The sequence below is a fragment of the uncultured Jatrophihabitans sp. genome, assembly GCF_964251945.1.
GTDB lineage: Bacteria > Actinomycetota > Actinomycetes > Mycobacteriales > Jatrophihabitantaceae > Jatrophihabitans.
The window spans coordinates 576,717-692,059 of sequence record NZ_CAXULP010000001.1; the positions used below are offsets into that span (position 1 = coordinate 576,717).

The window sequence follows — 115,343 nt, forward strand, 5'->3', positions numbered from 1 at the left end:
GAGCAGAACCCGGACATCACCGGCAAGGACATCAAGCTCACCCTCAAGACCCGCGTCGGCAAAGGCGCGGCCGGCCCGATCGAGGCGTTCAAGGAGCACGGCGTCGACTTCGTCGTCCGGGACAACTTGCGCGAGCTCGTCGACGGCATGAACGCGATCGGCCGCGGCCCGGCGCTCGAGCTGGCGCAGGTCGAGCGTGAGCTGACTGCCCGCGACCGCGAGGTCGGCAACAAATACTCCAAAGACCTGCAGCTGATGGCGATCGCCAACGCGCGCGCCTACATCGGCGACCGGGTGTCCCGCGTGGTGAAGCCGCACCGGCTGCTCGACCCGGCGCACGGTCCGCTGATCGCCGTGCGGTTGAACATTCTCACCCGCAAGACGCTTGGCGGGCTGGAGACGAACCTGGACTCGCAGGTGATTCGGCCCGACGGCTCGGTGTTTCCCGGGCTGTACGCCGCTGGCGAGGTCGCCGGCTTCGGCGGCGGGGGAGTGCACGGCTACAACGCCCTGGAGGGCACGTTCCTGGGCGGCTGCATCTTCTCCGGCCGGGCCGCCGGCCGGGCCCTCGCGCGGGACTGAGGGCGCAAGGGCCGTGCCCTGACGGCGCACGCGCCGCGGCACCGGCAGAATGAGGCCGATGGCCGAACTGATGACCGCGGATCTCACCGCCCGGCGCCGACGCCGGTTGGTCACTCTGCTGCGCGAGCAGGGTCTGACCCGGGTCACCGAGCTCGCCAGTCGCCTGGGTGTCAGCGCGTCGACCGTGCGCCGCGACCTCGCCGACCTGCAACAGCAGGGTGAGATCGTCCGCGTGCACGGCGGCGCGGGCACCGTGCTCGACGAGTTCGTCGTCGAGCGCGCCGCGCCCGACGACCGGGCCGCGGCCAAGCGCGCCATCGGCCGGGGCGCCGCCGAGTTGGTGCCGCACGGCGCGACGATCATGCTGCTCAGCGGCACGACAGTGTCGGCGATGGTGCCGTTTCTCGCCGGCAAACGGGACCTCAGCGTCGTCACGAACGGTCTGGACATCGCCCACGCGCTCGCGCATCAGCACCGCGACATCGCTGTCACGGTGCTCGGCGGGCAGGTGCACCGCGACCAGATGACGATGATCGGACTGATGGCCGAGCAGAACATGCGCTCGCTGCGCGTCGAGCTCATGTTCGGCGGCGCCTGGGGCGTCGACGCGCGCAGCGGCGCCACCGGCCCGAAGATCGTCCAGGCCGCGGAGCGACGCCACCTGCTCGATCACGCCCAGGAGCTGGTGGTGCTCGCGGATGGGACGAAGGTCGGCCGCACCGGCCCGGCGCTGCTGGCCAACGTCGACCAGATCGGCCGGGTGCTCACCGACGCCGAGGCGCCGAGCGACGCCGTCGCCGAGCTGACCGCCGCCGGCGTCCAGGTCGGCATCTGCGAGTGACGGCGGGGCCGCGGACCTGCAGGCCCGCAGGGGTAGCTCTGGACCTGTGCCACCGCCGTAACACAGGTCCAGAACAACCACTGTGCGCCGGGCCTCAGCGGGAGGTGATCTCGGCCAGCTCGGCGAGATCGGCCTGCGACGGCGACCAGGTGCCGGCCGCGACGTTGCGGCGCACCTGCTCGGCCGACGTCGCGCCCGCGATCACGCTGGACACCGCCGGCTGCGCGGCGAGCCCGCCCATCGCGATGTCCAGCAGTTCGACGCCGCGTTCCTTCGCGAACGAGCCGAGCGCCTCGAGCAGGTCGAACACTTCGTCGGTGAGCGCCGCCTCGCGACCCCATAGCTTGATCCGGCTGTTCGCCGGCGCGTCCTCGCCACGGCGGTACTTGCCGGTGAGCAGACCGCTGGCCAACGGGAAGAACGGCAGCAGACCGATGTCGTAGTGCTCAAGCGCCGGGACGAGGTCGGCCTCGATGCCGCGCTCGAGCCAGCTGTACTGGTTCTGCGCGCTCACGAAACGCTCCAGGTTGCGCGTGCGGGACACCCACTCGGCGTCCGCGACCTGCCAGCCGGCGAAGTTGGACGAGCCGAGGTAGCGGACCTTGCCCTCGCGCACGAGGTCGTCCAGCGCGGACAAGGTCTCCTCGATCGGCGTCGCCGGGTCGGGCCGGTGCAGCTGGTAGAGGTCGATCCAGTCGGTGCGCAGGTTGCGCAGCGAGGACTCCACCGCCCGCCGGATGTAGCGGCGCGATCCGCGCGCGCCCCAGTCCTCGCCGTTGTCGCTGCCGCCCGCGCGGGCCCGCACGTCGCCGCCGAACTTGGTGGCGATCACCACGTCGTCGCGGATCTCGGCGAGCAGCTCCCCGAGCCGCGCCTCGGAGGCGCCATAAGAGTCTGCGGTGTCGAACAGCGTGACGCCCTCGTCGAGCGCCGCGTGGACGACCTCGCGGCTGTCGGCCATGTCCAGCTTCATGCCGAGGTTGTTGGTGCCCAGCCCCACGACAGAGACGACCAGACCGGAGTTGCCGACGCGACGGAAGTCCATGGCTGCGACATTACGCAGCCGCAAGATCGGCTGGCCCGGACGTCCAGTACGTTGCCCGCATGCCGGCGCGCCTGACCGTCCTGTCCGGGCCGTCCGGCGTAGGCAAAGGCACCGTGGTCGCCGCGCTGCGCGCATTGGTGCCCCAGGTGTGGGTGTCCGTCTCGTGCACGACGCGGGCGCCCCGACCGGGGGAGACCCACGGCGTCGAGTACCACTTCCTCGACCGCGCTGAGTTCGGCCGGCTGATCGAGGCCGGCGAGATGCTCGAGTACGACGAGCACTTCGGCAACCTCTACGGCACCATGCGCCGCCCGGTGCTCGAGCACCTCGCAGCCGGCGTGCCGACGCTGCTGGAGATCGACCTGCACGGCGCCCGGCAGGTGCGCGGCTCCGTGCCGGACGCGCGCTTCGTCTTCCTCGCTCCGCCGTCCACCGACGAGCTGGTCCATCGGCTGGCCCGCCGCGGCACCGAGTCGGCGCAGGCGGTGGCCGCGCGGCTGGCGCGCGCGGAAATGGAGCTGGCCGCCGAGGCGGAGTTCGACGACGTCGTGGTCAACAACGACGTGGAGCAAGCCGCCCGGGACGTGGCGGCGCTCGTCATCGCCCCCTGAGAACTACAGCGCGCGCAGAATGTCTTCCACCCGCTGCTTGGCGTCGCCGAACAGCATCGCGCTGTTGTCCCGGAAGAACAGCGGGTTCTGCACCCCGGCGTACCCGGCGGCCATCGAGCGCTTGAACACCACGACGTCGTGCGCCTCCCACACCCGCAGCACCGGCATGCCGGCGATCGGGCTGCTCGGGTCCTCGGCGGCGGAGGGATTGACGGTGTCGTTGGCGCCGATCACCAGCACCACCGAGGTGTCCGGGAAGTCGTCGTTGATCTCGTCCATCTCCAGGACGATGTCGTAGGGCACTTTCGCCTCGGCCAGCAGTACGTTCATGTGCCCCGGCAGCCGGCCGGCCACCGGATGAATGCCGAAGCGCACCTCGATGCCGCGCTCGCGCAGCTTCTTCGTCAGCTCCGCGACCGGGTACTGCGCCTGCGCCACCGCCATGCCGTAGCCCGGGGTGATGACCACCGACGACGCCTCGCGCAGCAGATCGGCGGTGTCCTCGGCGTTGATCTCGCGGTGCTCGCCGTAGTCGGTGTCGTCGGCCGACTTCGCCTCGATCCCGAAGCCGCCGGCGATGACGGAGATGAACGAGCGGTTCATCGCCTGGCACATGATGTAGGACAGGTACGCGCCGGACGAGCCGACCAGCGCGCCGGTGACGATCAGCAGATTGTTGTTGAGCAAGAAGCCCGACGCCGCCGCGGCCCACCCGGAGTAGCTGTTCAGCATCGACACCACGACCGGCATGTCCCCGCCGCCGATCGACGCGACCAGGTGCCAGCCGAGAGCGAGCGCGACGATCGTCACCGCGATCAGCAGCGGCAGGTTCGGGCTGGCGACGAAGAAGGCGGTGAGCACGACGAACGCGGCCAGCGCGCCGAGGTTGAGCGCGTTCTTGCCGGGCAGCATCAGTGGGCTGGACTTGATCCGCGCCGACAGCTTGAGGAACGCGACGATCGAGCCGGTGAAGGTCACCGCGCCGATGAACACGCCGATGAAGACCTCGGCGTGGTGGATCTTTAACAGCGAGCCGGCGAACTCGGTCTGCCCGCTCTTGTGCTCGACGGAGTAGTAGCCGTCCCAGCCGACCAGCACCGCGGCGAGGCCGACGAAGCTGTGCAGCAGGGCGATGAGCTCGGGCATGCCGGTCATCTCGACCACCCGGGCGCGCCAGAGCCCGATCGCGGCGCCGATCACGATCGCCAGCACCAGCAGCACGACGGCGACCGCCTCGGCATGCCTGGTGGCCACGCCGATGGTGGCGGCGAGCGCGATGGCCATGCCCGCGATCCCGACGACGATGCCCTGTCGAGAGGTCTCGTGCCGGGACAGCCCGGCCAGGGCGAGGATGAACAGCAGGGCCGCGACGATGTAGGCGGCGTCGGCGATCGACTGGGCGCTCAACGGGTTCGCCCTATCCCTTCGAGAACATGCCGAGCATGCGTCGGGTCACGGCGAAGCCGCCGAAGATGTTGATGGACGCCAGCAGGATGGCCACGAAGGCCAGCACTCTGATCACCGCGTCGTCGAACGTGCCGAGCTGCAGCAGCGCGCCGACCACGATGATCCCGGAGATCGCGTTCGTGATCGACATCAACGGCGTGTGCAGCGCGTGGTGCACCTTGCCGATCACGTAATAGCCGATGACGACGGCGAGCATGAGCACGGTGAAGTGCTCGGGAATGGGCTGCGGCGCGAACGCCGTCACCAGCCACAGCACCACCGCGCCGACCGCGACGAAGCCCAGCTTGCGCGCCGTCGACAGCGGCTGCTTGGCCGGCTTGGCTTCGGCAAGCGCGGCGGGCTTCGCGGCCGGCGCGGCGGACACTTGCACCGGCGGCGGCGGCCAGGTCTTCTCGCCGTCGCGAACCACGGTGACCGAACGCTGCACGACGTCGTCGAAGTCGAGCACGAGCCGGCCGTCCTTCGCCGGCGTCAGCAGCTTGAGCAGGTTGACGAGGTTCGTCCCGTAGAGCTGGCTGGCCTGCTGCGGCAGCCGGCCGACGAGATCTGTGTAGCCGATGATCGTCACCTTGTTGTCCGTGACGACGACCTCGCCCGCCTTCGTGCCGGCGACGTTGCCGCCCTGCGCGGCCGCCATGTCGACGACGACGCTGCCGGCCTTCATCAGCGCGACGTCCGCGGCGGTGATCAGCTTCGGCGCCGGCCGGCCGGGGATCAGCGCCGTGGTGATGACGATGTCGACGTCGGCGGCCTGCTCGCTGTAGATCTCCGCGGCGCGCCGGTCGTAGTCCTCGGTGGTCGCCTTGGCGTAGCCGTCCGAGCTGGCTTCTTGCTCCACGTCGACCGGCAGGTACTCCCCGCCCAGCGAGCGGACCTGGTCGGCGACCTCGGGCCGCGGGTCGGTCGCGCGCACGATGGCGCCCATGCTGCTTGCCGCGCCGATCGCGGCGAGCCCGGCGACGCCGGCGCCGGCGACCAGCACCTTCGCGGGAGGCACCTTGCCCGCGGCGGTCACCTGGCCGGTGAAGAAGCGGCCGAACACGTGCGCGGCCTCGATCACCGCGCGGTAGCCGGCGATGTTCGCCATCGAGCTCAGCACGTCCAGCGACTGCGCCCGCGAGATGCGCGGCACCGCGTCCATCGCCAGCGCGGTGATCGGCCGGGCGGCGAGCTCCTCGACGAGTTCCGGCTTGAGCGCCGGGCTGAGCAGGCCGATCAGCGTCGCGTGGTCGGCGAGTTCGGCGATCTCCGCGCTGCTCGGGGCGTTCACCTTCAACACGACATCGGCCTGCCAGACGTCGTCGCCGACGATCGTCGCCCCGGCCTCGGCGTAGGCCTCGTCGCCGAAATCCGCGGCGACGCCCGCGCCGGACTGGATCGACACGTCGTAGCCGAGCCCGCGCAGTTGCTCCACCGTCTTCGGGGTGGCGGCCACCCGGGTCTCGCCGGGGGCGGACTCTCGGGGCACTCCTAGTCGCAAGGCTCGCTCCATCGTCGGGTCGGCGTTGCGGGCAATGTAGCCAACCCGCGGCGGGGCGCCCGCTTCGGTGTACGACGGGTCACCGGCACGCTTGGTACCCTAGGGCCGGCTGCCGGAGCGTTCAGCCAGCCGATCCACAAAGAGACGAGAATTGCGTGTCCGATCCAGTGACCACCGCCGAAGGCATCACCAACCCTCCGATCGACGAGTTGCTCGACCGCACCCAGAGCAAGTACGCCCTCGTCATCATCGCCGCCAAGCGCGCGCGGCAGATCAACGCCTACTACAGCCAGCTCGGCGAGGGCCTGCTCGAATACGTCGGCCCGCTGGTCGAGACGGCGCCGCAGGAGAAGCCGCTGTCCATCGCGATGCGCGAGATCAACAGCGACCTGATCGAGTTCAAGCCGTCCGACCCCGCCGCGGCGGAAGCGGTTCCCGCCGAAAGCTGATCTTCGATCCGCCGGGTTCGCGCAAGCGCTCATCGCGTCGGTGGTCACCTTCGTAGGCGGTTCGCGCTGTCTCGGGTCACAATGACGTCGTGAGCCGAGTCGTGCTGGGCGTGGGCGGCGGCATCGCCGCTTACAAGTGCGCCGACCTGTTGCGCAAGCTCGTCGAGGCCGGCCACGACGTCACCGTCGTTCCGACGGCCTCAGCGCTGCGGTTCGTCGGCGCGCCCACGTGGGCCGCGCTGTCCCGCCACCCGGTGGCGGCCGACGTGTGGACCGAGGTCGACGAGGTGCCGCATGTGCGCCTCGGCCGGCGCGCCGACCTGCTCGTCGTCGCGCCGGCCACCGCTGACCTGCTCGCCCGCGCCGCGCACGGCCTGGCCGACGACCTGCTCACCAACACGCTGTTGACCGCCCGATGTCCGGTGCTGTTCGCGCCCGCGATGCACACCGAGATGTGGGCGCACCCGGCCACCGTCGCCAACGTCGCCACGTTGCGGGCGCGCGGATCGGTCGTGCTCGAGCCGGCGAGCGGCCGGCTGACCGGCGCGGACACCGGGAAGGGCCGGCTGGCCGAGCCCGTCGAGATCGCCCAGCTGGCCGAGCTGCTGCTGCGCCGGCCGTCCGCGCTGCCGTTCGACCTCGCCGGACGGCACGTCGTCGTCAGCGCCGGCGGAACCCGCGAGCCGCTGGACCCGGTCCGTTTTCTGGGCAACGCGTCGTCCGGCAAGCAGGGCTACGCGGTGGCCGCAGTGGCCGCTGCGCGCGGCGCGCGGGTCACGCTCGCCGCCGCCAATGTCGAGCTGCCCGACCCGGCCGGCGTGGACGTCGTCCGGGTCGGCACTGCGGCGGAACTGCGCGACGCCGTCCGCAAGGCCGCCGAGGACGCCGACGCCGTGGTCATGGCGGCCGCGGTCGCCGACTTCCGGCCCGTCGACCCGGCGCTGCACAAGATCAAGAAATCGGATTCCGGACCGCCGACCATCCTGCTCGAGCAAACTCCGGACGTCCTGGCCGAGCTCGTCGCCACGCGCCGGGACGGCCAGGTGCTTGTCGGTTTCGCGGCCGAGACGGGGGACACCGGCGCTACGGTGCTCGAGCACGGCCGCGCCAAGCTCGCCCGCAAGGGCGCCGACCTGCTCGTCGTCAACGCCGTCGGGCCTGGCCGGGCGTTCGGCCAGGCCGACAACGCCGGCGTGCTGCTCGGCGCGGACGGCTCGGAGCAGGTGGTGGAGTTCGGCCCGAAGGCGGTGCTCGCCGCCGCGATCTGGGACGCCGTCGCTGCGCGACTTGTGTGATGGGTCGCTGCGCGACTTGTGTGACGGGTCGCTGCGCGGCTCGGGTGATGTCCACGGCTTCCCCTCCACGCCGATAGACTTCGGCGTCCGTTCTTCTCGCACTAGCTGGAGTCTCAGTGGCCCGTCGCCTGTTCACGTCCGAGTCCGTCACCGAGGGGCACCCCGACAAGATCGCTGACCAGATCAGCGACTCGATCCTCGACGCGCTGCTCGCCGAGGACCCATCCAGCCGGGTGGCCGTCGAAACGTTGATCATGACGGGGCAGGTGCACGTCGCCGGCGAGGTGACCACCACCGCGTACGCGGACATCCCGAAACTGGTCCGCGACCGCATCCTCGAGATCGGCTACGACTCCTCGCGCAAGGGCTTCGACGGCGAGTCCTGCGGCGTGAGCATCTCGATCGGCAGCCAGAGCCCGGACATCGCGCAGGGCGTCGACAGCGCGTACGAGGCGCGGGTCGAGGGCAGCGAGGACGCCATCGCCGCCCAGGGCGCAGGCGACCAGGGCCTGATGTTCGGCTATGCCAGCGACGAGACGCCCGAGCTGATGCCGTTGCCGATCTGGCTGGCGCACCGGCTCGCCGAAAAGCTCACCGAGGTGCGCAAGAACGGCACCGTGCCCTACCTGCGGCCCGACGGCAAGACCCAGGTGACGATCGAGTACGTCGACGGCAAGGCGACGCGGCTCGACACCGTCGTCGTCTCCAGCCAGCACGCCGACGACATCGACCTCGACACGCTGCTCAAGCCCGACATCGAAGAGCACGTCGTCCGCCCGGTGCTCGACGCCCTCGATCTCGACACCGAGGGCTACCGGCTGCTGGTCAACCCCACCGGGCGTTTCGTGATCGGCGGGCCGATGGGCGACGCCGGCCTGACCGGCCGCAAGATCATCGTCGACACCTACGGCGGCATGGCCCGGCACGGCGGCGGCGCGTTCTCCGGCAAGGACCCGTCGAAGGTCGACCGCTCAGCCGCCTACGCCATGCGCTGGGTGGCGAAGAACGTCGTGGCGGCGAAGCTCGCGTCGCGGTGCGAGGTGCAGGTCGCCTACGCGATCGGCAAGGCCGAGCCGGTGGGCCTGTTCGTCGAGACGTTCGGCACCGAGACCGTCGACGTCGACAAGATCGCCGACGCGATCACCCAGGTGTTCGACCTGCGGCCGGCCGCGATCATCCGCGACCTCGACCTGAAGCGGCCGATCTACGCCCAGACCGCCGCCTACGGCCACTTCGGCCGCGAGCTGCCGGACTTCACCTGGGAGCGCACCGACCGCGCCGAGCAGCTCGCCAAACTCGCTGGAGAATGATCCGCCGGGTTCGCGGCCCGATCTGACCCCTCGCAAGCTCGGGGCCGTCTCGCGCTGCGACGCTCGCTCCGCTCGCCCGCAAGCTCGCTGCGCTCGCGCGGCGGCGGGCTCTTGCACCCCACGAAATCGCAAAGAACACGATTTCGCGGGGACCCCGCCTGGCGCGAGCGCTCATCGCGTGGGTGGTCCGCTCAAAGGGTCAGGCCCGACTGATAGGCATGCCGGATGAGCAGCGGGGCCGGGGCGGGGCCGGCGGCGTCCCGAACTCCGGCCTCGGTGGACCCGGTGGCGTCGCTATATGTCGACGTGCCGTTGCCGCACCTGGACCGGACCTTCGACTACCTGGTGCCCGACTCGCTGGACGAGCAGGTGCAGGCCGGCTCGCGGGTCCGCGTCCGCTTCGCCGGCAGGCTGGTCGACGCGTACGTGATCAGTCGCAGCCCGGCCAGCGAGCACGAGGGGACGCTCGCCTACGTCGAACGCGCGGTCGGCGCAGAGCCCGTCCTGACCGCCGAGACGACGGCGCTGTTCCGGGCGGTCGCCGACCGTTGGGCCGGCAACTTCGTCGACGTCGTGCGGCTCGGCGTGCCGGCCCGGCACGCGCGCGCGGAATCGGCTGCGGCGCCGAGTCCGGCGGGCGAGCTGCCGCCGGCCGCCGACTCCGGGTTCGAGCGGTATCGGGCCGGTCCGTCCTACCTGACCGCAGTAGGCGACGGGCGACCGGCGCGGGCGGTGTGGTCGGCGTTGCCGGGGGAGGACTGGGCGGCACGCTTCGCCGCGGCGGCCGCCATCGCGGTGCGGGCCGGCCGCGGCGCGATCCTGGTCGTCCCCGACAACCGCGACCTCGCCCGGCTCGACGCGGCGATGACCGCCGCGCTCGGCATCGGCCGGCACGTCGTCCTGGCCGCCGACCTCGGGCCGCCCGAGCGCTACCGCCGCTGGCTCGCGGTGCGCCGCGGGGGCGTCCGCGTCGCCATCGGCACCAGGGCGGCGGCGTACGCGCCGGTCGACGAGCTCGGCCTCGTCGCGGTGTGGGACGACGGCGACGACCTGCACGCCGAGCCGCGGGCTCCGTATCCGCACACCCGAGACATCCTCACGTTGCGGTCAGCGCAGAGCGGGGCGGCGCTGCTCATCGGCGGGTTCGCGCGCACCGCGGAGGCGCAGCAGCTGGTCGCCGCCGGCTGGGCGCACGACATCGCCGCCGACCGGACCACACTGCGCGCCGCGGCCCCGCGGGTGCAGGCGGTGGCCGACGACGTCGAAGTCGCGCGCGATCCCGCCGCGGCCGCGGCCCGGCTGCCCAGCCTCGCCTGGCGCACCACGAAGCAGGCGCTGCAGGACGGCCGTCCGGTGCTGGTGCAGGTGCCGCGCCGCGGATACGTCCCCTCTCTGGCGTGCGCGCGAGACCGCACGCCGGCGCGGTGCGGCGTCTGCTCCGGGCCGCTGGGCTCGGCGGGGTCACAGGCGGTGCCCGCCTGCCGCTGGTGTGGCCGGCCGGCCGCGCAGTGGGCCTGCCCGACGTGCGGCGGTCATCGGCTCCGTGCGCTCGTCGTCGGCGCCGGCCGCACCGCCGAGGAGCTTGGCCGCGCGTTCGCCGGCTTTGCGGTGCGCACCTCCGGCGGCGACCACGTGCTCGCCGACGTCGGGGACGAGCCTGCGCTCGTCGTCGCCACGCCGGGCGCCGAGCCGACGGCCGCCGGCGGGTACGGCGCCGCCCTGCTGCTCGACGGATGGGCGCTGCTGGCGCGCCCCGACCTGCGCGCGGCCGAAGAGGCGCTGCGCCGCTGGATGAACGCCGCGGCGCTCGTCCGTCCTGACGGCGCCGTCATCGTGGGCGCCGACGCCGGTGTTCCCGTCGTTCAGGCGCTGATCCGCTGGGATCCGGTCGGCGCGGCCGTGCGGGAACTTGCTGAACGCGCCGAGCTGGGCTTTCCGCCAGCCGTGCGGATGGCCGCGTTGACCGGGCCGGCGCCGGCGGTCGCCGAACTCGTCGCCGGTTTGTCGCTGCCGGCCGGCGGCGAGCTGCTCGGCTCGGCACCAGTCGCAGCCGCCGGCGTCAGCGGTGAGCCGGCCGAGCGGGTGCTGTTACGGGTGCCGCGCGGCGACGGCGCCGACCTGGCCCGGCAGCTACACGTCTCCGCCGCGGCCCGCTCTGCCCGGCGCTCGGCCGAGCCGGTGCGGATCGAGCTCGACCCGGCCGCGTTGGGCTGACAGAAATGCAGCACTTGACCGTCTGCGGCCGAGGTGCGGCGGTCATCTGCCGATGGAGCGAGGCGTGACACCAGCGATCATCGAGCGATATCAGCTAAAACGCAAACTGTTGACGAAGTGCGCGTGCACAACGCGAGCCTTTGCGAGGTAGTCGCTCGATTCATCAGTAGGACTGACGATCGTTTGCAAGAACAGGATGCGATTGCCAGCCTGGACAGTCCGGATCAACCAAACGTTTGGAATTCGCGGCGGGCTGAACGGCGTGAAGAAAAGGCGCCCTTCGGTTGCCCGGTGTCCCGAATAGGTGAAGGTGCGTCTCTCAAGGACCCTTGCGTCGACTTTCCCGACCTGCTTGAACTGAGAGACGATGGTGTCGAAGAACGCGTCCTGCAACTGTCTACCGACGGTTGGCGAGGCCGTCTTGTACATGGTCGCCGAAATGAGCCCTGAGTTGGAGAGCTGACTCAGGTCGTACGTGTAGCTGGTGACGTTGAGGCCCCGACGTTTCTCAATCTTCGCCGGCACAGCTTCAGGCAACGTGAACCGGACGTTATAGGAAGTGTTGTTGATGGCTGCCCAATTTTGGCTCCGCAATCTGTCGAGCTCATACGCGAGCTCGTTCGGCGAAGCCAGCGAAGGTGGATCGGGAGGTGAGGAGACGTGACGCGATGTGGGTGCGTGAATCGCCGACAAACTGCCTGGAGCAATGAGCCCAGATCGACTGCAACCGCTGATGAGCGCTACGCCGGCCATTGCCGCGGCAATGAGTGGTCTGCGGATAATCACGATCGAGGGTCCCCACCAATTCGACGTCGCCGCTGAATCATCGAGAATCACATCTTATCGTGGGCTCCGCAACTTCGTGCAGTCGCGCGACCCGCACCCTGCGGCCGTTCTTATGCAGTCTCGGGCGCAGAGGCCCGAAAATGACACAAGTTCGGCAGGCGCGCGCCTCCATTGCAATGCTGGCCCAGCCGCGGCGGACGGCGTCAGCTCATCGCGCTGCCGTGCCCAGCGGCGGCGCGCGCGTCGTCGGCCTCGAGCGCGTCCTCGTAGGCGACGTCCTCGCCGGGCGCGGCCGGCACGGCGAGCGCGTCGCCTTCGCGGGCCACCGCCTCGCCGATCGTCTCGTGGTGCTGTTCGCCGAGCGCGTCGGCGTGCACGAACCGCTCGCCGCGCATCAGGGACGCGCCGGCGGCCAGCAGCAGCATCAGGATCGAGGCGCTGAACGCGATGAACAGGCCGTGCCGGAAGGGGTCGGAGATCAGGTTCGGGAAGAAGTGCCCGTTGTAGATCGTGTTGCCGACCGCCGCATGCGCGTTGGGCACCAGCTCGCGGATCGGGTTGTCGCCGAGGAACGCCGCGAACAACAGCCCCACCGGCGAGGCTTGCGACGCCGCGTGCGCGGACGCGGCCGACACCCCGGCGCCCGTCAGCCCGGATGCCATCGCGGCCGGCAGCCGGCTGGCCAAACCCACCGCCATCAGCGTGAAGAAGCCGCCCATCGACAGCACCATGCCGGCGTTCATGCCAGTGGCCCGGATCCCGGACGCCGCGCCCCGCGCGGACGCCGGCACCGCGTTCATGATCGCCGCCGCGTTTGGCGCGGCCATCAGGCCCATGCCGATGCCGTTGAGCGCGAGCAACCCGGCGAACAGCACGTAATTGAAATCGGCCGGCAGCGCGATCAGCCCGACGAACGTCAGCGCCGTCAGCAGCAGGCCGCCGGTCGCGAACGCGCGCGCGCCGAACCGGTCGGACACCGCGCCGGAGGCCGGCCCCGCGATCAGGAAGCCCAGCGTCAGCGGCAGCATGTAGATGCCGGCCCACAGCGGGGTGTCGGCGAAGTTGTAGCCGTGCAGCGGCAGCCAAATGCCCTGCAGCCAGATGATCAGCATGAACTGCAGCCCGCCGCGCGACATCGAGGCGAGCAGGTTGACCGTCTGCCCGGCCGCGAACGCGCGGATCCGGAACAGCTTGAGGTCGACCATCGGGTCGCTGACCTTGGTCTCGATCACGCCGAAGAGCACGAGCAGCGCGACGCCGCCGATGAGCCCGACGAGCACGCGGGGCGCCGTCCAGCCCATGGTGTGCCCGCCGTAGGGCTGCAGGCCGTACACGATGCCGACCAGCAGCGCGATCAGCCCGACACCGAAGGTGAGGTTGCCCCACCAGTCGATGGTCACCCGCTTGGAACGGTCGCGCGGCTTGTCGTGCAAGGTGCGGTAGCCCATCCAGGTGCCCCAGATGCCGAGCGGCACGCTCACCCAGAACACCGCGCGCCAGTCCCACTCCGACAGCACGCCGCCGACGATCAGGCCGAGGAACGAGCCGGCGAGCGCGGACACCTGGTTCACGCCGAGCGCGAAACCGCGTCTGTCGGGCGGGAACGCGTCGGTGATCAGCGCCGTCGAATTCGCGATCAGCATCGCGCCGCCGACGCCTTGCACGACCCGAAGAAGGATGATCTCCAGCGCGCCCGCCGCGCCGCTGTTGGGCACCAGCGCGCAGCCGATCGAGCCGATCGTGAAGATCAGGAAGCCGAGATTGAACAGCTTTGCCCGGCCGTACTGGTCGCCGAGCCGGCCGAAGGTCACCACCAGCACCGCGGTGACGAGCAGGAAGCCCATCAGCATCCAGAGCAGGTAGCTGATGTTCTGCGGCGCCAGCGGATCGAGGCCGAGGCCCTTGAAGATCGCCGGCAGCGAGATCAGCAGGATCGAGGAGTTCAGCGTCGCCGCGAGGATGCCGACCGTCGTCACGGACAGCGCGATCCGGCGGTCGTGGGCGTCTGGAGAATGCACGGTGGTCCCTTCGTTCGTTAGCCATCCTAACTATCGACGGGAGCCGACCGCATCCCGGTCCCATAGTTAGACTCGCCACGTGTCGCGACGACAGGACGGCCGCGCGTGACCGAGCTTGCGAGGTCGCCAATGTGGCCAGCACGCCGTCACCGCCCGACGAAGGAGGGCGCGTGACCGAGCTTGCGAGGTCGCCAATGTGGCCAGCACGCCGTCACCGCCCGACGAAGGAGGGCGCGTGACCGTGCAGCCCATCCGGCTGTTCGGCGACCCGGTGCTGCGCACGGCCGCCGAGCCGGTAGTCGACTTCGACAAGGAGCTGCGCATCCTCGTCGCCGACCTCGAGCAGACGATGGCCGATGCGCCGGGGCAGGGCCTCGCCGCCCCGCAGATCGGCGTCGGGCTGCGGGTGTTCACCTTCAACGTGCACGACTCGATGTCCGGCCACCTGGTCAACCCCGTCCTGCACTTCCCGGACGACGAGGAGCAGGACGGCCCCGAAGGCTGCCTGTCGATCCCGGGCCTGACCTTCGACTGCCGCCGCAAGGCGAACGTGGTGGCGCACGGCCAGAACATGTGGGGCGACCCGATCACCGTCGAGGGCACCGCGATGCTCGCTCGGTGCGTGCAACACGAGACGGACCACCTCGACGGCGTGCTATTCGTCGACCGCCTCGACGCGGAGACCCGCAAGGCGGCCCTGCGGGCGATCCGAGAGGCGGACTGGGCTGGCGGCGCGCGCCCTGTCGTCAAGGTCAGCCCGCACCCCGGCGCGGCCGCCGGCCGATGAGGGCCCGCCCGCACCCGGAGCGCCGGTGAGGCTGGTCTTCGCCGGCACGCCGGCGCCCGCAGTGCCCGCGCTGCGCGCCCTGCTCGACTCGCCGCGCCACGAGGTCGTCGCCGCGCTCACCCGGCCTGCCGCCCGCGCCGGCCGCGGCCGGACGGTGGCCGCCTCGCCGGTCGCCGCGCTCGCCGCCGAGGCGGGCGTCCCGGTGTTGACCCCGGACCGGCCGGCCGACCCGGACTTCCTCGCCGAGCTCGCCGCCCTGGCGCCGGACTGCTGCGCCGTCGTCGCCTACGGCGCGCTGCTGCGCCCGGCGACGCTGGCCGTTCCGCGGCATGGCTGGGTGAACCTGCACTTCTCGCTGCTGCCCGCGTGGCGGGGCGCCGCGCCGGTGCAGCACGCGCTGCTGCACGGCGACGAGGTCACCGGCGCGTCCACCTTCCTGATCGAGCAAGGGCTGGACACCGGTCCGGTCTACGGCGTCGTGACCGAGACCGTCCGCCCCGCCGACACCGCCGGCGACCTGCTCGCGCGGCTGGCGGTCAGCGGCGCGGGGCTGCTGGCGGCGACGATGGACGGCATCGCCGACGGGACGCTCGAGGCGCGCCCGCAACGGGCCGACGGCGTGTCGCTGGCGCCGAAGATCACCGTTGCCGACGCCCGGCTGGACTGGGCACAACCCGGCCGGCACCTCGAACGGCAATCCCGCGCCTGCACGCCGGCCCCGGGGCCGTGGACAATGTTTCGCGGCGAGCGGGTGAAGGTCGGCCCGCTGCGGCTGAAGGTCGCCCGCGACCTCGCGCCCGGCGAGCTGCTCGTCGAGAGGTCCGCGGTGTCGGTCGGCACCGGCTCGCTGGACGTCGAGCTCACCACCGTCCAACCTGCGGGCAAGCGGCCGTTGCCGGCGGCGGACTGGGCGCGCGGCGCTCGCCCGGCGGCGGGCGAGCGCCTTGGCTGACCGGCACGTCGCGGGGCCGGCCGGTCGCGGCGGCTCGGGAGGCGGCTCCGGAGGCGGCTCAGCCAGCGGTCGCGGCGGCAGCCGCGGGCGGCGCTCCGCCCGGCCCGGCGCCAGGCCGGTCCGGGCGGCCCGACCGGCGACCCCGCGGCCGCGGGCCGCCGTCGATCCAGCGCGGCTGGCCGCCTACGAGCTGCTGCGCGGCGTCGCCGCGGACGGCGCCTACGCCAACCTGCTGCTGCCCCGGCTGCTCGCCGACCGCGGGCTCGGCGGCCGGGACGCCGCGTTGGCCACCGAGCTCGGCTACGGCACGCTGCGCGCCGCCGGCACGCTCGACGAGATTCTCGGGCGCTGCGCGGACCGGCCGCTCGCCGACGTCCAGCCCGAGGTGCTCGACGTCCTGCGGCTGGGCGCCTACCAGCTGCTGCGTACCCGTATCCCGCCGCACGCGGCGCTCGCGACGACGGTCGACCTGGCGCACGCGGTCGGCCAGGGCCGGGCCGGCGGCTTCGTCAACGCCGTGCTGCGCAAGGTGTCCGCGCGCGATTGGGCCAACTGGGCCGACGAGCTGTCCGCCGGCGGCGGCCGGCTGCGGACGCTCGCGGTGCGAACGGCGCACCCGGACTGGATCGTCGCCGCCTTCGCCGCCGCGCTCGGCGACGACCTCGACGGCCAGCTCGCCGAGACCGCCCGGGCGCTCGAGGCCGACGAGGTCCGGCCGAGCACCCACCTGGTCGCGTGGCCGGGCCGCAGCGAGCGCGCCGAACTCCTCGACCAGGTGGGCGGCGAGCCCGGCCCTTACTCGCCGTACGCGGTGCGGATGGCCGGCGGCGACCCGGCCGGTGCGGCGGCGGTCCGCGAGCGACGCGCCGGCGTCCAGGACGAGGGCAGCCAGCTGTGCGCGCTCGCGCTCGCCGCCGCCCCGATCGAGGGCCGCGACGAGGAGTGGCTGGACCTCTGCGCCGGGCCGGGCGGCAAGGCCGCCCTGCTCGCCGGCCTGGCCGCGCAGCGCGGCGCCGGGCTGCGCGCCAACGAGCTGCGCGCGCACCGCGCCGAGCTGGTCCGCTCGGTGACCGGGCACTGGCACGTCGACGTCCGGGTCGGCGACGCCCGCAGCTACCCGCCACGCGCGGACGGCTTCGACCGGATCCTGGTGGACGCGCCGTGCACCGGACTGGGCGCGCTGCGCCGCCGTCCCGAGGCGCGCTGGCGACGCACCGCAGACGACCTCATCGAGCTGCAGCAGCTGCAGCGCGACCTGCTCGCCGCGGCGCTGCGCCTGGTGCGGCCGGGCGGCGTCGTCGCCTATGTCACCTGCTCGCCGCACCTGGCCGAGACGGCCGAGGTCGTCGCGAGCGCCGGCGGGCACGACCTCATCGACGCGCGTCCGCTGTTCGGCGGCGCTGCCGATCTGGGCGCCGGCCCGACCGTCCAGCTCTGGCCGCACCGGCACGGCACCGACGCCATGTTCTGCGCGCTGCTGCGCGGCTGACCCGCCGTGCTGCAGCAATCCCGGACGGCTCGGGTCAGTTGCCTCATGCGGTCGGGACGGCCCGGCCTCGAAGGTCCTCCATGTCTGGATGTCGACGATGTGGAGAACTGTCATGAACCTGTCCTTGGGGCCTCGCTGCGCGCGCGCCGGGTATTTCCGGGCTGTCGCCGTCGGAATTGCCCTGCTGGTCGGCGCCGCCGGCTGCAGCAGTTCGCACCCGGCCGCGAAGGACCCGAAGTCCAGCACGTCCAGCACGTCCAGCACGTCCAGCACGTCCAGCACGCCGAGTACGTCGCCCGCGCCGCGGGCTGACGGGCCGGCGAACGTGCTCGACATCGTCGAGCACCACCTGGCGTACTCGATCTCCGGGACGCCGCGTCCCGGGCTCGTCACGATCAAGGTCGACAACGAAGACACCGCGCTGCACGAGACCACCATGGCGCTGCTCAAGCCCGGCGTGACGCTGGCGCAGGTCAAGCGCGCGCTGGCCTCGAAGAATCCGGACAGCGCCTCGGCCAAGCTCGTCCAGAACCCGGACGTCGAGCTGTCGGGCCCGGTGGCGCTCGGCGCGAAGCGGACGGACGCGGTCACGGTGCGGCTCGCCGCCGGCCACTACGCGGTGTTCTCGTTCCTGCCCGCCGCGGGCGGCGGCTTCCAGGCGACAAGGGGCATGGTCGGCGAGTTCACGGTGGCCGGCGCCCCGTCGAACACGGCGCCGACGACGGTCGGCGCCGTCGAGCTCAGGGACACCGGCATCACCCTGCCCGCGAACTTCTCCGCCGGCGGCGTATTCGCGGTGCACAACGCGGGCAAGGCGCCGCACGACCTCACCCTGCTCGCCGTCGGCCGGCTGTCCGCGCTGGCCTTCACCGGGTGCTACCTGAAGAACTTCAGCGCGGACAAGCCGATCGACGGATGCTCCGGCGCGATCGACGGCGGGGTCAGCATGGTCGCGCCGGGCGCCACCGCCTACCTCGACGTCACCTTCCGTCCGGGCCGGTACGCCTACTTCTCGACGTCCGGCAAGACCCCGGTGGCCGACATCAACGCCGGCCTCGTCGGAACCTTCACCGCCAAGTGACCCGACGTCCCACCGGCTGATCGCGACGTTCCGCCCATACCGCGCGACCGAGTCGAGGGCTGATGACAGTGGACAGGTCGGATGCTTCGATGATCGCCATGACCGCGCTGGACGGGGCGCCGCCCACGCCGGGGGAGCTGCGCGCGACCCCGCACCGCGCCGGGGTCCTGGCCGCCCGCGGCCTGCTCGTGCTCGTGCCGGTGGCGTCGGCGGCCGCCGTCGTGCTCCACCTGCACAACGGCGGCACCGACATCACGTCGTGGTGGTATGCGAACGTGACGATGGCGCTCGCGGCCCTGCCCCCGGCCGTCCTGCTGCTGCGCCGGATCCCGGCCAACCCGATCGGCTGGTTGTTCGCCACGTTCTGCCTCTGCGAGTCGCTGTGCGCCGCGGGCCGGGAGTACCTGGTGCTCGGCTACCACGGGGCGGACGTGCCGGGGTGGCTCTGGGTCGGCTGGATCTGCGACTCGCTGTACATCGTCCCGTCGATCCCGATCGCGCTCATGCTGTTCCCCGATCTCGAGTCGGTCTCGCGCGGGGCACGGCTGGCAGTCGGGTTCTCGGTGGTCGGGTTCGTCGTCGGCGAGTTCGGCTTCCTGTTCACGACCGAGGAGCCGTTGACGGTGGACGGGCACGTCTTCGCGACTCCCGGCCTGCAGCTGTTCCCGAACGGCCTGGCCGATCTCGCGTCGACGGTGGGGGAGTTCGCCGCGATCGCGACCCTGCCGCTGGCGATCGCCATACTCGTCGCGCGCTATCGGCGCTCGTCCGGCGAGCGGCGGCAGCAGCTGAAGTGGGTGGTGTTCGCCGGCGTCCTCGCCGCGATCGAACTGGCGACGGAGTTCATTCCCGCCAACCGCTTCGCGGTGCCGGACAGCGCTGTGATGCAGTGTCTGCTGCCCGCCGCGATCACCGTCGCGATCCTGCGGCACCGCCTGTTCGACATCGACGTCGTCATCGACCGCACGCTGGTGTTCGTTGCGCTCACGTCGCTCGTCGTCGGCGCCTATGTGGGTGTCATCGCGCTGGCCGACCTCGTCTTCGGGGAACGGACGCGTCCGGGCCCGGGCTTGATCGCGACGGCGCTGGTCGCGGTCGCGTTCTCGCCCGTGCGGGCTTTGGTGCAGCGACGCGTCGACCGCCTCGTGTACGGCAACCGCCGCAACCCCTACGGCGCGATGACCGAGCTGGGCCAGCGTCTGGAACAGGTCGGCCACGGCGAGTCCGCGGTGGTGATCGACGCCGTCCGCAAGGCCCTCGACCTGCCCTACGCCGCGATCGTCGGCTCGGACGGAGCGCTGCTCGCCGAGACCGGCCAGCGCGGGCCCGGGCCGGCCGTGGAGCAATTGCTCACCTATCAGGGTCGCACCGTCGCGACCATGCTCGTCGAGGCCCGGCGCGGCGCCCAGCTCGACCGGGCCGAACGGCGCCTGCTCGCCGACCTCGGCCGGCAGGCCGGCGCGGTCGTGCACGCGGTTCGGTTGTCCGCCGACCTGCAGTCGTCCCGCCAGCGGCTGGTGAACGTCAAGGAGAACGAGCGCCGGCGGCTGCGTCGCGACCTGCACGACGGGCTGGGGCCCAAGCTGGCCGCGGCCGGTCTCAAACTCGACGCCGCGCGCACCGTCATGGACTCCGAACCCGGCCGCAGCCACGAGCTGATCGGCGACGTGCGCGGCGACATCCGCTCGATGATCGACGACATCCGCCGGCTCGTGTACGCGCTGCGGCCGCCGACCCTGGACGAGTTGGGTCTGGCCGGCGCGATCCGTGAGTGCGTCGACCGGTTCGAGGTGTCGACGACCGACGCCCCGAGCATGACGGTCCAGGCGCCCGAGTCGCTGCCGGCCCTGCCCGCCGCGGTCGAGGTCGCCGCGTACCGGATCGTCAACGAGGCGGTCACCAACGTCGTCCGTCATGCCGACGCCCGGCACTGCCTGGTCCGCCTGCACGCCGACTGCGGGCTGGTGATCAGCGTCCACGACGACGGCACGGGGCTGCCGGCTGGCTGGCGCCCCGGTGTGGGCACCTCGTCGATGTCCGAACGCGCCGAGGAGCTGGGCGGCACGCTGCGGATCGTGACGCGCCCGGAGATCGACGGCACGCAGGTGTCGGTGCGCATCCCGATCGACGGTGCCCGGTGACGTCAGCCGACGACGAGACGGTGCGCGTGCTGCTCGCCGATGACCACCCGATGTTTCGCGACGGGCTGCGCGTCGCGTTGAGCACGCTGCCCGGGATCGAGGTCATCGCCGACGTCGCGAGCGGCGCCCAGGCCGTCGACGCGGCCCGGGAGCACCAGCCCGACGTCGTGCTCATGGACGTCAACATGCCCGATCTCAACGGCATCGAGGCCACCCGGCGGATCGTCGGCGAGAGCCCGCACATCGGGGTCCTGATTCTCACCATGTTCGACGAGGACGAGAACGTCTTCCAGGCCATGCGCGCCGGCGCCCGCGGCTACCTGCTCAAGGAGGCCGACCAGGCCGACATCGTGCACGCGGTGCGGGCAGTCGGACGCGGCAACGCCGTCTTCGGTCCGGCGCTCGCCAAGCGGTTGATCAGCTACTTCGCCGCCGGGCGCGACGCCGCGCTGCCGTTCACCGGGCTCACCGATCGCGAACGGGAGGTGCTCGAGCTGATCGCCCAGGGCCGCGGCAACCCCGACATCGCGCGTGAGCTCGGGTTGACGGTGAAGACCGTTCGCAACCACGTCTCCAACATCTTCGCCAAGCTGCAGGTCGGCGACCGGGCCCAGGCGATCGTCCGGGCCCGCGAAGCCGGGCTCGGCCGGGCCGCCGGCCGTGCCGGCTGAGCAGCAACCTGTCTCCCGCGCCTTCCAGCGCCACGGTGTCCCGAGAGCGGCTCCAGCTCGATGTGGATACGCAGCCGTGGCTCGGACGCCGAGGAAGATCGGCACGCGCGCGTAAACGGGTTGCTGGTCGGCCAGCAGCGGCGTGGCTTGGGGCTCAGGTCGACCAGGCACGCGACGGCGGTCTCGTGCGGTCCGCTCCCGGCGACCAGCAGCGAGTCGTACCAGGAGGCCAAGCTGGACCACGTCTCAGGGAGGTTGGCTGCCGGCTGCGACATCCGCTGACCTCTACCTCGCTGGAGGTTCCAAGCGAACCCGAAAGGGCTTGAGCGTAGTTCAGCGCCGGTCAGCCCAGGCGCGCATGGGCGCACACATCACCGCGAGCACGCTCCCCGCGCGAACACCGCAGGAAGCCAAGACCCAGCACAGCGCAGTCCGCGACGGACGTTCGTAGGCCGGCACTCGTAAAAGTGTGCCGGACTTGGCAAGACGCGAGACGTCGACCGTTCAGGCGGCTTTCGGGTGTCCTCTCCGGCGCTTTCCGTTCGTCCTTCTGGTGAGATCGGGCGAACGACCCGATCAGAGAGAGGGAGCACCGACATGCCGCAGTACGCAGCGCTGATCTACGGCCCCGACATCGAGCCGGCCGAGCTGGCAGACGGCGTCATGGCCGACTACAACCGCTTCGGCGAGGAGAACGCCGCCGTGATCCGCGGCGGGGCCGCCCTGCATCCGACGAGCACAGCCACCACGGTGCGTGTCGTCGGGGCCCGCGGCGGCGACGTCGTCACCAGCGACGGGCTGTACGCCGAGACCAAGGAGGCGCTGACCGGCTTCTACCTCGTCGAAGCCGACGACCTGGACGCGGCCATCGCCATCGCCGCGCAGCTGCCGGCCGCCTGGGACGGCGCCGTCGAGGTGCGACCGGTCGTGGACTTCGGCGGGTGACCGACGCCGCCGGCGAGCTGGCGCAGACCGTCCGGGTCGAGGGCGCGCGCCTGCTCGCGACCCTCGTCCGGACGGTCGGCGACCTGCAGCTGGCCGAGGACGCGGTGCAGGAGGCCGCTGTCCGGGCGCTACGCGACTGGCCCCGCAGCGGCGTCCCCGACCAGCCGCGCGCGTGGTTGACCGTCGCCGCGCGACGCGCGGCAATCGACATCGTCCGCCGGGAGAGCCAGCGCCGGGACAGGGAACGGGACGCGAGCGCGATGGCGCTGACGACGCAGGACGAGCCGGCCGAGGTGCCGGACAGCGTGGTGCGCGACGACCAGCTGCGGTTGTTGTTCGTGTGCTGCCACCCGGCGCTGTCGCTCGAGGCGCAGGTGCCGCTGGCGCTTCGGGTGCTCTGCGGGCTCAGCCCGGCGCAGATCGCCGACGTGCTGCTGACCGGCGAGCCGGCCGTGGCCAAGCGCCTCACGCGGGCGCGGGCCAAGATCGCCCGTGCGGCGATCCCGTACCGCGTGCCGGGCGACGCCGAGCTGCCCGCGCGGCTGGCGGGGGTGTGCGCCGTGGTGCACGCCGCCTACACCGCCGCGCACACGGCGAGCGGCGCCGAGCTCAGCGACGTCGACGGCTGTGTCGAGGCGCGCCGGCTCGCCCGGCTCGTCCACGACCTGCTGCCGGACGAGCCGATGCCCGCGGCGGTGCTGGCGCTGATCCTGCTGACCGAGGCCCGCCGGCCCGCGCGCCTCGCCGCCGGCGAGGTTGTCCTGCTGGCCGACCAGGACCGCTCGCTGTGGGATCGCGCAGCCGTCGAGGAAGGCCGCCAGCTGCTGGCAGACTCGCTGCGCCGCACTGCCGGCCTCGCCGACGCCTATCAGTTGGAGGCGGCCGTCGCGGCCGAGCACGCCGTGGCCGGCAGCTGCGACACGACGGATTGGCGCGAGATCGTCCGGCTCTACGACCTGCTGCTCACCGTGCGACCGACGTCGTCGGTGCGCTTGGCCCGCGCCGTTGCGCTGGCCGAGGCCGACGGCGCGACCGCAGGGCTGCGCGCGCTCGACGACGTCGCGTCGCATCCGCGCCGGGAGGCCGTGCGCAGCGAGCTGCTCGCGCGCGCCGGGCAGCTCGCGGCTGCGGCGGACGCCGCGCGCGAGTCGCTGGCCGCACCGGCGCCGGCGGCCGAGCGGCGGCACCGGGAGCGCCGGGTCGCGGAGTGGACGGCCGCCGCGCAACGCCGTCATTAGACTGCGGCTGGTGACTGAAGGGGCGACAGGGCGATGATCGAGCCGATGATCGCGCCGAGCATTCTGTCCGCCGACTTCGCCCGCCTCGCCGACGCCGCGGACTCCGTGGAGCGCGCCGACTGGCTGCATGTCGACGTCATGGACTACCACTTCGTGCCCAACCTGACGATCGGGCTGCCCGTGGTGCGCAGCCTGCACGCCGCCACCGACCTGCCGCTCGACTGCCACCTGATGATCGAGGATCCCGACCGCTGGGCCCCGGCCTACGCCGAGGCAGGCGCGGCGAACGTCACCTTCCACATCGAGGCGGCGAAGGACCCGGTCGCGACCGCCCGGGCGATCCGCGCGGCCGGGGCGCTCGCCGGGCTGTCGATCAAGCCGGCGACCGAGCTGGACCCCTATCTCGACGTGCTGCGCGAGTTCGACACGCTCCTGGTGATGACGGTCGAGCCTGGCTTCGGCGGCCAGGAGTTCATGGCCGAGGTGCTGCCGAAAGTCCGCCGGGCGCGCGAGGAGGTGCGCAGCGGGCACCTGCGGCTGTTCATCGAGGTCGACGGCGGCATCGACGCGGACACCATCGAGGCGGCCGCCGCGGCGGGCGCCGACGTCTTCGTCGCCGGCTCCGCGGTGTTCAGCGCGGACGATCCGGGCGCGGCGGTCGAGGCGCTGCGCGCCCGGGCCCGCCGCGCCATGCCGGGCTGAGACGATGGCCGTCACCGACACCGAGCTGGCCGCCATGCACCGGGCGCTGGCCCTGGCCGAGACCGTCCGCGGCCGCACCAGCCCCAACCCCGCGGTCGGCGCCGTGGTGCTGACGCCGGCCGGCGAGCTCGCCGGCGAGGGCGCGACCGCGCCCGCCGGCGGCCCGCACGCCGAGATCCGCGCGTTGGCCGAGGCCGGCGACGAGGCGCGCGACAGCACCGCTGTCGTCACCCTCGAGCCGTGCGCGCACACCGGCCGCACCGGCCCGTGCACCGAGGCGCTGCGGGCGGCCGGCGTCGCGCGGGTCGTCTACGCCGTGGACGACCCGACCCCGGCCGCCGCCGGCGGGGCGAGCGTGCTGCGCGAGGCCGGCGTGGACGTCGTGGGCGGCGTTGAGGAGCACGCCGCCGCCAGCGGGGCGCTCCGGCCGTGGCTGCACGCCGTGCGCACCGGGCGCCCGTTCGTCACCTGGAAGTTCGCCGCCACCCTCGACGGCCGGGTCGCCGCCGCCGATTCGACCTCGCGCTGGATCTCCTCCGCCCCGTCGCGAGCCGACGCGCACCTGCTGCGCGCGACCGTCGACGCGATCGTCGTCGGCAGCGGCACGGTCCTCGCCGACGACCCGCAGCTGACCGCGCGGCTCGGGGAAACCCTGGCCGACCAGCAGCCGTTGCGGGTGGTGCTCGACCGCCGGCACCGGGTGCACGACGGCCGGGTGCTCGATTCGGCGGCCGAGACGCTGATCCTGGACACCGCGGTGCCGCGGTTCGCGCTGAAGGCGCTGTTCGACCGCGGTGTGCGACACGTGCTGCTGGAGGGCGGCCCGACGCTCGCCGGGGCGTTCCTCGAGGACCATTGCGTCGACGAGGTGGTCGCCTACCTCGCCCCGCTGCTGCTCGGCGCGGGCCCGAACGCGCTGGGCGAGGCGGGCATCGGAACACTGGTCGACGCGGCCGTGTTGGAGGTCGAGTCGGTGTCGCGCACTGGCAACGACGTCAAAGTGGTCGCCCGGCCCCGCTGGGCCGAGCAGGCGACGGAGGAGTAGCGGTGTTCACCGGAATCATCGAAGAGGTCGGCGAGGTCGTCGATCTGGAGCTGCGCGGGGACTCGGCGGTGCTGCACGTGCGCGCCGCGGCCGTCGCCGACGACCTCGCGCACGGCGCGTCCATCGCGGTGAACGGCGTCTGCCTCACCGTCGTCGGCTGGCAGGCCGGCGAGTCGACCGCGATCGACTTCGACGTCATGGGCGAGACCCTCAAGCGCTCGGTGGTCGGCGGCCTCGCGGCCGGCGACCGCGTCAACCTGGAACGCGCCGTGCGCGCCGACACCCGGCTCGGCGGCCACGTCGTGCAGGGCCACGTCGACGGCATCGGGGTCGTGGTTTCCCGCACAACCGGCAACGAGTGGGAGGCCGTCCGGTTCGGCCTGCCCGCCGAACTCGCCCGCTTCGTCGCCGAGAAGGGCTCGGTGGCGATCGACGGCGTCTCGCTGACCGTCACCGGCGTCGGCCCGGACTGGTTCGAAGTCGGCCTCATCCCCGAGACGTTGCGGGCGACCACCCTCGGGACCAAGGCGGCCGGCGACTCGGTGAACCTGGAGGTCGACGTGCTCGCCAAATACGTCGCGCGACTACTGGAGACCCGGCCATGAGCACGTTGCGGCTCGACTCGATCGACCGCGCGGTCGCCGACATCAAGGCCGGTCGACCGGTTGTGGTCATCGACGACGAGGACCGCGAGAACGAGGGCGACCTGATCTTCGCCGCCGAGCTGGCGACGCCTGAGCTCGTCGCGTTCACCGTGCGCTACACCTCCGGCTACATCTGCGTGCCGGTCACCGAGGCCGACGCCGACCGGCTCGAGCTGCCGCCGATGTTCCACACCAACCAGGACCGCCGCGGCACCGCCTACACCGTCACGGTCGACGCCCGCGAAGGCGTCTCCACCGGCATCTCCGCGGCCGACCGCGCAAGCACCATCCGGCTGCTGGCCGACCCCAAAGCCGACGCCACCGCGTTCTCCCGCCCGGGCCACGTCGTGCCGTTGCGCGCCAAGGACGGCGGCGTGCTGCGCCGGCCGGGCCACACGGAGGCCGCGGTCGACCTCGCCCGGCTCGCCGGTCTGCACCCGGCCGCGGTGCTCTGCGAGGTCGTCAGCGAGAAGGACCCGATCGGCATGGCGCGCGGCGAGGAGCTGCGCGTGTTCGCCGACGAGCACGATCTCGCGATGATCTCCATCGCCGACCTGATCGCCTACCGCCGCCGGTTCGAAAAGCTCGTCCAGCGCGAGGTGCAGGCGCGGGTGCCGCTGCGCTACGGCGAGTACACCGCGGTCGGCTACTCCTCGAGCTATGACGAGCGCGAGCACGTGGCGTTCGTCTTCGGCGAGCTCGGCGCGGGCGAGGACGTGCTGGTCCGCGTGCACTCCGAATGCCTCACCGGCGACGTGTTCGGCTCGCTGCGCTGCGACTGCGGGCCACAGCTGGACGCCGCGCTCGCCGCCGTCGCGCGCGAGGGCCGCGGCGTCGTCCTCTACATCCGCGGCCACGAGGGCAGGGGCATCGGCCTGCTGCACAAGCTGCAGGCCTACCAGCTGCAGGACGCCGGCAGCGACACCCTCGACGCCAACCTCGAGCTCGGCCTGCCCGCCGACGCGCGCGATTACGGCACGGGCGCGCAGATTCTGGTCGATCTCGGCGTCCGCTCGATGCGCCTGCTCACCAACAACCCGGCCAAGCGCGCCGGCCTCGAGGGGTACGGGCTGCACATCACCGGCCGCGAGCCGTTGCCGGTGCACGCCAATCCGCACAACCTGCGTTACCTGGAGACCAAGCGCGATCGGATGGGCCACGACCCCGACTTCATCCTCGAGGACGGCGCCTAATGGCAGGGCACGGCGCGCCCGACCTGCGAGCCGACGGTCGCGGCCTGTCCGTGGTGGTGCTGGCCAGCCAGTGGCACCAAACCGTGATGGATGGTTTGGTGGACGGCACGCGTCGCGCGCTGCGTGAGGCAGGCGTGACGGACGTCGTGGAGCTGCGCGTGCCGGGCGTGTTCGAGCTGCCCGTCGCCGCGGCGCGGGTGACGACCGAGCCCGTCGACGCGGTGGTCGCGCTCGGCGTCGTGATCCGCGGCGGCACCCCGCACTTCGACTACGTCTGCGACGCCGCGACCCAGGGCCTCACCGCGGTGTCGGTGCGCACCGGCGTGCCCGTCGGGTTCGGCGTGCTCACCTGCGACGACGAGCAGCAGGCGCTCGACCGGGCCGGCCTGCCCGGCTCGGCAGAGGACAAGGGCCACGAGGCCGCCACCGCCGCGATCGCCGCGGCGCGCGCGCTCGCGGGCTACCACCGACCCTGACCGGCGCTGACCGACCCTGACCGGCGCTGACCGGGATGGCCGCTATGGTTTCGCCATGGCTGGTTACCGGACGGTAGTCGTCGGCACCGACGGCTCGGAGACCTCGTACCGCGCCGTCGAACGCGCCGCCGTGCTGGCGCAGGACGCGCACGCCGCGCTCGTGATCGCGTGCGCGTACGCGCCCGAGAAGCCAGACCCGGCCGCCCAGGACGTGTTGAAGGACGAGGGTTACCAGGTCGTGGGCTCGGCGCCCGCGGAGGACTCCCTCGGCCGGGCGCGCGACCACGCTGTCGGCGCCGGCGCGGTGGACGTCGCCATCGACACCCGCGCCCTGCCGGGCAAGGCCGCCGAGTCGCTGATCGCGTTGGTCGGCGAGCTCGGCGCGGACCTGCTGGTCGTGGGCAACCGCGGCCTGAACACGCTGGCCGGGCGGCTCATCGGCTCGGTGCCGCAGGACGTCGTGCGGCATTCGCCGGTCGACGTCCTGGTCGTGCACACCACCTGAGCAGCCGTGCCAGACCCAAGCGAAGCGCCCGACGCAAGCGAAGCGCCAGACGCAAGCGAAGCGCCAGACGCGCCGGCGGCCGGCGGCCTCGGCGAGCTCATCGCCAAGGTCGACCAGCACCTGCTCGACGGCGAGCGTGAGTTCACCCGGCACGAGGTCGCGGAGCAGTCCGGGCTGTCGTTGGACGAAGCGCGCATCCTGTGGCGAGCCCTCGGCTTCGCCGCGGTCGACGACGACTCCCGAGTTTTCGCCGCCGCCGACATCGCGGCGCTGCGCAACGTCGCGAAGTTCAAAGAGCTCGCGGGCGTCGACGACGACGTCTTGCACGCCATGACGCGCATCATCGGCCAGACGTTCGCCCGGTTGGCGTCCTGGCAGGGGCAGATCACCATGGAGATGGTCGCCCGCGAACCGGATCTGCTGACGGCGAACGGCGGCGACGGCGTCATCGCGCTGATGGAGCAGCTGACGCCCATGGTCGGCGAGCTGCACGAGTACGTGTGGCGCCGGCAGCTGGCCGCGTACTTCGCCCGGGCCGCGTCCGGCGCGATCGCCGACCAGCGCGCCGAATCGCAGATGGCCGTCGGGTTTGCCGACCTGGCCGACTTCACGGCGTTCACCCGCCACTCGTCCGAGCACGACCTGCGCCGGGTGCTCGGCTCGTTCGAGACCATCGCGACCGACATCGTCGGGTCGAACCAGGGCCAGATCGTCAAGACGATCGGCGACGAGGTGCTGTTCGTCGCCGACGACCCGAGCTCGGCGGCCGAGATCGCCCTCGCGCTCGTCGAGGCCGCCGGCGGCGATCTTCCGCAGCTGCGGGCCGGCGTCGCGTTCGGCGACGTCGTCAGCCGCCTCGGCGACGTCTACGGCCAGACCGTCAACATCGCCAGCCGGCTGACGTCGCTCGCCCGCACCGGGTCGGTGTTGGTCGACGAGGGGATGTCGGCCGCGCTGCGCGAGAGCCCCCGGTACACGCTGAAAGCGCTGCGCCCGGTGTCGGTGCGCGGTTACCACCACCTGCGTGGCCACCGGTTGCGCCGCGCCGAGGGCGGAGCGCGCCGGGCCGACAGCTGAGCCGGGCCGACAACTGAGCCGGGCCAGCCCGCGCCGGTACCCTCGCCTCGAGATGAAAACCTTCGACCAGCTGTTCGCCGAGCTCACCGACCGGCAGCGCGAGCGGCCCGCCGGCTCCGGCACCGTCGCCGCGCTCGACGCCGGCGTGCACGAGCAGGGCAAGAAGGTCGTCGAGGAGGCCGCCGAGGTGTGGCTGGCGGCCGAGCACGAATCCGCTGAGCGGGCGGCCGAGGAGATCAGCCAGCTACTCTACCGTGTCCAGGTGATCATGCTCGGCAAGGGCATCACGCTCGAGGACGTGTACCGACATCTCTAGCCGGTCGGCTAAGTTCCTGATCGCCCGTCAACGAGGAAGCCCATGCTTCGCATCGCCGTCCCGAACAAGGGATCGCTGTCCGAGCCGGCCAGCCAGATGCTGGTCGAGGCCGGCTACCGTCAACGCGCCGACCCCCGCGAGCTCGTCCTGCTCGACGCCGACAACGACACCGAGTTCTTCTTCCTGCGCCCGCGCGACATCGCGATCTACGTCGGGTCCGGCCAACTCGACGTCGGCATCACCGGCCAGGACCTCTTGCTGGACTCCGGCGCGCCCGCCGAGGCGATCCTGCCGCTCGGCTTCGCCGGCTCGACGTTCCGCTTCGCCGCGAAGGTCGACGCCGGCATGTCCGTCGACGACCTCGCCGGCAAACGCGTCGCCACGGCGTATCCGGGGGTGGTCCGCGCCTATCTCGCCCAGCGCGGCCTGACCGCCGAGGTGATCAGCCTCGACGGAGCCGTCGAGACCTCGGTGCGGCTGGGCGTCGCGGACGTGATCGCCGACGTCGTGTCCACCGGCACGACGCTGCGCAACGCGGGGCTCGACGTCTTCGGCGAGCCGCTGCTCACCAGCGAAGCGGTGCTGATCCAGGCGGCCGGCGCCCCCGCAACGCCGCGCGTGGAGCAGCTGGTCCGCCGGCTGCAGGGGGTGATCATCGCTCGGCAGTACGTGCTGATGGACTACGACATCTCCGACGACCTGGTCGAGAAGGCCGTCGCGATCACGCCCGGCATCGAATCGCCGACCGTCTCTCCGCTGCACGAGAACGGCTGGTCGGCGGTGCGCTCGATGGTGCCACGCCGCGACACAAACGCCGTGATGGACGAGCTGTGGGAACTCGGCGCGCGCGGCATCCTCGTCACGTCGATCGCGGCGTGTCGGCTGTGAGCGAGATCGTCCTGACTGCTCGGCCGCGGCGCACCGCGGTGATCGCGAACGCGGCTGCGGGCGTCGCGCTGGCCGCCTTCGTCGTCGTCGCGCTGTTGATGCGCCGGGACAACGCCGGCGCGGTGTTCGGCTACAAGGACCAGCTGTTCACCGTCGTCGTCGGGTTGATCGTCGCCGGCGGGCTTCGGCTGCCGGCCCGGCCGAGGCTGCGCGCCGACGCCGAGGCCGTCTACGCGCGCGGGTACCTCGGCGACTACCGCAAGATCCCGTGGGCCGCGGTCGTCGCCGTCGAGTTCCCGCGCAAGGCGCGGTTCGCGCGGCTGGTGCTGCCGGGCGACGAGGTGCTCGCCCTCTACGCGGTGCAGCGGATGGACCGCGAGCTCGCGGTCGAGAAGATGCGCGGGCTGCGCCAGCTGTTCGCGCAGACGCACCCGGTCGTTAGCTGAGACCGGGCCGATCGAGGGCCCTTGCATGTGACGCGGGTCACTGGCAACTTGAGTAGGCAAAACGGACGATGTCCTACTTAAGGAGGACCTGCAATGTCGCAGCATGCCGCCGAAACCGCCAGCGCGCCGAGCTCTGCTCCCGGGTTTGGCGCCTCGATCTCCGATCCGGGGCCGTTGGGCCTCGCGGCGTTCGCCGCCACCACGTTCTTCCTGTCCGCGGTCAACGCGGACCTGCTGCACGGCACCGTCGAGGCGGGCGTGTTCGGGTTGGCGATCTTCTACGGGGGCATCGCGCAGCTGCTTGCCGGCATGTGGGAGTTCGCGAAGGGCAACACCTTCGGCGCGACGGCCTTCAGCTCGTTCGGCGCCTTCTGGCTCGCCTTCTGGTGGTTCGTCACCCACGGCGTGCCCGCCATGGTGGCGGCTAAGGCCACCGCGACCGACATCAACCACGCGGTGGGCACGTTCTTGCTCGTCTGGACGATCTTCACGTTCTACATGCTCATCGCGTCGCTGAGGACCACGCTGGCCGTGGCGGCGGTGTTCCTGGCGCTGGCGTTCACGTTCCTGTTCCTGTGCATCGGCGCCTACGACGCGTCGACGGGGTGGACGAAGACGGGCGGCTGGCTCGGCCTGGTGACCGCGGTGCTCGCCTGGTACGCGAGCTTCGCCGGCGTCACCAACGCCACGTTCAAGCGCGTCGTCCTGCCGGTCTTCGCCCGGTGAACGCATGCTTTGCCCCACTGTCGCGCGGAACTAGGTTCGAGACATGAGCGAAACACTGTCCAACCTGTCGCACGAGGATCGCCGCTTCCCGCCGGCAAAGGAGTTCGCCGACCAGGCCAACGTGCGCGAGGAGGCATACGACCATGCCGCGAAGGACCGGCTGGCGTTCTGGGCCGAGCAGGCGCAGCGGCTGGCGTGGGAGCAGGAGTGGACTGAGGTCCTCGACTGGTCCGACGCGCCGTTCGCCAAGTGGTTCGTCGGCGGCCGGCTCAATGTCGCCTACAACTGCCTCGACCGGCACGTCGCCGACGGCCACGGCGACCAGGTGGCGTACCACTGGGAGGGCGAGCCGGGGGAGACCCGTGCGCTGACCTACGCCGAGCTCAAGGACGAGGTCTGCAAGGCGGCCAACGCGCTGACCGACCTGGGCGTGCGGTCCGGCGACTTCATCGCGATTTACATGCCGATGATCCCGGAGACAGTCGTCGCGATGCTCGCCTGCGCGCGGCTGGGCGCCCCGCACACGGTGATCTTCGGCGGCTTCTCCGCGACGGCGCTGTCGGACCGGATCACCGACTGCGACGCGCGGGTCGTGATCACCGCCGACGGCGGCTACCGGCGCGGCTCGCCGGCTGCGCTGAAGCCGGCGGTGGACGAGGCGCTGCAGAAGTGCCCGGACGTCCGGCACACGCTCGTGGTCAAACGGACCGGGCAGGACGTCGAATGGACCGACGGGCGCGACGTGTGGTGGCACGACGCCGTCGACTCCGCCTCGAGCGAGCACGAGTGCGAGTTCTTCGACGCCGAGCACCCGCTGTTCGTCATGTACACCTCCGGCTCGACGGGCAAGCCGAAGGGCATCCTGCACACGTCCGGGGGCTACCTCACGCAGGTGGCGTACACGCACTGGGCGGTGTTCGACCTGAAGCCGGACGCCGACCTGTATTGGTGCGGCGCGGACATCGGCTGGATCACCGGCCACTCCTACATCGTGTACGGGCCGCTGGCGAACCGGACGACGTCGTTCATGTATGAGGGCACGCCGAACACGCCGAACGAGCACCGCTGGTTCGAGATGATCGAGAAGTACAAGATCACGATCTTGTACACGGCCCCGACGACGATCCGCACGTTCATGAAGTGGGGCGAGGACGTGCCGGGCGCGCACGACCTCTCCTCGCTGCGGCTGCTCGGGTCGGTCGGCGAGCCGATCAACCCGGAGGCGTGGATCTGGTACCGCACCAACATCGGCGGCGACCGGACGCCCATCGTGGACACGTGGTGGCAGACCGAGACGGGCGCGATGATGATCAGCCCGCTGCCCGGGGTCTCGGCGACCAAGCCCGGTTCGGCGATCGGCGCGCTGCCGGGCATCGGCGCGGACGTCGTGGACAACGACGGCAAGCCGGTGCCGAACGGCGGCGGCGGGCTGTTGGTGCTGACCGAGCCGTGGCCGTCGATGACCCGCGGCATCTACGGCGACCCCGAGCGGTTCAAGGAGACGTACTGGTCGAAGTTCACCGAGCAGGGCTACTACTTCGCCGGTGACGGCGCGAAGAAGGACGACGACGGCGACCTGTGGCTGCTCGGCCGCGTCGACGACGTCATGAACATCTCCGGCCACCGCATCTCGACGACCGAGGTGGAGTCCGCGCTGGTGTCCCACCCGCAGGTCGCCGAGGCCGCGGTCGTGGGCGCCACCGATCCCACCACCGGACAGGGCATCGTCGCTTTCGTGATCCTGCGTGGCGGCGGCCCGACCGAGGACGCCGAGGGCGAGCAGCTGGTCAAAACGTTGCGCAACCACGTCGCCACCGAAATCGGCGCGATCGCCAAGCCGCGGCAGATCATGATCGTCGCCGAGCTGCCCAAGACGCGGTCGGGCAAGATCATGCGCCGGCTGCTGCGCGACGTCGCCGACCACCGCGAGCTCGGCGACGTCACGACCTTGACCGACTCGTCGGTGATGGACCTGATCGGCGAGCGGATGCCGAACGCCCCAGCCGAAGACTGAGTTCGCTGGTCTTGGCCCCGCGGCGGCGGGCACGCTCGGCGTGTCGCGCCGCCCCGGTGCCAACCTGGCTGGCTTTGGGCCCTGACTACGCCGGCAGCCAGCGCGCGGAACGAGTCTCGAGATCGACGACGAGCTCGCCCGCCGGGGTGTGCGAGGTGAAGGTCGAGCCGGCTTCGACACCGAACAAGGTGAAGGTCAATAGGCGCGCGTCCGCCGGCAACGGCCAGTCGCCGCGGCTGCCATGTGTGCTCGGGCCGCCTACGAACGGAGCTATCGCCCCGCCGTCCGTCGGCTCCCAGGGAAGTTCGACATCGGCGTCGTAGCTGACGCCGACCAAGTAGCGGAAGAAGTCGTCGCGGTGCCCTTCGGACACCCCGGGGGTCAGCTCGTATTCGAGCGCGAAGCCCTGGACCGGAGCGCTGTCGGTCGCCGACTCGTCCCAGTCCGATCTGTTTAGCTGGCCGACGTCGCTGAGCCCGCGTGCCACAAAATGGTGTCCTGGGACAAGTTCGCCGCAGTCGATGTCAAAACACAGCAGGAAGGAACGATCGCTGAGCGCGGGGCCGCGGGGCGGGAGCGTCGGTCCGCGGTTCTTCTTCTTCGGCATGGAGGCGAGTCTCTCAGCGACGAATATCGGGTTTAGGGCGGTGAGGGCGTGAAGATCATCCGGCGCGTCGTCGTGTTCGACGCTGAAGACATCGAAGCCGAGAGCCGCTTCTGGGCCTTCCTGTTCAGTTCAGCTCACCGGATCCCGCGGGCCGACACCCAGCCGCTCGGCCAGTCCCATCGCGTCGAACGGCGCGCGCACCTTGACGTCGTTGTCGAAGTGCACCTGCACGTCCAGCCCGGCGGCAAGCCAGCCGCGGATGTCACCGGCCCAGCGGTCGAGCGCCTCGTCGGTGTAGCCGCTGGTGTAGAGCTCGACGTCGCCGTGCAGCCGCAAATAGACGAGGTCGCTCGTGACGTCGCGCAGCAAGGGCCAGCGCCCGGCGGTGTCGGCGATCACGAGCGCTACGTGGTGCTCGCGCAGCAGCTCTGGAAACGCCGGGGTGACGAAGCTCTTGTGCCGCACCTCGAGCGCGTGCCGCAGCGGCCGATCAGCGTCAGTCATGGTCAGCGCCCGGCCGGTCATCCGCTCGTCATGCCGGCGCGCCAGCCAGGATGCCTCGCCGGTCGAGCGCGGCAGGCCGGCGAAGAAGGCAGCCAACCGATCGGCGTCGAAGCCGAGGTTCGGCGGCAGCTGCCACAGCATCGGGCCGAGCTTCTCGCGCAGTGCGAGCACCCCCGACGCGAAGAAGTTCGCCATCGGCGTCTCGACGCCCACCAGCTTCTTCATGTGCGTGACGAACCGCGGCCCCTTGACCGCGAAGGTGAAGTCGGCCGGCGTCTGCTCGCGCCACCGGGCAAAGCTCGCCGGCCGTTGCAATGAGTAGAACGTGCCGTTGACCTCGACGCTGTTCAGCTGCGACGACAGGTACTGCAGCTCGGCGCGGTGCGGAAGCTTGGGCGGGTAGAACACCTTGCGCCACGGCGGATACAGCCATCCGGACGTGCCGATTCGGACGTCGCCAGCCATTCCTGCACGGTAGAGGGCGGCCGGCGTGACGAACGCGCGCTCACCCCGTCGTCAGCCGCTCGGTCAGGAACGCTTTGGCCGCCGGCCAGTCGTCGTCGGTCATCGAGTACTGCACCGTGGTGCGCCATGAGCCGTCCCGCCGGAGCCGGTGCTTGCGCAGTTCCCCTTCCCGAGTCGCGCCGAGCCGGGCGATCGCCGCCTGGGAACGTTCGTTGTGGATGTCGGTGTGCCAAACGACGCGCGCGGCGCCGAGCGTGTCGAAGGCGTGCGTCAGCATCAGCAGCTTCGACTCGGTGTTGTGCCCCCGCCGCCACCACTTCGTGCCCAGCCAGGTGTGGCCGATGCCCAGGGTGCGCAGTGCGGGGAGCACGTCGTAGTAGGACGTGCTGCCCGCGACCTCGCCGGTCGTCGCGTCGAGCTGGACGTAGGCGAACCGCTCGCCTCGCGCCCGGGCGGCGAGCGCGGCGACGATGTCGGCGCGCGCGTCGTCCAGTGTCCTTGGGGCGCCGCTCGTCGAGCCAGCTGAGTTGAGCCAGCGGAACACGGTGTCGCCGTCTTGTCCGGCGGCGGCCAGATAGCCGGTGACGTGCTCGAGCGACAGCGGTTCCAGCCGGATCAACCGCCCGGTGAGGACGGGCAGGGCGAACCACTCGTCGGGGGAGACCACGCTCGCGATCTTGCCAGCTGCCGCCACCTCCATTGGGCGCTGCCGGCGGCCTGCGTGGCGCCGCAGCTGAGCACAGCCCGCGGCCGCGGCGCGACGACTTGTGCTTAGGCTTGCGGCGTGCGACTCACGGAGTTCTGGCGGCGCATGGGCGAGCGCTTCGGCGCGGCTTACGCCGCGAGCCTCGCCGCCGATTACCGCCTGCCGATGATCGGCTCGACGATCGACGACGCGCTGTCCCGTGGGGTCGAGGCGAAGGAGATCTGGCGGGCGGTCTGCGCCGAATTCGAGATGCCGGCGTCGCTGCGCTGACCGGGATTTCCCGGCGGCGTGTCGCCACGCAGATCGAACACGCGTTCGGCTAATCTCTGGCCAGCGGACATCCACAGGACGACTTGAGATCCGCCGGTTGTCCACAACCTGCGCGTCCCAGCCGGTTTTGTCAGAGCCAGTCCCTAGCGTCGAACCTGTCAGCTCATCCGTTCCACCAGCGCGATCCGAAAGGTGCCTGTCATGGCCTCCAGTTCCACCAGCTTCGACCGGGAAAAAGCCCTCGAGGTCGCCCTGGCGCAGATCGACAAGCAACACGGGAAGGGCTCGGTCATGCGCCTGGGCGACCGCACCGCCGTGCCGATGGAGGTCATCCCCACCGGCTCGATCGCGCTCGACGTGGCGCTCGGCATCGGCGGCCTGCCGCGCGGCCGGGTGATCGAGATATACGGACCGGAGTCGTCGGGAAAGACAACGGTGGCTTTACATGCGGTGGCCAACGCGCAGGCCGCCGGGGGAGTGGCGGCGTTCATCGACGCCGAGCACGCTTTGGACCCCGACTACGCCCACGCCCTCGGCGTCGACACCGACTCGCTGCTCGTCAGCCAGCCGGACACCGGCGAGCAGGCGCTCGAGATCGCGGACATGCTGATCCGCTCCGGCGCCCTCGATGTGATCGTGATCGACTCGGTTGCCGCGCTCGTGCCACGCGCCGAGATCGAGGGCGAGATGGGCGACAGCCACGTCGGCCTGCAGGCCCGATTGATGAGCCAGGCGCTACGCAAGATCACCGGCGCGCTCAGCAACTCCGGCACGACCGCGATCTTCATCAACCAGCTCCGCGAAAAAATTGGCGTCATGTTCGGCTGCTTCTCATTCGACACGAGAATCGTCCTGGCGGACGGCTCCACGGAGAAGATCGGAAAGATCGTCGACAACAAGCTGGACGTCGAGGTGCTGTCCTACGACCCGGAATCAGACTCGATGGTGCCGCGCAAGATCGTCAATTGGTTCGACAACGGAATTGCCGATCACTTCCTGCAATTCACGGTGGAGAAGTCGGGCGGGAACGGCCGCGCGCAATTCGCGGCCACTGCGAACCACCTCATCCGCACGCCGGGCGGCTGGCGACCAGCTGGCGAGCTAATGGCAGGCGAGCGAGTGATGGCCACCGAGACGCACCGCCTCAGCGCGCAGCAGTGGCAGGTCGTCCTCGGCTCGCTGCTCGGCGATGGCAACCTCTCGCCGAACCGGAAGGGCCGCAACGGCGTCCGATTCCGGCTGAGCCACGGCGCCAAGCAGCACGAATACCTTGACTGGAAGGTGTCGCTGCTCGACAACATCACATGCAGCCGCCGGACAGACGCGCGAGGTGCGGTATTCGCCGATTTCACCCCGCTCCCGGAGTTGGATGAGCTTCAGCGGGCGGTTTACCTCGGCGATGGCAAGAAGACGGTGAGTTGGGACTATCTGAAAGCGCTAACTCCGCTTGCGCTGGCCATCTGGTTCATGGACGACGGCACGCTCACGGTCCGTTCGAAGGGTCTGCAGACTCGTGCACAAGGCGGCAGCGGGCAAGTCGAGATCTGTGTTGAAGCTTTTACCGAGGGATCACAGCAGCGGGTTGCCGAGTATCTACAAGACACCCACGGGTTGGATGTCAAGATCAGGCGGGCCGGGGCGCGACAGGGAGCGGTCCTTCAGTTCTCGACTGAATCTTCCCGACGTTTCCTTGACCTGGTTGCCCCTTATATCCACCCCTCGATGGACTACAAGCTGCTGCCCGGCCTTCGTGGGCGGTGCACGGTTCAGCCGGACTGGGTGGATGCCGTCGAGCGGCCGGTGCCGGCGAGAATTCTCGATATCCACGTCAAGCCGCGCACCAGGTCGATGCACCGCTTCGACATCGAGGTTGAAGGCAACCACAACTACCTGGTCGACGGGGTGATGGTGCACAACAGCCCGGAGACCACGACCGGCGGCAAGGCGCTGAAGTTCTACGCCTCGATTCGGCTTGACGTGCGGCGCATCGAGACGCTGAAGGACGGCACCGAAGCGGTCGGCAACCGCACCCGCGTCAAGGTCGTGAAGAACAAGGTCGCGCCGCCCTTCAAGCAGGCGGAGTTCGACATCGTCTACGGCGAGGGCATCAGCCGTGAAGGCTCGCTCATCGACGTCGGCGTCGAGCAAGGGCTGATCCGCAAGTCCGGCGCTTGGTACACCTACGAGTCGGACCAGCTCGGGCAGGGCAAGGAGAACGTGCGCACCTTCCTGCGTGACAACCCCGACCTCGCCGACGAGATCGAGAAGCGGATCAAGGAGAAGCTCGGCATCGGCCCACGGCTGGACGAGGCCGGCGCGCCGATCGAGCCGCTGCCGGCGCCGGTCGACTTCTGACGTGCCCCGCGCACTCCGGGCGGCGCTCGCCGCCGGTGAGTACGGCGCACGCCCGGCCGACTCCCGCGACGCGCGCGGCGCCGACCCGGACGTGCAGCGCGACGGCCCCGAGGTGCCTGGCGATCCCGAGCAGCCGCTCGGCGATCCGGAGTCGGTGGCGCGTGCGATCTGCCTGCGCCTGCTTACCCAGCGGGCGCGGAGCCGGGCTGAGTTGGCGGGCGCCCTCGAGCGACGCGGTGTGCCGGCCGAGTCCGCCGCTCGGGTGCTCGACCGGTTCACCGAGGTCGGTCTGATCGACGATCTCGAATTGGCCCAGACACTGGCAGGCGCCCAGCACCGAGAGCGTGGCCTGGCTCGCCGCGCGGTGGCCGCGAAACTCCGCCAGCGCGGCCTCGACGCCGACGCCATCGACCGGGGCCTGGCCGGCATCGACGCCGAGAGCGAACGCAGGCGCGCCGAGCAGCTCGTCGACCGCAAGCTCGTCGCGCTCGCCGGATTACCGACCCCTGTCCAGCAACGGAGGCTGGTCGGCCTGCTCGCCCGCAAGGGCTATCCGTCGTCGCTCGCTTACGAGGTGGTCCGGCAGGCGCTGTCGAGTCGGGCCGAGCCGGCTGCGGACCCGCGCGACGAGCTCGAACTGCCAGCCGACGACCTCTGACGGGAGGTCGCTCGGCTGGTTTGGCGAGACGCTCCAGCCGTCGGCAACACGGGATGGCGGCCGCCTGCCGTCGCCCCAATCGCACCGAGGCGTCGGCTCGTCCCCTTGCGTTGTGCGTCTGGCGTTCATACTGTCGATAAACACCAGAATGCATGTGAGCACTTGACGCGCCCCCCGGCTGCGTCCGAGGTTGATATCCCGGTCCGAGCTTGAGAGGAGAACCGCCACACACGGTGCGCTGATCGCACCGCTTTTGCTCTGGAGAACTAACATCGACCGCGACATCGCGGCCGAGTCACTGCACCTCGATCGTGTTCATTGCCTTCTGGTTCGCGCTGGTTCGCGCGCATCGACGTCAGGAGGCACTGTGCACGGGGTCTGGTACGCCGCAGTCGGTGCGATCTTCATACTCGGTCTACTCTTCGTCGGAGCATATGCCCGACGCTCGACGCCGTCGAAGCACGCGGCTGGTGCGACAATAGCAGCGGAGTCAGACAACAGAGACGCCGACGCCGATCAGCGTCGTAGTGCCGCGTTAGCCGAAGCTGCCGCTGTCCGCGCCGCGGCGAAGACCGAGGCCGACGGGGTGCGCCGCGCCGCCGAGGCCGAAGCCGCCGCCGCCCGCGCAGCCGCCCGGACCACCGCCGACGCCGCCCGAGCCGATGTCGAGGCCAGCCTGGCCCGCGCCCGTGCGCAGGCCGAGACGATCCTCGCGGCAGCCCAGCGCGCCGGTGAGGACCAGGTCGCCAAGCTCACCGAGGAATTGGCGCGCCAGCAGGCCGCGCACCTCGCCAGGGTCGCCCGGCTCGACGAGGCTGAGGCGCGCTTGGACGCGCGCGACAACCGGATGTCCGCCCGCGCGGCCGAGCTGTCCGCGCTGGCCAGCGACCTCGCCGCCAGCAAGACGGACCTGGACGACCGCACCCGCCAGATCCAGGGAGAGCTTGCCGCCCTCGACCGCGCGCGCGTCGAGCATCAGCGCGAACTCGAGCGCGTCGCCGGGCTCTCCGTCGAGCAGGCGAAGGCGGAGCTGCTGGCCGGCGTCGAAGCCAACGCCCGCCGTGATGCCGCCGTCCTCGTCCGCACCATCGAGAACGACGCCCGCGCCGAAGGCACCGGCCGCGCCCGAGCGATCGTCGCCGACGCCGTGCAGCGCGTGGCGAGCGCCCAGACGACCGAGACGGTTGTCAGCGTGCTGCACTTGCCGGCCGACGACATGAAGGGCCGGATCATCGGCCGGGAGGGGCGCAACATCCGCGCCTTCGAGGCGGTGACCGGCGTCAACGTGCTCATCGATGACACGCCGGAAGCGGTGCTGCTGTCCTGCTTCGACCCGGTGCGCCGCGAGATCGGCCGGCTTACCCTCGACAAGCTGGTGACCGATGGACGCATCCATCCGCACCGCATCGAAGAGGCGTATGAGCAGAGCGTCGCCGAGGTCGACGAGCTGTGCCTGCGCGCAGCGCGCGACGCGATCGCCGACGTCGGGGTCGGGGCGATCGACGAGCGGCTCATGCCGACGCTCGGCCGGTTGCGTTACCGCACCAGCTACGGCCAGAACGTGCTTGCCCACTTGGTCGAGACCGCGCACATCGCCGGTGTGATGGCCGCCGAACTGGGCGTCGAGCCGACCCTCGTCAAGCGCAGCGCCTTCCTGCACGACATCGGCAAGGCACTCACCCACGAGGTCGAGGGCAGCCACGCGATCGTCGGCGCCGAGCTGTTGCGCAAGTACGGCGAGGACGAGGCCGTGGCGCACGCAGTCGAGGCGCATCACAACGAGGTCCAGCCGCGCACGATCGAGGCTGTCCTGACGCAGGCGTCGGACACCTGCTCGGCCGCCCGGCCGGGCGCGCGTCGTGAGTCGGTGGAGTCCTACGTCAAACGTCTCTCTCGGATCGAGGAAATCGCGAGTTCCCGGCCGGGAGTCGACAAGGTGTTCGCGATGCAGTCCGGCCGCGAGGTCCGGGTGATGGTCGAGCCCAGTACCGTCGACGATCTCGCGTCGTCGGTGCTGGCCCGCGAGATCGCCAAGCAGATCGAGGACGAGCTCACGTATCCCGGCCAGATCCGGGTCACCGTCGTCCGCGAGTCGCGCAGCACCGAGATCGCGCACTGAGCCGCCGCGGCCGGGCGATGCCAGTCGTCGCTGCGGCGTTGACCGTCGTCGCCGCGGCGCTGCTCGCCGGCTGCACGACGAGCGCCAGCGCCCCCAAACACAGCGACAGCGCAGCGGCGGCCACGGCTGCCGCGGGCACGAGGACCCCGGCCGCAGGCGCCCCGCTGTGCCCCGGGCAGACGCAGACGGCCGCGCTGACCGCCTGTCTGCGAGACGCGCTGGCCGCCTTCTGGACCGCAGAGCTGAGCACATCGGTCAGTGAGCCGGTGCGCATCGCGGCCCGGCCCGCCACCGTGCCGGTGCCCTGCCGGCCCGGGCTGGCGGCCGCGCCGGCGTTCACCTGTCGCAGCGACCTCTCGCTCTACCTGAACAAGGGCATGCTGGCGGCCATCGCCCGAGACGTCCCGGCCGGCCAGCGGATGTACGCGTTCGCGTCGGTGCAGGCGCACGAGATCGGCCACGTGCTGCAGTACCGGCTGCGCCAGCCGCAGATAGAGCACGCCGAGCCGACCGCGGCGCAGACCCGCTACGTGGAGCAGCAGGCCGACTGCCTTTCCGGCGTCTGGGCCTTCCACGCCGTCCGCGAACATCGGGGCTTCAGCGCGGGGACGTTCCTCGCCACCGCCGAACGCCTGCTGACGGCGCTCGGCAGCGGCACCGAGGTGGCGACCCACGGGACGCCCGCGCAACGCGTCGCCGCCATCCGGCGCGGCCTGGCCACCGGCCGGCCGGGGTCCTGCGGCCTGACCACGTTTCGCTGACGGCGCTCGCGCGGCACGTATCCTCGAGCCGTCATGAGCCGCACCTACGAGATCCGCACCTACGGGTGCCAGATGAACGTGCACGACTCCGAGCGGCTGGCCGGTTTGCTGGAGCGGGCGGGCTACGAGCGAGCCGCCGACCGCGGCGGCGCGCCGGCCGACCTCGTCGTCTTCAACACCTGCGCGGTCCGCGAGAACGCGGACAACCGGCTCTACGGCAACCTCGGACACCTCTACCCGGCCAGGGCCGCCAACCCCGACATGCAGATCGCGGTCGGCGGCTGCCTCGCGCAGAAGGACCGCGGCCGGGTGATCGAGAAGGCGCCGTGGGTGGACGTCGTGTTCGGCACGCACAACCTGGCGGCGCTGCCGGTGCTGCTGGAACGTGCCCGGCACAACCGCGCGGCCCAGGTCGAGATCGTCGACGCGCTGCAGAACTTCCCGTCCGACCTGCCGAGCCGGCGCGAGTCCGCGCACAGCGCCTGGGTGTCGATCGCGGTCGGCTGCGACAACACCTGCTCGTTCTGCATCGTGCCGAGCCTGCGCGGCGAGCAGATCGACCGCCGGCCCGGCGACGTGCTGGCCGAGATCCGCGCGCTTGTCGACTCCGGCGTGGTCGAGGTGACGCTGCTCGGGCAGAACGTCAACTCCTACGGCCGGTCCTTCGGCGACCGGCTGGCCTTCGGCAAGCTGCTGCGCGCGTGCGGTGAGATCGACGGTCTCGCGCGGGTGCGCTTCACCAGCCCGCATCCGCGCGATTTCACCGAGGACGTCATCGCCGCGATGGCGCAGACGCCGAACGTCATGCCGCACCTGCACATGCCGATGCAGTCCGGCTCGGACGCGGTGCTCAAGGCGATGCGCCGCTCGTACCGGCGTCAGCGCTACCTGGCGATCATCGACCAGGTTCGTGCCGCCATCCCGGTCGCCGCGATCACCACCGACATCATCGTCGGCTTCCCCGGCGAGACGGACGCCGATTTCGGGCAGACGCTGGACGCCGTGCGCGCCGCCCGGTTCGCCAGCGCCTTCACGTTCCAGTACTCGAAGCGGCCAGGCACGCCGGCCGCGGACCTGCCCGGCCAGGTGCCGAAGGCCGTCGTGCAGGAGCGCTACGAGCGGCTGATCGCGCTGCAGGAAGAGGTCTCCTGGGCCGAGGCCAAGCAGCTCGTCGGCCGCGAGGTCGAGGTGCTGGTCAGCACGGGCGACGGCCGCAAGGACGGCTCGACCGGCCGGGTCTCCGGCCGGGCGCGCGACGGCCGGCTCGTGCATGTCGCCGCGCCCGAGGCCGGCCCCGGCGACCTGGTGACCGCCCGGGTGACGCACGCCGCGCCGCACCACCTCGTGGCCGACGCCGGCGTGCGCGTCAACCGCCCCTGGCGCGGCGCCGGGCCGGCCACGGCGCCGGCCACATTGCCGATTGCGACGCGCTCCGCCGCCGGATCGAAGCCGCTGCTCACGATCGGCCGCGCGCCGACGCCCTGATCCGCCCCCTGCCAGCCTTGTCCTCGCGTCGGCGGCCCAGAGGCCCCCGAAGCGCGGACAAGTTGAGAAATCAGTCCGGCAACAGGGCCTTGCGCTGGGCGACCTCGGCCTCGGCCTTGGCGATCCGCGCGGCGTCGCCGCTCGCCCTCGCCCGGTCAAGCTTCGCCTCGGCCTCCCGCAGCCGGTCCTGCAGCGCGGCCAGGAACGGATTCGACGCCGCGCTGGCCTGGCGCCAACCCGCGTCGACCGCGTCGCGCACCCGCTGCTCGGCGGCGCGCATCTGGTCGTCGAGGCGGCGCATCGAGTCGCGTGGCACGTGGCCGATCTCGTCGAACTCGCCCTGCAGCTCGCGCAGCGCCGACTGCGCGGCCTTGGGGTCGCGCAGATCAAGCCGCTCCGCGCGGGCGATGAGGTCTTCCTTTTTCTTCTGATTCGTCACCTGCTCGGCGTCGCGCGAGCTGAACACCTCCGAGCGCCGGGCGAAGAACGCGTCCTGCGCCGCCCGGAACCTCGTCCACAGCGCGTCCTCGACGTCGCGGGCCGCCCGGCCGGCGGCCTTCCACTCGGCCATCAGGTCGCGCATCGCCGTTGCGGTCTCTTTCCAGTCGGACGACTTCGACAGCTCTTCGGCCCGCGCGATCAGCCGCTCTTTGGCCTGCTTCGCGCCGTCCCGCTCCGTGTCCAGCTGGGCGAAATGCTGCCCTCGGCGCCGGCCAAAAGCGTCGCGGGCTGCGGCGAACCGCTTCCACATCGCGTCGTCGGTCTTGCGGTCGACGCCCTTGATCAGCTTCCACTCGTCGACGATCGCCCGTAGCCGGTCGCCGGAGACCTTCCACGACGTGCCGGCTTCGGCGATCTTCTCGGCTTCGGCGACGAGCCCCTCCTTGGCCGCAATGGCCTCGGCGCGCGCTTGTTCGCGGGCGGCCGCCGCCTCGCCGGCCTTCGCCTCGGCGGCGCCGAGCAGCGCGTCCAGTCGGGTTTCGAGCGCGCTGAGATCGCCGATGACCGCGACGGTGGCGAGCCGCTCCTTGATCGAGTTCGCCTGGTTTCGGGTGCTGGCCGGGTCGCCCGCGCCGGACTCCAACCGGCGCTCGAGCAGCTTCACCTCGGCGGCCAGGTCGTCGTAGCGGACGGTGTAGAAGCGCAGGCCCGCCTCGGCGTCGCCGGCCTGCCAGGAGCCGATGACCCGCTCGCCGTCGGCTGTCGTGACGTAGACCGTCCCGTCCTCGTCGATCCGCCCCCAGTCCGAGCCCATCGCTGCATTAGACACGATTGGTCGGGCGCGGCCCACAAGCGTCTAACCTCGCGACGTGATCACCGCGGCTGACGGCGTGCTGGCCGTGGTCGGGCCGACGGCGACCGGCAAGTCCGAGCTCGCGGTGGCGCTGGCAAAGCGATTGGACGGCCAGATCGTCAACGCCGATTCGATGCAGCTGTATCGCGGCATGGACATCGGCACCGCGAAGCTGCCGCCCGCCGAGCGCGGCGGGATCGAGCACCACTTGCTCGACATCTGGCCGATTGCGAAATCGGCCGCGGTCGCGGAGTACCAGGCGCTGGCCCGGCTCGCGATCGCCGCGATCCACGAGCGCGGCCGGCTGCCGATCCTCGTCGGCGGCTCCGGGTTGTATTTGCGCGGCGCGCTCGACCGCCTCGAGTTCCCCGGCGAGTCGCCGCAGATCCGCGCTCGGCTCTACCGCGAACTCGACGAGCACGGCCCGCAGCCGCTGCACGACCGGCTGGCCGAGCGCGACCCGCTCGCCGCCGCGGCCATCCTGGCGAGCAACGGCCGGCGCATCGTCCGCGCGCTGGAGGTCATCGAGCTCACCGGCGCGCCGTTCACCGCCCGGATGCCCGGCTTCGACTCGATCTACGACCTGGTTCAGGTGGGCTTGGACCGCGCCGATCTGGACGAGCGCGTCGAGCAACGCGTCACGCGGATGATGCGGTCCGGCCTGCTGGACGAGATCCGCGGTCTGCTGCCCCACGGGCTGCGGGCGAGCCCCACCGCCGGCAAGGCGCTCGGCTACGCCCAGCTGCTCGGCTGCCTCGACGACGACGGGCAGGTGGTCGGCGACCTCGACGAGGCGGTCGAGCAGACCGTCCGCGCGACCCGCCGTTTCGCGCGCCGGCAGCGGTCCTGGTTCCGCCGAGACCCGCGGATCCAGTGGCTCGACGCCGCGCGTGCAGACCTCGAGTCGGCCGCGCTGGCTACCCTGAGCGGATGAAGTTGGTGAAGGGGCACGGGACGGAGAACGACTTCCTCGTGCTGCCCGACCTCGACGGCGCGGTGCGGCTCACCGACGAGCTCGTCCGCGCGCTGTGCGACCGGCACGCCGGGCTCGGCGCGGACGGCGTGTTGCGGGTCGTTCGGTGCGAGAACGACCCGGACGGCAAGGAGTTCGCCGCCGACGCCGAGTTCTTCATGGACTACCGCAACGCCGACGGCAGCGTCGCCGAGATGTGCGGCAACGGAATTCGGGTGTTCTACGCATATCTTTCTCGCGCGGGCCTCGTTGAACAGTATGCGGCGGTGGCGACTCGCGGCGGGACCCGACGCGTGCGCGCCCTCGGAGCCGGAGACTTTTCGGTTGCTATGGGTGTGCCCCGGATCCTTGCCGACCGGCCGATCGCCACCGCCGCGCCCCACTCCCCGGGGCGCGGCGCCGTCGTGCTCATGCCGAACCCACACGTCGTCGTGCCGCTGCCCGACCTCGCGACGCTCGCCGCGCTCGACCTCACCCGCGCCCCGGTCGTCGAGCCGCCGCGGCCCACGGGACAGAACGTCGAATTCGTCGTCCGCACCGGTCCGCGCGCCATCCAGATGCGCGTCCACGAGCGCGGGGTGGGCGAAACGCGCAGCTGCGGCACCGGCATCTGCGCTGCCGCCGTCGCCACCGCCGCGACTGATGGCGTCGGCGCCGACGGTCGTCCCTGGCGCGTCGAGGTCCCCGGCGGCGTCTGCGAGGTGGTCTGGCACCCGGACGGCGAAGTCGAGCTGATCGGTCCAGCCGTGCTCGTCGCCGACCTCGAGGTGGACGACGACTGGCTGCGCCGACGCACGCCGAGCCGACGCACGCCGAGATCGCCGTCGGCTGAGCCGCTGCCGCTTTCGGCAATGGCGCCGTAATCGTCTCTGCGGCGCGTGTCACGATGGATTCGATGACCGACACCCATGAGTCCGAGTACTTCGATTCCGCCGACCTCGCCGACCGTCAGGCCCTGCGCCGAGTGGCCGGGCTGTCGACCGAACTCGTCGACGTCACCGAGGTCGAGTACCGGCAGCTGCGCCTCGAGCGCGTCGTGCTGGTCGGCGTCTGGACGTCCGGCACGCTGACCGAGGCGGAGAACTCGCTGGTCGAGCTCGGCCGGCTCGCCGAGACCGCGGGCTCGGTCGTGCTGGACGGGGTGATCCAGCGTCGCCCCAAACCCGACCCGGCCACCTACATCGGTTCCGGCAAGGCCAAGGAGCTGCGCGACATCGTGCTGACGCATGGCGCGGACACGGTCATCTGCGACGGCGAGCTGGCGCCCGGCCAGCTGCGCCAGCTGGAGAACGTCACCAAGGTGAAGGTGGTCGACCGCACCGCGCTGATTCTCGACATCTTCGCCCAGCACGCCCGCAGCAAGGAGGGCAAGGCGCAGGTCGAGCTGGCGCAGATGCAGTACCTGTTGCCGCGGCTGCGCGGCTGGGGCGAGTCGCTGTCCCGGCAGGTCGGCGGCCGGGCGGCCGGGGGTCTGGGCATCGGCGGCCGCGGTCCGGGCGAGACGAAGATCGAGATCGACCGCCGGCGAATCAACTCGCGAATGGCGAAGCTGCGCCGCGAGCTCGCCGGCATGAAGACCGCCCGCGACGTCAAGCGCTCGCGGCGGACCCTGCGCGAGGTGCCGGCTGTGGCGCTCGCCGGCTACACCAACGCCGGCAAGTCCTCGCTGCTCAACCGGCTGACCGACGCCGGCGTCCTCGTCGAGAACGCCCTGTTCGCGACCCTCGACCCGACCGTCCGGCGCGCCGAGACCGGCGACGGCCGGCTGTACACCCTCGCCGACACCGTCGGGTTCGTCCGGCACCTGCCGACACAGCTCATCGAGGCGTTCCGCTCCACCCTGGAGGAGGTCGGCGACGCCGATCTGATCTTGCACGTCGTGGACGCCTCCGACGCCGATCCCGAGTCGCAGATCCGCGCGGTGCGCGAGGTGCTGGCCGAGATCGACGCGCTCGGCGTGCCCGAGCAGCTGGTTTTCAACAAGATCGACAAGGCGACGCCGGAGACGATGCTGCGACTGCGAGCGTTGGCGCCGGACGGGCTTTTCGTCTCCGCGCACACCGGCCGCGGCCTGGCCGAGCTGCGCGCGCGGATCGACCAGCGGCTGCCGCGAGGGGACATTGAGGTCACCGCGCTCGTGCCCTACGACCGCGGCGACCTGGTGGCGCAGGCGCACGAGCGGGCCGAGGTGCTGCAGACCGAGCACACCGGCGCCGGGACGTTGCTGCACGCCCGGGTGGACGCCGCGCTGGCCGAGGCGCTGCGGCCGTTCACCGACGCCGGCGTTGGCTGAGCAGCCAGCTGCTCGCACCCGCCCGCACCGGGCCCTGGCGTAGCCTGGGGCCAACACTGTTTTGCGGCAGGCGTTGGCGGCGGCGATAGGAGAACCGAGCGATGGGTGGTTGGGACGCTCCCTGGCACTGGGTCATTCTCGCGATCGTGGTGATCGCGCTGTTCGGATACAAGAAGCTGCCGGACGCCTCGCGCTCCCTCGGCCGTTCGTTGCGCATCTTCAAGACCGAGATCAAGGGCATGAGCGAGGACGACAAGGCCCGGGCCGCGGCGAAGGACAAGCCGGCCGGCGGCGATGTCCCGGCCGAGGCTCCTGCGCCGCGGGTGCGCGAGTTGCCGCGCGCTGAGGTCGTCCGCAACGAGGCGCCGCGCCCGCGCCCGCAACCCGGCGCGTCGGCCTCGACGGCGACGGATACCGACCGCTGACCGGTCGCCGGTCGGCTCCTGGTTTGCCGGCATCGTCGTGATTGCCGGTGGCGTCGTCCGCGACGCCGTCGTCGCTGACGCCGAGGCTTGCGCCGCTATCTACGCCCCCTACGTCGCCGAGACGGCCATTAGCTTTGAACTCGAGCCGCCCACACCGAGTCAGCTGGCGCAGCGCATCGCGGCCGCCCAACGCACGCACGCGTGGCTGGTGCTCGATGCCGACGGCGTTGTGAATGGGTATGCCTACGCCGGCCCCTACAAGGAGCGCGCGGCATATCGCTGGTCATGCGAGGTGAGCGTGTACGTGGACCTGAACCGGCGTCGGGCCGGCGCGGGTCGAGCCCTCTACGAGGCGCTGTTCGAGCGGCTGGCCCAGCGTGGGTACCGAACCGCGATCGCCGGCATGACGCTACCGAACCCGGCCAGCGAGGGCCTGCACCGGGCGGTCGGCTTTGAACCTGTCGGCGTTTACCGCGGCGTCGGCTACAAGCACGGCCGGTGGCACGACGTCGCCCGGCTGCAACGTCCCCTCGAAGACCTCGATGACCCGCCACCCGAGCCGCGCTGAGACGACTGTCCACAGTGATCGACGATCGCTGAGCTGGCCGCGCCAACGCTCAAATGCGGCGCAGCACCGTCACGACCTTGCCCAGGACGGTTGCTTCGTCGCCGTCGATGGGGGAGTAGGCCGGGTTGTGCGGCATCAGCCAGACGTGGCTGTCCCGACGCTGCAAAGTCTTCACCGTCGCTTCGCCGTCGATCATCGCGGCCACGATCTCGCCGTTGTCCGCCGTCGGCTGCTGCCGGACGACGACCCAGTCGCCGTCGGCGATCGCCGCGTCGATCATCGAGTCGCCGCTGACCTTGAGCAGGAACAGCGTGCCGTCGCCGACGAGCGCTCGCGGCAGCGGAAAGAAGTCCTCGACCATCTGCTCGGCGAGAATGGGGCCGCCGGCGGCGATCCGGCCAACCACGGGCACGAACACCGGCTTTTCCCCGCGCGGGGCGTTGTTGGTGAGAGCCACTGCGCGCCGCGCTGCCTTGCCCCGGCCGGCGCCAGTCTCGCCGGCGCGCACATCCACGGCTCGGGGTCGGTTGGGGTCACGGCGCAGGAAGCCCTTGCGCTCGAGCATCGCCAGCTGATGGGCGACGCTCGAGGTGGACGCCAGCCCCGCGGCCTCGCAGATCTCGCGGATGCTCGGCGGGTAGCCGCGAGTTTCGACTGACTCGCGAATGACGTCGAGGATCGCCTGCTGCCGGCGGGTGAGACCGGTGACCGGGTCGGGCATCTCGGTGACCTTCGGCCGGCCGGGCCCGCGCCGTTCGACGCCGGGCGCATCGGACCGCTCGGCGGCTGTGTCGGGGGCATTGTCGGCGCGCGCCGACTTCGGCGGCCGCCCGCTCGACGACGCGGCCGTGCCTGCCGCGCTCTTGCTCGTGGAGTCCTTCGGCACTGCCATTCCTCTCGCCGGCGACCAGGTGTTTCGAACGCAATGACGGTAACGCCGACACCGCGCGAACTCAAACATCTGTTCGAACGACACGCCGCGGATGTCGCGTCGTCGCCGATGTTTCGCGACGCGGTGGTTTTTGTCAGACCCCGCTGGTAGACATTCGCTCAAGTGTTCGTTCGAATGGATGTTCGATCAGTAGGAGGATGTCATGTCCGTCGCCACGGAGTTCAGCACCGAGTTCGCAGATTCGTTCGCGGCGCCGCGCGCGGAACCCGCCCGCGCGCCGCGGCTGCGCGCCGTGCCCGACCTCGCGCCGTCGGGGCGGGGCGTTCCGGCGGGGCGGCCGGCCCCGGTCGGGCTGCCTGCTCCGGCCGGGCGGGGGTCGATCGCCGTCCTGCATCGGCCGAGCGCGCCGGACCTGGCTGCGCCGCTTCGGCTGACCCGGCGCGGCGTCGTGGTGATCGCGGCGCTGGTGCTGGCCGCCGGCGCGGCGGTGCTGTGGCTTGCGGCGCGCTCGGCAGCCGGCGACGGCGCCGCGGCCCCGTCGCCGGCGGTGCACCGGGTGGTCGTGCAGTCCGGCGACACGCTGTGGTCGATCGCCTCCCGCGTCGCGCCGCAGCGCGATCCGCGCGCGGAAGTGGCAGACCTGGAGAAGGCGAACCACCTGGCGAACGTCGACCTCGTGCCCGGCCAGGCGCTGCGGGTTCCGTAAACAGCGTTTTCGCCGCGCCGCGCCGCGCCGCGCGCCGCGCTTGCGGAAATATGTGCGCGCCTCTACGTTCACCCCTACATCTAGTAGTTACACTGGTGTTGTTCGTCCACAAGTTGGGTTTGGTCGTCCACAGTCGGGCGGTCTGGTCCACACCGCGGTCCCCAGGTTGTCGACAGGACCGTCCACAGCACGAGAGTCGAAAGGAGTCGTCGGTGCGCTGTCCTTACTGCCGATTCGCCGATTCCCGCGTCGTCGACTCCCGCGAGCAGGACGAGGGCCAGGTCATCCGCCGCCGGCGCGCGTGCCCCGAATGCGGCCGCCGGTTCACCACCGTCGAAGAGGCGACGCTCGCGGTCATCAAGCGCAGCGGGGTCACCGAGCCGTTCAGCCGCGCGAAGGTGGTCAGCGGCGTGCGGCGGGCGTGCCAGGGCCGGCCGGTGGACGAAGACCAGCTGGCCAAGCTCGCGCAGGCGGTCGAGGACGCCGTGCGCGCCACTGGCGCCGCGGAGGTGCCGAGCGACGAGGTCGGCCTGGCCATCCTCGGGCCGCTGCGCGCGCTCGACGAGGTCGCCTACCTGCGCTTCGCGTCGGTCTATCAGGCGTTCAGCTCGATCGAGGACTTCGAGAAGGCGATCGTCGACCTGCGGGCCGAACACCGCTCGCAGGCCCCCTAGCCGCCGCTCAGGCTCGCCGCGTGCGCTGGGTTCCGACTCGAACAACGACATACGCGCCGCCACCGACCTTCGCAGTACCGCAGCACCCACTCACATCGCCCCAAAATCACTTCGCCCCCGAAGCAACTCCGGCAGAACCGCCGCAGGAAGGAACTCTCCGCTCATGACCGAGGCCGACGTCTCTTCATCATCCGAATCCGCGTCCCCCGAGTCCGCCCAGGCGCCCAACGGCGCCCGCTCGCGGTTCAAGGCGCGCAAGGGCGCTCAGCCGGACAGCCTGTTCCGGGCCGACGGCCTGCAGGTCGAGCGCGTCTACACGACCCCGGGTGTCCACCCCTACGACGAGGTGACCTGGGAGCGCCGGGACGTCGTGATGACGAACTGGCGCGACGGCTCGATCAACTTCGAGCAGCGCGGCGTCGAGTTCCCGGACTTCTGGTCGGTCAACGCGGCGAACATCGTTACCACCAAGTACTTCCGCGGCGCGGTCGGCACCGATGTGCGCGAGTGGTCGCTGCGCCAGCTGATCGGCCGCGTCGTCACGAAGTACCGGGCGGCAGGGGAGGAGCACGGCTACTTCGCCTCCGGCGCGGACGCCGAGGTGTTCGAGCACGAGCTGACCTGGATGCTGCTGCACCAGGTGTTCAGCTTCAACTCGCCGGTGTGGTTCAACGTCGGCACCACCTCGCCTCAGCAGGTGAGCGCGTGCTTCATCCTTGCCGTCGACGACACGATGGACTCGATCCTGAACTGGTATCGGGAAGAGGGCTTGATCTTCAAGGGCGGCTCGGGCGCGGGGCTGAACCTGTCGCGGATCCGGTCGTCGAAGGAGCTGCTCTCCTCCGGCGGCACCGCCTCCGGACCGGTCAGCTTCATGCGCGGCGCCGACGCCTCCGCCGGCACCATCAAGTCCGGCGGCGCCACCCGGCGTGCGGCCAAGATGGTCGTGCTCGACATCGACCACCCCGACATCGAGGAGTTCGTGTCCACCAAGGCCCGCGAAGAGGACAAGATCCGTGTCCTGCGCGACGCCGGGTTCGACATGGACCTTGGCGGTTCGGACATCACGTCGGTTCAGTACCAGAACGCCAACAACTCGGTGCGAGTCACCGACGAGTTCATGCGCGCCGTCGACGAGGACGCCCAGTTCGGCCTGCGGGCGCGCAGCACCGGCGAGGTGATCGAGTCGGTCGGCGCGAAGGAGCTGTTCCGCAAGGTGGCGAAGGCGGCGTGGGAGTGCGCCGACCCAGGCATCCAGTACGACGACACGATCAACGACTGGCACACCAACCCGGAGACGGGCCGGATCACCGCGTCGAACCCTTGCTTTCCGGCGGATCAGCGGGTCGTTACCGACAAGGGACTGATTCGCATCGGCGACCTTGTGGGGCGCGCGGTCGAAGGCGAGGTCTTCGACGTCTACACCAACGACGTCACCTCCGAGGACGAGCCGTTCGACCGAGTCATAAGCACTGCGCCTACGCGGTACATGGTCACAGGGACGAAGGAGATCCTGGAGCTGCGCTTCACCGACGGCTCGCGTCTGCGCTGCACGCCAAACCACCGGGTGTGGACGGCGAACCGCGGATGGGTGCGCGCCGAGCACCTCGAAGACGACGATCGGGTCGTTCGTTCGTTTCAGTACGCGGCGCGGACCATGGCCGGTGAGCAATTGCCGGCAGCCGCCCTCGCTCGTGCCCGTGCGGCGAGTGGCCGGGCCATTCCGTTGCTCGAGAAGTGGGACGCCGATTTCGCGCATTACCTCGGGTGGTTGGTCGGTGACGGTTGCCTGACTGCCGATGGCGCGACCACCGTTTACGGATCGCTCAGCGAGCAGGGCGACATCATGTCCCGGCACGCCGAGGTGCTCGCGAAGCTGACTGGCGTGACCCGCAGACCGAGCCGTCAAGCCAACGGCACCGTTCAGCTGCGAGCGATGCATACCCAACTTCGCGAGCTGCTTGCCGGCCTCGGCGTGAGTTCCCAGCGTTCGGCGGCCAAGTCAGTTCCGGACGCAGTGTTCGAGGCGCCTGAAGGTGCTCTCGTCGCTTTCCTGCGTGGGTTGTTCGACGCCGATGGGTGCGCCGTCAACCAGGTCGAGAAGGGCACTCGCTACGTCGGTTTGGGCAGCCGATCCGAGGAGTTGCTTGTCGGGGTGCAGCAGTTGTTGGCAAGCCTCGGCATTCGGGCCCGGATCTACCGCACGGGTGTCAAGCAGCAGTCGTTCACTTATCAGCGGGTCGATGGCTCGACCACGTCCTACGCCAGCGACGGTCCGAGCTTTGACCTGCGCATCAGTGGACGGCATATCGCCACCTACGCTGCGTTGATCGGGTTCGATCACGCGGAGAAGATCGCACGGCTGGACACGTTGCTCCAGGAGCACAGCTTCTACGACGTCGACGAGTCGACCCGCCTCGCCTCACGCCGCAGCGTCGGTTTCGAGACCACGTACAACCTCACCGAGCCGCGCAACCACTCTTACATCGTGTCTGGCGTCGTCGTGGCGAACTGCTCGGAGTACATGAGCCTGGACAACACCTCGTGCAACCTGGCGTCGCTGAACCTGCTGAAGTTCCTTGGTCCCAAGAACAGCTTCGACTCGGCGAAGTTCGTGAAGGCTGTCGAGCTGATCATCACCGCGATGGACATCTCGATCTGCTTCGCCGACTTCCCGACCGAGGCCATCGGCGTGAACACCCGAGCCTACCGCCAGCTCGGCATCGGCTTCGCCAATCTCGGCGCGCTGCTGATGGCGTCGGGTCTCGCCTACGACTCCGACGGCGGCCGCGCGATGGCGGCGGCGATCACGTCGTTGATGACCGGCGTCGCGTATCGCCGCTCGGCCGAGCTCGCCGGTGTCGTCGGCCCGTACGAGGGCTTCGCGCGAAACGCCAAGGCGCACGCGCGGGTCATGCGCAAGCACGCCGCCGCCAACGACACCGTGCGCTGGTCGGAGGACTCCGACCGCTCGGTGCTGGCCGTCGCCACCGAGGAGTGGGCGAAGGGCAACAAGATCGGCGAGGTGAACGGCTGGCGCAACGCGCAAGCGTCGGTTCTCGCGCCGACCGGAACAATCGGCTTGATGATGGACTGCGACACGACCGGCGTGGAGCCCGACCTCGCGTTGGTCAAGTTCAAGAAGCTCGTCGGCGGCGGCTCGATGCAGATCGTCAATCAGACGGTGCCGCGAGCGCTGCGTGCGCTCGGGTACCAGGAAGAGCAGGTCGAGGCGATCGTCGAGTACATCGCCGAGCACGGGCACGTCATCGACGCGCCGGGCCTGCGTCAAGAGCACTACGAGGTGTTCGACTGCGCGATGGGCAACCGCACCATCAAGCCGATGGGCCACGTGCGGATGATGGCGGCGGTCCAGCCGTTCCTGTCCGGCGCCATCTCCAAGACGGTGAATCTGCCTGAGACGGCCACCATCGAGGACATCGAGGACGTGTACTTCCAAGGCTGGAAGCTCGGTCTCAAGGCGTTGGCCGTGTACCGCGACAACTGCAAGGTCGGCCAGCCGCTGTCCGCGGGCAAGGAGGCCAAGAAGGACGAGCAGGCCGAATCTTCAGCGGCGCCTGCGCCAGTCACCGTCGTCGAGCACAGACCGGTGCGCAAGCGGCTGCCGAAGTCGCGGCCGTCGCGCACCACGTCGTTCTCGGTGGGCGGCGCCGAGGGCTACATGACCGCCGGCTCCTATCCGGACGACGGCCTGGGCGAGGTGTTTCTCAAGCTGGGCAAGCAGGGCTCGACGCTGGCCGGCGTGATGGACGCCTTCTCGATCGCGATCTCGATCGCGCTGCAGCATGGCGTGCCGTTGGAGACCTACGTCCAGAAGTTCACCAACATGCGCTTCGAGCCCGCCGGCCTGACCGACGACCCGGACATCCGGATGGCGCAGTCGGTGATGGACTACATCTTCCGTCGGCTGGCGCTGGACTCGTTGTCGTTCGACGAACGTGCCGCGCTCGGCATCTACACCGCTGCCGAGCGGACCCGCCAGCTCGAGACCGGGTCGTACTCGCCAATGGAGGAGCAGCAGGGCGATCTCGACCTGGAGTCGCTCGCGCAGTCGGCGCCGATAACGCCGGCTGCGGGCTCGCAGGCGGGGTCGCTCACGGACGACGAGGTGGTGGCCGAGACCGCTGCGCCGGCGCCGTCCGGGGTGCGCAGCTCGACCGAGCTGCTCGAGTCGCTGACGGGCAGTTCCGCCGACGCGCCGCTGTGCATGAACTGCGGCACGAAGATGCGTCCCGCCGGCAGCTGCTTCGTGTGCGAGGGATGCGGCAGCACCAGCGGCTGCAGCTGAGCCGCATCGACCTGTCCGCGGGGGACGGGTCGATTCAGCCGGGAGGGTGAGTGCGGGCCGGGTGCGTCGAGCGCCCGGCCCGTCCGGCGAGATGATCTCGGCCGAGGCATCGGATTGTTGGTGTTTCCGCCGAGATCATCTCGCCGGTTGCGTTCAACGCAGTCGGCGCGCGCGCAGGACCAGGTCTTCGGCGTGGTGCGCGCCGGCGCCGCTGTCCGGTGTCGTTCGCGGCCGCTGCTCGTCCAACTCGACGTCCCAGTCGTCGTCGAGCAGCGCGGCGACCATCGCCGGCCACACGTAGTCCGCCGGGTCGAAGCCGTCGTCGTGCGGCTGATGGGCGTCCATGCCCGCATGGTGCACGAGCAGCAGCACTCCGCCCGGCGCGACGGCCGCGAGCAGGGCCCGCTCGGCCGCGGCGTCGGCGGTGCGCAGCAGCGCCGGGTACTGCGCGGACACGAGGTCGAAGGACGCTGGCGGCAGCGCCGCGTCCGCCAGTTCGGCATGCACCCAGCGAACGGCGACGCCGGCGTCGCGCGCGTGCCGGGCCGCCCGCGAAAGCGCCACGCCCGACACCTCGAGCGCAGTCACGTCCCAGCCTCGGCGAGCCAGCCAGACGGCGTCCGCGCCCTCGCCGCAGCCCACGTCGAGCACCCGTCCAGGCGTCAGCCCGGCGACCTCGGCCACGAGCGCGCCATTGGGCTGGCCGCTCCACAGCCGTTCTTGCTCGGCATACCGCTTGTCCCAAGCCGTGCGCACCGCGGAATCCCCGACGTATCTGTCGATTGCCGGGCCTGCCGGGCCAGGGCCGAAATCGGTCGAGCTGTGCACGAAGTCATCAGTCACCACAACACCGTCGCCCATCGGCGCCGGTGTCGCCACCCATTGGGATGAGAAAGCACCTGGCCCGCGAAGGTTGCTTGAGCATTGTCGTCCAGGACTCGGGTCGCCGGTCAGCTGTCGGCGACGCGGACGACGCCCGACTCGTAGGCCACGATGACGGCCTGCACGCGGTCACGTGCGCCGAGCTTGTCGAGCACGCGCGAGACATGAGTTTTGATTGTCTCGACGCCAAGTGTCAGATGCCGCGCGATCTCGGCGTTGGACAGCCCGCCGGCGACGAGGGTGAGGACTTCAAGTTCGCGCGGAGTCAGTCGGTCGAGACCTTGCGCCGCTGTTCGCCGGCCGGTGTCGACGAACTGCTCGATCAGCCTGCGGGTGAGTTCGGGGGCGAGCAGCTGCTCACCACGCGCGACCGCGTGGATCGCGCCGATCAGCTGGACGCTGGGCATGTCCTTGAGCAGGAACCCGCTCGCGCCGGCGACGAGGGCGTCGTACACGATCTCAGACTGGCTGAAGGTGGTGAGCACGGCGACGCGCGGTCGCGGCATCGGCCCGGCCAGGATGCGCCGGGTGGCCTCGATGCCGTCGACGACGGGCATCTGCACGTCCATGAGCACGACGTCCGGACGCAATCGCGCGGCTTCGGCGACAGCGTCCGCGCCGTTCACGGCCTCGCCGATCACCTGCAGTCCGGCTGCGGCGTTGATGATCATCTGTAGGCCGGTGCGCACCAACTGTTGGTCGTCCGCGATGAGCACCGTCGTCGGCTCGGTCAGCTCGGGAGGCTCGGTCACGCCGGCAGGCTCGGTCACGCCGGCAGGCTCGGTCACGCCAGCGGGCTCGGTCACGCCGGTAGCCGGGCCAGGATCTCGAAGCCGCGCCCGGACGGCCCGGCGTGCAGCTCGCCGCGCAGCGCCTCGACGCGCTCGCGCATGCCGCGCAATCCCGAGCCTGAGCCAGTGACCGCGACGACCGGCACGCTCGACGTGTCGGGACCGCTATCGATGATCCGCACTTCGAGCAGGTCGCCGGCGAAGTCGAGAACCACCTGCACGCTCGACCCGCCCGCGTACCGGGCGGCGTTGGTCAACGCCTCCTGCACCACCCGGTACGCGACGCGCGCAACGCCGTCGGCCACCGGTCGCGACTGCCCGGTCACAGCGATATCGACGCGCAGCCCGAGCACGCGTCCGATCCCGGCCAGCACGTCGAGCGCGGCGCCGTCCAGCGGGGTCTCCGCCCGCGAGGTCTCGGCCAGCGAGGTCTCGGCCAGCGAGGTCTCGGCCACGCGGGCCAGGCCGCTCAACGACTCGCCGAGCTGGGCGAGCGTGCCGTTAGCGACCGCGACGACCGCGTCCAGAGCGGCTCGAGCCTGCCCGGGATCGCGGCTCCACCACGCCCGCGCGGCGCCCGACTGCAGACACACCACCGTCAACGCGTGGGCGCCGACGTCATGCAGGTCGCGGGCGAGTTCAGCGCGCTGCTCGGCGGCCGCGAGGTGCGCCTCGGCCTCGCGCGTGCGGTCCAGCTCGTCGGCGATGCCGCGCAGCTCCTGCGCCCGCACTTCGGCGGACTTCGCGAGACGTCCTCCTGCCCAGGCCAACACCCCCATGACCAGACCCGGGGCAAACCCGCCCAGCGCTCGGTGCGCCGCGGGCGTCGCCAGCGTGATCAGCGCGACGCCCGCGACCAGGACGGCGATGCCGACGCACGCGATCCGCCGGGTGGCCGCGAGACCGACGAGGAAAGGCGTGAGCAACCCCGGCAGCAGCCAGCTCACCGTCGGCGGCAAGGGCGACAGGAAGGCCGTCTGGACAATGGCGGCGGCGAGGAGGAGGACGACGCCCGGCAGCTCTCGCCGGCGCACCAGCACCAACGCGCCGCCCTGCGCGAGTGACAGCACCGCGTTCGCCGCCGCCGGGCCGTGATGGCCGGGCAGCGCCGTCTCGACGGCGAGGGGCACGGCGGCGACGACGAGCGCGACATCGATCAGATCAAACCGTCGACGTGGTCGGGGCGGGGGATCGGCCGAGACAGCAACCGGGACCGAACCAGGCTCGCGCGATTGGGGAGACCGCACGTGGTGCAGCACGCCGAGGACTTCGCGGAGTTCGCCGAGCGCCTCGCGCGCGGTTTGTTCGACGGCCGCCAACCGGTCGGGCACCCGGTCGGGTTCAGATGCCGCCAGCTCGTCGGCGGTCCTGGCGTCGAGGACGACGCGGCGCAGCCGTCCGGCGAGGCTCAGGTCGACGCGGCGCTCCACCCGGTCGCGTTCCCGGGCGCGCGCCACGCGCACCGCGACGCCCCGCCGGATCTCCAGTGCGCGCCGACGCTCCTGCAACTCGGCGACTTGCCGGTTGCGGCTGCCGATCAGCCAGCCGACCAGCGCAGGGGCGAGCACGACGACCGAGTAGAAGACCCCGTCGCTGGCCAACGTGAACCTCGTCGGCTCGAGAACCTGATCAGCGACCGACAACAGCGCTGCTGAGACCGCTCCCGCGACGGCGAGCGGCAGCAGCGGCGCGCGCAGGCCGCTCGCAAGGGACAGCGCCGCGACGACGACCACCGCCGGCGCGCCGCCGGCGAGTCCGCCGCCGGCCAGCGCGTCGATCCAGAGCGCGGCGCAGACGGCCACCAGCGCCGGAAGCAGCCACCGCACGCAACGCAGCTTAAGGCGCGCGGCCGCGGCTCGCGTCCCCCGCACGGGGGATCGAAAATAGCGCAGGGGCGTGACGACACGGACCGCCCCGGCAACCCAGGCTGGTGCCCATGACCACCACCACCACCGAATCCGTCACCCGCCCACACGCCGACCGCGCGTTGCGCGCTACTGCAGCGCTCGCCCTCGTCTCCGGCGGCGCGCTCGTCATCGACACCGTGACCATCGCCGTGCTCAATCGACACTTCGATCCGCTGGACTCGATCCTGTTCCTGGCTGGCTTCGCCGGGCTGTGGCTCACCGCCATCGCCCTGGCCGTCCACCTGAGCGCGCGACGTCGTGGGCGCGCGCGGCTCGCCCTAAGCGCCGCGGTGTTCATCGCCACGGCCGTCGTCCTCGGCGCGGTCGCCGCCGTGTTCGACCAACTGGGCCGGCACGTGTTCGCCAAGACCAACATCGGCCTGCACGGTGAATGGAGCTTCTTCTCGATCGGCGTCTGCCTGCTCGTCGTCGCGGCCTGGGCGGTCCGACGTCAGCGGGAAACGGCCACGCCAGCCCGGTGATCAGGCGCGAAAGTTGGCAGGCCGTTCCGCCGAGGCCGCGGCGAGCGCTTCGACGGTGTGCGCGGCGTCGTAGTCCTTGCCGTACACCGGTGTGCCGGGCTGCTGGCGCCACGACTCGTCCAGCGAGCCGCCGTCGACCGGGTCGAAGCCGAGTTGGTCTACAAGATCGAACACGGCCTGCTTGGCGGGTCCGTCGGCGCCGGCGACGGGCAGCGCGATCCGGCCGCGCGTACCGGCCGGCGCGCCGTTCTCCAACAGGCGCTTCCAGAAGATCCCGTTGAACACCTTCACCACCGGGACGCCCAGCTGCTGCGACACCCACACGCTTTCCGGCAGGCCGTCCTCGATCTCGGCGATAAGCCCGTCGCGCTGTCGGGGGTAGTAGTTGTTGGTCTCGATGACGGCAGCGCCTGGCTTCGCGGTCGAGACGATGCCGTGCGCGAGGTCGGGGACGTTCTTCTGCGGGATGCTGACGATCACCAGGTCGGCGTCCCGGGCAGCCTCGGCGGCCCACACCGCGGTCGCCCCCGTCTCGGCCGCGAGCTCGGCCAGCGTCTCGGGCGCCCGCGAGTTCGCCACGCGCACCTCGTGGCCGAGTGCGCAGAGCCTCCGGGTGAGCGTGCCGCCGATGTTCCCCGCGCCGATGATCCCGATTCTCATATCGGCTCGAACTCGCCTCGGTCGCAGGCCATTCCGGGCCCCGCCCGGGCTTGCAGGCCGCGGGCCCGAACGGACTCAGACGTCGGCCACCTGCGGCGCGACCTGCGTGCCGAGCAGCTCGATCCCGCGCAGCAGGTCGGCGTGGGCGAGCAGCGGGTTCGTCATCTGCAGCGAGACCCGCTCGACGCCGCCGAGTTGCGCAGACACCCTGCGCAGCTTGGTGGCGACGGTGTCCGGGTCGCCGAGGAAGAACGCGCCATCGGGGCCGCTCGTGGCGTCGAACTGCGCTCGCGACGGCGTCGCGAAGCCGCGCTCACGCGAGACCTTGGTGAACATCTGATGCCACCCCGGATAGATGGTGTCCGCCGCGGACCGGATGCTGTCGCCGACGTAGCCGAACACGTGCAGCCCCACCCGCAAGTCCTCGGGCGGATGGCCGGCCGACTCGCCGGCTCGGCGGTAGAGTTCGACGAGCGGGGCAAACCGGCGGGGTTCGCCGCCGATGATCGCCACCATGAGCGGCAGCCCCAGCAGCCCGGCCCGGACGAATGACTCGGGCGTGCCCCCGACTCCGACCCAGATCGGCAGCGGGTTCTGCGCCGGACGTGGGTAGACGCCCTGCCCGCTGAGCGTGGGGCGGTGCCGGCCGGACCACGTGACTCGGGCGGAGTCGCGGATCTTCAGCAGGAGATCCAGCTTCTCGGCGAACAGCGTGTCGTAGTCCGCGAGTTCCAACCCGAACAGCGGGAACGCCTCGGTGAACGAGCCGCGGCCGACGACGAGGTCGATACGGCCCTTCGAGATGAGGTCCAGCGTGGCGAACTGCTGGAACACCCGCACCGGGTCCGCGGCGCTGAGCACCGTCACCGCGCTGCCCAGCCGGATCCGCGAGGTCCGCGCGGCTGCGGCGCCAAGAATCACCGGCGGCGCGGAGTCGTAATACTCCTCCCGGTGGTGCTCGCCGATCCCGAAGGAGTAGAGGCCCGCTGCGTCCGCGAGCGCGATCTCCTCCAAGAGGTGTTCGAACCGCTCCTCGGGGCCGACAAGATGCCCGGTCGCGGGATCGGTCACCGCGGAGACGAAACTGTCCACACCGACGTGCATTGGCATCTCCCTCTGTCGACCAACCGCGGCCGCGGCTGGCGGCGTCGGACCGGACCGCGAGGGAATCGACACGCGTTGGTTGCGCCCCATCGCCGGTTGATCATCGTATATTTACGCCGTAAGCGTTGCGATGGCGGCAGCTCCGGGCCTTCGAGAGGCGAATCGTCGGATGTCAGACGCTGAGCGCGTTTCGGTCGCCTTGGCCGACTTCCGGCGAACCGCCTTCCGTGTCACAGCGATCATCGCCCTCGTGGGCCTCGTCGTGACGAGCGCCGCCACCTGGACGGCGTGGCACGTCGATCGCAGCAGCGAGCATCGCTTGCTGGAGCTGCAGACCAGGCAGGCCGCCGCGGTCCTCGGCTCGACGATCGGCGATATCCAGAGCCCGCTGCGGACGATCCTGGACGTCGCGGCGGCGACCGGCGGCAGCCCGCCGCAGTTCACCCGCTTCATGGCCCCCGACATCGGCGCGCACGGCTTGTTCGCGTCCGCCTCGCTGTGGGTGCGCAGCGGCGACACGGTCGCGCCCGTCGCCTCCACCGGCGGGCGACCCGCATTGCCCGCGACCTCGCCCGCAGCTCATGCGCTTCTGGCGCGCTCGTTCCACAGCGCCACGTTCCTGGTCACCAGCGTCACGGCCGCAGGGTTGCAGCGAATCGGTTACGCGCTGGCAGATCCCGCGGACGGCCGGTTCGCCGTCTACGCCGAACGCGTCATCCCGGCGAATCGCAGGGTGCCGATCGAGAGCAGCTCGGCGTTCGCGGACCTTAATTTCGCGACTTACCTCGGATCGACGCTGAACGCTCGAACGCTGGCGACCACCGACGTGCCAGCGGACAGGTTGCCACTTTCGGGAGACACGGCCCGGGTCGCGATCCCGTTCGGCGACACCACGCTGACGCTGATCGCGGTGCCGAGTCGGCATCTCGGCAGCGCGCTCGCCGGCGAGTTGCCGTGGATCTTCCTGGTCGTCGGCATTGTGTTGACGATCGCCGCGGTGCTGCTGGCCGGCCAACTCGTGCGGCGCAGGCTGCGGGCGGAGGGCGACGCGCAGACGATCTCCGGCCTTTACGACAAGCTCGACGAGCTCTATTCCGAACAGCGCACGATCTCGGAGACCCTGCAACATGCGCTGCTGCCGCACAGCTTGCCGACGATGGCGAGATTGAGCGTCGCATCCCGCTATCTGTCCGGCGCGCGGGGAGTCGACGTCGGCGGCGACTGGTTCAGCTTTCTCGAGCTCGGCGAGTCCCGCTTCGCCTTCGTCGTCGGCGACGTGTCCGGCCGCGGTGTCAGCGCGGCAACGGTCATGGCTCGGCTCCGCTTCACCTTGCAGGCCTACTTGCTCGAGGACCACTCGCCGGAAACCGCGCTCGCGATGTGCTCGAGGCAGCTGGACATCGTCCGCGACGGACACATGGCCACCGTCCTCGTCGGAGTCGGCGACACCGCCACGCGCCGGATCGCGGTGGCGAGCGCCGGGCACTACAGCCCGCTGGTGATCGCGGACGACGGGCCGCGCTTCGTGCCCGCCGCCGTCGGCCCGCCGCTCGGCGTCGAACCGACCTCCTACGCCGCGACCACCTTCGACATGTCGCCCGGCTCGACCTTGCTCGCGTTCACCGACGGCCTGGTCGAGCGTCGAGACGAATCCATCGAACGCGGCCTGGACCGCCTGTCCGCCGCCGCGGCCGCGGACCCGGATCAGACGCTGGACGAACTGCTCAGCTCGGTGCTGTCGACGATGATCGGCAGTGCGGCCGAGGACGACACGGCCATTCTCGCGCTCCGCTGGACCGGGTGAGAGATCGTGGCCGATGAGCAGCACGACATCGCGCGCGTCGACGTCCGGACGAAGCGCGCCGCTGCGTTTGCCGGCGTCGAGCAACAACGTCAAGGCGTCGCCGATCGGGCCGTGGCGCTAGGCCGAGAGATCGGTCCAGACTGCGGTCTCGAGCGCGGCTCACTCCCGCGTGCGCACCGGCGTGATTTCCTCGTAGATGAACGATTTCATGTCCGCGACCGTGGGACTCATGGTCATCTGTCCGCGCTGCACGGCTGAGAGCAGCGCTTCGCGCAGCGAACCGAGATCCTCGAGGTCCAGTTCGTAGGTGGCCACGTAGCCCGTGGCCGGCCCGAGCGCGGGGTCGAGTTGCTCGGCGGACAGCCGGAACCGCCGCGCCGACATCACGCCGGGAAGGCGCAGCACCTCGGGGACGTGGACCTCGTCGTACCAGGCGTTGTACTCGCGGTCCTGGCCGGGCGCGGCGTTGGAGAAAACCAGCAACGTTGCTCTGGGCACTAGATCCCTCTCGGTGGGGTTTGCCAGCCGGGTGGCAGAGCATCGGCGAAGGTCCAGGCGACCGCGAACGGCGCGAGGGCCGCGGTCACGGCATCGCGCACCTCCTGATCCTGCCCGGTGTCGAGGCCGGGCAGTCCGGCGCCGACCTGTATCGTCGCCCGCGCTGACCCGGCTTCGGTGGCCACGGACACCTCGACCGGAATCCGGTGAAAACCCTGGGCGTCCAGCGCGGCTCGCAGGGCCCGGAGCAGCGCGATCCCGGTGGCCCGGGCCCGCAGGTCGGGTTTGTAGATCTTGCCGACCGCGGTCAGCGGGAGGCTGGACTCGATGAGCACCTCGCTCGGTGCGCACACCGGTTCGCTCGCGTGCCGACCGGCGTACGCCAGCAGTGTCGCCGGATCGACCTGCGTCCCCGGACGCAGGGTCACGAAGACGATCGGCACCTCGCCGAACTCCGGATCGGGCCGACCCACGGCGGCCACCGAGGCGACCGAGTCGTGGGAAGCCAGAGTGGCCTCCACGTCCGCCGCTGCGATGTTGTGCCCGCCGCGGATGATGATGTCCTTGGCCCGGCCGGAGAGCCAGAAGTAGCCGTCGGCGTCCTGGCGGCCGATGTCTCCGGTGCGCAACCACCCGCCGTCGAGGAACAGCTCGGCCGGGTCGCCATTCAGGTAACCCGGGGTGACGTTCGGTCCGCGGATGACGATTTGGCCGACCTCGTCGGCCGCGCAGTCGCGGACGTGACGTCCGTCCGCGTCGAGGATCACCGTTTTCATGGCCTGGTAGGGAAGTCGGATGCCGATCGAGCCCGTCTTCGCCCGGCCGTTGCGCGGATTGACCGCGCTCGACGCGGTGGTCTCGGTCAGGCCGTAGCCTTCCAGGATGGCGACCCCGGTCGCGGCCTGGAACGCCCGCAGGGTCGAGATCGGCAGCGGCGCCGTCCCGCAGCTGGCGTAGCGCAGGGACGTGACGTCAGCACTGCCGACCGGAACCTCGAGCAACCGGGACGCCAGCGTCGGGACGAAGGAGATTATCGTCGCCCGGAAGTGTTCGACGATGGGCCAGAACCCGTCTACGACACCCCTGTTGGCCAGGCCCTTGGGCGCGAGCAGGACCATCCGCGCACCGGCCATCAGCGGGGCCAGGAAGCTCATGATGGCCGCGGCCACGTGGAACAGCGGCAGGGTGATCAGCACGACGTCGTCCGGGCGAAGGTCGAACGCGATGCCGCACATCACGGCGTTCGCGAGCTGGTTGCCCTGCGTGTGAGCGACCAGCTTCGGCGCGCCGGTCGTCCCGCCGGTATGGAAATAGGCCGCCACGTCAGCCGGCGTGATCGAAGCGGAGTCGACGCCACCCGGCCCGGGCGCGGCCCGCATCAGCGCGGACAGCGTGGGCAGGCCGTCGACCTCGTCGCACCGGTCGACCGGCACGATCCGCAGGTCAGGTCGCCGGGCGCCCACGTCGAGGGCCTTGCGCCATAGGTGTGGGTCGAGGTCGGGTCCGGCCGCGAGCAGCACCTTTGCCGAACCGGCGCCCAGGATGTCGGCGATGCTCTCGGCCGCGAGCTGCGGATTGATCGGGACGGCTATGCCCGCGGTGGCACCGGCCAGCAACGCGATGACGCTGTCCACGACGTTGGGCAGCAAGTAACCGACCGCATCGCGCCGGGCGACACCCAGACCGCGGAGCACGGCGGTCACGCGCACCACCTCGTCGTGCAGGCGAGCGCAGGTGTAATGCTCCTCGGCGCCGACCACGCTGCCGTGCTGCACACTCAGCACGACGTCGTCCGGGTGCTGGGCCGCCCGCCGGGCGAGCACGTCGTAGGTGCTCTGCAGGCCGTCGAGTCGATCCTGCAAATCGAGGGCCTCGATCGCCACCAGATCCTCGACCGACGCCAGTCGCTCGAACTCCCGGACCGCGCCACCGGTCGGCCGGGCGGTCATGGACGTTCGCCCGACGTGGCCAGCCGGAAGCGGGGCAGGGGAATGGACCGTTCCCCGTCGTTCGGCGACGGGTCGAGGCCGTGCTCGAACGTCACCACCACCGGCGCGCCGATGAACAGTTCGCCGGAGTCGGAGCCGACGACGTTGCTGAAGATCCGCGGGCCTTCGGCCAGCTCGACCAGCGCCACGATGTACGGCGCGCTGGATGCATAGGCACCGGCCCCGCGACGCACCACGGTGAAGGAGAACACCGTGCCGACGCCGGCTGCGTCGAACCATTCCAGGTCCGTGCCCATGCAGGTGGGGCACACCCCCTTGGGGTACCAGATGACCTGCCGGCACGCCGTGCAGCGCGGCAGCGCCAGCTGGCCCCGTTCCGCGGCTGACCAGAAGGGCGCGGTCTCCGGCCAGATCACCGGCCGGGGGCTGGGCAGGGAAAACGCCGCGGCCACCTCAGTCCTCCCGTCCGAGCAGAAGCGTGGCGCTGCCCATTCGAGTGGCCAGCGCGCCGCCGGTCCCGTGCACGAGCGCGGTGTCCAGGTCGGGCACCTGGACTGCGGCGGCGGCCTGCCCGCGCAGTTGCCGCACGGCCTCGATTATTTTCGGCATCCCGCCGCGATTGCCGGGATGGTTGTTGCACAGGCCGCCCCCGTCGGTGTTCACCGGAAGGCGGCCGAACGGCGCGCGCAGGGCCCCATCGGCGACGAAAGCGCCGCCGCCGCCTGGACCGCAGAAGCCCAGGTCCTCGATGGTCTGGATGACAGTGATCGTGTAGGAGTCGTAGATGGAGGCGTACCTGATGTCGCCCGGGGTGAGACCGGCGGCCTCGAAGGCCCGCGGTCCGGAGACGGCGCCGGCCGTGGACGTCAGGTCGACCCGGCCGTTGCCGCCGTGCTGGACGGCTTCGGCATATCCGAGCACCCGCACGCGAGGCCCGCTCAGGGTGCGGGCCACCTCGGCGCTGGTCAGCACGATCGCGCCGCCGCCGTCGGTGACCACACAGCAGTCCAGCCGGTGCAGCGGGTCGGCGATGAGCGGCGAATCGAGCACCTCCTCGACGCTGACCGGCACCCGGAGCAGGGCGTGGGGATTGTGCTGTGCGTGCTGGGACGCGGCGACCTTCACCTCGGCCAGCTGTTCGCTCGTCGTCCCGAATTCGTACATGTGCCGGCGCGCCGCGAGCGCGTAGAGCGCGGGGTAGGTGATGCCGTAGACGTCCTCGAAGCTGGACTCCGGCGCTGTCCCGACTTCCAGTAACAGGTTGGCGGCGGCGTTCCGCCGCGGGGTGCCGGCCTGGGAGATGAGCGCGACGTGGACCCGGCCGTCCGCGATGGCCTGCGCGGCGTGGTTGATGTGGAACAGGTACGCCGATCCACCCGTGTCGGTCGTGTCCAGGTGCGTGAGGTTGAGCCCGAGATACTCCGCAACCGAGAACCCCCCGAAGCCGGGAGCGTCGGAGTCACAGAAGTAGGCATCGACGTCGGACAGGGCCAAACCGGCGTCGCGCAGCGCGCCGACCGCGACCTCGGCGTGCAGCTGGGCCAGCGACGTGTGCGGGATCCTGCGCTCGGGATGTTCGTAGATGCCGCTGATGAACGCCGGGGATCGATCGTCAATTCTCACTCCGGTCGCCGCGCTCCTCATGTCGCAGCACCGGTGGGTCGGGCGCGGGCGGCGGCCGTCGCGGTCGCGTCCACGGCGCCATCGCGGTCGAGGTGGACGCCGTACACCGTCAGGGCGTGTTCCGGTGACACCAGGCCACGGTGCACATCCGACGCCACGTCGCTGACCGCACGGGACAGCGGGTCCCCGAACCCGCCGCCCCCGGAGCTGGCCACGGTGACCACGGACTGGGCGGGCAACTTCATTCCGGACACCTTCAGAAACGGTGCGGAGACGGTGTCCACCACGGCGCTCCCGCAACCGGCCTGGCCCGCCCCGCCGTGGTCCAGACCCCACGGCGGGCAGTGCACCCGGTCCATCGACGCCGAGAGCGTCGCGTCGCTGAGCACGCGGACGGTCTTGGTCATCCCCAGCCCGCCGCGGTGCCGGCCGGGCCCGCCCGAGTCGACGCGGAGGGCCATCTCCTCGACCCGGACCGGGAACAGCGCCTCCTGCAACTCCACCGGCACTTCGAGCGTGTCCCCGTGGCACATCGACCGGAACGGACCCGAACCGTCGCGGTCATCCGCCGCACCCCAGCCCCCGGCCATCGAGGACATGGACTGCCACAGCTGCCCGGTGCGCGGATGCCGTCCGCCGAAGATGTGCCAGCTGTAGTTGCCGTGGTGGGCGGCGGGCACGTCGGCCCCGGCATCGGCCAGCGCGCGCAGGATCGTGTCGACCACGGTCGGGAGGATGTTTCCCGAACAACCCAGCGCTGTGCCTTCGGTGGCGCTGAGGAACGTGCCGGGGCGGGCCACGACCCGCAGGTCCGCGAAGTCGCCCTCATTCGCCGGCGCGTCCGGTGCGAAGAGGTACTTCACGGCCAGCCGAGCGGCGGCCACCGCTCCGCCGTTGAAACCGGCGTTGTGGGCCGAGGGCACCTCGTCGGCCACCGCGGAGAAGTCGACGGCAATGCCCGCGCCGTCGGGGTCGATCACGACTTCGACCTCGACCGCTATGGGCCGGCCCAGGTCCACGCCGTCGTCGTCGAGCTCGGACGTGGCCGAATAGACTCCCGGGCGCAGCCGGGTCAACTGCTTGCGCACGTGGGCCCGCGACTGGTCCCAGGCCCGCTCGATCGCGGCCTCGACGGTGTGCATGCCGTACTGCTCGATCACCTCGGCCACCCGGTCGCGGCCGTAGAGGCAGCCGGCGACCTGCGCCGCGACATCGCCGCGTACTTCGCGGGGAAACCGAGTGTTGGCCTCGAGGATGCGGTACATGTCCTCGGCCCGTTCGCCGCGGTTCCACAACTTCACGGTCGGGTACTGGATGCCCTCCTGCCAGATGTCGGACGCGTGTGGCGCGATCGAGCCGATCACCCCGCCCCCGACATCGAGCAGATGCACGACGATGGCGAAGAACCCGAACAACGCCGGTGGTTCACCCGGCACGGCCGACGCCGCGGCGCGGATGGGCGTGTACATCACGACGTTGTTCAGGTGCTGACCCAGAGTGGCCGGGTCGTTGGAGACGACGATGTCGCCGGTGTGCAGGTTGTCGGTCCCGTAGATCTCCAGACCGTGCCGCACGGCTGTGCCGAGTGCGTTGGCGACGAAGATCGGCAGGCCGCCCCGGGCCTGCGTGATCAGCCGGCCCTGCGCGTCGACGATCCCGACGGCGTAGTCCTTGTAGTCCGCGACCAGCGGTGAGAACGCGGTCTTGGTGATGTTCTGGTCCACCACCTCCGGTATCGCCGACAGGCGCTGGTAGGCGATCTGCAAGGTGATCGCGTCGGGCGTCGATTCCGGCCGCGGCGTTCCAATGGGCCGGCCGGCGCCGAGATCGAGGTCAGCCATCGACGCGCTCCGCAGCAACGTGGCGCAACCACAACTCACCGAAATCGCCGACCCGGACGTGCCAGCCCGGAGGTACCAACGTGGTGGCGCCGTATTCCTCGATCACGGCCGGCCCCGGCATGCCGAACCCGATCCGCAGGTCCTCCCGGCGGATGAAGGGCACCTGCTCGTGCACTCCGGAGTCGAAATGCACGGTGCGCCGGTCCCCGATCGGGACCTCGGCCCCGGCGTTGGCGCCTTGCCACGCGGCCAGACCGCTGGGCGTGAGGTGGTCGGTCAGTGCGGTCACCGAACTGCGCAATACCGTCGTCTCTATCACCGCATCCTCGGCCACGTGGCCGAACCGGCGTCGGTACGTTTCGAGATACCGGCGGCGCAGGTCCTCGACGGTGTCGTCGGGGTACAGGGCGACGTTCAGCTCGTGTCTCTGACCGGCGAACCGCATGCCGACATAGCGTTGGCACGCCTGGTCGGTGCCGGGCATCGCGGCCCCGAAGGCTGCCGTGCTCGCCGCCTCCATGTCCTGGAAATGTGGTCCGGCGGCGTCGATGACGTCCGCACCCAGCGTGACGTTGAAGGTGCGGACGTCGTCGAGGCGGGCGTCGGCGATGAGCATGCCGACCGCGGAGAAGTTGCCGGCCAGCGGTGGGACGATCACCGTCGTCGCACCGACCTCCTCGGCCAGCTTGGCCCCGTGCAGTGGCCCGCCCCCGCCGAAGACGAAGAACGGCAACGAGCTCAAGTCGTAGCCTCGGTCCAGGGAGACCTGCTTTATCCCCGACACCATGGTCAGCGTCGCCATCTCGAGGATGCCCTTGGCCACCGCCGTCACGTCGGCCGGCCCGGCGTACCCAAGCGGATCACCGATCCTGGTGACGATCGCATCCTCGGCGGCGGCCACGTCCAGTTCGAAGTCGCCGTCGAGGAAGGAGCCCGGCGCGATGCGCCCGAGGACGAGATTGGCGTCGGTCACCGTCGGCTCGCGTCCGCCCCGGCCGAAAGCGACCGGGCCGGGGTTCGATCCGGCGCTGCGCGGCCCGACGGACAGGCGCCCTTCGTCGTCCACACTGGCGATCGACCCGCCACCGGAGCCCACTTCGACGATGTCGAGCACGCGGGCTCGAATGGGGAAGCCCCGTTCGTAGCCGCCCACGTGGTAGGTCGCCACCACGTCGTAGGTGCCGTTCTGGACGACGGCGCATTTGGCGGTGGTCCCGCCCATGTCGAAGGCCAGCAACGTATCGAGCCCCAGCGCCCGGGCGAACGCTCCGGCCCCGATCACCCCACCGATGGGTCCCGACTCCACCAACGTGGTGGGCTGGGCGGCTGCCTGGTCGGCCGGCAGGACCCCGCCGTGGGAGGCCATTAGATACAGGGCGCCCCGGAAACCCGCCGTGGTCAGCCGGGTCTCCAGCGCCTCGACGTAGCGGGACACGCGCGGCGCGACGTACGCGTTCGCCACCGCCGTCGAGGAGCGTTCGTACTCATACCACTCCCGGCTGGCATCCGTGCCTGTCGTCACCCAGATCGACGCCGGCAGGTTGGCCCGCAGGATGTCGGCCGTGCGTTGCTCGTGCGCCGGGTGTGCGTAGGCGTTGATGAACGAGACCGCCACCGATTCGACCCCGGCGTCGACGAGTCGGCCAGCCAGCGCGACCACGTCGGACTCGCGAAGGGGCTCGACGATCTCACCGGTCGAGCCCGTCCGCTCGTGCACCTCGAAACAGAGTTCGCGGGGCACCAGAGGGGCGTCGGGGACATAGTCGAGGTCGAATGCGACCGGCCGGTTGCCACGACGCAGCTCGAGAACGTCGCGGAACCCGGCGGTCGTGACCAGTGCGGTCCGTGCGCCGTCGCGTTGCAGGAGGCAGTTGATGACCTGCGTCGTGCCGTGCTTGATCGAGGAAACCCGCTCCAGGTCGATGCCCGCGCCCACCGTGCTGGCCAGCATTCCGACGATCAGGTCGTCATAGCTGGTCAACGCCTTGGCTATGCCGATCCGCCCGGTCGGGGGGTCGTAGACGACCGCGTCTGTGAACGTTCCCCCAGTGTCGATCGCCACGAGGGCGGACCGAACCATGTGTCCCTGCTTCCTGAATCGAGGTGGACCTGCCGGAGTGGGTGGGGGTTCACAGATGCTGCTGTCGCGCTGCGCTGGGGCTCAACGGACCAGGCTCAACTTCGTGCACAGCTCCTCGAGCAGCGCGGGCAATTGCGCCGCGTCGCCGGCCGCGCCGAAGAAGTAGAAGTCCGGTCGCACGATCAGCACCTCGTGCCCCGCGTCGCGCATGAAGGGCAGGTAGAAGCCGTCCACGTCGACCGCCACCTCGACCGGGCTCGGGACGGCGACCTCGGCTCCCGGTTCGACGAACGTCACGACCCGCGCGCGCAGCAACTGCAACACGTCGAGCACCGCCGGCGTGAGCACCGCGCTGAGATCGACCGCGCTGGTCACGAAGAAGCCGGTTCCGAAGACCTCGTCGAATCGGCCGACGACACCTGATCGATCCGCGACCCGGGCCTGGGGGCTGAGTTCACCGGCCGGGGCCACCGGGTGGCCGCCGGCGTCGGTGTGGGACACGCCGGGGCCGAGCACCGGCGGCGGCACGGCCGGCAGAGCCACCTCGGGTCGACCCTCGGCCTTGAGCATGATCTCGTCGCGAGCGGCGACCTCGCCCGGATCCGTGAGGCAGATGACGTTGCCCAGTTCGACGGACATGCCGATCGCGTGGCGGACATGCGCCGCACGTTCGCTCGAGTAGGTGTCGAGCAGGACGTCCCGGGCCCGGTCGGTGAGCACCAGGTCCAGCTTCCAGGCCAGGTTCGCGGCGTCGCGGATGCCTGAGCACATACCCTGCCCGGCGAACGGCGGCATCAGGTGCGCGGCATCCCCGGCGATCATCACCCGCCCGGTCCGCCACTGATTCGCCCACCGCGCCTGGAAGGTGTACACGGTGTGCCGTTCCAGCACGGCGTTGTCCGGAGTCAGGTTCCATGGCGCCAGCAGCCGCCACGCCGTCGACTCGGTGTTCAACTCCTCCGCCGTCTCATCCGGCAGCCGCATGAATTCCCAACGCCGTCGTCCCGGGCCGCCGGACACCACCGTGGTGGGCCGGCTCGGGTGACACATCTGAAGGTTGGCCGGTTTCCATTCGCGTTGCGCGTGCGGGATGGTGTCCACGATGAGCCAGTCGTAGAAGAAACCGAGGTCGGTGACCCCCGTGGCCATCTGCCCGCGCACGAAGCTGTTCGCCCCGTCGCAACCGACCACATAGCGGGCGCACAACGTGGCGCGGCCAGCTGCGGCGTCGCGCAGGCCGACCTCGACGTGGTCGTCGTGCTCGACCAACTCCACAGCCAGCTGTCCGCGATGGACGGCCACCGTCGGGAAGGACGCGGCCCGGGCCACGAGCACGGCCTCCAACGCCGGTTGGGAGAACATGTTCGCGGTCGGCCAGCCACTGGGACCCACCGCGCCCCAGTCGAAATGCAGCAGCGTGTGGCCGTCCTCGTTCTGCCAGTCGTACTCGGCGGACGGCTCACTGATCACCGGCAGGTCGTCGCCGAGGCCGGCGGCGGCCAGGACGCGGGCGATCTCATCGTCAAAGTGGACGGCGCGCGGTCGCGGATAGGACTCGGCCCATCGTTCGACCACCCCGACCTGGTGGCCGTGCTGGGCCAGCAGGATCGCCAGCATCTGCCCCACCGGCCCGTAGCCGACGACGAGGACGTCGCAATCGACGTCGGCCATCAGCGGCCGCCGTGCACGCCGGTCATCAGCCCGGCCAGATCCTCCGGGGCGAGGAAGGACGGCGGTGGCGGCGCCCCCCAGTTGTAGAGACCGCGGGCCCCCTCCCAGGTGCGCGGCGTCCACAGCTCGTCGTCGAGGATGCAGTCCAGATCCGAGTAGTACTCAGAGAAGTTGCCGGCCGGGTCGCGCAGATACCAGAAGAAGTTCGAGCCCACGTGGTGGCGCCCGAGGCCCCAGACATGGCGGCTCGGATCGGTCTCGAGCATCGCGGTGGCACCCCGGCCAACCTCGTCGACATCGTTGACCTGCCAGGACGTGTGATGCAGGAACGCTAGCGGGGCCTGTTGCACCAGGACGTTGTGATGATCTGTGGAGCAGCGCATGAACGCGGCCAGCCCAGGCACGGTGTCGCTGACCTTGAAGCCCAGACCTTCGGTGAAGTAGCGCTGCGAGGCCACCTGGTCGGTGGAGCCGACGACGACGTGACCGAGCTTGCGCGGCTGCACCCGCGTCTCGCGGAGCACACCCGGTGCGCGCACGTTCGGCCGGCCGTCGTGACCGGGGGTGTTGTACGGAGGCGGCGGAGTCTCCTCCTGCACCACGCGGTCGGCGACCTCGACGACGGTCGTCACCTCGGTACCGGGATCGTAGGAGCGGATCTGGGTGGCCGTACGTTTGGCCGGAATCTCGAGCCGAGCCAGGGAGGAGGCGATGCGGGCGATGTCGTCCGGGTCGTCGGCCCCGATGCGCACCTCGAGCAACCGACGCCGCGCGGACGACACCAGCCGCAACTGCTCGCCGCCGTCGGTCGTGGTGAAGCGGCGTTCACCGTCAGGCTCGACGTCGTCGATGTGCGCGGAATCGGGCTGGGTACTGGGATCGAGGCCGAACTCGCCGTAGTACCGGCCGGTCTCGTCGACGTTGGGCACGCCGATGGTGATCCGGGTGAGACGGTGCAGGGCCATGTCGATCTACCCGGCTCTACGCGCTGCGATAGGTCGGGCCGGCGACGAACTCGTTGCGCAATTCGCCCAGCCCCTCGATGTGACTGGTCAGAACGCCTCCCGGGGGAAGGAACCGCTTGGGGTCGCGGGCCACGCCGACGCCGGAAGGGGTGCCGGTGAAGATGATGTCACCGGGTAGCAGCGGGCAGATGGCCGACAACCGGGCCACCAGCTCGGGCACGGTGAAGATCAGGTCGCGGGTACGCCCCAGTTGCAGGACCTCATCGCCGAGCCGGCAGCCCAGTTCCAGATCATTCGGGTCCGTGACCTCGTCGGCGGTCACCAGCGCGGGGCCGACCGGAGCGAAGCCCGGGAACGATTTGCCGAGGGAGAACTGCGGTACCGGCCCGGCCAACTGGACCACTCGTTCCGACAGATCCTGCCCGACCATCAATCCGGCGACGTGGTTCCAGGCGTCGTCCTCCGATGCACACCAGGCGCGCCGGCCGATCGCGACCACCAGCTCGACCTCCCAGTCGACGTTCGGGCTGGGCAGGGAGATGACGGCGGTCGGTCCGGCGATGCAGCTCGGGAACTTCGTGAACACCGCCGGCGCGTCCGGGCGGCCCATCTTGGACTCGGCGATGTGTTCGGCGTAGTTCAAGCCGACCCCGAAGACCTGCCGCGGACTGGGTGTGGGCGCTTCGAGCGAGTCGAGGTCGACGGCGAAGTCGGTCCGGTCGGTGTGGGTCGCAGCCCACTCCCGCAGCTCGTCCCAGAGTTCGAACAGGGCCTGCGGCTCGGCCGGAAACCTCCCGTCGCTCGCCTTCTCGATGTCAAGACCCCCGCCCGAGCCGTCGAGCAGAGTCGTCCGCCCCGCGATGTTGGCGATTCGCATGTTGCTTCTCCGTTGATCGGGGCGCGGCAGAAACCGCACGAGCGCCGCACCGGCTACTCCGGTGGCTCCGCTTCAGCGCCTTCATCGTGCCGGGGACAGATTCGACTGTCAATAGAGAAAAGTTTTTTCGGTCGGTGTTATTATTTTCGGATGGTAAGGCGATCCGGCGGGGAGAGTCTGGCCGTCGACGTGTACGAGCAGATCCGCGTCGACATCTTCAACCGGCGCTTCGCACCGGGTGAGCGACTGCGGCCCGGTGAACTCGGCGAGCGGTTCGGGGTGAGCACCAGTGTCATGCGAGAGGCACTCGGTCTACTCGCGAGCCAGAAGCTGGTGCGCATCGAGCGCAATCGCGGTTTCCACGTCACGACCCTCTCCCGCGAGGCGCTGGCCGACCTCACGATGGCGCGCAAGATCAACGAAGGGGCGGCGCTACGGCTGTCGGTCGAGCGGGGCGGCGTGACCTGGGAGTCGGAAGTGCTCGCGGCCCATCACCGGCTAGCCAGCGAGCCGCTGTACCTCACCGGTGATCCAACGATCCGCAACAACGACTGGGCGGCCGCTCACATCGCCTTTCACTACAAGCTCATCGAGGCGTGCGGCAACCACGTCCTACTCGACATCTGCGTGCGGCTGTCCGACGCCGCCGAGCTGTACCGCGCCTGGTCCGCCAAGACCGAAGTGCGGCGCGACATCGCGGCCGAGCACAAGGCGCTCATGGACGCGGCGTTGGCCAATGACGCCGACCACGCCGTCGCGCTCTTCGAGGCCCATGTCGATCGCACCGCACAGATCCTGCTCAGCGAGGACACCAAGGGCGCGCGAGCGCGTCCGCGTCGAACCGCCAAGGTGACCTGACCAGACCGAGGAGCCTCCCGCGTGACTGAAGGTGTCGTCCCACTCGATCCGCCGGCCATCGATCTGCACGCGCATTACCTGCCCGAACGCTACCTGGCCAGCGCGCGCGCCCACGGCCAACACCAGCCCGACGGCATGCCCGCGCTGCCGGATTGGAACCTGCCCGACGCCATCGACATGATGGACCGGACCGGGATCGCCGCCGCGGCACTGTCCATCTCCTCACCAGGGGTGTCGTTCCTGGACTCGGCCCGCGCTCGCGCCGATCTGGCCCGCGCGGTGAATCAGGATGGCGCTGACGCGGTGGCCCGGTTTCCGGATCGACTGGCCGTGCTGGCCACGCTTCCGCTGCCCTCGGTGCCGGACACGCTCGACGAGATCGACTACTCGTTCGACGTCCTTGGAGTCGACGGCGTCACGTTGCACACCCACTACGACGGCGTGTACCTCGGCGATCAGCGCCTCGAACCGGTGATGGCCGCCCTTTCCGCGCGCGCGGCCCTGGTCACCATCCACCCGGTCTCGCCATGTGACTGGCCGGGCGTGACGTTTGGGCGGCCCCGCCCCATGCTGGAGTTTCTACTCGACACCACAAGGGCCGTGGTGAACCTGGCCCTGTCCGGCGCGCTGGACCGCTATCCGGCAATCCGCTGGGTCGTGCCGCACGCCGGCGCGGCGTTGCCCGTCCTCGCCGACCGGGTCAATCTGTTCGCACCATGGTTCGCCGCGCCGGGGGCACCCGAGGTCGATCTGGTCGCTGCACTCGGCCGACTTCATTACGACCTGGCCGGTGTACCGCTGCCGCGGGCGCTGCCGGCCCTGCTCGCCCTCGTCGGCACGGATCGGATCGTGTACGGCAGCGACTACCCGTTCACGTCCGCGCCGCTGGCCGCCCGGCTCGCCCGCGAGTTGCAGGAATCGCCCGTCCTGGACAACCCGGCCCGGTGCGCCGCCTTCCGCGAGAACGCCATGCGTCTGCTCACTCGGTTCGGGGCCCCGCCGGCTGTATAACGCCGTCGAGGGACAAGACGAGAGGGCCGGTGCCCGGCAACCGGGTGGCGCCGCCGAATGAACGAGCCGATCAATGCTGACTATCGATGACAGAATGCATTTAGTTGCTCAGAATCCTTGACATTGCCGCCTGGCCTTTCCACACTCATCACCACCCGGTGGCGGGGAGAGCCGGTGCCCGGCTAGGGCGAGATGAACCGGCCGCAGGCGCGGCAAGCCTTCTTGAACCAGACCACCGCACGATGTCGCACCCATCCAACACGGAGGCTTGATCACGATGCTGCAACAGTTCCGCCAACACCGACCCGGGGCGAAGATGGCGGTGGTGGTCGCGGCCGTCGCCCTCACCGTGACCGCCTGCAGCAGCAGTGGCGGTGGTGGTAAGACCACGTCGCCGACGGCCGACAGTTCCGCAACGACGAGTTCCGGCGCCGCGACATCCGACACCGGCGCACCGGCGTCCGGTGGCGCGACGTCCCTGGCTGCAATGCAGGCCGACCTGGCGAAGTTCACCGGCGAGGTCACCAGCACCGCGGCGCTCAAGCCGGTAACGGGAGTCAGCAAGCTGAAGGGCAAGACCGTCTGGTACATCCCGATCGGGTCGGCCGTACCGATTCTCAACGCATTCGGGGTTGGCATGAAGGGCGCACTGGACAAGCTCGGCATCAAACTGCAGGTGTGCGACGGAAAGTTCCTGCCGACCACGATGGCCTCGTGCATCAACCAGGCCGCGACCCAGGGTGCCGACGGTGTCGTCACCGGCTACATCGATTATCAGCTCGTGCCGACCGCGTTCGACAACCTGGTCGCCCACAAGATCCCCGTCCTCATCGCCGGTGAGGCGCCCGACGGCGGAAAGACGAACTCGCCGGCGCTCGCCTTCGACGACACCAGCCCGACGATCAACGCGCTGCAGCGGCTGATGAACGAGTCGGTCATCGTCGACAGCAAGGGCAAGGCCAAGGTCCTGTTCCTCGGCGTCACGGACTCGCCGCAACTCAAGGGTGCGGCGGCGTACTCCAAGAAGTTCTACGCGGACAACTGCCCCGGTTGCACGTTCACCGAGATCGACTACAACACGGCCAGCCTCAACAAGTTGCCCTCCCAGGTGAGCTCGGCGCTGATCGCTCATCCGGACACGACCTACGTCGTGGCCGAGGTGGATGCGGCCGGAGCGGGCGCGGTGTCCGGCATCGAGACCGCAGGCTTCTCGAACAAGGTCAAGTTCGCCTCGACCAACGGCGCCCTGGATGCTCTCCAGCGCATCAAGAACGGTGCTGGGCAGTTCGTTGACGTCGGAACGGGTGGAATCTACCTGGGCTGGCAGTTCGTCGACGGCATCGTGCGGATGATGACGGGCGTCCTCCCGGTGAATGGTTTCGGCGTGGTACGCGTCTTCACCAAGGAGAACATCGCCAACCTGACCCTCACCCCCGCCGCCTACGCCACCAATGCTTGGTACGGATCAGACGCCTTCGAGAAGACCTTCCTGACCGCTTGGGGAGTCTCGTAGAGATGTCTTCGGAAATAGCTCGGCTGGAGATACGCGCACTAAACAAGACCTTCGGGCCGGTGCAGGTTCTCACTGATGTCGAGCTCTCCGTTCTGCCCGGCGAGGTGCATGGCCTCGCCGGGCAGAACGGCTCCGGCAAGTCGACGCTGATCAAGATCCTCACCGGTCTCTACACGCCGGACCCAGGCGCGTCCTACCACGTCGACGGCCGCCCGATGCATCTGCCGGTGCGGTGGCGCGAGGTCCGGGCGGCGGGCATCTCGGTGGTACACCAGGATCTAGGCCTCCTCGACCAGCTCTCGGTCGCCGAGAACGTCTGCGTCGGCGGTTTCCCCACGTCGCCCTTGATCGGGCGCATCGACCGGGGGGAGCGCGACCGTTTGGCCGCGCGGACCCTCGACCGCCTCGGAGTCAACGTCGAGCCCGACACGCTGGTCGCCACCCTCAATGCCACCGAACGCGCGGAGATCGCCATTGCGCGCGCCATGCGCGACCACGCCGAGGGAGCGGGACTGATCATTCTCGACGAGTCGACGCGGGCGTTGAGCGGCACCGACCTCACGCGCGTCCACGACCTTTTGCGGCGGATAACCGCCCAGGGAAGTGCGGCCCTGATGATCAGTCACAATCTGACCGAACTGATGGCGATCACCGATCGCATGACCATCCTGCGCGACGGCCGGCTCGCCGGTGCCGCCATGGCCACCTGCGATCTCACCGAGGAGGAGATCGCCCGCCGCATGCTCGGCAGCGCTCTGGCGGCCACCGCGGCCCGCTCGGCCACACCGTCGGCCGCGCCGTCGCCCAACGTGACCGTAACCGGCCTGACGGGCAAGAACGTCACCGACGTCAGCTTCGCGCTCGGCCGCGGCGAGATCCTCGGCATCACCGGATTGCCCGGCAACGGTTACGAGGAGATCCCGTACCTACTGGCCGGGGCGCAATCGGCGAAGGCGGGCCGCATCCAAATCGGCAAAACGACGGTCGACCTCACCCGGGCCGGCATCCGAAGCTGCCTGCGGGCGGGCATCGTCCTCGTCCCCGAACGCCGTGACCGTGACGGTCTGGCCTTCGAGATCAATGTCCGTGACAACATCAGCCTGCCCGGCCTGCGCGGTCGCGGTCACACCTTCTTCGTCGGGCGCCGGTGGCAGCGCGAGGCCGCCGACGCGGCGGTGGATGAGCTCGGCATTCGGCCGCGCACGCCGATGACCCTCGTGAAGCAGTTGAGCGGCGGCAACCAGCAGAAGGTGCTGCTGGCGAAATGGCTGACGCTGGCCCCAACGGTGATGGTCCTGCACGAGCCGACCCAGGCCGTCGACGTCGGCGCCCGGCGTGACATCCTGCACGCCCTGCGCCGCGCCGCGAACTCGGGAATGGCAGTGATCCTGGTCAGCAGTGAACCGGAGGACCTGGCCGCTGCTTGCGACCGCGTACTCATCTACAGCTCGGCGCGCGGAATTCAGGCGGCCGATTCCACGACGCCGGACAATTTGATCAACCAGATCTACGCCGCGCCGGACGCGGACCATTCAGTCGCAGCCGCAGGGAGCCCCGCATGACGCTGTCGGATCAGGGTGACGTGACCACCGCCCACCAGAACATCGTCGACGGCATCGACGGTGCCATGGACGGCGTCGAGCCCGACCGGGCGCGGGACACCGCCCCCGGCCCGACCGGCGCCCATCCGGCGAACGCGGCGCGGAAATCCGGCGACCGGGTCCGCTCCCTCGCCTCCAGGTACGCGCTGCTCGGCGTGTGGATCCTGATGGCCGGGCTGTACGCGGTGATGATGCCGCACAAGTTCGTCAATGTGTCGACCTTTCAGGCAATTTTCGGGTCGCAGTCGGCCTTGTTGTTCCTCGCCGTGTCGGCGCTGTGCACGTTCGTCGTGGGTGAGTTCGACCTGTCCTTCGCCAGCGTCATGGGGCTGTCCGCGACGATCATCCCGGTGCTCTCCACGCTGCACCACGTGAACCTGTTCCTAGCCTGTCTCGTCAGCCTCGGCGTCGCGCTCTGCTGCGGCGTGCTGAATGCGGTCTTCATAGTGAAACTCGGCGTGCCCTCATTGATCGTCACGCTGGGCACCGCGAGCCTGTTTCTGGGGATCGCTGAACTCATCTCGTCCTCGACCATCGTCTCGGTGTCGAACAAGACCTTCACCAAGATGGCCCTGCACAACGTCCTGGGTTTGCCGCTGTCCTTCTACTACGGCCTGATCCTGTGCGCCGGCTTCGCCTACGTCCTGGCCTGGATGCCGATCGGGCGCCACATCGTCTTCGTCGGCGCCAACCGCGAGGTCGCGCGGCTGGCCGGGATCAGCGTCGACCGGATCCGCGCCGGGAGTTACATCGTCGCCAGTCTCGTCGCCGGCCTGGCCGGGATCCTGCTCGTCGCCACCGTGGGCGGGTTCGACCCGACGGCGTCATCGAGCTATCTCCTCCCGGCCCTGGCGGCGGTGTTCCTCGGCACCGCGATCGTCATGCCCGGCCAGTTCAACCCGATGGGGACCTTCCTCGGGATCTACTTCCTGGAGACCGGCATTCTCGGCCTGCAATTGCTCGGCTACACCGGCTGGGTCCAGGACGCCTTCTACGGCGCGGGTCTGGTTCTGGCCGTCACGGTCGCCTGCGTCGTCCGCAGCCGGACCCGCACCGCCTAAATCCCCGTACCACGGCGTCGGGTGTTCCGACGCTCGCCGGTCCACGTCGCGCCACCTTCCTGGAGGATTCCGTTGCGTTTCATCAAGGCCCAGACCCCGCAGGGCCCCCGCGTCGGCGTCCTGCGCGCCGACGGCGTGGTCTCCCTATCGGAGTCGGAGAGCAGCCTCGACGCCCATTTCGGCGACGACGGCGAGGCGCTGCAACGACTGGCCGACCGCATTCAAGCGGCGCCGGCGGGCGAACACGACGTGGACAGCCTGGAACTGCTCAAGCCGGTCGACCCGGTGTCGATGCGCGACTTCATGGTGTTCGAGGAGCACGTCCTGCCGGCCTGGCGGCGTTCCGGGCTGACCCGCGGCCCCGATGTCTGGTACGAGCAGCCCATCGGATACTTCAGCAACGCGGCAAACCTGCGCGGTCCGCGCGACGGCATGGAAATTCCCGGTGGCTCGGCGTCGCTCGACTTCGAGCTGGAAGTGGGCGCGATCATCGGCCGTGAGGTCCGCTCGGCCACCCCGCAGGAGGCGGCCGACAGCATCGCCGGCTTCCTCATCCTCTGCGACTGGTCCGCGCGCGACACGCAGTTCCGAGAGATGGAAGGGCGACTTGGTCCGTACAAGGGCAAGGACTTCGGCTCGTCGTTGGGCCCGATATTCATCACACCGGACGAGCTCGCGGGCCGCCGCGACGGTAACGGCTACGACCTGCTGATGACATCGACGGTGAACGGCCGCGAGTACGGCCACGACCACTGGTCCTCGGCGTACTGGTCGTTCGAGGAGCTGATCTCCTACGCGTCGTGGAACTCCCTGGTCGAACCCGGCTCGCTGATCGGCAGCGGAACCTGCGAAGGTGGCTGCATCCTCGAGCTGTCCATCCGGCACGGGGCTGAGAAGTACCCGTGGCTGGCCGCCGGCGACGAGGTCAACCTCAGCATCGAGCTGATGGGCGACCTTCGGTCGACGATCAGTGCGCCCGGGCGCGGTGCGTGGCCAGGCCTGAAGGCGGCCCCGGCGACCTGACGCTGCGGAATGCATGGAGCACGCGTTGCGGTCGGAGAAATCGCCGTTTCGCGTGGCTTACGCCGCGAACGACTACTACTGATGTCTTACCGATGCTGCGGCAGCGATCACGCGGACACGGTTGTCGAAGGTAGTCACCGTGCTCGCCTGCTCCCCGTCAGCGGGCTGTCCCGACGTGATGGAAGCTGGCGACAACATCGCAAATCCCGCGCCCTGCTATGTGCCCTCCTCGCCCACACCTGACGGATGACGCTTTAGGCAGAGAGGTTCTGTGAGCTACGCTCCGGCCCTTCTCGCGCGTATCGGACCGCACACCGCCATCCGACAGGCTGGACTAAATCAGGGGTCTGTCCGCGCTGCCAGCATCCGTTCAGCTATGCCATCGGCCTCACTGAACCGATCGCACATCGGGGCCGGTGCCTCGCTTCGTTTCACGTAGTTTGCAAGGTGGTCCATTTGACGGACTTCACACGTTGTAGCGCTGGCGCGGTGGCGACGGCCCAGCTTGACAGTCAACCCCGGAAGAAGTGGCTGACCTGCCCGAACGCTCACCCGCGGCGGCGTTGCGCAACAACACTGCTCGGCGTGCGCCGAAGCGGGCTACGGCGATTCCGCCGACGCCGGCGCCGACGAGAAGGGCGGCCAGGGCAATGGCGGAGGCCTGCAGCGAGAAGCCGGGTGCGCCGGCCAATCCGAAGCCGATGAACACGATGTTCCCGGTCATGTTCGCCACGAAGACTCGGCCCAGGGCGAGGATGCTGACCGCGTCCACCATGCCGGTCGAGATCGTCAGCACGAGCAGCAACGCGGGGAGCGGCCCGTGCTGGGATGAGCGACGTAGTCGGCCAGCCACGTCGGCCGGCGCTGCCTCGAGTCCGGCGAGCTCATCCGAGGATCTTGACAGTCGTGGCCGGACCGGCGGTCACGGCCTCCAGCTCGAGGTGCCCTTCCCGCGCTGTCGAGGACTGCACGCGTCTGCGCGAGCAGTCCTCGACAGCGTCCTAGACTCGACTTCGCGATGAGTGCGACGTTGCAGGCCGTGGACCTGGGCGCCGGGCACGGCGCGCAGGTGTTGTTCTCCGGCCTGAACCTGGTGGTGGCGCCGGGCGACATCGTCGGTCTGGTCGGCGCGAACGGCGCAGGCAAGTCGACGTTGTTGCGGCTGCTCACCGGCGAACTCGATCCCGAGCATGGCTCCATCGTCCTCAGCCCGCCCACGGCGACCGTCGGCCACCTGCCGCAGGAGCCGGAACGGCGCCCGGACGAGACCGTGTTGGCGTTCCTTGAGCGGCGCACTGGTGTCACGGCGGCGAACGCGGCGATGGAGTCCGCGGCGGACGCCTTGGCCGGCGGCGCCGACAACACGGCCGACGCCTACACGCCGGCTCTCGAACGCTGGCTTTCGCTCGGCGGCGCCGACTTCGACGAGCGCGCCGGAGAGGTCGCCCACAGCGTCGGCCTCGGCGTCGACCTGCAGACCCCGATGACGGCGCTGTCCGGGGGGCAGGCCGCGCGCGCCGGGCTCGCCGCGCTGCTGCTGTCGCGCTATGATGTCCTGCTGCTCGACGAGCCCACCAACGACCTCGACCTCGACGGACTCGACCGCCTGGAGCGCTTCGTGCAGGGCCTGCGTTCGCCGGCGGTGATCGTCAGCCACGATCGGGAGTTCCTCGCGCGCACCGTCTCGCAGATCGTCGAGCTCGACCTCGCCCAACAGCGGGTCGGCGTGTACGCCGGCGGCTACGACAGCTACCTCGCCGAGCGAGAGGTGGCCCGACGACATGCCCGCGCCGCCTACGAGCAGTACGAGGGTCGGGTTGACGAGCTGAAGGACCGCGCCCAGATGCAGCGCAACTGGATGGCGCAGGGCGTCCGCAACGCCCGCCGGAAATCCAGCGACAACGACAAGATCGGGCGCAGCAAGCGCGCCGAGACGAGCGAGAAGCAGGCGGCCAAGGCCCGTCAGACGCAAAAGATGATGGATCGGCTGGACGTCGTCGAGGAGCCGCGCAAGGAGTGGGAGCTGCAGATGACCATCGCGGCGGCGCCTCGGTCGGGCGCCGTGGTCGCCGCCATGTCGCGGGCGGTCGTGCGCCGCGGCTCGTTCACCCTCGGCCCGATCGACGCGCAGGTCGACTGGGCCGACCGCATCGCCCTCACCGGCGCGAACGGCTCGGGCAAGACGACCTTGCTCGCGGCGCTGCTCGGCCGGATCGCCGTCGACGACGGCAGCGCCGGGTTGGGCTCGGGCGTGCGGGTGGGCGAGGTCGACCAGGCCCGTCGGCTGTTCCTCGGCCGGCTGCCGCTGGCCCGGTCGTTCGGCGAGGCGGTGCCGCAATGGCCGGACGCCGACGTCCGAACGTTGCTGGCCAAGTTCGGCCTCGGCGGCCAGCACGCCACCCGCGAGGCGCGGTCGCTGTCACCCGGCGAGCGGACCCGCGCCGCCCTCGCCCTCTTGCAGGCGCGGCAGGTGAACCTGCTCGTCCTGGACGAGCCGACGAACCACCTCGACTTGCCCGCCATCGAACAGCTGGAGGACGCGATCGAGGCGTTCGGCGGCACCGTCCTGCTCGTCACCCACGACCGGCGGATGCTCGACGCCGTCCGCGTCACCCGGCGCTGGGCGATGGCCGGAGGGCAGCTCACCGAACGCTGACCCGAGACTGCCGGGCCAGCGGTCAGTTCTTGAACAGGGCGCTGTAGGCGTTGAGCGCGGGCTGGCCTCCCAGGTGGGCGTAGAGCACGGTCGAGTCTGGCCCGATCTCGCGGCTGCGGACGAGGTCGATCAGCGCCGCCATCGACTTGCCCTCGTACACCGGGTCGATGATCATGCCTTCGAGGCTGCCGGTCAGCCGGATCGCGTCGAGCGTCGAGGCGACCGGGATGCCGTAGTAGTCGCCTGCCCACCCCTCGAGGACGGTGATCTCGTCGGCCCGCAGGTCGCGGCCCAGGCCGATCAGCTCGGCGGTGTTCCGCGCGATCTTCGCAACTTGCGCCCGGGTCTCGTCGATCTTGGCGGACGCGTCGATGCCGACCACGCGACGAGGCCGATCCTGGCCGGCGAAGCCGGCGATCATCCCCGCGTGCGTCGACCCGGTGACGCTGCAGACGATGATCGTGTCGAAGAAGACGCCGAGTTCCCGCTCCTGCTGCTGCACCTCGTAGGCCCAATTCGCGAAGCCGAGGCCGCCGAGCCGATGGTCTGAGGCGCCGGCCGGAATCGCGTACGGGACGCCGCCCCCCGCGCGGATCTGCTCGAGCGCGTTCTCCCAGCTCTCCTTGAACCCGATGCCGAAACCCGCCTCGACGAGCTCGACGTGCGCGCCCATGATCCGCGACAGCAGGATATTGCCGACCCGGTCGTTGACCGAGTCCGGCCAGTCCACCCAGCTCTCCTGCACCAGACGCGCCTCGAGGCCGAGCTTCGCGGCGACGGCGGCGACCTGCCGGGTGTGGTTCGACTGCACGCCGCCGATCGAGACCAGGTGCGTCGCGCCCTGCGCCAGCGCATCTGGCACGAGGTATTCGAGCTTGCGGGTCTTGTTGCCGCCGAACGCCAAGCCGGAGTTGCAGTCCTCGCGCTTGGCCCAGATGCGAGCGCCGCCGAGGTGGGCGGTCAGCCGCTCGAGGGGATGCAGCGGGCTCGGCCCGAACAGCAGCGGATAGCGCGGAAAGTCGCTCAGTGCCACGTTCGCTCCCCATCAGCCGGGTGGGATTGGTGGCGCAACCGTACGCGGCGTCGGGGTCGGTCAAGGACGGCCGGCGACGCTGCGTGGCGGCTGCCTCCATCGCTCGGCGGAACTGGGTGATCCTGCTGCGGTTGGCCAGGGCCTTCGGCGTCCGCAGCGGCCGCGCGACGGTCACGCGGCGCTGGTGCTGCCGTGCCCGATCGACGACTCGAGGGCGGTGTTGATCTCGGCCAGCCGAGCCTCCGCCGCCGCGAGCTCGTCCATCCGGGCGAAGCGGTGTTCGCTGATCACCCGCTTGGCGTGCTCGGCCGCGTCGTAGGCGTCGATACCGGCGTCCTGCACCTCGACGATGCGTTCCGCCAACCGCTCGTGCCAACGCCGGACCTGCGTGACAACCGATTTCGCGCACGCCGCGGCGCTGCCGCGCAGGAGGGTGAGCGGCAGCTGGAGCTCATCGACCCGCCGATGCGCAAGCGTCACCCGCAACGACACGATGTCGGCGGCCGACGCCGCCCAGCCGCCGACCGGGATGAGCTCGATGCCGAGCCCGCGCCAGGGCGCGCGGATCGGCGCCGGGTCGTCGCTCGTGCCGGGCACTAGCAACCGCTCGCGCATCGCCCGCGCGGCCAGGCGCACGTCCGATTCGGGGTCGCTCCCCACTGCGGTCTTGGCCAGCCGCTCGCGGGCCGCGCCGAGCAGCATCGCCTGCTGGTGCAAGCGGTACTGGCCCTGCTCGGCCGTCGCGAGGCTGGCCCGCGCCTCGGTCAACGACTGCCGGTTGATCGAGCGCAGCAGTCGCAGCCGGGCGACCGCGGCGGCTGCCTGGGCCTGCTCGAGCAGCAGCGCGTTGCCGGTGGCCAGCGCCTTCACCTCGGCGTAGGTGAGCACGGCCTCGCCGAGGTCGTCGACGGATCGGATCGCCGGGTCGGCGCGGTAGAGCTGCTCGATGAAGGCGGCCTTGCGCTGCAGCGTCTGCCACATGTACGCGTCGAAGGTTCCCTTCGTGACGTAGCGGAACACGTCGACCGCGGCGTTGAGGTTGCCCGGCCGGAACGCTCGGCCTTCCCGCTGCTCGATGTCCGACGGCCGCCACGGCGCGTCGGCGTGGTGGACCGCGCGCAGCCGGGGCTGGATGTTCGTGCCCACGCCGAGCTTGTCGGTGGAGCCGATCAGGACCGACACCTCGCCCGACCGGCAGGCGGCGAACAGCCGGTTCCGCTCGTCGGCCGTCGTCGCCTCGTGCACCCACCGCACGCGGTCGGCTGGGACGCCGCGGGCGGCCAGGGCGATGCGCAGCCGGCCGTAGGTCTGCGGCCCCTCCACGCCGGGCGTGCCCTGGTCGCAGAAGACCACCTGCAGCACGCCGGCGACGTCGCTGCCCGGATACGTCTGCTCGGCGTGTTCGTGGTGCAGTCGCGCGACGGCGTCGGCGACCGCCTCGACCTTCGACGACGGCTCGCGCACGCCGACGAGCGGCGGGTCGAGCGCGACGCGGCGCCCGTCGCCGCACACCGCGAGCATGTTGTCGCCGCCCGGCTCGGCGCGCACCCGCTCGCGGCGGATCTTGTCCACCCGCGCGCCGAGGCTGCCGACGTATTCGGCCTGCCCCGGGCTCGGCAAGCAGACGACGGTGTCCTCGCGCCGCTCGGGCCGGTCGAGGCCAAGCTCGTCGGGCCGCAAGACGTCCGAGCACGTCGCGAGCATCCGGCGCAGCTCGGGCAGGTTGCGGATCCGCGAGGGCCGCTGCACCTGGCGGACCGCCGACGCGTCGGGCGTCACCTCGACCACGGTGTCGTATTCGACGAACACCGCGGCCCACGCGTCGAAGTTCTCCACGCCGGCGGCGACGAGCGCGTCAGGCTGGATGAGCGTCTGCCACACGAACGTCTCCGCGATCGTGTTCGACCACGGCGTGCCGGTGAACAACGCGAGGCTGGGCCGCCCGCCGCGCCGCGCGCGCAGGATCTGCGCCTTCAGCTGCAGGTCGGCCGCGCGCTGCGACGAGCCGAGCGAGATGCCCTCCATCCGGGACGTGATCGGCAGCCGCTTGAAGTAGTGCGCCTCGTCGATCAGCAGCAGGTCGACGCCGAGATCGTCGAAGGCCACCGACGGCCGGGGGCGATCACGCACCTTCTCGATCCGTGCTTGCACCGCGGCGATTCGGCGGCGCAGCACCGAGCGGCCGTGCTGCCCGCCACGGCCGCCGCGCAGCTGCCCCTCGAACTCCCCGCGACGCGTGGCCAGCCAGTCGAGCTCCGCTTCGGCGGCCACCGGCAGCGCGCTGAACGTGCCGTGCGGGATGATCACCGCGTCCCAGTCGCCGGTGGCGCAGCGCGCGGCGAGCAGTTCGCGCGAGCGCGCGTCGTCCTCTCCCTGGATCAGGAAACGCCCGAACGGATAGGCCTGCCGAGCCTCGCGGGCGACCTGCTCGACGAGGTGCGCCGGGACGGCGATCAGCGGCTTGCTCGCCAAGCCGAGCCGGCGGGCGGTCAGCGCGGCGCAGACCATCGAGCGGGTCTTGCCCGCGCCGACCGCGTGCGCGCACAGCGTCGCGGGGGAGGAGACGATCTGCGCCACGATGTCGCGCTGCCACGACCACAGCTCGATGCCGTCCGCCAGGCCGGGGAAGGTCAGCTGCGAGCCGTCGTGTCGCCGCACGAGGTGGGTGTTGAAGCGCCGGTTGTATTCGCGGGTCAGCCGGCGGGTGCGCGCGGCGTCCTCCCACACCCAGGTGCGGAAGCGTTCCTGCAGGGCGGTCAACCGCTCCTGCGCGGCGAGGCTGTCCTGCTGATTGCGCACCCGCAGACGCCGGCCGGGCATGGCGACGCTGTCGAACACGACGGGTGACCGGCCGTTCAGTCCAGCGCTCAGCAGGTCGTACGCGCTCGCCCGCGGCGTGCTGTAGAGCCCGAAGGCGCCGACCGGCGTCTTGCCGCTCGGCACGATCTTCCACGACGCCGCCGACGGGAGATGCCACACCTTCACCCGCCCGCCCAGCACGTCGTGGACGAACGCCTCGATGTCCTCGGCCGAGATCCACGGCGCGCCGAGCGACACCGCGATGTCGAGCGGCCCGAGATCCGCCGGCTCGACCTCGGCGAGCGCGGCGATGTTGCGTCGGTAGTGCCGGTCGTCGAGCGCGGCCGCCTCCGCGGCGACCCGGCGGGCGCGGACGTCGCCGGTCAGGTACGCGCGCCGGCTCACCCACTCGCCGCCGCGCTCAGGGTCGCGGAACACCAGATCGCCGAGCGCCTCGATCGCCTGCTCCTCGGTGCGCAGGCCGAGCAGCCCGGCGATCCGGCGAGGGTCGATGCCGCCCTCGCCGAGGCTGATCAACAGCGCCTCGTGCGCGTTGGCGGCGCGTGCGGCGGCAGGGCGGCGGCCGTGCACCCGGCGAAGCAGGATCGGCGCGGGTTCGGCGGCCTGCGTCGCGGTGTCGTACACCTCCAGAGCCATCACCAGGTGGTAGTCGGGATCGCGCCGGAAGCCGCCGAGTTCCGGGCGGCGTAAGCGCAGCTCGGGCAGCCCGGTCTGCGGGTCGAGCCGACCGTCGTGCAGCTCGTGCACGGTGGCGCGGTTCAGCGGACCCCACCGCGCCACGTAGTCGCGGTACCCGTCGGCGGCGCGGGCGCGAGCAGGCGCCACGGTTTCGTCCGGCAGGCCGGCGTCGGCCTCGAGCGAGAGCAGCTCCAGCGTGGCGTCGCGCAGCGTGATCAGCGCGCGCAGCTCCGCGGAGTCGGCGACGTCTTCGATGCCGTCCGGCGCGATCCGGCCGATCCGCCCGCGGCCGCCGTCGACGAGGACGAAGGAGCCTGTGCGCGTCCCGGCGGTCACGTGTTCATTCTCTCGTGCGCCTCCGACACGACAGCAGCGGAACAGCGGCTCGCCCGCAGCCGTTACACTGGGTGCACGGCGGCTATCTCGCCGTATCTCTTGCGGGGCGAGCTGCTCCGCCGGGCCGCACCAGCGTTGCCTTTGCCAGTATGCAAATCGGCAGATCCGCTGATCGAGATCGATGTCGCGCGGCCTCCCTAGTTTGAGGAAATACGTGACTTCGCTCCGCCCTGCTCGTCCCTCTCGTCCTGCGCGCTCGTCTGCTCCGGCCCGCTCGTCTGCTCCAGCCCGCACCCGCGGCCGCAGCGACCGGCCGAACCGGCCCGCCGCGCGCCCCAACACCAACTCCGACAACGTCGCGTTGCGCCTTCTCGACGAGGCGCTCGCCGCCGCCGAGCACCGCCCCGAGCCGTCGTCGGCCACGTTCGCCGAGCTGAACCTGCCGGCGGCGATGGTCGAGGTGCTGGCCCGCGCGGGCATCGAGCGGCCGACCGCCATCCAGACCCTGACCCTGCCCGACGCGCTCGCCGGCCGTGACGTGCTCGGCCGCGCGCAGACGGGCTCGGGCAAGACACTCGCATTCGGGCTGCCGATGCTCACCCGCCTGCAGCACAACCGCGCCGCGCGGCGCGCCGGCGCGCCCCGCGGGCTGGTGCTTGTCCCGACCCGTGAGCTCGCGAACCAGGTGGCCGAGGCGCTGACCCCGATCGCCGGCGCGGTGCGCATGCACGTCGCCGTCGTGGTCGGCGGCGCGTCGATCAACCGCCAGATGGACGACCTGCGTCGCGGCGTCGACGTCCTCGTGGCGACACCGGGCCGGCTGCTCGACCTGATGGAACGCCGCGCGGTCGCGCTCGACGCGGTCGAGGTCGCGGTGCTCGACGAGGCCGATCACATGGCCGACCTCGGCTTCCTGCCCGCCGTCACACGCATCCTGGACGCGACGCCGCCGAACCGGCAGTGCCTGCTGTTCTCGGCGACGCTCGACCGCGGCGTCGGCAAGCTCGTCAGCCGGTACCTCAGTGATCCCGCCGTGCACGCCGCGGGCTCGTCGGCCACCCCGGTCGCCCAGATGGACCACCGCGTCTTCGTGGTCGACCACGAGCAGAAGGTGGACGTCGCCGCCGAGATCGGCGCGCGCCCGGCCCGCACGCTGTTCTTCGTCCGGACCAAGCACGGCGCCGACCGGTTGGCCAAGCAGCTCTCGCGCGTCGGCGTGCAAAGCGTCGCGGTGCACGGCAACTTGAACCAGAACCAGCGCGTCCGGGCGCTCGACGCCTTCACCTCTGGCCGCTCCCGGGTGCTCGTCGCCACCGACGTCGCCGCGCGCGGCCTGCACATCGACGATCTCGACGTCGTCGTGCACTTCGACCCGCCGGCCGACCACAAGGACTACCTGCACCGCTCCGGCCGCACCGCGCGCGCCGGCGCAAGCGGCACCGTCGTGTCGTTCGTCGAGCCCGGCCAGGTGAACGAGGTGGCCCGGCTGCACAAGGCGGCCTCGGTTTCGCCGCTGTCGACGCGGGTCCGTCCGGGCCACGAGGCGGTCCGCGAGATCGCCGAGTCCGGCGACGTCATCGACGTCGTTGCCGAATCCCGTCCGGCGTCGGTTTCTATGCCCGCTCGGGCGCAGCGGCCCGCTGGCAACCGATCGCGCAACTCGCGCCGCCGCTCCCGCTGATCACGAGCCGCTGATCACGAGCCGCTGATCATGAGCCGCTGATCATGAACCGGCGGTGACGGCCTTCAACTGGTCGAAGCCCTGCCGGAGATGATCGACGAACGTGAGCTCGTCGCTGACGCCGACCCAGCGCTCGAAGGCAATCCGGAAGACGGCAATGCCCGCTTCTGCGGCCCAGGGGCCGCCGGCCGGCTCGGTGCTGCACGGCGTGGCCGACGAAGGCGTGCCGCTGCGCTCAATCGCTGATGTGATCGGTCGGCAGTTGGCGGTGCCGGTCGCATCGATCCCGCCGTCGGACGCGGGGGAGCACTTCGGCTGGCTGGCGGGTCTGCTAGCCGCCGACATCCCCGCCTCGAGCGCGTTGACCCGCGAGTTGCTGGGCTGGGCGCCGTCGCACCCTGGGTTGCTCGAGGATCTGGACCAGGGCCACTACTTCCGCGTCCCGGCCGCATAGCCGCGACCGCTGAGCCGCGGCCGCTGAGCGCACGATTCGAGCTTCGCGGCGGAGCTGCATTCTCGTCCGGACCTAGGCGATTTTGCTGCGGTGTAAGGATTTCTCGTGCCGGGCGCTTGACTTCGACGGGTGTTCGACTAATATAGAACACGTGAGTGTGGAACTCGAGGACCGTCCTGCCGGGGACGGCTCTGTGCCGCTCGCGGCGGGGTCGCCGGCCGCGTCGCTGGCGGCGATGCACGCTCAGCTCGATTCGCTGCTCGCGGGGGATCTGTCGGCGGCAGGCGATGAGGCCGTGGTCGAGACGTTGCGGGAGGCCGAACGGCTGCGCCGCCGCCTCGCCGCGCTGGACCACCGGGTGATCGCGGAGGTGGAGCGGCGGGGTGTGGCGCAGGCGAGGGGGTACCGGTTCCCGGCGGAGCTGCTGATCGAGGCGCTGCGGGTGTCGCGGCGGGAGGCGTTCGCGCGGGTCGCCGCGGCGCGGAGCCTCGGGCCGCGGCTGTCGCTGCTGGGCGAGGTGCTCCCGCCGGTCCATCCGGAGGTGGCGTCGGCGCAGGCTGAGGGTGTGGTGTCGGTCGAGCAGTCCCGGATCATCGTCAAGGCCCTCGACCAGCTGCCGGGACACGTGACGGTGGAGGCGGGCGACGGGATCCGGAACGTCCTGCTCGGCTTGGCGGGGGTGTGCGGGCCGGAGTCGGTCGGCAAGGCCGCGCGGCACGCGCTGATCCTGATGGAGCAGGACTGCGCCCCGCCGGAGGCCGACGAGCGCCGCGAGGCCCGCCGCGGGGTGCAGGTGTTCTCCCGCCCGGACGGGTCGTCGCGGATGACGTGGGAGCTGAACCCGGAGTGCACCGAGGCGGTGTTGACGATGTTCGACTCTCTCGCCGCCCCGAAACCGGAGGCCGGCGGGGTGAAGGACCAACGGTCCGGTGCTCAGCGGCGTCACGACGCGTTGCTCGACGCGTTGAAGATGGTCCTGCGCGCGGAGCTGCTGCCTGATGCCGGCGGGGTGTCGACCACCGTGTTGATCACCATCGACCACCAGGCGTGGCTGACGGGTGTCGGGTGCGCGCAGACCGGGCACGGCGGCGTGATCACCGCCCGCGAGGCGGTCCGGCAGGCAGGCGGCGACGCCACCGTCGTGACCGTCGCGCTGGACGACATGCGCGCCGTCACCGCCCTCAGTGGCGAGCATCGGTTCTTCACCCGCCGGCAACGCCGAGCGTTCGCCGCCCGCGACCTCGGCTGCACGTTCCCGGGCTGCCCGGCCCCGCCAGGCTGGTGCGAAGCCCACCACGCGACCGACTACGCGATCACCGGCCAGACCAGCGTCGACGACGGCGGACTGGTCTGCGGCTACGACCACCGCGAACGCGTCCGTCAAGGCTGGACCACCCGCATGATCAACGGCCGGATGTGGTGGATCCCGCCACCCTGGATCGATCCAAACCAGACACCCGTCCGCAACACCCTCCACGACAGACCGTGACCCCCGGTCCGTCCCAGACTTGCGCCTGCCTGCACGCGCTCATCAGTCGCCGACCGCGGCGCCGTTCGCCCAGCCGTGCCAGCGGTCGATCTCGACGTGGACGGTGACGCGCGGGCTCGTCCGGTTGCGATACGGCTTGCCCGTGTAATGCTCCGACAGCCGGTCGATGTCACGCAGCCCGTCGTCGTCGGCCATCGAGACGACCCGGCCCTGGACGCTGACGTGGGTGTACCAATCGCCCTCGGCGAGCGCTGTCAACGAGACGCGCGGGTCGCGCCGCAGGTGCTCTAGTCGCGCTCGGGTGGCGTCCAAACCCAGAAGTATGGTGCCGTCGTCCTCGAGCAGGTACCAGGTAGCCACCGTGACTGGACGGCCGTCTGCGGCGATCGTCGCCATGACGGCGGGGTTGGGCTTGGCGAGCAGGTCGAGAACATCCTGCGGGACGGGCGTGGACGGCATCGCGACGACCTCCGGATTCGGCAACGGCTTCCAGTATCCGCAGCGGGCGCACGACCGAACGGACGAGGGCGGCGGCCGTCAGCGTCAGGTTGGCTGGCAGCGCGCAGAGCAGCAGCAGCTGGGCGCCAGCGTCTTGGAGATCAAGGTCCTCCTGCCTACCACGTGGCATGGCGGTGATGTTGCGCCACCACTCACTTTAGTGTTAGTTGAATTGACATGAAATCCCGGCCGTACGAGATGCGCGCACGCGCCGACTCGGCCGCGGTCACGGCGGAGCGGATCCTCGACGCTGTCGAGCGGCTTTTCTTCGCCGAGCCCGGGCGCGAGCCGACGGTGGCGGCGATCGCCGCGGAAGCCGAAGTGTCCGCGCAGACGGTCATCCGCCGGTTCGGCGGGCGAGACGGCGCAGAAGCTGCCGCCTTCGCCCGCGCGGCCGGGCGGATCGAGGCGCACCGCGCCGAATCGCCGCCGGGCGACCTGCGCGCGGCGGTGGCGAACCTCGTGGAGCACTACGAGAGCGTCGGCGACGGCGTCCTGCGCATGCTCGCCGACGAACATCGCCGCCCGCTCGTCGGCGAGGTCGTCGCCGCCGGTCGCCGCGTGCACGAGAGGTGGTGCTCGCGGGTGTTCGCGGCGACGTTGGCGCCCCTGCGCGGCGGTGCTCGGGCGCGCCGGCTCGCGCAGCTGATGGCGGTCTGCGACGTCTACGTCTGGAAGGTGCTGCGCCGCGACCGGGGCCTCAGCACAGCGCATGTCGAACTGGCGCTGCGCGAAATGCTCGCGCCGCTGATCTGAGAGGAGCTGGCGATGGCTCGCGTGCTGGCCTACACCTCGCCGTCGCGAGGAGACCTGTTCCCGATCGTGCCGGTGCTGGCCGAACTGCGCGCACGCGGCCACGAGGTGCGCGTGCGCACGCTCGACGCGGTCGTCGAAACCCTTCGTCGCCAGGGCTTCGAGGCCGAGCCGATCGCGCCGGAGATCGAGGCGATCACCCACGACGACCACCGGGCGAGAAGCTCGACTGCGGCAATCAAGCGTTCGCTCGCGGTCTTCGCCCGCCGCGCCGCCCTCGAGCGCGACGATCTGCGAACGGCGATCGCGACGCATGCGCCGGACGCGGTGCTGATGGACTTCAACTGTTGGGGCGCCGCTGCGGTCGCGGAACGCGCCGGCCTGCCGTGGGCGCGGTGGTGCTCCTACCCGTTGCCGCTTCCCTCCGCCGGCGCTCCGCCGTTCGGGCCCGGCTTCGCCCCGGCGCGCGGCATGGCCGGCCGTGCTCGCGACCGCGTCCTCGGCCCGGTGATCACCGGTGTCTTCGAGCGCGCCATCCTGCCCGCGGTCAACGCGGTGCGCGCCGCCGAGCAGTTGCCGGAGCTGAGCGGGGTGCGCGACCTGGTCGCCGCGGCGCCCGTCACCCTGGCAATGACAGCGGAGCCGTTTGAGTATGCGCATGCCGACTGGCCGTCGTCGGTCAAGCTGATCGGACCGTGCGCCTGGGAGCCGCCGTCAGCGGCGCCCGCCTGGCTCGAGGAGATCGAGCTGCCCGTCGTGCTGGTGACGACGTCGTCTGAGTTCCAGGACGACGGTCGGCTGGTGCAGGTCGCCATCGAGGCGCTGCGCGACGAGCCCGTCCACGTGGTCGCCACCATGCCCGCGGCCGACCCCGCGCAGTTCAACGCGCATGGCAACGTCCACGTCGTCCGGTTCCTGCCGCACTCAGCCGTCCTCGCACGCGCCGTCTGCGCGGTCACGCACGCCGGCATGGGCGCCACCCAGAAGGCCCTCGCGCACGGCGTCCCGGTGGTCGCGGTGCCCTTCGGCCGCGACCAGTGGGAGGTCGCGCGCCGCGTCGAGGTCGCCGGCGCGGGCGTTCGGCTGCCGTCGCGCACGGCGCTCGGCCGTCGCGGGGCGAGCGCGCTGGCCGAGGCGGTGCGGGCAGCGCGGGAACTGGCGCCGGGCGCGCGACAGGTGGCTGACGCGTTCCGCCGGGCCGGCAACGGCGCGGCCGGCGCCGACGCGGTCGACCAACTGCTCGGCGTCGCGCCGGCCTAGGCGCTGCGCGTCAGAGGCGGGGGTCGACGGGTTCGGACTCCAGCGCCAGCACTGCGAAGACGCACTCGTGCACCCGCCAGAGCGGCTCGCCTCGCGCGACCCGGTCCAGCGCCTCCAAGCCGAGCGCGTATTCGCGCAGGGCGAGCGAGCGCTTGTGGCCGAGCCCGCGCTGGCGCAGCCGGTCGAGGTTCGCCGGCTCCGGGTAGTCCGGGCCGTAGATGATCCGCAGGTACTCCCGGCCGCGGACCTTCAGACCCGGCTGCACGAAGCCTTTGGCGCCGCGGGTGAGGTTCTCGGCCGGCTTCACCACCATGCCCTCGCCGCCGGACGCGGTGAGCGCATGCCACCAGTCGACGCCGGCCGCGAGCGAGCCCGGATCGGTCGTGTCGACGAACAGCCTTGCGGTCGGCGTCAGCGTCTGCGGGTCGGCGGCGACGAGCCGGTCGGCCAGGTCGAGATGCCAGGCGTGCGGGTGCCGCTGGTGGGCCGCGCCTTCGGAGGCGAGGACCTGGAACGGCGCCAGCCGCACGCCGTCCAGCCCGTCGGTCTCCCAGCAGTACCGCCGGTAGGCGTCGGTGAACGCGGCCGCGTTCACCGCCCGCGCCCGCGTGCGCTCGAGCACGTCGACGACCTCGACTCCGTTGGCCGCGGCTTGCGCCAGCACGTCGAGCGCGACGGGCAGCGCCGCGCGGGCCGCGGCGCCGACCGCCGCGTACTGGTCGCGCAGCAACTCGAGCGCCTTCGCGCTCCACGGCAGCAGCTCGGCGTCCAGCAACACCCAGGACGTGTCCAGCTCGTCGAACAGGCCGGCTTGCTCGACGGCGCCGCGCAGGCGTTCGACGAGCGCCCGCTGCAGCTCCGGTTTGAAGAACGGCCGGCCGGTGCGCGTCCACACCGCGCCGATCTCGTCGCCAGGCGCGCCGAACCGGCTGCGGGCCGCTGGCAGGTCGCGGCACACGAGCGCGACTGCGCGGGAGCCCATGTGCTTCTCCTCGCAGACGACGTGGTCGACGCCGTCGGCGCGAAACGCCGCGAACGCCTGGTCCGGGTGCTCCAGCAGGTCGGGCAGCGCGGACGTCGCGACCGGGCTCATCGTCGGCGGCAGGTAGACCAGCCAGCGCGGGTCGACCGCGAAGCGGCTCATCACCTCTAGCGCGGCGGCCGCGTTGTCCTCGCGCACGCCGATGCGATTGAGATAGCTCGTCTCGATGACCCGGCTGCCGAGCACGTCGCCGATGTCGAGCACCTCCGGCTCGCGGCGCGCCGCGGTGGCGGCGAGCTCGGCGTCCGCGTTCGTCGGGAACGGCTTGACCGGCTCGTAGTGGACGCGCTCGGCCGGCACCGACACGATCTCCCGCTCGGGGTAGCGCAGCGCGGTCAGCCGGCCGCCGAAGACGCAGCCGGTGTCGAGGCACATCGTGTTGTTGACCCATTGCGGCGCCGGCACCGGCGTGTGGCCGTAGAGCACCGTCGCCGCGCCGCGGTACTCCTCGGCCCACGGGTAGCGGACGGGCAGCCCGTACTCGTCGGTCTCGCCGGTCGTCTGCCCGTACAGGCAGAAGTCGCGCACCCGGCCCGACGCGCGGCCCTGATACCGCTCGATCAGCCCCGCGTGCGACACGACGAGCCGGCCGCCGTCGAGCACGTAGTGGCTGATCAGCGCGTCCATGAACTTCTCGACCTGGGCGCGAAATTCCGCGGGCTCGCGCTCGAGCTGCTCGAGCGATTCGGCGAGGCCGTGGGTGCGCTGCACGTTGCGGCCGCGCAGGGCGCGCAGCAGCTTGTTCTCGTGGTTGCCGGGCACGCACAGCGCGTCGCCGTCGCCGACCATGCCCATGACGAGCCGCAGCACGCCGGGGGTGTCCGGGCCGCGGTCGACGAGGTCGCCGACGAAGATCGCGCGCCGGTCGTGGTGATGGGCTCCGGTGGCGCGGCCGGCGTCGTCGCGGCTGATCGCGTAGCCCAGCTCGACGAGCAGCGTCTCGAGTTCGGCTCGGCACCCGTGGATGTCGCCGATCACGTCGAACGGCCCGGTGTCGTGGCGCCGGTCGTTGTAGAGCGGTGTCCGCGTGACCGTGGCGGTGTCGATCTGCTCGGCGTCGTTCAGCGTGTGGACGGTGCGGAAGCCTTCGCGCTGCAGGCCGCGCAGCGAGCGGCGCAGCTGGTCGCGCTGTCGGCGCACGACCTGTGGGCCGAAGTCGCGGTCGGGACGCGCGGCGTTGCGCGCGAGGCAGATCGACTCCGGCACGTCGAGGACGATCGCCACCGGCAACACGTCGTGCTCGCGGGCCAGCGCGACGAGCTTGCGACGCGCGTCGGCCTGCACATTGGTCGCGTCGACGACGGACAGCCGGCCGGCGGCCAGCCGCTTGCCGACGATGTAGTGCAGCACGTCGAACGCGTCCGGGGTCGCCGCCTGGTCGTTCTCGTCGTCGGCGACCAGGCCGCGGCAGAAGTCCGAGGAGATCACCTCGGTCGGCTTGAAGACCCGCGCGGCAAACGTCGACTTGCCCGAGCCGGAGACGCCGATGAGGACGACCAGGCTCAACTGGGGCACGGGCAGCTCGCGCGGACGGCTGGCGCGGACGCGCGTGTCGTCGGTCGAGGCGGTCATGCGGTGGCCGCTGCTGTCGATGCGGTTATCGCCGACGTTGGCGCTGTCATCGCGGTTGTCGTTGGCGCTGTCTCGGGGTCGATCGCCGGATGGGCCATGACGTCGAACACCGCCATCTGGGTCGGCGGCCCCACCTCCGGATCGTCGACGCCGACCGGCAGGAACCGCACGGCGTAGCCGTGCGCCGCGGCCACCGACTCCGCCCACTCGCGGAACTCGGCCCGGGTCCACTCGAAGCGGTGGTCCCGGTGCCGAAATCGGCCGGGCGTCAGCGTCTCGTACCGCACGTTGTGCTCCACGTTCGGCGTCGTGACGATCACCGTGGCCGGCTTTGCCTGGCCGAACACCGTGCGTTCCAGCGCGGCCAGGCGGGGCGGGTCCACGTGCTCGACCACCTCCATCAGCACGGCGGCGTCGAGGCCGGCCAGCCGGTCGTCGCGGTAGGTCAGCGAGGACTGGAAGATGTCGAGGCGGGCGCGCTGCTGGTCCGGCAGCCGGTCGAGCTTCAGCTTGCGCGCCGCGACCTGCAGCGCCCGGGCCGACACGTCCGTGGCGACGACTTTCTCGACGGCGCGCTCGGCGAGCAGATCGCGCACGAGCACGCCCTCGCCGCAGCCGAAGTCGCCGACCCGACGCGCGCCGCTGGCGCGGACGGCGGCCAGCACCGAGCCGCGGCGCAACACGTTCAGCGGCGTCGGGCGCTCGGGCTCGGCCGCTTCCGCGGTGGGCGCGACCGCGTTGTCCAGCGACTCCGGCTCGACATCGTCGACCTCGGCGAGCCGGGCGAGCGCCGCGGCGGTGAGCTCGCGTCGGTGGCTGAGGTAGCGGTTGGTGATCAGCGCCTTGTCCGGGTGGCCGGCCAGCCAGTCGCCGCCGGCGCGGACGAGCTTGTCGACCTCGTCGGTGCTGACCCAGTAGTGCTTGCCGTCGTCGAGCACCGGCAGCAGCACGTAGAGGTGATTGAGGGCGTCGGCCAGGCGCAGCGTGCCGGTCAACCGCACGTCGAGGTATCGAGAGTCGCCCCAGCTCGGGAACGCGGGGTCGAGCGACGACGGGGTGGCGTCGAGCGTCCAGCCCAGCGGCTCGAACAGCCGCCGGGCGAGGTCGACTCCGCCGCGGCAGGGGAGCGACGGAACCCTGATCGCCAAGGGGATTGGGGTAGCCGCAAGCTCCGGCCGGGCGGCGCACGTCCCGGTGAGCGCGGTGCGGAACACCTCCTTGATCGCGACGCTGAGCATGCTGGACGCCGCGTAGGGCCGGTCGTTGACGTACTGGCCCAATGCGAAGCCGTCGCCGGACGGGCCGCGTCGGCCGCGGACCAGGCCGATCGCGTCGACCTCGAGCAGCAGCGCCGCCGTGCACCGGTCCTCGGCCGCCTCGGGGTAGAAGACGTGTGCGACCCCGACGGAGAGGTCGAAGGACTGCAGCCGCGCCGGGTGTTTGTGCAGCAGGAAGCCGAGATCGGTGGCGGGGGCCATCGTCGTCGTGACAGTGATCAGCACCCGCCAATCTTCGCCCACGGCAAGTTGGGATTTCCGCGGGCGGTTACGGGCCGCCGCGCCAGTGGTCGATGCGGTTGTGGTCAGGCGTGAAGCCGTTCTTCACACCCCACAGCACCGCTTGCGTGCGGCTGCCAGCGTCGATCTTGCGGTAGACCGAGCGGATGTAGGACTTCACGGTGTTGGGGCTGAGAAAGGTCAGCGCGGCGACTTCGGCGTTGCTCTTGCCCTGGGTGATCAGCGCCAGGATCTCCGCCTCCCGGTCGGTCAGGCCTTCCCGCCGGCCCGGCCAGTCGAGTCCCGCCGCCGCGCGGACCCGCGCCGGTGGCTCGCTGATCACCGTCTCACCTGCGTGCACCGCCTCGAGCGCGGCGACCAGGTCGCGCGCCGGCAGCGTCTTCGACAGGTAGCCGTGCGCGCCACGCTGCCGGGCGCTCTCGATCAACTCCGGGTGGAAGTTCCAGGTGTAGACGACGACGCGCTTCGCGTGCGGGCTCCGGATGAGCACGTCGATCTCGTCCTGATCGGACTCCGCCTGGGCGAAGGAGTCGTAGAGCGCGATGTCCACCGTGTCGTGCAGCGCCTCGTTGGCGTCGATCTCGGCGACCAGCACCCGGTCCCGGTAGGGGTCCAGCATGCTCGCCACCCCGGTGAGGACGACGTCGTAGTCGTCGACCAACGCGACGAGGATCGGCTCGGCTTGTGGGGGCATGCGTCGACGCTAACCCTCCCTAGGGGTGTGTTGCGACATCCCTAGGGGTGCTTTTGTCGGACAGGTGGCTGCATCTCGGTCACGTCAACGGCGCGCGTGCGTCCCTCTTCGAAAGGTGTCACCCATGCTCGGTCTCATCGTCAGTCTCATCGTTGTCGGCCTGATCGCCGGCGCACTCGCCCGGCTGCTGGTCCCCGGCAAGCAGGACATCGGCATCCTGCCGACGATCGTGGTGGGCATCGTCGGCTCGTTCGTCGGCGGCTTCCTCGGTTACCTGATCTTCCACAAGGACAAGGCCAACGGGTTCTTCCAGCCGTCCGGCATTGTCGGCTCGGTCATCGGCGCGATCATCGTGCTCCTGATCTACGTTCGGGTGAGCGGCCGGCACACCGTTCGCCACTGAGCGACCGTGGCCGCGCGGCGCCGTCCGCCGCGCGGCCGACCTCGCGACTGGTGGCGCCTGGAGCGCCGCAGTCGAACCGTCAGTTGAAGAAGCTGCCCAACCCGCCGCCGCCGCCGAGGCCCCCGAGTCCCTCGCGCGGCGTCTCGCCGGGCGCCGTCTGCGCGACCCAGTGGGCAAACGCCTCGGGGTTGCGGGACTGCAACAGCACCCGTCCGGGGCCGAAAAAGTCGAAGACCCAGCCCTCGCCCGACTTCATCGACTGGATCGTCCTGCCCTGCGCCGCCCGGCGCATCTGGAACCGGATGTCCAAGGCGTAGGCGACGACGTGGCCGGTGTCGATGGTGACGTTCTCGCCTGCCTCGAGGTCGATGACGTCGACCGCGCCGTAGACGGACGCCAGCGCCTGACCCTGGCCGCTGGCTCGGAAGCCGAAGCCGCCCTCGCCGCCGAACAGGTTGGCCATGCCGCCCCACTGAGTGTCGATCTCGACACCGTGGCTGTTGGCGATCCAGCTGCCCCGGCGCAAGAAAAACGGCTGGTCCGGCGTGACGTCGATCGACACGGTGTCTCCAGGCAGCACGCCCGCGACATCGACCCACCCGCCCTGCGGCGGCGCCGTGTAGGTCGTGACGAAGAACGAACCGCCACCGAGCACGCTGCGCTTCAGGCCGGTCATGATGCCGCCCTGGGCCTTGGACTCGAGCGCCACGCCTTCGCTATGCGCGATCATCGCGCCGCCCTCGACCCGCATCGGCTCGCCGCCGGCGAGCACGCAGCGGGCGACGGTGAAGGACGGGTTGTGGCGGAGGTTCACCTGCATGGTCGGACATCCTGCCACCGGGCAGTCGTCAGGGGAGTGGGTCGACCGGCGCAGCCGCTGCGACGACGCTGTCCCCGGCGCGGGTGCGGAAATACAGGACGGACCGGCCGGCGCGGCGGCGCTGCACCAGGCCCGCGTCGCGCAGTACGGCCAGGTGACCGCCCACCGAGCCCAAAGGCGAGCCGGTGAGCGCGACCAGTTGGCTCGTGCTGGCCGGTGTGCGCAGGGCCGTCAGCACGGTGGCCCGCGCTGCCCCGAGCAGCCGGCTGAGCGGCTGCGGCGCGAGGACGGTGTCCGCCTCGGCGAGCACCCCCACGCACGGGTAGACCACGGCGTAGCTGTGCGGCTTCGACCAGGCCACCCAACCCGACGTCGCGGTGGTGCAGGGCACGAACGCCAGCTGCGCGCCGGCCAGATCGGCCGGCGGGTAGTCGTAGGCGTTGATCTGCAGCCGGCCGTTGCCCAGCCAGCGCATGCCGGGCCGCAGGTCGTCGAGCGCGGCGGCCCACCCGCCTGAGGTGAGACGGCTCGTCCGCGCCACGATGTCCGCTTCGAGCAGCCGGCGCCTGCGCGGCCAGTCGGGCCGGACGGTGTGCGTCCACACCCACTCCAGGACATCCGAGATGTGTTGCACGAGGTCTATTGCGTGCAACGCATCCAACCTCCGGCCCTGGGCCGCGGCCAGGACGTCCTCATGCGCCCGGGTTGCCGGAGTGGCGCGCATCCGGGCGAGTTCGTCGGCGATCCCCTTGTCCGCTGGGTCCGGCGGCAGGGCCACGAAGTCCGCGATCCACTTCGGGCGCAGCACGGCGTCGACCACCGCCGCGTCCGCCGGGTCGGCAATCCGCTCGCGGTACGCGGTGAGATGCTCCTGCCGCCAAGCCCCGAGCGTCGGGCCGGGCGCGCCGCGGTGCAGCACGGCCAGGGCGCCGACCGATTCGGCAAGCGGCGAAATCGCGAAGCGGCTGTTGGCGAGCTCGTCGACGCCCACGTTCCACAGGCCCATGTTTCGCCTCCGGTCGAAACACTAGGCGATGGGCCGGCGCCTCTCCAGGCTTGTTCCATGCGCACGTATCGAGACCTGTTCGGCCTGAGCGAGTTCCGCGCCCTGTTCGGCGTGTCCTGCGTCCGGTACGCCGGCGGCACCATGGAGGGCATTGCGCTCGGCACGCTCGTCTACTCGCGCACAGGCTCTCCGTTGCTGTCGGCGTTGAGCATGTTCGGCCCGTCGGCTGCTCAGGTGCTCGGGGCCGCCACCCTGCTGTCCTGGGCCGACCGGGTGCGCCCTCGGGCGGCGCTCGTCGGCATCGGGACGGTGTACGCCTTCGTCGCTCTTCTGCTCGTGCTGCCGCTGCCGGTGTGCTGGCTGCTCTCGGTTTCGCTCGTCGGCGGCCTGGTCGGGGCCGTCGGCGGGGGAGTGCAGTGGGGCCTGGTGCGCGAGGTCGTGCCCGCCGACGGGTACCTGCTTGCACGCTCGGCCTTCACCGTCGCAGTCGGCCTGATGCAGATCGTCGGTTTCGGCATCGGCGGCGTGCTGGCGAACGTGATCGGCGCGCGCCCCACGCTGCTGGTCGCGGCCGCGCTGTATGCGGGCTCTGCCGTCGTTTCCCGAATCGGACTGGTCGACCGCCCGAGCCGGGCCGTCGACAAGGCGTCGGTGCGCGCCACCTGGCGCGACAACAGATTCTTGCTGGGGACGCCCGAACGGCGCGCGCTGTATGCCGCGATGTGGCTGCCGAACGGCCTGGTGGTCGGTTGCGAGGCGCTGTTCATCCCGCTTTCGCCGCGCTGGGCCGGATTCTATCTGTCGACGGCAGCGCTCGGCATGCTGGCCGGCGACGTGCTGGTGGCGCGGGTTCTCGGCCCGCGGTCGCGCGGCTGGCTGGCGCCCGCCCTGCGGCTGTTGCTCGCCGCGCCCTACCTGCCTTTTGTTTTCGGTCTGCCGGTCGCGGCAGCGGCGGCAGCGGTGTGCGTCGCCTCGGTCGGCTACGCGGCGGGCCTGCTGCTGCAGCAACGGTTGATCGCGCTGACGCCGGAACATCTGGTCGGCCACGCGCTCGGGCTGCACTCCTCCGGCATGTTGACGATGCAGGCGGTCGCGGCGTCGGCGGCGGGGGCGCTCGCCGAGGTGGTGGCGCCGGCGACGGCCATGACGGTGTTCGGCGCGGTGTCGATCCTGGTGACGCTTGCGCTGACGCCGCGGTTGCGGGCGGGCGATCGATGGCTGGCCGCCGAGCGCTACGGGGCCTCGGTGGCGCCGTAGCGAAGCGACTCGCGACCGGCGCTCAGCCGAGGACGTCGGCGCTCAGCACGACTTCGATCAGCGGGGCGTAGAGCCGCAGCACCGCGAGCGCGTCCGCGTGGCTGGCGTCGCTCGCGCCGGCGCACGCGTCCGCGACCACGCGCACCCGCACGCCGGCGTCCGCGGCGGCGAGGGCGGTCGAGATGACGCAGCAGTCCGTCGAGACACCGGCCAGCAGCAGATCATCGCCGCCGACCCGAGCCGCGAGCTCGCCGCCCCACTTGCCGAACGTCGGCAGCGACACCGCGTTCTCCGCGAACTGCGCGAACTCCTGAACCAGCTGGTACAGCGGCGCGTCGGGCGGCTGGCGGGCGAACGGGAACTGTCGGTAGTACGCCCGCCACGCGCCGGCCGGTTCGCTCGGGGCGACGAACCGCGTGCAGCTCACCCGCGGCGCGCAGGCCTGCGCGAGTCGCGCGATGCGCGGCACGATCTCGCCGAACCGCGGCGTGCGCCACTCGCTCGCCTCGTCGCCGAACACGTGCTGCATGTCGACGATGACGAGGTGATCGCTCACGCAGGCGTCTTCAGCAGCCCGACGTTCTGCTCGACGGGCAGCGACTCCTGCCGCCGCACGCGCTGTCGGTCGGCGAGGAAGGTGACGAGAAAGCCGATGACGAACGCGACCAGCACGCCGATGTTGGCGTATTCCCAGCTGCCGGTCTTGCCGCCGAGGCCGAACGGTGACAACAGGTAGCCCTGCCAGGTCAACCAGCTCGCGTAGGTGTTGACGACCAGACCCCAGCCGAGCGCGGTCCCTACTGCCAGCGCCACCAACGGCAGAACCCGGACGTCTCCGTAGCGTCCGCGCGGCAAGAACAGCTCAGCTTCGGCGTAGTCGCGGCGGCGCAGCGCCAGGTCGGCCAGGAAGATGCCGCACCACGCGGCGATCGGCACGCCGAGGGTGATCAGTAAGCCCTGGAACTGATAGCTGAAGTTCGGCGCATGGAAGACGACGTAGATCGTGCCAGCGACCATGACGAGGCCGTCGATCAGCGCGGCGGCCGGACGCGGCACGCGCAGCCCGGCGGCCAGCAGCGACAGGCCGGAGGAGTAGATGTCGAGCACCGCGCCGCCGATCAGGCCCAGCACGGCGACGATCAGGAACGGCACCAGCGCGCCCTTCGGCAGCTCGGTGGCGAGGGCGCCGATCGGGTCGAGCCCGATGGCCGCGTTGAGCTTGGGCGACGAGCCGGCCAACAGCAGACCGAACACCAGCAGCGCGATCGGCGCGACCGCTCCGCCAAGCGTCGTCCAACCCACGACCCCGCGGCCGGACGAACGGCGTGGCAGGTACCGCGAGTAGTCCGCCGCGGCATTCACCCAGCCCAAGCCGAAGCCGGTCATGAACAGCGCCAGAGCTCCGAGCATGTGTTGCGCCGAGCCGCTGGGGATCGACGACACGGTGTGCCAGTGGATCTTGCCCGCGACCGCGACGATGTAGACGACGGTCAGCGCCGCGGTCACCACGGTGATCACCGCCTGCAGCCGCATGATCAGGTCGAAGCCGAAGACGCCGGCGCCGACGGTCAACACCGCTACGACGATCATTGCCACGACCTTCGTCGTGGTGCCGCCGCCCCAGCCCAGCCGGTCGAAGACCGTCGAGGTCGCAAGGGTGGCGAGGATGACGAGCACCGTCTCCCAACCGACGGTGAGCACCCAGGACAGCAGCGCCGGCACCCGGTTGCTCCGCACGCCGAAGGCCGCGCGGCTCAGCACGAGCGTGGGGGCTGAGCCGCGCTTGCCAGCGACCGCCACCAACCCGCACAGCAGGAACGACACGACGATGCCGAGCACGCCGGCGAGCAACGCCTGCCAGAACGAGATGCCGAAGCCCAATGCGTACGAGCCGTAAGCGAGGCCGAAGATCGACACGTTCGACCCGAACCACGGCCAGAACAGCTGCCAGGGCCGGCCGTGCCGCTGCTCGTCCGGAATGACCTCGATGCCGTTGGTCTCCACCCGGAGCGCGGACGCGTCGGCGCCAGCCGGGCGTCGCTCGGTCGACGAAGTGGTCATCGGTCGCCTCCTCGCGCGGACAGGTTCTCACTCACGTGAGCAGCCGCAAATGTGTCTGGGAGGGCGAACGTAGCGGGTCGCTCAGCCTGCGGCGACCAGGCCGCCCTCCGCGCCGACCTGGTCGAGCAGCAGATCGGTGTCGGCGAACGTCTTCGCGATCACGGTGGTGCGCTTGGCGTAGTGGCCGACCGGATACTCCATCGTCATGCCGATCCCGCCGTGCAGCTGGATCGCCTCTTGGCCGACATGCCGGGCCGAGATGTCGATCTGCGCCTTTGCCGCCCGGACCATCCGGCGGCGCGCCTGGACGTCGTCGTCGGCCAGCGCCAGCCGAGCCACGAGCGCCATCGACCGCGCCTGCTCGAGCGAAACGTACATGTTCGCCGCACGGTGTTGCAGCGCTTGGAACACCGCGATCGGCTGGCCGAACTGCACCCGGGTCTTGAGATAGTCGACGGTCAGCCAGAGCTCGCGGTCCATCGCCCCGACCGCCTCGGCGCACAGGCCGGCGGTGGCGATGTCGAGCACGCCCTCGATCGCGGCCAGCGCGTCGGCCGGCTCGCCGAGCGCGGTCGCCGGCGCCGCCACGAACAGGATGTCCGCGCCGCGCTGGCCGTCCTGCATGCGGTAGGAGTCGCGGCGGATCGCCGACACGTCGGGGCCGGCCTCGACGAAGAACAGGCCGATGTCACCGCTCGGCGTCTTCGCGGTGACCACCAGCTGGTCGGCGCTGTCGCCGCCGACGACGGCGATCTTCTCGCCGCTCACCGTCCAGCCACTGGAGGCTGAGCCGGACGGTGACGCCGTCGCCGCGATGTCGGTCAGCGACCAACGTGAGCGGGGCTCGGCGTAGGCGAACGCGAGCAGGGTCGAGCCGTCTGCCACGCCGGGCAGGATGGCCGCCTTCTGTTCCGGCGATCCGGCGGCCGCGACGAGCGACCCGCCGAGCACGACGGTCGCGAAGTACGGCTCGAGCACCAGGGCGCGGCCGAAGGACTCCATGACGACCGCGAGCTCGTCGACGCCCATCCCGGCGCCGCCGTACTGCTCGTCGAACGGCAGCCCGAGCAACCCGAGCTCGGCGTACTGCCGCCAGAGCTCGCGGCTCCAGCCGTCCGCCGAATTCAGCAGCTGCAACCGCGCGTTCGCGTCGTACTTCTTCTCCAGCATCCCGTTGACGGTGTCGGCGAGCAGCTTCTGCTCGTCGGTGAGGTCGAGATCCACGGTTCGGCTCCTTCTACAACTTCAGGATCGCCTTGGCGATGATGCCGCGCTGCACTTCGTTGGAGCCCGCGTAGATCGACGCCTTGCGCCAGTTGAAGTACGTCGGCAAGGCGTCGACGGCGCCTTCGGGCAGCGGCGCGAAGCCGTCGGGCACCTCGGTGTCCTCGCGGTAGGCCAGCGCGGCCGGGCCGAGCACGTCGACGAGCAGCTCGCTCGCGTCCTGCTGCAGCTCCGAGCCCTTCAGCTTGAGCACCGACGACGTCGGGTCCGGCGTTCCCTTCGGCAGCGACGCCTCGCGCGCCAGCACCCGCAGCACCGACATCTCCAGCGCGGTGGTCTCGATCTCGAGACGAGTCAGCCGGGCGCGCAGCAGCGGGTCGTCGAGGTGCGCGCCGCCGAGCCGCTTGATCCGGCCGATCCGGGTCTTGATCATGCCGACGCCGGCGTTGCTGGTCCGCTCGTTGCCGAGCAGGAACTTCGCGTACGTCCAGCCCTTGTTCTCCTCGCCGACGAGGTTGTCGACCGGCACCCGGACGTCTTCGAAGAACACCTCGTTGACCTCGACGCCGCCGTCGATCAGATGGATCGGCCGGACGGCGACGCCGGGGCTTTTCATGTCGATCAGCAGCATCGAGATGCCGCGTTGCTTCTGCGCGGACGGGTCGGTGCGGACGAGGTTGAAAATCCAGTCGCCGTACTGCGCGAGGGTCGTCCAGGTCTTCTGTCCGTTGACGAGGTAGGAGTCGCCGTCCCGGACCGCGGTGGTCTTCAGCGACGCGAGGTCGGAGCCGGCGTTCGGCTCGGAGAAGCCTTGCGACCACCAGATCTCCGCGCTCGCGGTCTTCGGCAGGAAGCGCTCCTTCAGCTCCTGGCTGCCGAACTGCGCGATCACCGGGCCGATCATCGCGGTGTTGAAGACGATTGGCGACGGGACGTGCGCGAGCGTCATCTCCTCGGCCCAGAGGTGCCGCTGTAGGGGTGTCCAGTCCTGGCCGCCCCACTCGACCGGCCAATGCGGAACCGCCAGGCCGTGGTCGTTCAGCGTCCGCTGCGTGCTTACCACGTCCTCGCGGGTGGGGTGCTCGCCGCGGGCCATGCGCTCGCGCAGCTCGGCCGGGATCTCGCTGGTGTAGAACTCGCGCATCCGCTCGGCGAAGGCGCGATCCTCCTTGCTGAGGGCCAAATCCATGGCGATCTCCTGCGCGGCGGTGTGTCGACGGGGTGCTTCCACGCTACCCGCCGCCTAGATCGCGAGGGCCGGCTGGACCGCTCGACCAAGATCGGCTCGCGTCCCGGCGGCTCAGGACGGGATACTGTTCCCCGCGGTTGCGCATACCTGCGCCGATCGTCAGGGGGCTGGAGCGGTTCTCGGGCCTTTCGCGGGGGACGGAGGAACGGCGCCAGTGGACCGCAAGACATTGCTCGACCTGATCAGCATCCCGCTGTTCACCGGTGTCATCGGCTACATCACCAACTGGACCGGCGTGCTCATGCTCTTCCGGCCGCTGCGCTTCTACGGCTTCCGGGTGCCGGGTCTGCGGGTGTTGTTCCCGCTGCTGCCGCGCCGGGTGCAGGTGCTGCCGCTGATCCGCTACGACGGCCGGCTCGGCTGGCAGGGCATCGTGCCCTCGCGGGCAGACAAGATGGCGAGCATCGCCGTCGACAAGGGGCTGCTGAAGCTGGGCAGCGTCTCGGACTTCTACCGCGAGCTCGAGCCGGATCGCATCGCCGAGCACCTGGCGATGGTGGCGCAGGGCGAGATCCGCGACGTCGTCGAGCACATCATGCAGCAGGAGAACCCGGCCCTGTGGCATGACCTTCCGCCGATCATCAAGGAGGCGGTGTTCGCCCGCGTCCGCGGCCAGCTGCCGGCGATCATCCGCGACATCACCAAGGAGATCGGCGACAACGTCGACCAGCTGATCGACGCGAAGCTGATGGTGATCAAGTACTTCGTCGCGCACCCGGAGCTGCTGAACGAGCTTTTCCTGATCATGGGACGCAAGGAGCTGCGGTTCATGAAGAACTTCGGCTTCTACTTCGGCGTGCCGATGGGGTTCGCGCTGTTCGGCATCCTGCAAGTCTTCCCGCAGTGGTACGTGCTGCCGATCGGCGGCGTGATCATCGGGTGGACGGTGAATTACATCGGCATCGAGATGATCTTCGCGCCCGCGGTGCCGACCTGGTGGGTGCCATGGCGGCAGGGCCTGCTGATCCGCCGCCAGCCCGAGGTGACCAAGATGTACGCCGAGATGGTCGCCGACAAGGTGATCACCTTGCAGAACATCGGCAACGAGTTGCTCACGGGCGCGCGCAGCGACCGCACGCTCCAGCTGCTCGAGGACTCGCTGCGGCCGGCTGTCGACCACGCCGTCGGTCCGGCGCGGGCGGCCGTGCGCGCGGCGATCGGCGGCCGGGAATACGACCAGATCCGGGCCTCGGTCGCCAGCGAGGCGACCGGGTTCGCGCCGATCGCGTTCAACGACGCCGCGTTCAGCAAGAAGCAGTCGGGCAAGATCTACACGTTCATCGCCGAGCAGATGGGGCAGATGAGCCCGCAGGACTTCACCGAGATGTTGCGGGCGGCGATCAAGCAGGACGAGTGGCTACTGTTCTTCCACGGCGCGGCCCTGGGGCTGCTCGCCGGATGGCTGCACCTCGCGATTTTCGGAGTTTGACCTTTGACGAGCGACGACGCCGCGACCGAGTCCATCGATGCCGACGAGGCGGCGCCGAGCGCTGCCCCCGCGGCCGCTGTCCCCGCGGCCGACGCGCCCGCGGCCGACGCGCCCGCGGCCGACGTTCGAGCCACGCCGGCCGGCGACGTCGCACGTCGACCGCGCCCCGGCTCGGCGTCGGCGGTGCGGGCCGGCGTGGCGATGCGCCGGCCGAGTCCGTCGCTGGTGCGGGCGGCGCCAGACGTCGCGCGGGTCGCCGCAGTGTCGGCCTGGCGGGTGTTCAGCTGGTCGCTCGGCGCGACCGTCGCCAGCGCCAACTACGTGGCACAGCGCGCCATCGACGGTGATCCGCCGACGGCGATTCTGCAAGATGCCGCGAACGACCTGCGCAACGTCGCGTGGCGCGCGCTCGGCGTGCGCGAGGACATCGCCCCGCACCGCCCGGCGCCCGACCGCGCAGCCCCGAAACCGTCGACGCCGCAAGATCTGCAGCGGCGCGGCACGGATCTGCTGCGCCGGTCGAACGACGTCCACGTCGTGGAGGACACCCACCCCGCCTTCGCCCGGATCCTGACCGAGATCACCCCCGACGAGGCGCGCATGCTGCGCTACCTGTACCTCGAAGGGCCGCAGCCGGCGATCGACGTGCGCACCTTCCGGCCGTTCGGCATCGGCTCGGTGCTGATCGCGGGCGGGCTGAACATGATCGCCGAGCACGCGGGCTGCCGGAACCTCGAGCGCTCGGCGCCGTACCTGACGAACCTGTCGCGGCTCGGCCTGATCATCTTCTCCAAGGAGCAGGTGACCAATCCGCAGCGCTACCAGGTGGTCGAGGCCCAGCCGAAGGTCACCGACGCGATGAAGCGCGCTGGCCGGATGCCGAAGACCATCCACCGCAGCATTCAGCTGACCGAGTTCGGCCAGGAGTTCGTGCGCACCTGCCTGCCGCTGAACGGCCGGGTCATCCCGCAGCGCTCGCTCGGCCCCGACGAGGGTCGATCTTGATTGTCGCGCTCCGTTCGCCGGCCTGCCAGCGGGCGTGCTTGATCCGCGGGAGCACGAACACCTCGCCCAGCCGCGACCATTCCGATCGACCGAGCCGGGCAAGCGGGTCGACCTTCGTGGGGTCCGGCAGTCCGTCCTCGGCGAGAACGCCACGCGCGACGGCGATGTGCGTGATCTCGCCGAACACCATGACGCAGTCGCCAAGCACGTGCTCGCCGGTCACCCGGCACTCGAAGGCCACGGGCGCGGCCGCCACCCGCGGCGGGGCGACGGTGGCGCTCGACTCGCGCTCGAGGCCGGCGGCGTCGAACTCGCTCGTCTCGACGGGGAAGTCGGTCGCCGAGTCGTTCATCGCGTGCAGCAGCCGGCCGCAGCCGATGTTGAGCACGAACTCGCCGGTCGCGCGGGCGTTCGCGAGGGTGTCCTTCGCGCCGACGGAGGTGAAGCACAGCGTCGGCGGGTCGACGCCGGCGACCGTCGTGAACGAGTGCGGCGCGAGGTTGTCGACACCGTCCGCGGAGATCGTCGACACCCACGCGATCGCGCGCGGGATGAGCGACGCCGTCAGCCACGGGTAGACGCCGCCCGGCGCGTCGGCAGGAGCCATCTCGAGTCGATCACCCATCACGTGCCAGCCAACCAGAGCCGGCGCGTCAGCGGCTGAGCGGGGGACACGGATCGCCGTCGGCGAGGTCGGCGGTGGCGATGACGTGCAGCACGGCGTTGATCAGCGCCAGGTGCGTGAACGCCTGCGGGAAGTTGCCGAGGTGCGCGCCGCTGTGCACGTCGATCTCCTCCGCGTACAGCTCCAGCGGGCCGGCGAGCGACAGCAGCCGCGCGCAGAGCTGGCGGGCGCTCGCGTAGTCGCCGATCTCGCACAGGGCGGACACCAGCCAGAACGAGCAGATCGTGAACGAGCCCTCGACGCCGGTGAAGCCGTCGTCGGTCTCCTCGACGTGGTAGCGCAGCACCATTCCGTGTTCGGTGAGCTCCTCGGCGATCGCCCGCACGGTGTTGACGATGCGCGGGTCGTCGGCCGGCAGGAACCGCACTAGCGGCGCCAGCAGCAGCGACGCGTCGAGGGCCTTCGTGCCGTAATGCTGAACGAGCACGCCGCGTTCGTCGACGCCGTTCTCCAGGATGTCGGCCCGGATCTCCGCCGCTGCCTGCTCCCACTTCGACGCCGCGGCGTCCTGGCCGATGACAGCGGCGAGTCGGGCGCCGCGGTCGGCGGCCACCCAGCACATGATCTTCGAGGAGGTGAAGTGCTGCAGCTCGCCGCGGACTTCCCACATGCCGGCGTCCGGCTCCTTCCAATGCGACAGGGCGGCGTTCACCTGCCGGACGAGGATCGGCCACAGCCGGTCGTCCAGATGATCGTGCGCCTTGCTGTGCAGGTACACGGAGTCGAGCAGCGCGCCCCACACGTCGTGCTGCGTCTGTGTGCTCGCCGCGTTGCCGATGCGCACGGGACGCGAATCGGCATAACCCGGAAGATGGTCGAGCGTGCGCTCGGTCAGGTCGCGCTCGCCGCCGATGCCGTACATGATCTGCAAGTCGCTGTCGTCGGAGGAGTCCTGCTCGGCGATGTCGGCGATGAAGGAGAAGAAGTCGATGGCCTCCCAGTCGTAGCCGAGGGAGTACATGGCCCACAGAGCGAAGGTGGCGTCGCGGATCCAGGTGAACCGGTAGTCGTAGTTGCGGTTGCCGCCGATCGTCTCGGGCAGCGACGTGGTCGCGGCCGCGCAGATCGCGCCAGTGGGGGAGTAGGTCAGCCCCTTCAGCGTCAACGCGCTGCGCTGCAGGTAGCTGCGCCACGGGTGGTCGGGGAAGTCGCCGCGGGCGAGCCAGTGCTGCCAGTGGTGGGCCGTCCACACCTGCCGGCTATAGGCGTCGTCGTAGCTGAGCGGCGGCTCCTTTCGCCCCCACGACAGCGCGATGTAGCGGACGTCGCCTTCCTTGAGCAGCGTCCGGACATTCGCCCGGCTGCCCTCGAAGCCCAGCCGCATGTCGGTGGTCAGCAGCAGGCTGCCGTCCCACTCCGGGCAGATCATCCTGCCCTGGTGATAGACCCTGTCGGTGTACTCCCATCGCGGCGTCGCGCGGCCGTAGTCCGGCGACGGGTCGCACTCGATGACCGTCTGCACCTCGCCCTTCACGCACCGGATCGTGCGCAGCAGGACGTGCTCGGCCTCGTAGTCCGTGGGCGTGCGCCGCTGCGAGCGCGACAGTTCCGAGTCGTGCCGCCACGGCCCGATCAGCAGCGCGTCGCGGACGATGATCCAGCCGGTGTCGGTGCCCCAGCTCGTCTCGAGCACCATCGTCCCCGGCAGGTAGCGCCGGGCGACGGGCACGGTCACGTCCGACGGCGCGATCCGGAAGGTGCCGGCGTGCCGGCCGAGCAGCGCGCCGAAGACGCTCGGCGAGTCCATCCGGGGCAGGCACATCCAGTCGACGCTGCCGCCGGGCGACACCAGCGCGGTCGCCTCGCCGTCGGACAGAAAGCCGTAGTCGCCGATCGGGACGGTGCGCGCGCCAGGCACGGTCGCGTCGCCCGGGGTGATCGCGCCGGTCGTCTCCATGAGCGGTCCCTCCGCCTCGACTGCTGGTGATCAAACGGTAGCGGCGCGCGGCCCGGCGCGGCAGGACCGACGGCTGATCAATCCACGCGCACCGTGCCGCGCGGCGTCTCGAACACCGCGGCGACAAGGCCGGTCTCGCCGTCGTCGACCGGCAGCCAGTCCACCGCGACGCCGTCGAGCGGTTGCGCGGACGACGTGCCGAGAAACGCGTCGACGGTTGCCTCGTCGCCGGCGATCTCCAGCCCGCTGAGGGCGATCGAGCCGCCTAAGGAAGGGTGGTGGCCGTTCGCGACGTCCCACTGCACGAAGAACGGCAGCTGCGGGTCCTCGGCCACGTCGTTGATTCCGATCTGCCGCCAGCGCAGGTCGACGCCGTCTGGACGCCGCCGGTGCCCGGACGCCGCCCGGCGGTTGAGCCGCGACTCGATCGCGGTCAGATCGTCGACGCGCACAGCCCAGGCGAGCCACCCGCCGCCCGCGGCGCTGCGCGCGGCGACTTCGCGGCCGAACGGCGCGCGGTCGGCCGCCGGGTGGTCGAGCGCGGCGACGACCTCGAGGTAGCAGCCGTGGGCCAACGCCAGCACGAAGTTGCGGGTGCCGAAGGCCGGGTGCAGACCGCCGTCGGAGAACGAGGCGCCGAGGCGGGACCCCAGTCGCTGGGCGCACGCGCCCAGGCCCTCCGGACCGGCGGCGTAGGACAGGTGGTCGAGCTGCATGGCGCAATCGTGGCGCACCGCGACGGGTGCGGTCCCGGCGGGTCGAGGTGTGGACGGGCGCTCGGCCGGCGGGCGCCGGGTCAGCCGGTGAGCAGATCGAGACCGGCGTCGCGGGCGGCGCAACCCGCGCCGCCGATCGTCGACCACGCGGCGGCGACGTCGTCGGCGCGCTCGACCGTGCCGCCTGCGGCAACGCGGGCGATGAGCGCGGCCGCGAGTCGGCCCTTTGCGTGCTTGCTGACGTAGCTGATCACGCCGTGCCCGCCGCGCGGCAGCGGCGACAGAACGCGCACCTCGACCACCTGCTCGGCGAGCGCGCCGCGCGGGCGCCACATGGCGGCGTAGTCGCTCGAGCGCAGGTCGATCACGAACTGCGTCCGCAGGGCGGCGTCGAGCATCGGCGCGAGCCGCGGTCGCCAATAGGTGGCGGCGACGCCGAGGCCGGGCAGCGCCGCCTTCGCCGGCACCCGGTAGTCCGGTGTCGCCTCGTCGCCGCGCACCACGCCGAGCAGGCCGGAGAAGATCAGCACGCTGCGGTGCGCGATCTTCCGTTGCGCCGGGGTCATCCCGGGGTAGTCCAGTCCGTCGTAGACCACCCCTGAATACCGGCGCAGCGCGGGGACGGTGGGCGAGGTCAGCACCCGGGCGTCGGCCCGCAGCGCTTGCGCCATGACGCCCGCCGGCAGCAGCAGCGCCTCAGCCGCGGCGTCCGCGTCGCCTTCAGCCAGCCGGGCGACGGCGGACGCCACCTCGGCGCGCGGCTGCGCCAGCGGCCCGGCGATCCGGGTGCCAAGCGGCCGGCCGCGGCCGCCGGGGTGCTTAGCCTCGCTCGGCGGCAGCAGGAGACGCACGGTCGCGAACGGTACGCGAGGCGGTACGCGAACGGGCTGCGAACCGATCGGCTCGACCCGACCTGGCGCCGCGATGAGAACGACGCGACCCAACCCCTTGTCCTCACAGCTCCCGCATCGGGCACTGCTGGGTAAAGCACAACCTTCGACCGGAGTGTTCCTCCCGGCGCGGAGCCGGTTTCCCCGTGCCGTTCGGGAGAGGAACCCTCGTTGACTGACGTGATCGTCCGGGCGCGCCGTCTCGTGACTACCCGCCCGTGGCTGAGCGTCGCGGTGCTGGTCGTGGTGGGCGCCGGCATCGCGTCCGCCTTCGTCTTCGGCGGCAGCTCGTCCGCCGCCACGTCGACCGCCGCGGCCACCCGACTCGTCGCGGCCAGCACCGGCACGGTCAGCAAATCGGTGTCCGCGACCGGCACCATCGCACCGGCCCAGCAGGACGACGTCGACTTCTCCTCCGCCGCCGAGATCACGTCCGTCCGGGTCGCGGTGGGCGACCGGGTGACCAAGGGCCAGGTGCTCGGCACCATCGACCCGGTCAGCCTCAAGGCCGACCTCGCC

Annotated in this window: 101 protein-coding genes and 2 pseudogenes (2 of these 103 cut by a window edge); 62 read left to right on the top strand and 41 right to left on the bottom strand. The window is 70.8% G+C overall.

Annotation, left to right across the window (positions count from 1 at the left end):
• Positions 1-582, top strand: partial view of an FAD-binding dehydrogenase gene (locus ACFFBG_RS02630; RefSeq protein WP_375475314.1) — the end only. 1,074 nt of this gene lie to the left of the window's left edge; only the last 582 of its 1,656 coding nucleotides appear in the window; its start codon lies beyond the left edge, outside the window; its stop codon occupies positions 580-582.
• Between the two features lie 58 nt (positions 583-640).
• A complete protein-coding gene (locus ACFFBG_RS02635; protein ID WP_375475316.1) occupies positions 641-1,423 on the top strand; it encodes a DeoR/GlpR family DNA-binding transcription regulator in 783 nt (260 codons plus the stop codon).
• A gap of 94 nt (positions 1,424-1,517) precedes the next feature.
• Here ACFFBG_RS02635 and ACFFBG_RS02640 read toward each other — a convergent pair whose 3' ends face one another.
• Entirely contained in the window at positions 1,518-2,468 is a 951-nt protein-coding gene (locus ACFFBG_RS02640) for an aldo/keto reductase (RefSeq protein WP_375475318.1), read from the bottom strand.
• A 59-nt stretch (positions 2,469-2,527) separates the two neighbouring features.
• Between ACFFBG_RS02640 and gmk the strand changes: the two genes are divergently transcribed.
• Entirely contained in the window at positions 2,528-3,079 is a 552-nt protein-coding gene (gene gmk / locus ACFFBG_RS02645) for a guanylate kinase (protein ID WP_375475320.1), read from the top strand.
• Positions 3,080-3,082: 3 nt separating this feature from the next.
• Here gmk and pntB read toward each other — a convergent pair whose 3' ends face one another.
• Positions 3,083-4,486, bottom strand: a complete 1,404-nt coding sequence (gene pntB, locus ACFFBG_RS02650) for a Re/Si-specific NAD(P)(+) transhydrogenase subunit beta (protein WP_375475322.1) — start codon at positions 4,484-4,486, stop codon at positions 3,083-3,085.
• 10 nt (positions 4,487-4,496) lie between these two features.
• Positions 4,497-6,038: a Re/Si-specific NAD(P)(+) transhydrogenase subunit alpha gene (locus tag ACFFBG_RS02655; RefSeq protein ID WP_375475324.1), complete on the bottom strand. Its 1,542-nt coding sequence runs from the start codon at positions 6,036-6,038 to the stop codon at positions 4,497-4,499.
• 143 nt (positions 6,039-6,181) lie between these two features.
• Here ACFFBG_RS02655 and rpoZ point away from each other — a divergent pair, with 143 nt between their 5' ends.
• From rpoZ to ACFFBG_RS02675, 4 genes are all read left to right on the top strand, one after another.
• A complete protein-coding gene (rpoZ, locus tag ACFFBG_RS02660) occupies positions 6,182-6,475 on the top strand; it encodes a DNA-directed RNA polymerase subunit omega (RefSeq protein ID WP_375475326.1) in 294 nt (97 codons plus the stop codon).
• Between the two features lie 89 nt (positions 6,476-6,564).
• Positions 6,565-7,770 (top strand): bifunctional phosphopantothenoylcysteine decarboxylase/phosphopantothenate--cysteine ligase CoaBC, encoded by a 1,206-nt coding sequence (gene coaBC / locus ACFFBG_RS02665; RefSeq protein ID WP_375475328.1) that lies wholly within the window; start codon positions 6,565-6,567, stop codon positions 7,768-7,770.
• 116 nt (positions 7,771-7,886) lie between these two features.
• Entirely contained in the window at positions 7,887-9,080 is a 1,194-nt protein-coding gene (gene metK / locus ACFFBG_RS02670) for a methionine adenosyltransferase (protein WP_375475330.1), read from the top strand.
• A gap of 225 nt (positions 9,081-9,305) precedes the next feature.
• Positions 9,306-11,294 (top strand): primosomal protein N', encoded by a 1,989-nt coding sequence (locus ACFFBG_RS02675; protein ID WP_375475332.1) that lies wholly within the window; start codon positions 9,306-9,308, stop codon positions 11,292-11,294.
• A gap of 90 nt (positions 11,295-11,384) precedes the next feature.
• Here ACFFBG_RS02675 and ACFFBG_RS02680 read toward each other — a convergent pair whose 3' ends face one another.
• Positions 11,385-12,131 (bottom strand): hypothetical protein, encoded by a 747-nt coding sequence (locus ACFFBG_RS02680; RefSeq protein WP_375475334.1) that lies wholly within the window; start codon positions 12,129-12,131, stop codon positions 11,385-11,387.
• Between the two features lie 152 nt (positions 12,132-12,283).
• On the bottom strand, positions 12,284-14,098 hold the full coding sequence (locus ACFFBG_RS02685; RefSeq protein ID WP_375475336.1) for an MFS transporter: 1,815 nt from the start codon (positions 14,096-14,098) through the stop codon (positions 12,284-12,286).
• Positions 14,099-14,333: 235 nt separating this feature from the next.
• Between ACFFBG_RS02685 and def the strand changes: the two genes are divergently transcribed.
• From def to acs, 20 genes are all read left to right on the top strand, one after another.
• Complete coding sequence (gene def / locus ACFFBG_RS02690; protein WP_375475338.1) at positions 14,334-14,885, top strand: peptide deformylase; 552 nt, start codon at positions 14,334-14,336, stop codon at positions 14,883-14,885.
• A gap of 25 nt (positions 14,886-14,910) precedes the next feature.
• Complete coding sequence (gene fmt / locus ACFFBG_RS02695) at positions 14,911-15,837, top strand: methionyl-tRNA formyltransferase (RefSeq protein ID WP_375475340.1); 927 nt, start codon at positions 14,911-14,913, stop codon at positions 15,835-15,837.
• Entirely contained in the window at positions 15,830-17,326 is a 1,497-nt protein-coding gene (locus ACFFBG_RS02700) for an RsmB/NOP family class I SAM-dependent RNA methyltransferase (protein WP_375475342.1), read from the top strand. The genes fmt and ACFFBG_RS02700 overlap by 8 nt, the downstream gene beginning before the upstream one ends.
• A 112-nt stretch (positions 17,327-17,438) precedes the next feature.
• Complete coding sequence (locus ACFFBG_RS02705; RefSeq protein ID WP_375475344.1) at positions 17,439-18,407, top strand: hypothetical protein; 969 nt, start codon at positions 17,439-17,441, stop codon at positions 18,405-18,407.
• Between the two features lie 89 nt (positions 18,408-18,496).
• On the top strand, positions 18,497-20,548 hold the full coding sequence (locus tag ACFFBG_RS02710) for a sensor histidine kinase (protein WP_375475346.1): 2,052 nt from the start codon (positions 18,497-18,499) through the stop codon (positions 20,546-20,548).
• A 50-nt stretch (positions 20,549-20,598) separates the two neighbouring features.
• Positions 20,599-21,219, top strand: a complete 621-nt coding sequence (locus ACFFBG_RS02715; RefSeq protein WP_375476221.1) for a response regulator — start codon at positions 20,599-20,601, stop codon at positions 21,217-21,219.
• Positions 21,220-21,816: 597 nt separating this feature from the next.
• Complete coding sequence (locus ACFFBG_RS02720; protein ID WP_375475348.1) at positions 21,817-22,164, top strand: YciI family protein; 348 nt, start codon at positions 21,817-21,819, stop codon at positions 22,162-22,164.
• Positions 22,161-23,402, top strand: coding sequence for an RNA polymerase sigma factor (locus tag ACFFBG_RS02725; RefSeq protein ID WP_375475349.1), 1,242 nt, complete (start codon positions 22,161-22,163; stop codon positions 23,400-23,402). The genes ACFFBG_RS02720 and ACFFBG_RS02725 overlap by 4 nt, the downstream gene beginning before the upstream one ends.
• A gap of 33 nt (positions 23,403-23,435) precedes the next feature.
• Positions 23,436-24,104, top strand: a complete 669-nt coding sequence (rpe, locus tag ACFFBG_RS02730; RefSeq protein WP_375475351.1) for a ribulose-phosphate 3-epimerase — start codon at positions 23,436-23,438, stop codon at positions 24,102-24,104.
• A gap of 4 nt (positions 24,105-24,108) precedes the next feature.
• Entirely contained in the window at positions 24,109-25,149 is a 1,041-nt protein-coding gene (gene ribD, locus ACFFBG_RS02735) for a bifunctional diaminohydroxyphosphoribosylaminopyrimidine deaminase/5-amino-6-(5-phosphoribosylamino)uracil reductase RibD (RefSeq protein ID WP_375475353.1), read from the top strand.
• Positions 25,150-25,151: 2 nt separating this feature from the next.
• Positions 25,152-25,754, top strand: a complete 603-nt coding sequence (locus ACFFBG_RS02740) for a riboflavin synthase (RefSeq protein ID WP_375475355.1) — start codon at positions 25,152-25,154, stop codon at positions 25,752-25,754.
• Positions 25,751-26,986: a bifunctional 3,4-dihydroxy-2-butanone-4-phosphate synthase/GTP cyclohydrolase II gene (locus tag ACFFBG_RS02745; protein WP_375475357.1), complete on the top strand. Its 1,236-nt coding sequence runs from the start codon at positions 25,751-25,753 to the stop codon at positions 26,984-26,986. The genes ACFFBG_RS02740 and ACFFBG_RS02745 overlap by 4 nt, the downstream gene beginning before the upstream one ends.
• Positions 26,986-27,462 (top strand): 6,7-dimethyl-8-ribityllumazine synthase, encoded by a 477-nt coding sequence (gene ribH / locus ACFFBG_RS02750; RefSeq protein WP_375475359.1) that lies wholly within the window; start codon positions 26,986-26,988, stop codon positions 27,460-27,462. Before ACFFBG_RS02745 ends, ribH begins: the two co-directional genes overlap by 1 nt.
• Positions 27,463-27,517: 55 nt before the next feature.
• Positions 27,518-27,967, top strand: coding sequence for a universal stress protein (locus tag ACFFBG_RS02755; RefSeq protein ID WP_375475361.1), 450 nt, complete (start codon positions 27,518-27,520; stop codon positions 27,965-27,967).
• A gap of 6 nt (positions 27,968-27,973) precedes the next feature.
• A complete protein-coding gene (locus ACFFBG_RS02760) occupies positions 27,974-29,044 on the top strand; it encodes an adenylate/guanylate cyclase domain-containing protein (protein WP_375475363.1) in 1,071 nt (356 codons plus the stop codon).
• Positions 29,045-29,096: 52 nt separating this feature from the next.
• Positions 29,097-29,360: a phosphoribosyl-ATP diphosphatase gene (locus tag ACFFBG_RS02765; RefSeq protein ID WP_375475365.1), complete on the top strand. Its 264-nt coding sequence runs from the start codon at positions 29,097-29,099 to the stop codon at positions 29,358-29,360.
• Between the two features lie 42 nt (positions 29,361-29,402).
• The gene (hisG, locus tag ACFFBG_RS02770) at positions 29,403-30,248 is read left to right on the top strand and encodes an ATP phosphoribosyltransferase (RefSeq protein ID WP_375475367.1); all 846 of its coding nucleotides are present in this window, start codon (positions 29,403-29,405) and stop codon (positions 30,246-30,248) included.
• A complete protein-coding gene (locus ACFFBG_RS02775; protein WP_375475369.1) occupies positions 30,245-30,694 on the top strand; it encodes a PH domain-containing protein in 450 nt (149 codons plus the stop codon). The genes hisG and ACFFBG_RS02775 overlap by 4 nt, the downstream gene beginning before the upstream one ends.
• A gap of 93 nt (positions 30,695-30,787) precedes the next feature.
• Complete coding sequence (locus ACFFBG_RS02780) at positions 30,788-31,420, top strand: acetate uptake transporter (protein ID WP_375475371.1); 633 nt, start codon at positions 30,788-30,790, stop codon at positions 31,418-31,420.
• A gap of 43 nt (positions 31,421-31,463) precedes the next feature.
• Positions 31,464-33,434: an acetate--CoA ligase gene (gene acs, locus ACFFBG_RS02785; RefSeq protein WP_375475372.1), complete on the top strand. Its 1,971-nt coding sequence runs from the start codon at positions 31,464-31,466 to the stop codon at positions 33,432-33,434.
• 85 nt (positions 33,435-33,519) lie between these two features.
• Here the strand turns inward: acs and ACFFBG_RS02790 are convergent, their stop codons facing one another.
• From ACFFBG_RS02790 to ACFFBG_RS02800, 3 genes are all read right to left on the bottom strand, one after another.
• Positions 33,520-34,041 carry a hypothetical protein gene (locus tag ACFFBG_RS02790; RefSeq protein ID WP_375475374.1) on the bottom strand — a complete coding sequence of 174 codons (522 nt, stop codon included), beginning with the start codon at positions 34,039-34,041 and terminating at the stop codon, positions 33,520-33,522.
• 129 nt (positions 34,042-34,170) lie between these two features.
• Positions 34,171-35,010 (bottom strand): DUF72 domain-containing protein, encoded by an 840-nt coding sequence (locus tag ACFFBG_RS02795; RefSeq protein WP_375475376.1) that lies wholly within the window; start codon positions 35,008-35,010, stop codon positions 34,171-34,173.
• Between the two features lie 40 nt (positions 35,011-35,050).
• The gene (locus ACFFBG_RS02800; RefSeq protein WP_375475378.1) at positions 35,051-35,710 is read right to left on the bottom strand and encodes a GNAT family N-acetyltransferase; all 660 of its coding nucleotides are present in this window, start codon (positions 35,708-35,710) and stop codon (positions 35,051-35,053) included.
• An 84-nt stretch (positions 35,711-35,794) separates the two neighbouring features.
• Between ACFFBG_RS02800 and ACFFBG_RS02805 the strand changes: the two genes are divergently transcribed.
• From ACFFBG_RS02805 to miaB, 6 genes are all read left to right on the top strand, one after another.
• Positions 35,795-35,986 (top strand): DUF3046 domain-containing protein, encoded by a 192-nt coding sequence (locus ACFFBG_RS02805; protein WP_375475380.1) that lies wholly within the window; start codon positions 35,795-35,797, stop codon positions 35,984-35,986.
• 201 nt (positions 35,987-36,187) lie between these two features.
• Positions 36,188-38,341 (top strand): intein-containing recombinase RecA, encoded by a 2,154-nt coding sequence (gene recA, locus ACFFBG_RS02810; protein WP_375475382.1) that lies wholly within the window; start codon positions 36,188-36,190, stop codon positions 38,339-38,341.
• Between the two features lies 1 nt (position 38,342).
• Positions 38,343-38,999: a regulatory protein RecX gene (locus ACFFBG_RS02815; RefSeq protein WP_375475384.1), complete on the top strand. Its 657-nt coding sequence runs from the start codon at positions 38,343-38,345 to the stop codon at positions 38,997-38,999.
• Between the two features lie 367 nt (positions 39,000-39,366).
• Positions 39,367-41,118, top strand: a complete 1,752-nt coding sequence (gene rny / locus ACFFBG_RS02820; protein ID WP_375475386.1) for a ribonuclease Y — start codon at positions 39,367-39,369, stop codon at positions 41,116-41,118.
• A 17-nt stretch (positions 41,119-41,135) separates the two neighbouring features.
• The gene (locus ACFFBG_RS02825; RefSeq protein ID WP_375475388.1) at positions 41,136-41,879 is read left to right on the top strand and encodes a neutral zinc metallopeptidase; all 744 of its coding nucleotides are present in this window, start codon (positions 41,136-41,138) and stop codon (positions 41,877-41,879) included.
• Positions 41,880-41,912: 33 nt separating this feature from the next.
• Positions 41,913-43,364, top strand: a complete 1,452-nt coding sequence (miaB, locus tag ACFFBG_RS02830; protein ID WP_375475390.1) for a tRNA (N6-isopentenyl adenosine(37)-C2)-methylthiotransferase MiaB — start codon at positions 41,913-41,915, stop codon at positions 43,362-43,364.
• A 70-nt stretch (positions 43,365-43,434) separates the two neighbouring features.
• Here miaB and ACFFBG_RS02835 read toward each other — a convergent pair whose 3' ends face one another.
• Positions 43,435-44,619, bottom strand: a complete 1,185-nt coding sequence (locus tag ACFFBG_RS02835; protein ID WP_375475392.1) for a DUF349 domain-containing protein — start codon at positions 44,617-44,619, stop codon at positions 43,435-43,437.
• Positions 44,620-44,674: 55 nt separating this feature from the next.
• Here ACFFBG_RS02835 and miaA point away from each other — a divergent pair, with 55 nt between their 5' ends.
• The 5 genes from miaA (at position 44,675) to ACFFBG_RS02860 (ending at position 48,917) form a co-directional block, all read left to right on the top strand.
• The gene (gene miaA / locus ACFFBG_RS02840; RefSeq protein WP_375475394.1) at positions 44,675-45,592 is read left to right on the top strand and encodes a tRNA (adenosine(37)-N6)-dimethylallyltransferase MiaA; all 918 of its coding nucleotides are present in this window, start codon (positions 44,675-44,677) and stop codon (positions 45,590-45,592) included.
• Positions 45,589-46,494 (top strand): diaminopimelate epimerase, encoded by a 906-nt coding sequence (dapF, locus tag ACFFBG_RS02845; RefSeq protein WP_375475396.1) that lies wholly within the window; start codon positions 45,589-45,591, stop codon positions 46,492-46,494. The genes miaA and dapF overlap by 4 nt, the downstream gene beginning before the upstream one ends.
• A 32-nt stretch (positions 46,495-46,526) precedes the next feature.
• Positions 46,527-47,924, top strand: coding sequence for a GTPase HflX (gene hflX, locus ACFFBG_RS02850; protein ID WP_375475398.1), 1,398 nt, complete (start codon positions 46,527-46,529; stop codon positions 47,922-47,924).
• 101 nt (positions 47,925-48,025) lie between these two features.
• The gene (gene tatA / locus ACFFBG_RS02855; protein ID WP_375475400.1) at positions 48,026-48,349 is read left to right on the top strand and encodes a Sec-independent protein translocase subunit TatA; all 324 of its coding nucleotides are present in this window, start codon (positions 48,026-48,028) and stop codon (positions 48,347-48,349) included.
• 40 nt (positions 48,350-48,389) lie between these two features.
• Entirely contained in the window at positions 48,390-48,917 is a 528-nt protein-coding gene (locus ACFFBG_RS02860) for a GNAT family N-acetyltransferase (protein WP_375476223.1), read from the top strand.
• 49 nt (positions 48,918-48,966) lie between these two features.
• On the opposite strand, the gene lexA is transcribed toward ACFFBG_RS02860, so the two are convergent.
• Entirely contained in the window at positions 48,967-49,638 is a 672-nt protein-coding gene (gene lexA / locus ACFFBG_RS02865; RefSeq protein ID WP_375476225.1) for a transcriptional repressor LexA, read from the bottom strand.
• Positions 49,639-50,011: 373 nt separating this feature from the next.
• On the opposite strand from lexA, the gene ACFFBG_RS02870 reads away from it, so the two are divergent.
• From ACFFBG_RS02870 to ACFFBG_RS02885, 4 genes and pseudogenes are all read left to right on the top strand, one after another.
• Entirely contained in the window at positions 50,012-50,515 is a 504-nt protein-coding gene (locus ACFFBG_RS02870) for a LysM peptidoglycan-binding domain-containing protein (protein WP_375475402.1), read from the top strand.
• 212 nt (positions 50,516-50,727) lie between these two features.
• Entirely contained in the window at positions 50,728-51,189 is a 462-nt protein-coding gene (gene nrdR / locus ACFFBG_RS02875) for a transcriptional regulator NrdR (RefSeq protein ID WP_375475404.1), read from the top strand.
• Positions 51,190-51,562: 373 nt separating this feature from the next.
• Positions 51,563-51,817: pseudogene (locus ACFFBG_RS02880) on the top strand (hypothetical protein); the annotation flags it as partial.
• A 105-nt stretch (positions 51,818-51,922) separates the two neighbouring features.
• Positions 51,923-55,498, top strand: coding sequence for a vitamin B12-dependent ribonucleotide reductase (locus ACFFBG_RS02885; RefSeq protein WP_375476227.1), 3,576 nt, complete (start codon positions 51,923-51,925; stop codon positions 55,496-55,498).
• A gap of 153 nt (positions 55,499-55,651) precedes the next feature.
• On the opposite strand, the gene ACFFBG_RS02890 is transcribed toward ACFFBG_RS02885, so the two are convergent.
• The 3 genes from ACFFBG_RS02890 to ACFFBG_RS02900 all read right to left on the bottom strand — a co-directional run bounded on the left by ACFFBG_RS02890 (position 55,652) and on the right by ACFFBG_RS02900 (position 58,997).
• On the bottom strand, positions 55,652-56,359 hold the full coding sequence (locus ACFFBG_RS02890) for a class I SAM-dependent methyltransferase (RefSeq protein WP_375475406.1): 708 nt from the start codon (positions 56,357-56,359) through the stop codon (positions 55,652-55,654).
• Between the two features lie 89 nt (positions 56,360-56,448).
• Positions 56,449-57,114 carry a response regulator gene (locus ACFFBG_RS02895; RefSeq protein WP_375476229.1) on the bottom strand — a complete coding sequence of 222 codons (666 nt, stop codon included), beginning with the start codon at positions 57,112-57,114 and terminating at the stop codon, positions 56,449-56,451.
• 68 nt (positions 57,115-57,182) lie between these two features.
• Positions 57,183-58,997: a histidine kinase gene (locus ACFFBG_RS02900; RefSeq protein ID WP_375475408.1), complete on the bottom strand. Its 1,815-nt coding sequence runs from the start codon at positions 58,995-58,997 to the stop codon at positions 57,183-57,185.
• Between the two features lie 110 nt (positions 58,998-59,107).
• Between ACFFBG_RS02900 and ACFFBG_RS02905 the strand changes: the two genes are divergently transcribed.
• Positions 59,108-59,560 (top strand): hypothetical protein, encoded by a 453-nt coding sequence (locus tag ACFFBG_RS02905; RefSeq protein WP_375475410.1) that lies wholly within the window; start codon positions 59,108-59,110, stop codon positions 59,558-59,560.
• Here the strand turns inward: ACFFBG_RS02905 and ACFFBG_RS02910 are convergent, their stop codons facing one another.
• Together ACFFBG_RS02910 and ACFFBG_RS02915 are read right to left on the bottom strand one after the other, a co-directional pair.
• The gene (locus ACFFBG_RS02910; protein ID WP_375475412.1) at positions 59,561-60,220 is read right to left on the bottom strand and encodes an NADPH-dependent F420 reductase; all 660 of its coding nucleotides are present in this window, start codon (positions 60,218-60,220) and stop codon (positions 59,561-59,563) included.
• 75 nt (positions 60,221-60,295) lie between these two features.
• Entirely contained in the window at positions 60,296-61,324 is a 1,029-nt protein-coding gene (locus ACFFBG_RS02915) for an Atu2307/SP_0267 family LLM class monooxygenase (protein ID WP_375475414.1), read from the bottom strand.
• Positions 61,325-61,574: 250 nt separating this feature from the next.
• Between ACFFBG_RS02915 and ACFFBG_RS02920 the strand changes: the two genes are divergently transcribed.
• A complete protein-coding gene (locus ACFFBG_RS02920) occupies positions 61,575-63,128 on the top strand; it encodes a PP2C family protein-serine/threonine phosphatase (protein ID WP_375475415.1) in 1,554 nt (517 codons plus the stop codon).
• A gap of 159 nt (positions 63,129-63,287) precedes the next feature.
• Here ACFFBG_RS02920 and ACFFBG_RS02925 read toward each other — a convergent pair whose 3' ends face one another.
• The 9 genes from ACFFBG_RS02925 to ACFFBG_RS02965 form a co-directional block, all read right to left on the bottom strand.
• Positions 63,288-63,611, bottom strand: coding sequence for a hypothetical protein (locus ACFFBG_RS02925; protein ID WP_375475417.1), 324 nt, complete (start codon positions 63,609-63,611; stop codon positions 63,288-63,290).
• 14 nt (positions 63,612-63,625) lie between these two features.
• Entirely contained in the window at positions 63,626-65,575 is a 1,950-nt protein-coding gene (locus tag ACFFBG_RS02930) for an AMP-binding protein (protein WP_375475419.1), read from the bottom strand.
• A complete protein-coding gene (locus ACFFBG_RS02935) occupies positions 65,572-66,027 on the bottom strand; it encodes a Zn-ribbon domain-containing OB-fold protein (protein WP_375475421.1) in 456 nt (151 codons plus the stop codon). Before ACFFBG_RS02935 ends, ACFFBG_RS02930 begins: the two co-directional genes overlap by 4 nt.
• Before the next feature lies 1 nt (position 66,028).
• Positions 66,029-67,192: a thiolase domain-containing protein gene (locus ACFFBG_RS02940; protein ID WP_375476231.1), complete on the bottom strand. Its 1,164-nt coding sequence runs from the start codon at positions 67,190-67,192 to the stop codon at positions 66,029-66,031.
• 23 nt (positions 67,193-67,215) lie between these two features.
• Complete coding sequence (locus tag ACFFBG_RS02945) at positions 67,216-69,039, bottom strand: hydantoinase B/oxoprolinase family protein (RefSeq protein WP_375475423.1); 1,824 nt, start codon at positions 69,037-69,039, stop codon at positions 67,216-67,218.
• On the bottom strand, positions 69,032-71,119 hold the full coding sequence (locus ACFFBG_RS02950; protein WP_375475425.1) for a hydantoinase/oxoprolinase family protein: 2,088 nt from the start codon (positions 71,117-71,119) through the stop codon (positions 69,032-69,034). The genes ACFFBG_RS02945 and ACFFBG_RS02950 overlap by 8 nt, the downstream gene beginning before the upstream one ends.
• Before the next feature lie 81 nt (positions 71,120-71,200).
• Positions 71,201-72,790: a bifunctional 3-(3-hydroxy-phenyl)propionate/3-hydroxycinnamic acid hydroxylase gene (locus tag ACFFBG_RS02955; protein WP_375475427.1), complete on the bottom strand. Its 1,590-nt coding sequence runs from the start codon at positions 72,788-72,790 to the stop codon at positions 71,201-71,203.
• Positions 72,790-73,755 (bottom strand): VOC family protein, encoded by a 966-nt coding sequence (locus ACFFBG_RS02960; protein ID WP_375475429.1) that lies wholly within the window; start codon positions 73,753-73,755, stop codon positions 72,790-72,792. The genes ACFFBG_RS02955 and ACFFBG_RS02960 overlap by 1 nt, the downstream gene beginning before the upstream one ends.
• Before the next feature lie 16 nt (positions 73,756-73,771).
• Positions 73,772-74,632 (bottom strand): fumarylacetoacetate hydrolase family protein, encoded by an 861-nt coding sequence (locus ACFFBG_RS02965; RefSeq protein ID WP_375475431.1) that lies wholly within the window; start codon positions 74,630-74,632, stop codon positions 73,772-73,774.
• 12 nt (positions 74,633-74,644) lie between these two features.
• Between ACFFBG_RS02965 and ACFFBG_RS02970 the strand changes: the two genes are divergently transcribed.
• The 6 genes from ACFFBG_RS02970 to ACFFBG_RS02995 all read left to right on the top strand — a co-directional run bounded on the left by ACFFBG_RS02970 (position 74,645) and on the right by ACFFBG_RS02995 (position 81,699).
• The gene (locus ACFFBG_RS02970) at positions 74,645-75,490 is read left to right on the top strand and encodes a GntR family transcriptional regulator (RefSeq protein WP_375475433.1); all 846 of its coding nucleotides are present in this window, start codon (positions 74,645-74,647) and stop codon (positions 75,488-75,490) included.
• 21 nt (positions 75,491-75,511) lie between these two features.
• Entirely contained in the window at positions 75,512-76,501 is a 990-nt protein-coding gene (locus ACFFBG_RS02975; RefSeq protein WP_375475435.1) for an amidohydrolase family protein, read from the top strand.
• Between the two features lie 277 nt (positions 76,502-76,778).
• The gene (locus ACFFBG_RS02980; RefSeq protein WP_375476233.1) at positions 76,779-78,014 is read left to right on the top strand and encodes a sugar ABC transporter substrate-binding protein; all 1,236 of its coding nucleotides are present in this window, start codon (positions 76,779-76,781) and stop codon (positions 78,012-78,014) included.
• A gap of 59 nt (positions 78,015-78,073) precedes the next feature.
• On the top strand, positions 78,074-79,576 hold the full coding sequence (locus ACFFBG_RS02985; protein WP_375475437.1) for a sugar ABC transporter ATP-binding protein: 1,503 nt from the start codon (positions 78,074-78,076) through the stop codon (positions 79,574-79,576).
• Positions 79,573-80,676, top strand: coding sequence for an ABC transporter permease (locus tag ACFFBG_RS02990; protein ID WP_375475439.1), 1,104 nt, complete (start codon positions 79,573-79,575; stop codon positions 80,674-80,676). The genes ACFFBG_RS02985 and ACFFBG_RS02990 overlap by 4 nt, the downstream gene beginning before the upstream one ends.
• 72 nt (positions 80,677-80,748) lie before the next feature.
• Positions 80,749-81,699 (top strand): fumarylacetoacetate hydrolase family protein, encoded by a 951-nt coding sequence (locus ACFFBG_RS02995; protein WP_375475441.1) that lies wholly within the window; start codon positions 80,749-80,751, stop codon positions 81,697-81,699.
• A 466-nt stretch (positions 81,700-82,165) separates the two neighbouring features.
• On the opposite strand, the gene ACFFBG_RS03000 is transcribed toward ACFFBG_RS02995, so the two are convergent.
• Complete coding sequence (locus ACFFBG_RS03000) at positions 82,166-82,495, bottom strand: DUF1275 family protein (RefSeq protein ID WP_375476235.1); 330 nt, start codon at positions 82,493-82,495, stop codon at positions 82,166-82,168.
• A 222-nt stretch (positions 82,496-82,717) separates the two neighbouring features.
• On the opposite strand from ACFFBG_RS03000, the gene ACFFBG_RS03005 reads away from it, so the two are divergent.
• Positions 82,718-84,355 (top strand): ABC-F family ATP-binding cassette domain-containing protein, encoded by a 1,638-nt coding sequence (locus tag ACFFBG_RS03005; protein ID WP_375475443.1) that lies wholly within the window; start codon positions 82,718-82,720, stop codon positions 84,353-84,355.
• Positions 84,356-84,377: 22 nt separating this feature from the next.
• Here ACFFBG_RS03005 and ACFFBG_RS03010 read toward each other — a convergent pair whose 3' ends face one another.
• Complete coding sequence (locus tag ACFFBG_RS03010; RefSeq protein ID WP_375475445.1) at positions 84,378-85,388, bottom strand: 1-aminocyclopropane-1-carboxylate deaminase; 1,011 nt, start codon at positions 85,386-85,388, stop codon at positions 84,378-84,380.
• A 171-nt stretch (positions 85,389-85,559) separates the two neighbouring features.
• Positions 85,560-89,222 (bottom strand): helicase-related protein, encoded by a 3,663-nt coding sequence (locus ACFFBG_RS03015; protein ID WP_375475447.1) that lies wholly within the window; start codon positions 89,220-89,222, stop codon positions 85,560-85,562.
• A gap of 361 nt (positions 89,223-89,583) precedes the next feature.
• On the opposite strand from ACFFBG_RS03015, the gene ACFFBG_RS03020 reads away from it, so the two are divergent.
• From ACFFBG_RS03020 to ACFFBG_RS03030, 3 genes and pseudogenes are all read left to right on the top strand, one after another.
• Complete coding sequence (locus ACFFBG_RS03020) at positions 89,584-90,903, top strand: DEAD/DEAH box helicase (RefSeq protein WP_375475449.1); 1,320 nt, start codon at positions 89,584-89,586, stop codon at positions 90,901-90,903.
• A 169-nt stretch (positions 90,904-91,072) separates the two neighbouring features.
• Positions 91,073-91,357: pseudogene (locus ACFFBG_RS03025) on the top strand (3-beta hydroxysteroid dehydrogenase); the annotation flags it as partial.
• A 151-nt stretch (positions 91,358-91,508) separates the two neighbouring features.
• Positions 91,509-92,846 (top strand): DUF222 domain-containing protein, encoded by a 1,338-nt coding sequence (locus ACFFBG_RS03030; RefSeq protein ID WP_375475451.1) that lies wholly within the window; start codon positions 91,509-91,511, stop codon positions 92,844-92,846.
• Positions 92,847-92,888: 42 nt separating this feature from the next.
• Here the strand turns inward: ACFFBG_RS03030 and ACFFBG_RS03035 are convergent, their stop codons facing one another.
• Entirely contained in the window at positions 92,889-93,305 is a 417-nt protein-coding gene (locus ACFFBG_RS03035; protein WP_375475453.1) for a PPOX class F420-dependent oxidoreductase, read from the bottom strand.
• Between ACFFBG_RS03035 and ACFFBG_RS03040 the strand changes: the two genes are divergently transcribed.
• Genes ACFFBG_RS03040 through ACFFBG_RS03050 form a run of 3 tightly spaced genes read left to right on the top strand, consistent with a single transcriptional unit; the run spans position 93,295 to position 95,357 of the window.
• Positions 93,295-93,525: a hypothetical protein gene (locus ACFFBG_RS03040; protein WP_375475455.1), complete on the top strand. Its 231-nt coding sequence runs from the start codon at positions 93,295-93,297 to the stop codon at positions 93,523-93,525. The genes ACFFBG_RS03035 and ACFFBG_RS03040 overlap by 11 nt on opposite strands.
• Positions 93,522-94,100, top strand: a complete 579-nt coding sequence (locus ACFFBG_RS03045; protein ID WP_375475457.1) for a TetR/AcrR family transcriptional regulator — start codon at positions 93,522-93,524, stop codon at positions 94,098-94,100. Before ACFFBG_RS03040 ends, ACFFBG_RS03045 begins: the two co-directional genes overlap by 4 nt.
• 12 nt (positions 94,101-94,112) lie before the next feature.
• Positions 94,113-95,357 carry a glycosyltransferase gene (locus ACFFBG_RS03050; protein ID WP_375475459.1) on the top strand — a complete coding sequence of 415 codons (1,245 nt, stop codon included), beginning with the start codon at positions 94,113-94,115 and terminating at the stop codon, positions 95,355-95,357.
• Positions 95,358-95,367: 10 nt separating this feature from the next.
• Here the strand turns inward: ACFFBG_RS03050 and ACFFBG_RS03055 are convergent, their stop codons facing one another.
• Genes ACFFBG_RS03055 through ACFFBG_RS03065 form a run of 3 tightly spaced genes read right to left on the bottom strand, consistent with a single transcriptional unit; the run spans position 95,368 to position 100,182 of the window.
• Positions 95,368-97,971, bottom strand: a complete 2,604-nt coding sequence (locus ACFFBG_RS03055; RefSeq protein ID WP_375475461.1) for a polynucleotide kinase-phosphatase — start codon at positions 97,969-97,971, stop codon at positions 95,368-95,370.
• A complete protein-coding gene (locus ACFFBG_RS03060; protein ID WP_375475463.1) occupies positions 97,968-99,473 on the bottom strand; it encodes a 3' terminal RNA ribose 2'-O-methyltransferase Hen1 in 1,506 nt (501 codons plus the stop codon). The genes ACFFBG_RS03055 and ACFFBG_RS03060 overlap by 4 nt, the downstream gene beginning before the upstream one ends.
• 43 nt (positions 99,474-99,516) lie before the next feature.
• Positions 99,517-100,182, bottom strand: coding sequence for a LuxR C-terminal-related transcriptional regulator (locus tag ACFFBG_RS03065; RefSeq protein WP_375475465.1), 666 nt, complete (start codon positions 100,180-100,182; stop codon positions 99,517-99,519).
• 124 nt (positions 100,183-100,306) lie between these two features.
• Here ACFFBG_RS03065 and ACFFBG_RS03070 point away from each other — a divergent pair, with 124 nt between their 5' ends.
• Entirely contained in the window at positions 100,307-100,585 is a 279-nt protein-coding gene (locus tag ACFFBG_RS03070; RefSeq protein WP_375475467.1) for a GlsB/YeaQ/YmgE family stress response membrane protein, read from the top strand.
• 79 nt (positions 100,586-100,664) lie between these two features.
• Here the strand turns inward: ACFFBG_RS03070 and ACFFBG_RS03075 are convergent, their stop codons facing one another.
• Both ACFFBG_RS03075 and ACFFBG_RS03080 read right to left on the bottom strand, forming a co-directional pair.
• A complete protein-coding gene (locus ACFFBG_RS03075) occupies positions 100,665-101,405 on the bottom strand; it encodes a TIGR00266 family protein (protein ID WP_375475469.1) in 741 nt (246 codons plus the stop codon).
• A 28-nt stretch (positions 101,406-101,433) separates the two neighbouring features.
• Positions 101,434-102,411: an ArsR/SmtB family transcription factor gene (locus ACFFBG_RS03080; RefSeq protein ID WP_375475471.1), complete on the bottom strand. Its 978-nt coding sequence runs from the start codon at positions 102,409-102,411 to the stop codon at positions 101,434-101,436.
• A gap of 57 nt (positions 102,412-102,468) precedes the next feature.
• Between ACFFBG_RS03080 and ACFFBG_RS03085 the strand changes: the two genes are divergently transcribed.
• Positions 102,469-103,668: an MFS transporter gene (locus ACFFBG_RS03085; RefSeq protein ID WP_375475473.1), complete on the top strand. Its 1,200-nt coding sequence runs from the start codon at positions 102,469-102,471 to the stop codon at positions 103,666-103,668.
• 22 nt (positions 103,669-103,690) lie between these two features.
• Here ACFFBG_RS03085 and ACFFBG_RS03090 read toward each other — a convergent pair whose 3' ends face one another.
• The 4 genes from ACFFBG_RS03090 to ACFFBG_RS03105 all read right to left on the bottom strand — a co-directional run bounded on the left by ACFFBG_RS03090 (position 103,691) and on the right by ACFFBG_RS03105 (position 108,142).
• Positions 103,691-104,197, bottom strand: a complete 507-nt coding sequence (locus tag ACFFBG_RS03090) for a cysteine hydrolase family protein (protein WP_375476237.1) — start codon at positions 104,195-104,197, stop codon at positions 103,691-103,693.
• 23 nt (positions 104,198-104,220) lie between these two features.
• The gene (locus ACFFBG_RS03095; protein WP_375475475.1) at positions 104,221-105,729 is read right to left on the bottom strand and encodes a purine-cytosine permease family protein; all 1,509 of its coding nucleotides are present in this window, start codon (positions 105,727-105,729) and stop codon (positions 104,221-104,223) included.
• Positions 105,730-105,810: 81 nt separating this feature from the next.
• Positions 105,811-106,953, bottom strand: a complete 1,143-nt coding sequence (locus ACFFBG_RS03100) for an acyl-CoA dehydrogenase family protein (protein ID WP_375475477.1) — start codon at positions 106,951-106,953, stop codon at positions 105,811-105,813.
• 13 nt (positions 106,954-106,966) lie between these two features.
• Complete coding sequence (locus ACFFBG_RS03105; protein WP_375475479.1) at positions 106,967-108,142, bottom strand: acyl-CoA dehydrogenase family protein; 1,176 nt, start codon at positions 108,140-108,142, stop codon at positions 106,967-106,969.
• A 214-nt stretch (positions 108,143-108,356) separates the two neighbouring features.
• Between ACFFBG_RS03105 and ACFFBG_RS03110 the strand changes: the two genes are divergently transcribed.
• Positions 108,357-109,631: a hypothetical protein gene (locus ACFFBG_RS03110; protein WP_375475481.1), complete on the top strand. Its 1,275-nt coding sequence runs from the start codon at positions 108,357-108,359 to the stop codon at positions 109,629-109,631.
• A 3-nt stretch (positions 109,632-109,634) separates the two neighbouring features.
• Positions 109,635-110,636 carry an Abi-alpha family protein gene (locus ACFFBG_RS03115; protein ID WP_375475482.1) on the top strand — a complete coding sequence of 334 codons (1,002 nt, stop codon included), beginning with the start codon at positions 109,635-109,637 and terminating at the stop codon, positions 110,634-110,636.
• On the opposite strand, the gene ACFFBG_RS03120 is transcribed toward ACFFBG_RS03115, so the two are convergent.
• The 4 genes from ACFFBG_RS03120 to yaaA form a co-directional block, all read right to left on the bottom strand.
• Positions 110,593-111,243, bottom strand: a complete 651-nt coding sequence (locus ACFFBG_RS03120; RefSeq protein ID WP_375475484.1) for a flavin reductase family protein — start codon at positions 111,241-111,243, stop codon at positions 110,593-110,595. The genes ACFFBG_RS03115 and ACFFBG_RS03120 overlap by 44 nt on opposite strands.
• Before the next feature lie 46 nt (positions 111,244-111,289).
• Positions 111,290-113,218: a glycoside hydrolase family 15 protein gene (locus ACFFBG_RS03125; protein ID WP_375475486.1), complete on the bottom strand. Its 1,929-nt coding sequence runs from the start codon at positions 113,216-113,218 to the stop codon at positions 111,290-111,292.
• 77 nt (positions 113,219-113,295) lie between these two features.
• Entirely contained in the window at positions 113,296-113,934 is a 639-nt protein-coding gene (locus ACFFBG_RS03130; RefSeq protein ID WP_375475488.1) for a VOC family protein, read from the bottom strand.
• An 80-nt stretch (positions 113,935-114,014) separates the two neighbouring features.
• The gene (yaaA, locus tag ACFFBG_RS03135) at positions 114,015-114,785 is read right to left on the bottom strand and encodes a peroxide stress protein YaaA (RefSeq protein WP_375475490.1); all 771 of its coding nucleotides are present in this window, start codon (positions 114,783-114,785) and stop codon (positions 114,015-114,017) included.
• 219 nt (positions 114,786-115,004) lie between these two features.
• Between yaaA and ACFFBG_RS03140 the strand changes: the two genes are divergently transcribed.
• Positions 115,005-115,343, top strand: partial view of an efflux RND transporter periplasmic adaptor subunit gene (locus ACFFBG_RS03140; RefSeq protein ID WP_375476239.1) — the 5' portion only. It continues 972 nt past the right edge of the window; 339 of the gene's 1,311 nt are visible here — the first part of the coding sequence; it begins with the start codon at positions 115,005-115,007; its stop codon lies off the right edge, out of view.

What these genes read in the sequence shown, in the direction of transcription:
- miaB (WP_375475390.1), top strand. Translation starts at nt 41,913, where the DNA reads ATGAGCCGCACCTACGAGATCCGCACCTACGGGTGCCAGATGAACGTG.
- ACFFBG_RS03130 (WP_375475488.1), bottom strand. Translation starts at nt 113,934, where the DNA reads ATGCAGCTCGACCACCTGTCCTACGCCGCCGGTCCGGAGGGCCTGGGC.
- hflX (WP_375475398.1), top strand. Translation starts at nt 46,527, where the DNA reads ATGACCGACACCCATGAGTCCGAGTACTTCGATTCCGCCGACCTCGCC.
- ACFFBG_RS02640 (WP_375475318.1), bottom strand. Translation starts at nt 2,468, where the DNA reads ATGGACTTCCGTCGCGTCGGCAACTCCGGTCTGGTCGTCTCTGTCGTG.
- ACFFBG_RS02635 (WP_375475316.1), top strand. Translation starts at nt 641, where the DNA reads ATGGCCGAACTGATGACCGCGGATCTCACCGCCCGGCGCCGACGCCGG.
- recA (WP_375475382.1), top strand. Translation starts at nt 36,188, where the DNA reads ATGGCCTCCAGTTCCACCAGCTTCGACCGGGAAAAAGCCCTCGAGGTC.
- ACFFBG_RS02835 (WP_375475392.1), bottom strand. Translation starts at nt 44,619, where the DNA reads ATGGGCTCGGACTGGGGGCGGATCGACGAGGACGGGACGGTCTACGTC.
- rpe (WP_375475351.1), top strand. Translation starts at nt 23,436, where the DNA reads ATGATCGAGCCGATGATCGCGCCGAGCATTCTGTCCGCCGACTTCGCC.
- ribD (WP_375475353.1), top strand. Translation starts at nt 24,109, where the DNA reads ATGGCCGTCACCGACACCGAGCTGGCCGCCATGCACCGGGCGCTGGCC.
- dapF (WP_375475396.1), top strand. Translation starts at nt 45,589, where the DNA reads ATGAAGTTGGTGAAGGGGCACGGGACGGAGAACGACTTCCTCGTGCTG.
- ACFFBG_RS02705 (WP_375475344.1), top strand. Translation starts at nt 17,439, where the DNA reads ATGAACCTGTCCTTGGGGCCTCGCTGCGCGCGCGCCGGGTATTTCCGG.
- ACFFBG_RS02780 (WP_375475371.1), top strand. Translation starts at nt 30,788, where the DNA reads ATGTCGCAGCATGCCGCCGAAACCGCCAGCGCGCCGAGCTCTGCTCCC.
- ACFFBG_RS02795 (WP_375475376.1), bottom strand. Translation starts at nt 35,010, where the DNA reads ATGGCTGGCGACGTCCGAATCGGCACGTCCGGATGGCTGTATCCGCCG.
- ACFFBG_RS02745 (WP_375475357.1), top strand. Translation starts at nt 25,751, where the DNA reads ATGAGCACGTTGCGGCTCGACTCGATCGACCGCGCGGTCGCCGACATC.
- ribH (WP_375475359.1), top strand. Translation starts at nt 26,986, where the DNA reads ATGGCAGGGCACGGCGCGCCCGACCTGCGAGCCGACGGTCGCGGCCTG.
- ACFFBG_RS03080 (WP_375475471.1), bottom strand. Translation starts at nt 102,411, where the DNA reads ATGGGCCTGTGGAACGTGGGCGTCGACGAGCTCGCCAACAGCCGCTTC.
- ACFFBG_RS03035 (WP_375475453.1), bottom strand. Translation starts at nt 93,305, where the DNA reads ATGCCGTCCACGCCCGTCCCGCAGGATGTTCTCGACCTGCTCGCCAAG.
- ACFFBG_RS03125 (WP_375475486.1), bottom strand. Translation starts at nt 113,218, where the DNA reads ATGGAGACGACCGGCGCGATCACCCCGGGCGACGCGACCGTGCCTGGC.
- tatA (WP_375475400.1), top strand. Translation starts at nt 48,026, where the DNA reads ATGGGTGGTTGGGACGCTCCCTGGCACTGGGTCATTCTCGCGATCGTG.
- ACFFBG_RS02720 (WP_375475348.1), top strand. Translation starts at nt 21,817, where the DNA reads ATGCCGCAGTACGCAGCGCTGATCTACGGCCCCGACATCGAGCCGGCC.
- ACFFBG_RS02800 (WP_375475378.1), bottom strand. Translation starts at nt 35,710, where the DNA reads ATGGAGGTGGCGGCAGCTGGCAAGATCGCGAGCGTGGTCTCCCCCGAC.
- ACFFBG_RS03065 (WP_375475465.1), bottom strand. Translation starts at nt 100,182, where the DNA reads ATGCCCCCACAAGCCGAGCCGATCCTCGTCGCGTTGGTCGACGACTAC.
- ACFFBG_RS03075 (WP_375475469.1), bottom strand. Translation starts at nt 101,405, where the DNA reads ATGCAGGTGAACCTCCGCCACAACCCGTCCTTCACCGTCGCCCGCTGC.
- ACFFBG_RS02930 (WP_375475419.1), bottom strand. Translation starts at nt 65,575, where the DNA reads ATGACCGCCCGGCCGACCGGTGGCGCGGTCCGGGAGTTCGAGCGACTG.
- ACFFBG_RS02965 (WP_375475431.1), bottom strand. Translation starts at nt 74,632, where the DNA reads ATGCGAATCGCCAACATCGCGGGGCGGACGACTCTGCTCGACGGCTCG.
- ACFFBG_RS02980 (WP_375476233.1), top strand. Translation starts at nt 76,779, where the DNA reads ATGCTGCAACAGTTCCGCCAACACCGACCCGGGGCGAAGATGGCGGTG.
- ACFFBG_RS02675 (WP_375475332.1), top strand. Translation starts at nt 9,306, where the DNA reads ATGAGCAGCGGGGCCGGGGCGGGGCCGGCGGCGTCCCGAACTCCGGCC.
- ACFFBG_RS03120 (WP_375475484.1), bottom strand. Translation starts at nt 111,243, where the DNA reads ATGGCTCCTGCCGACGCGCCGGGCGGCGTCTACCCGTGGCTGACGGCG.
- ACFFBG_RS02790 (WP_375475374.1), bottom strand. Translation starts at nt 34,041, where the DNA reads ATGCCGAAGAAGAAGAACCGCGGACCGACGCTCCCGCCCCGCGGCCCC.
- ACFFBG_RS02915 (WP_375475414.1), bottom strand. Translation starts at nt 61,324, where the DNA reads ATGCACGTCGGTGTGGACAGTTTCGTCTCCGCGGTGACCGATCCCGCG.
- ACFFBG_RS03090 (WP_375476237.1), bottom strand. Translation starts at nt 104,197, where the DNA reads ATGCAGCACGTGTTCGGCGACGAGGCGAGCGAGTGGCGCACGCCGCGG.
- ACFFBG_RS02885 (WP_375476227.1), top strand. Translation starts at nt 51,923, where the DNA reads ATGGACTCGATCCTGAACTGGTATCGGGAAGAGGGCTTGATCTTCAAG.
- ACFFBG_RS02655 (WP_375475324.1), bottom strand. Translation starts at nt 6,038, where the DNA reads ATGGAGCGAGCCTTGCGACTAGGAGTGCCCCGAGAGTCCGCCCCCGGC.
- ACFFBG_RS03095 (WP_375475475.1), bottom strand. Translation starts at nt 105,729, where the DNA reads ATGACCACTTCGTCGACCGAGCGACGCCCGGCTGGCGCCGACGCGTCC.
- ACFFBG_RS02960 (WP_375475429.1), bottom strand. Translation starts at nt 73,755, where the DNA reads ATGGCCCTGCACCGTCTCACCCGGATCACCATCGGCGTGCCCAACGTC.
- ACFFBG_RS02870 (WP_375475402.1), top strand. Translation starts at nt 50,012, where the DNA reads ATGTCCGTCGCCACGGAGTTCAGCACCGAGTTCGCAGATTCGTTCGCG.
- ACFFBG_RS02950 (WP_375475425.1), bottom strand. Translation starts at nt 71,119, where the DNA reads ATGGTTCGGTCCGCCCTCGTGGCGATCGACACTGGGGGAACGTTCACA.
- ACFFBG_RS03085 (WP_375475473.1), top strand. Translation starts at nt 102,469, where the DNA reads ATGCGCACGTATCGAGACCTGTTCGGCCTGAGCGAGTTCCGCGCCCTG.
- ACFFBG_RS02715 (WP_375476221.1), top strand. Translation starts at nt 20,599, where the DNA reads ATGTTTCGCGACGGGCTGCGCGTCGCGTTGAGCACGCTGCCCGGGATC.
- ACFFBG_RS03105 (WP_375475479.1), bottom strand. Translation starts at nt 108,142, where the DNA reads ATGGATTTGGCCCTCAGCAAGGAGGATCGCGCCTTCGCCGAGCGGATG.
- ACFFBG_RS02990 (WP_375475439.1), top strand. Translation starts at nt 79,573, where the DNA reads ATGACGCTGTCGGATCAGGGTGACGTGACCACCGCCCACCAGAACATC.
- ACFFBG_RS03045 (WP_375475457.1), top strand. Translation starts at nt 93,522, where the DNA reads ATGAAATCCCGGCCGTACGAGATGCGCGCACGCGCCGACTCGGCCGCG.
- ACFFBG_RS02710 (WP_375475346.1), top strand. Translation starts at nt 18,497, where the DNA reads ATGATCGCCATGACCGCGCTGGACGGGGCGCCGCCCACGCCGGGGGAG.
- hisG (WP_375475367.1), top strand. Translation starts at nt 29,403, where the DNA reads ATGCTTCGCATCGCCGTCCCGAACAAGGGATCGCTGTCCGAGCCGGCC.
- ACFFBG_RS02955 (WP_375475427.1), bottom strand. Translation starts at nt 72,790, where the DNA reads ATGGCCGACGTCGATTGCGACGTCCTCGTCGTCGGCTACGGGCCGGTG.
- ACFFBG_RS02755 (WP_375475361.1), top strand. Translation starts at nt 27,518, where the DNA reads ATGGCTGGTTACCGGACGGTAGTCGTCGGCACCGACGGCTCGGAGACC.
- gmk (WP_375475320.1), top strand. Translation starts at nt 2,528, where the DNA reads ATGCCGGCGCGCCTGACCGTCCTGTCCGGGCCGTCCGGCGTAGGCAAA.
- ACFFBG_RS02765 (WP_375475365.1), top strand. Translation starts at nt 29,097, where the DNA reads ATGAAAACCTTCGACCAGCTGTTCGCCGAGCTCACCGACCGGCAGCGC.
- ACFFBG_RS03055 (WP_375475461.1), bottom strand. Translation starts at nt 97,971, where the DNA reads ATGACCGCCTCGACCGACGACACGCGCGTCCGCGCCAGCCGTCCGCGC.
- ACFFBG_RS02890 (WP_375475406.1), bottom strand. Translation starts at nt 56,359, where the DNA reads ATGGGCGACGGTGTTGTGGTGACTGATGACTTCGTGCACAGCTCGACC.
- ACFFBG_RS03005 (WP_375475443.1), top strand. Translation starts at nt 82,718, where the DNA reads ATGAGTGCGACGTTGCAGGCCGTGGACCTGGGCGCCGGGCACGGCGCG.
- ACFFBG_RS02905 (WP_375475410.1), top strand. Translation starts at nt 59,108, where the DNA reads ATGACCACCACCACCACCGAATCCGTCACCCGCCCACACGCCGACCGC.
- ACFFBG_RS02910 (WP_375475412.1), bottom strand. Translation starts at nt 60,220, where the DNA reads ATGAGAATCGGGATCATCGGCGCGGGGAACATCGGCGGCACGCTCACC.
- lexA (WP_375476225.1), bottom strand. Translation starts at nt 49,638, where the DNA reads ATGCCCGACCCGGTCACCGGTCTCACCCGCCGGCAGCAGGCGATCCTC.
- ACFFBG_RS02825 (WP_375475388.1), top strand. Translation starts at nt 41,136, where the DNA reads ATGCCAGTCGTCGCTGCGGCGTTGACCGTCGTCGCCGCGGCGCTGCTC.
- ACFFBG_RS03050 (WP_375475459.1), top strand. Translation starts at nt 94,113, where the DNA reads ATGGCTCGCGTGCTGGCCTACACCTCGCCGTCGCGAGGAGACCTGTTC.
- ACFFBG_RS02945 (WP_375475423.1), bottom strand. Translation starts at nt 69,039, where the DNA reads ATGGCTGACCTCGATCTCGGCGCCGGCCGGCCCATTGGAACGCCGCGG.
- acs (WP_375475372.1), top strand. Translation starts at nt 31,464, where the DNA reads ATGAGCGAAACACTGTCCAACCTGTCGCACGAGGATCGCCGCTTCCCG.
- ACFFBG_RS03070 (WP_375475467.1), top strand. Translation starts at nt 100,307, where the DNA reads ATGCTCGGTCTCATCGTCAGTCTCATCGTTGTCGGCCTGATCGCCGGC.